This window comes from Pseudomonas sp. DCB_BI (assembly GCF_026240995.1).
Classification (GTDB): domain Bacteria; phylum Pseudomonadota; class Gammaproteobacteria; order Pseudomonadales; family Pseudomonadaceae; genus Aquipseudomonas.
In genome coordinates this window covers 55,163-167,761 of sequence record NZ_JAPFCG010000014.1, presented here as the reverse complement: position 1 = coordinate 167,761, position 112,599 = coordinate 55,163, and the positions used below count along the sequence as shown (strand labels likewise).

The window sequence follows — 112,599 nt, the reverse complement described above, 5'->3', positions numbered from 1 at the left end:
GGCGGTCAGGCGTTGGTGCTGGATGCCTGATTTACCTGTGCCGGCCTCTTCGCGGGCAAGCCCGCTGCCAGACTGATACCCATTCCTATGGGCGCTGGCGTACCGTCGATGAGTCCGGTTCAGGTAACACAATTCACCGAGATCAATGATAATCGCGCTACCTCAGAGCCCCCAGGAGCCCGCATGGACCAGATCCACCTGATGAAGGTGTTCGTCGCTGTTGGCGAACTGGAAAGCTTCGCCGCCGCCGCCCGCCGTCTGGACATCTCCCCGGCCGCTGTCACCCGCGCCGTCAGTGCCCTGGAGGATCAACTCGGGGTCAAGCTGCTGCTGCGCACCACGCGTAGCGTGCGCCTGACCGAGGCGGGGGGCCGTTACCTGGAAGACACCCGGCACATCCTTGCCAGCATCCACGAGGCCAACGAAGCCGCCGCTGGCATCAACGGCACACCCAAGGGCGACCTGGCGGTCACCGCGCCGATTCTGTTCGGCAAGAAGTTCGTCATGCCGTGCATCGTCCGTTATCTGCAGCAGTATCCGGAAGTTGATGTTTCCGCCTACTTCCTCGACCGGGTAGTGAACATGGTCGAGGAGGGTATGGACGTGGCCGTGCGCATCGGCCCGTTACCCGACTCCGGACTGAAGGCGCTGCGGGTGGGCAGGGTGCGGCGCATGCTGTGTGCCGCGCCCGAGTACCTGGCGCGCCATGGCGTGCCAAAGCACCCGTCGGACCTGGCCGGGCATGCGGTGATCGGCACCACCAACCTGTCGCCGCGTGCGGGCTGGCGCTTCGGGGTGACCGACGAGCCAACCCTGGTGCGCATGAAGCCGCGGCTGACGGTCACCAGCAATGACGGGGCGATCGCTGCCGCCAGCGGCGGGCTGGGGATTGCGCGGTTGCTGTCGTATCAGGTGGCAGATGAACTGGCCAGCGGCCAGTTGCAGGTGATTCTGGCCGAGTATGAGGAGGCCCCTTGGCCGATTCATGTGCTGCACCGCGAAAGCAAGTACGGCTCGGCGAAAGTCAGGTCGTTTATCGACATGTTGGCGCAGGCGCTTCGGGCCCAACAGCTGGACTGAGACCGTACGATGACAGCGGCGCCGCCGGGGTAGAATTCAGGGCTGCCAAGCAGCCTCAGTAACAGGCAACTCGGTTACAGAGCCCGATATTGCATCTTGAACCCCAGGCTCATCGTTTCCCCCCGCTGCAACATCCTGAGCCCCGGCCGCCCTGGCAAGTGATGCGCATTGATGGGGTGGCTAACCGGTTCAAAGCAGAAAAAACCTTGCCCTTGCGGACAGAACAGCAAGAAGTGCTCAGCCCCGCTGGCGCTGCACGCCAATCGATAGCCCGCCCCCGGCTGGTCGATCACACACTCCCCCGGCCAGCCACTGAAAGCGTGATCGACCACCGTCTGTGGCAGGCTGCCCAATGGTTCAAACCTCCACTGCTCCGGCACCTCGGCCTGGTACGACGGCAACCGCCCCTCTTCGGCCAGCCACACCTTGCGCGCTGCCGCATACAGCCTGGTATCGGGATACCGCGGAAAGTAAGGGTGCAGCCCCAACCCGTACCAGTTGGCCGCCTCATCCAGATGCGTCACATGCAGGTCCAGGTTCAGGCAACCCTCATGCAGGTGCACATCCAGCGTGGCCCGGTATGCAAACGGCATAGCACTGTCCAGCGCCAGCCGTGCTCGCTGTTCACTGTGATGCTCCACCTGCCAGGCCTGCTGCCAGGCACTGCCATGGATCGGGTAAGGGTCGTGCCCGGTATTGGGCGCCAGTGCCTGCCAGCCCTCGGGCCGGGCGAAGCCACCCTCGCCAATGCGATTGGACCAAGGCGCCAGCGGGTAGCAGGCCAGCCGCCGCGGTGTGCCGCTGGCCAAGGCGTCCGCATCGGAATGGCGCAGCAGCGCCTGCCCTGTGGCTTTTACCTGCCAGTTGACCAGGCTGGCGCCGAGCTCCGGGGCCAGGCTCAGGCGGGTCAGGCGGTCCTGCAGGTGCAGTTCGGTCATCGCCATGCAAGGCTCCTTCGAGAATGCCATTCAACTGGCCCGCCGGTAAGTCAGCAGCACAATGCCGCACACCACCACGGCGCCGCCGAGTAATTGCAGGGTGCCCAGTTGTTGATCGAGCAAAGCCCAGCCCAGCAGCAAGGTGGCGATGGGTTCGACGTTCATCACCGGCGCGTTCTGCGCCATGTTCAGGCGTGGTACGCAGACAAACAGCAAGGTGAACGCCAGGCCATACAGCACCACCAGGCTGGCCAGGGCTGCCCAGCCACTGCTGGTGCCAGGCAGCGACAAACCGGATGGCATCACCCCGCTTGCACCTGCAACCAGCATGCTGGAAAACACGATAAGCAGGGTCAGCAGGCTACGCACCGGGCCGCGCACGGCAGCCAGTTTGTGGTCGGTGATCCACAACGCGCAGGCAAAGGCACAGGCAGCGCCGAACGCCAGGCTGACGCCCATCGCCCAGTGTGGGTTCGCCGCGCCGCTGTCGGCCAGGTGTGCCGGTATATCCAGCGCCAGCACCAGGCCGCAGAGGATCAGGCCCATGAACAGCACGGTGCGGCCTGTGGGGCGTGCACCGCCCAGCGCCCAGGTGAGCAGTGCCAACAGCATCGGGAAGGTGTTGCCCACCAGCAGTGCCAGAGCCACCGGAATACGCGCCACCGCCGAGTACAGGCAGAGGCTCTGGGTGGCAATCAGCACGCCGAGCAGCAGCTGCCAGCGGCGCGCACCAGAGGGCAGGGCCAGGGCCTGACGTTGCCACAACAGCAGCCCGGCCAGTACCAGGAAGGTGATGCCCGAGCGACAGAGAATGGCCAGCAACACGCCGGTGCCGTCATCGAAGGCAATGCGCGCAGCGACATGGTTGCCGGCGAACGAACAGGCCAGCAGGGCCAGCAGGGCGATGGCCAGCTTGCGTGGGAACAGGGGTACGGCAGAGGAGGGGACAGCCATGTGCAGGATCCATTTGCAAGAGCCCAGGGGCCGCCAAGCGGCCCCCGGTCATAATTACAGCACCACGCTAGGCAGCCACAGCGAGATCGCTGGAATGTAAGTCACTGCCATCAGCACCAGGAACAGCGCCAGGTAAAACGGCAGCAGCGCCTTCACCGTCGACTCGATGCTCACCTTGCCAATGGCCGAGCCCACGAACAGCACCGCGCCCACCGGTGGCGTTATCAGGCCGATCCCCAGGTTTACCAGCATGATCATGCCAAAGTGCACCGGGTCGACGCCGATACCGGTAATCACCGGCAGCAGGATCGGGGTAAGAATCAGGATCAGCGGCGCCATGTCCATCACCGTGCCCAGCAGCAACAGCATGAAGTTGATGCACATCAGGATCACGTAGCGGTTGTCCGACAGGGTCAGGAACGCCGTGGTGATCTTCGACGGGATCTGCATCAGCGTCATCACGTAGCCGAAGCTAGCGGCAAAGCCGATCAGGATCATCACGATGGAGATGGTCCGTACGGTGCGGTGCATCAGCTTGGGCAGGTCGCGCCACTTGTAGTCGCGGTAGATGAACATGGTCACGAAGAACGACCACACCACCGCCACCGCTGCCGACTCGGTCGCGGTGAACACCCCCGACAGGATACCGCCGAGGATGATCACCATGGCCATCAGGCCCCACAGCGCCTCACCCGCAATCTTCAGCGCCTGGCGCAGTGGGATGACTTCGCCCTTGGGGTAGTTGCGCTTCTTGGCGAACAACAGGCACAGGCCCATCATCACCGCGCTCAGCAGCAGGCCGGGCATCACCCCCGCCATGAACAGCGAGGCGATCGACACCGTGCCGCCCGCCGCCAGCGAGTACAGCACCGAGTTGTGGCTGGGCGGGGTCAGCAGCGCCTGCACCGAGCCACTGACGGTCACGGCGGTGGAAAATTCACGCGGGTAGCCTTTGCGCTCCATCTCCGGGATCAGCACCGAGCCCACCGAGGCGGTATCGGCCACCGACGAGCCGGAAATCGCGCCAAAGAAGGTCGAGGCCATGATGTTGACCAGCGACAGCCCGCCACGCACGAAGCCCACCAGCACCCCGGCAAAGGCCACCAGCCGCCGCGACATGCCGCCTTCGGCCATGATCGCGCCGGCCAGCACGAAGAACGGAATCGCCAGCAGCGAGAACTTGTTAACCCCACTGGCCACCTGGATCATCATCGCCTGCAGCGGGATGTCGATCCACCAGGCGCCGATCAGTGCCGACAGGCCCAGGGCGTAGGCTACCGGCATGCCGATCAGAATGAGTACGATGAAACTGCCCAACAGAATGAACGCTTCCATTTACGCAGCTCCTTCGTTTTCTTCGACCAGGTCAAAGCGCACGACCTTGCGGTTGCTCTGATCGCCCAGCAGGAGTTTTTCCAGCACGAACACCAGCGTCAGCACGCCGCCGACCGGGATCGGCGCGTAGGTCATGCCGACCCGCACGCCGGGCAGCGAGGCCAGCGACTGGTTCCAGGTGGTGATGCACAGCCGGGTGCCGTAATAGGTCATGAACACACACACCACGATCATCAGCAGTTGTACCAGCAGGGCGACCAGCTGGCGCTGCAGCGGCGGCAACCGGTCGGTAATCATCCCCACCGCCATATGCGCCCCGGCGCGATAGCTGGCGGCGGCACCAACGAAAGTGAATACCACCATCAGCAGGATCGAGACCGGCTCTGGCCAGCTGGAGCCGGTACCCAGCACGTAGCGGGCGAAGATGCCCCACGGGATGATCAGCGTCATGGCCAGGATCGACAGGCCCGCGATCCAGATGCAACTGCGGTACAGCGTGTCGTTCACGCTCAGGAAAAGCGATTTCATAGGCATCACCAAAGCGGCAGGGCGGCGGCGGCCGCACTGCCGAGGTCGTCTTGGAAGGGGCTGGTATTACTGGACGGCGTCGATACGCTTCATCAGGTCGGCGTACGGCGCGCCGTACTTCTCGCGCACCGATGCGGTGGCTTCGAAGAACGGTTTCTTATCGACAGTGATGAACTCGACACCGGCAGCCTTGAGCTTCTCTTCGCTGGCGGCGGACTTGGCGTCCCACAGCGCACGCTCTTCCATCTGTGCTTCGCGCGCGACCTTTTTCACCAGCACCTGCTGCTCGGGAGTGAGCTTGTTCCAGGTGGTCTTGGACATCACCACCGGCTCCGGCAGGATCAGGTGGCCGGTCAGGGTGTAGTACTTGGCGCTCTGGAAATGGTTGTGCTCAAGCAAGGTCGGCGGATTGTTCTCGGCGCCGTCGATCACCCCGGTTTGCAGGGCACTGAAGATTTCCCCGGTGTCCATGGCGATGCCGTTGCCGCCCATGGCATTCATCATGTCGATGAACAGCGGGTTGCCTTGTACGCGAATCTTCATGCCCTTGAGGTCTTCCAGGCTGCGCACCGGCTTTTTGGTGTAGATGCTGCGCGAGCCGCCGTCCATCCAGGCCAAGGCCACCAGGTTGAAGTCTGAGTTGGTGATCTTGTCGAGGATCTCCTGGCCGATCTCGCCATCGATGATCTTGCGCATGTGATCATGGTCGCGGAACACGAACGGCATGTTGAACACGTTCACATCCGGCACTACCGGGCCGACGATCCCCAAGCTGACGCGGGTCATCTGCACGGCGCCGATCTGAGCCTGTTCGATCACTTCCTTCTCTGATCCCAGCACGCCGCCGGCGAACATCTTGAAGGTAATATCGCCATTGCTGGCCTGTTCCAGCTTTTTACCCATGTTCTGCTCGGCGACCACGGTCGGGTAGCCGGCCGGGTGGATTTCGGCGAACTTGATGTCCAGCGCCGAGGCGGGCATGGCCACGCTGAAGGCGAACGGGAGTACTGCAAGAAGCAGCTTGCGTTTGAACGTCATGATGAAACTCCGTGGTTTTTATTATCCGGTTTCGGGCGTGCAAGTGTGGCTGTGGCGGTGGGGCTCAGCCCCGGTAGGCAGGTTCCTCCAGGCCCTTGGTGCCAGGGTTGAGGGCAAATACCCCGCCAGCCAGTGGCTGGTCGCCGAGGTCGATGCCCGCGGGGCGGATCGAGGTGACGTACAGGGTGTCGAGGTTGGCGCCACCAAAGGCGCACATGGCCGGCTTTTTCACCGGCACGCTGAGCGAGCGGTCGAGGCGCCCGTCAGGGGTGAAGCGGTGAACTTGCCCGGCGTCGTTGCCGCAGACCCAGTAGCAGCCCTCCTGGTCGACCGCGGCGCCGTCGGGGCGCCCTGGGTAGCCGCGCATGTCGACGAACAGCCGTTTGTTGTGCGGCGTGCCGCTGTCGGTGTCGTAGTCGAAGGCCCACACCTTCTGCACGTTGGGGTGCGAGTCGGACAGGTACATGCGTTTGCCGTCGGGGCTGAACGCCAGGCCATTAGGCACGATCATGCCGTCCTGCTGCAGGTGCAGGTGGCCTTCGCCGTCATGCCGGTACAGCGCACCCACATGGGCGCCTTGCTGCATGTCTAGCAGCATCGTGCCGGCCCAGAAACGGCCCTGGCGATCGCAGCGGCCATCGTTGAAGCGCATCCCGCCCTGGGCATGCTGCACGCTGGCAAGCAGGCGGCTATCCAGGCGGCCATCGGCGTTGGCCTGAATCTGGTAGATGCCGCTTTCCATGCCTGCCACCCAGCCTTGGCCGCTAAGGGCAATGCAGGCGAGCATCTCGTCGCCTTGCCATACTTGGTGCGCGCCATCGGCGGCCTGCCAGCGGTGCAACTCGCGGGCGGGAATGTCGACCCAGTACAGGGCCTGTTCGCCGGGGTGCCACACGGGGCTTTCGCCGGTGCCGTTGCGGGCGTCGACGATCAGTTCACAGTTCATGGCCGTGCCTCCTGGCGTGCGTGGGGTCAGTTGAACGGGCCGGCCACGGTAAAGGCGCCGCCTTGATAGACCATGCTCGGGTCGTCGGCAGCTGGCGCCGGTTGGGCTTCCACGGCTGCGCGGAAGGCTTCCGAGCTGTCCTTGGGCACATAGCCCAAATGCGCGGCATGGCGGTTGTCCCACCACACGGTGCGGTTGTCGGAGGCGCCGTAGACGATGGTATGGCCAACGTCGGGCGTCGATAGCCCACGTTCGATCAGTTGCACCAAGTCGTCATAGCTCAGCCAGGTGCAGAGCATGCGCGGGTTCTGTGGCTGCGGGAACGACGAGCCGATGCGGATGCTGACGGTTTCGATGCCGTAGCGGTCGAAGTAGAAGCTGGCGACATCTTCGCCGTAGCACTTGGACAGCCCGTAGTAGCTGTCGGGGCGGCGCGGGGAATGCGCGTCGATGCGCTCGTCCTGGCGGTAGAAGCCGATGGTGTGGTTGGAACTGGCGAAGATGATGCGCTTCACCCCATGCTTGCGCGCCGCCTCGTAGATGTGAAACACGCCGCAAATGTTGGGGCCGAGGATGTCTTCGAAAGAGTGCTCGGTGGAAACGCCGCCGAAGTGGATGATGGCGTCCACGCCTTCGACCAGGGCATGCACCGCTGCCTTGTCGGCCAGGTCGCAGGTGATGACCTCCTCATGCGGGCCAGCAGCAGGCGCCATGGGGCTGATGTCGGAAAGGCGCAGGACCTCGGCGTAGCCTTTCAGGCGTTCGCGAAGGACCTTGCCCAGGCCGCCTGCGGCTCCAGTGAGCAGCAGGCGATTGAGGGGGGTAGTGGTCATGGCCGGCTCTTGTTATTAATTGTTGTAGGTTGTCGTATGACTTCGGTAATTATTGGCGGTGGTTCTGTGTGTTGTCAATGAGGCTTGGGCGGCTTTTGCCGGCCTTTACGCGGATAAGAAAATGCGAAAGGCCTGCGCGGTCGCCCGTAGGAGCGGGTTTACCCGCGAATGGGCCGGCCCTGCTGGCCGATCTCCACCCGCCGTTCGCCGTTGTCGCCGCCACTGTATTCGCGGGTAAACCCGCTCCTACACCTGATCGAGGGTGGACACAGGTCGGTGGTTGGGCGCAGGCCGTCGTGTAGGAGCGGGTTCACCCGCGAAAGGGCCGGCCCTGCTGGCCGATCTCCACCCGCCGTTCGCCGTTGCCGCCGCTACCGTATTCGCGGGTAAACCCGCTCCTACACCTGATCAATGGTGGATACAGGTCGGTGGTTGGGCGCAGGCCGTCGTGTAGGAGCGGGTTCACCCGCGAAAGGGCCGGCCCTGCTGGCCAATCTCCACCCGCCGTTCGCCGTTGCCGCCGCTACCGTATTCGCGGGTAAACCCGCTCCTACACCAGATCGAGGGTGGACACAGGTCGGTGGTTGGGTGCAGGCCGTCGTAGGAGCGGGTTCACCCGCGAAAGGGCCGGCCCTGCTGGCCAATCTCCACCCGCCGTTCACCGTCGCCGCCACCACCGTATTCGCGGGTAAACCTGCAGGTCTTGATCAGAGCAACGACAACGGATAGTTGAAGATCAACCGGTTCTCATCAAACTCGTTAGTGCTGTAATCCCGGCGAATCGACGAGTTACGCCATTTCACACTCAAATCCTTGAATGCCCCGCTCTGGATCACATACGCAAGCTCCGTTTCACGCACCCACTCCTTGCCATCGGTCACCCCCCCGCTGTGCACATCGCGCCCGCTGATGTAGCGGTTCATCAAGGTCAGCCCTGGCACCCCGACGGTGACGAAGTTGAAGTCATGGCGCACCTGCCACGAACGCTCGTTGGCATTGTCGAAGCTGGAGTTGTAACTGTCGTTGGCCAAGGTCCCGCCACTGGTGCCGTTCACCCGCATCCAGGTATCACCATCGACTTTCTGCAGCCCCACCCAGAAGGTGCTGCCACCGTACTTGGCCGAGAACATCCCCGAGTAGGTCTTGTTGTCCAGCTGCCCGGCGCGTTCGGAGCCGTCCTCGTCGCCATGGAAGTAGCCCAGGTTCGCACCCAGGGTCCAGTCACCCACCGGCTGGCTGTGGCTCAGTTGCAGGTACTGCTGCTGGTACACGTCCTTCAGCACCGCATTCCAAAGCCCCACCAGCGTGCGGTCCTGGTTGAACTTGTACTCGCCGCCGACGAAGTTGAAACGGTCCGACACGCCGCCGCCGTAGCTCATGTCTTCCATGCTCGCGTCGTTACGCGGGCTGTTGCCGCGGAACTGGCCGCCGTACAGGGTCAGCCCTGCGATTTCGTTGGAGGTAACCTGGCCGCCACGGAACGTCTGTGGCAACGAACGCCCGTCGTCCGAACGCAGAATCGGCAGTACCGGCATCCATTCACCGATCTTCAGTTCGGTCTTGGAGATTCGGGCCTTGCCTGCCACTGCCAGGCGCCCGTAATCGTCAGCAGGCTTGCCATCGTCATGGCGTGGCAGCAACGCCGTGCCATAGGTACCGCCACCGCCGTCGAGCTTGACCGACCACAGCCCCAGCACATCCACGCCGAAGCCGATTGGCCCTTCTGTGAACCCCGAGCGGGCATCGAGAATGAAGCTTTGCGTCCACTCCTCGGCCTTGCTCTGTGGGTTGCTGGGGTTGGTGAAGTTGCGGTTGATGTAGAAGTTGCGCAGCCCGAGGGTGGCCTTGCTGTCCTCGACAAATCCCGCTGCCAGGCTGGTGCCCGGCAGGCCGGCGATAACCCCGGCGCCAAGCAGGGCGAAGGGCAGGGTGTGGCAGATTTTCATTATTGTTGTGCTCCCTAAGGGTGTGGCAGCCCGTCCACCGGGCACGCGCAAGCGGCCTGCGGCAGGGGCGGGTAGATAACGGGCCGGTCAGGGCCAGGGGTGAATACGCGGTAACCGGGCGCTACGTATTGGCAGGAGTACGCGAGCTGGCCGGGGGAAGAGGGGTATGCAACAGGCGTAGGTGTAGCGGGATGGATGTCGACATGAGTTCGTCCACTGATTGTTGTTTTTGTTATGTGTTGTCGTACAACTGTGGGCGATTATTAGCAAGGGGGAGGAGGGCTGTCAACGGCTGATGGCTGGGCAATTTAGGGGTAAGATGGCAAAAATCTGGCTGCGGAAGCTCTACCGAGAGCCCTCTAGAGACATACTACGACTAAGGTAGTCCTAGGCACTATCCCAGCAGCGAGCGCGACCACCTGTAGGGGCGGCTTTAGCCGCGAACACCGGCAAAGCCGGTGCCATCCATCGCGTAACCTGCTTCGCGGGCAAACCCGCTCCCACAGACGTACGCCTGTAAAACGAAGACATGGTTTACAAATCCAATCGCCTGTGGACCTTGTCGTTACCCTGCGCTATCTTCAGATCTGGCCTCGTCCTCGACCACGTAGACTGGCATGTCCAGTCCCGGCACCTCGTCGTGCCGTACCCCTCTTGTCGGCGTGGGCGGGGCCTATTCATTTGCGGAGCGACTGACTGGATGAGATCGAGCGCTTCCTAGCCCTCGCAGTTCATGCAAGCAAGCAGAACCTGCGCCGCAGCGCGCCTCTCTCCTTCAGCCAGTCCATCAAGATTCCCAAACCCGGCTCAGGTAGGCGTTGATGAACCAATCTGGCATGTCGTCCTGATGAAACTCCAGCGTTGCGCCATCAGTAATCTCTGCAAGAAAGACAGACTCATCTCCGGAGTTATCGAAAATATAAGCCCGATTTGCTGCGGAAATGGCCTCTGGAAGCAGTGAGAGTGTTCGAGCATAGCGCTGGGTAATTTTGTCTCTCGGGACGTCATGGCCGCCATCATCGACCCGGTTTGCTACCCGAAGAATATTGATCTGCGGTGAGTCGGTGGCTACGAAATACAGGTAAGTCCGGTAGCCCATCTGCTGAGCCGCTTCCATAAATCGAACCTTCTCCGAAGAGGACATCACTGTCTCGAACGTGAAGCTGATTCTGCGTTCGAGCAATTGATGGCGGATGAGGTCTGCAATGACTGCAGCGTGGTAGGAATTTACATCCACGCCTCGGAATTCGATTTTTTGGCCTACGAGTGTTAGCCGGCCTGCGCTCTCCTGCAGGCCTGCCCTTATGATCAATGGATGCTGGGTGAGATACGTCCGTAATGCCTGCTGAGCTCAAGGCCATAATCACTCAGGTCGATGAACCCTGTCGTTTTGGCAGACTTTTCAAGTTCATCAGCATTGACGTAAAGGTTGACCAGCCGATCTGGAATCTGGTCCTTGATGGTGCTTTTGCCAGAACCATTAGGGCCGGCAAAAACGCGAAGCTTAGGTGCGCCCACTGAGCTTGCGCACGGTGAAGCGCTGTCCGGTCTTCACCTTCAGGCTCGGTTTGGTTTCTGCAAGCACTTCAACATGGCCATCAGCGTGGGTTGCGATGATGTGGTTGTTGTCGACGGCGACAACCGTATGCCCCGCTGCAACAGCCCGGAAATATGCAAGGCGTGTAGCAGCTGCAGCCATCTCTGGGATCTGGTTCTCCAGATTCTCGATAGCCTCGTCGCTAAGCTGGTTTACGCGCAAGATTGCCATAGCTTTTCCTGATTCGATCACACGCGTAGATTGATTGCTAATCAGTGTAATAGCCCTGGCAGATAACCAGAAGGCCGCGAGTGTGGTTTTTGCGGGCAGTGTTGAATCAAAATCCTACAAAAGCAGCAGAGCTTGTCCAAAAAGGGCCGCAAAACGGCCCCAATTGGCTCACTGACTGGCAGTAGACTGATCCCGCTCCCACTGGTTCTGCAATAGCCGGAACCGCGCATTAGCAGAGCACGCATAGGCTGTTTAGGCTAACGGAATCTGTCCAGGCATCCGAGTTCGGTGTGGGAGCGGGTTCACCCGCGAAAGGGTCAGAACAGGTAAAAATCGCCCGCTAAACCCCATGCATCCGCAGCGCCCGCTGCGCACACTCGCGCCAACTCAATTTGCGCTTCTCCACCGGCCCCGGCAGCTCAACTTCCCCAGCCAGCACCACCGGCATATCCCGCATCTTCACCCAAGGCTCACTCTGCCAATACAACAACGTAGCGCTGCGTCCACCAGGCCAGCACATCTGCCCCAGCCTCGGCGCATCGCCTGCCCCATCAGCCTGAGCATCACGCAGCACCGCCACCACCTCATGCGTCAGCCACCAGCGCAAATGGCGGTTCTCTGGCACATGGTGATGCGCCAACAAGGTATAGGCCCCGGACTCACTGACCATGGTGGTCTCCTGGTATTTGCCATAGCGCACTAGCGGCACCGTGCGGTACTGGTCCGGGTCGAGCTTGCGCATGCAGTGTTCGTCGAAGAAGTGACCGCTCAGCCTGCCGAGTTCGTGGGCGCAGAACCAGGCTTGGGATTCGAGCCAGAGCGTGTGGAGAGGGCGGTGGTGGCGGGTGAAGAGTGTAGGTGTCTTGAGACTGTCCATGTTTGGCCATCCTGAACTGGAGAGCCGTTGCTAACGGGAACGGGATTCCGCTGCGTGAGCGTTCTTAAGCGCATGATTGGAAGCTAATGAAAAAAAGCCCAGCAGTCAATCGAGTGATTGGATCTGGCGCGAATGATGGCTTTGTGATATTGCCTGGCTTCGCTGTTCGAGGTGAATTTTCTATCAATAATGGAAATAACAATTTCTATAGGTGAGTTAAGGACGATTGGATGGTGAATTTGCGCGATGATATCTGGGTCAAGGACGTAAGCTCCTATTTGAATGAGGTCTTTGGGCTCGGTTCTAAACATCGGAACTCGGTTCGTTGTTATCGTGGTCAGGCTGATCTTAGTTGGGATCTGAAACCATCAGTCCTGCGTGGGCTTCAGGGCGACGCCGAATATGCCATGTTTAGTGAGCTCATGCTGGAGGCACCTTCAGAGTTTAATGGTGATAAAGCGATGTTTGATAAGTTGGTACGTGCTCAGCACTATGGGCTGCCAACTCGTCTGCTGGATGTTTCTCTAAATCCGCTTGTAAGCTTGTATTTCGCATGCTGCGAAGAGGAGCATCGAGATAAAAATGGCGTGGTCCTAATATTCGATTTTCGAAATGTTCGCGTGAAATTTTCAGATAGCGATTCCATCAGTTTAGTTTGTAATTTGGCCAGGCTCTCCGAGGTTGAGAAAAATTCTATTATAGAATTTGATGAGCGCTCAGATGATGTAGAGGGTTTTAGAGCGCTTGCTGCCATGAAGCGCCTCACTCAGTTTGTTAGAATCGAAAAGCCGTACTTTCTAGACTCGGCTAAGCCTGAGGATTTGTTCAAGTATTTTTTTGTATACCCTGCTAAAAATAATAGGCGAGTGATAGCCCAGTCAGGCGCTTTTATAGCTGCTGGCTTGTTGAAGTACAAGGGGCTGGAGAAGTCAGTTGGGTTTAATATTAGGAAAATAATTGTGCCGGCTGACAAGAAGTGGTCGATTGTTAAGCAGTTGGATGCGTTAAATATAAACTCTCGCACCATGTTTCCTGAGGTTGAGTTTGCGTCAAAGTATATCAAAGATAAATGGATTAAGCGGCGTGCCTGGTGAAGTGAGCTCTGGTGTTTTTCGAGTTTTCGGAAGTGCCAATAAAAAGGCTGCCAATCGGCAGCCTTCTCGGTGCTCAGCCCGGACGATCAGTCCCAGCTCAACGCCCCACCCGTCTGATACTCGATCACCCGCGTCTCAAAGAAGTTCTTCTCCTTCTTCAAGTCCATGATCTCGCTCATCCATGGGAACGGGTTGGTAGTCCCAGGATATTCTTCTTTCAGACCAATCTGGGTCAGACGACGGTTGGCGATGAACTTGAGGTAGTCCTCCATCATCGCTGCGTTCATGCCCAGTACGCCGCGTGGCATGGTGTCACGGGCGTATTCGATCTCCAGCTGGGTCCCTTGCAGGATCATCTGGGTCGCTTCTTCCTTCATCGCCGCATCCCACAGGTGCGGGTTCTCGATCTTGATCTGGTTGATCACGTCGATGCCGAAGTTCAGGTGCATCGACTCGTCACGCAGGATGTACTGGAACTGCTCGGCAACGCCAGTCATCTTGTTGCGGCGGCCCATGGACAGGATCTGGGTGAAGCCGCAGTAGAAGAAGATGCCTTCCAGAACGCAGTAGTAGGCGATCAGGTTGCGCAGCAGCTCTTTGTCGGTTTCGACGGTGCCGGTGTTGAATTCCGGGTCGGAGATGGCGCGGGTGTACTTCAGGCCCCACGCGGCTTTTTTAGCGACCGACGGGATCTCGTGGTACATGTTGAAGATCTCGCCTTCATCCATGCCCAGCGACTCGATGCAGTACTGGTAGGCGTGGGTGTGGATCGCCTCTTCGAAGGCCTGGCGCAGGATGTACTGGCGGCACTCCGGGTTGGTGATCAGGCGGTACACGGCCAGGGCCAGGTTGTTGGCAACCAGCGAGTCGGCAGTGGAGAAGAAACCGAGGTTGCGCATGACAATGCGGCGCTCGTCTTCGGTCAGGCCGTCCTGGCTCTTCCACAGGGCGATGTCGGCGGTCATGTTGACCTCTTGCGGCATCCAGTGGTTGGCGCAGCCGTCCAGGTACTTCTGCCAGGCCCAGTCGTACTTGAACGGTACCAGCTGGTTGAGGTCGGCGCGGCAGTTGATCATGCGCTTTTCATCGACTGCAACGCGGGCCGAGGAGCCTTCCAGCTCGGCCAGGCCTTCGGCAACGTCGAGGGCGTCGAGGGCAGCCTTGGCACGTTTGACGGCATCGGAGTCAGAAGCGGTGGCCGCACGGGCCTCCAGGGCGGCGGCACCACCGGCGCTGTCGAGCTTGTCGAGGGTGGCGGCGGCAGCGGCCTGCGCAGGGGTGTTGCCTTTGGCGGCTACTTCGCCGTCTTCTTTGTCGAATTCGTCCCAGCTCAGCATGGTTTGGCTCCTGCTTGAGGGTCGCCCTGGGGCAACCGGTTGGATTTTAAGAATGTGATGCCTGACGCAAGGCCGTAACGGCGAATGGACAGCTCGAGAGGCTGACTCTCGTTTACATCTGAATGTGTTCTGGCTTGTACCTGGCCAGGCCTCTGGGAGGGGCCAGGACAATTAAATAGGTGCTCTTTTCAGAGGGCGCAAAGTATACCGGAATTCACCTTCGATCGGGGCGCGAGTGTTGCCGGCGAGGGTAACTTTTTCGACCGGTTTGGCGTGCGTCCGTTCACGAAACAGGTGGCTTCTTCTACGGGGGGAGAGTGTAGCGTCAACCTATATGTTGTGCCAGTTTAAATTTTTAGGCACATCATATGGTGTTTTGTTGAGGGGGTGTGCTAGCCGAATCGGCCCCATCGCGGGCTGGCCGGCGATGAGGCCAGCTCACATTAGCTACGGTGCGTGTGCAGCGTTTCGACAATGTGTGTCTTGGGGTGCTTGCGTGCCTGTTCCACCGAGGTGAAACGGCCGGTTTCAGCATTGCGACCAATCTTGCGAGTTGCCAGTTTTTTCCGCGCCATGGGCTTACATCCTGTTTTGAGAGGTCCTGTTCTTTTACCGAGCCGCGCGAGCGCTGGGCAAAGGGCAAGGTTTCTCCGGGGCGCGGATACAAAAATGCCGCGCGGGGCACCCGTAGGTACCCCGCACGGCATTCAGGCCTTACTGGCAGGCTTCGCAGTCAGGCTCGTCGATCGCGCAGGCCTTCGGCACTGGCGCTGGGCCGGCTGCCTGGACCGGGGCGCTGTCGCCACCGCTGGAAACGGCGTTGAGCTTGCCGGTGTTGATGGTCGACTTCTCGGTGCTGGTCGCGGCCAGGGCACGGAGGTAGTAGGTGGTTTTCAGGCCACGGTACCAGGCCATGCGGTAGGTCACGTCCAGCTTCTTGCCCGAGGCGCCGGCAATGTACAGGTTCAGCGACTGCGCCTGGTCGATCCACTTCTGGCGACGCGAGGCAGCATCGACGATCCACTTGGTCTCGACTTCGAACGCAGTGGCGTACAGGTCTTTCAGCTCTTGCGGGATACGCTCGATCTGCTGCACCGAACCGTCGTAGTACTTCAGGTCGTTGATCATGACCGAGTCCCACAGGCCGCGCGCCTTCAGGTCGCGAACCAGGTAGGGGTTGATCACGGTGAACTCGCCCGACAGGTTCGATTTCACGTACAGGTTCTGGTAGGTCGGCTCGATCGACTGCGATACGCCAGTGATGTTGGCGATGGTCGCGGTTGGCGCGATGGCCATGATGTTCGAGTTACGAATACCTTTTTGCACGCGGGCACGCACTGGCGCCCAGTCCAGGGTCTCGTTCAGATCGACGTCGATGTACTTCTGGCCACGGGCCTCGATCAGGATCTGTTGCGAGTCCAGCGGCAGGATACCCTTGGACCACAGCGAGCCCTGGAAGGTCTCGTAGGCACCACGTTCGTCGGCCAGGTCGCACGAGGCCTGGATGGCGAAGTAGCTGACCGCTTCCATCGACTTGTCAGCGAACTCGACGGCTGCATCGGAACCGTAAGGAATGTGCTGCAGGTACAGCGCGTCCTGGAAGCCCATGATGCCCAGGCCGACCGGGCGGTGCTTGAAGTTCGAGTTACGCGCTTGCGGCACCGAGTAGTAGTTGATGTCGATCACGTTGTCGAGCATGCGCACGGCGGTGTTCACGGTACGCTGCAGCTTGGCGGTGTCCAGCTTGCCGTCGACGATGTGGTTCGGCAGGTTGATCGAGCCCAGGTTGCAGACCGCGATCTCGTCCTTGTTGGTGTTCAGGGTGATCTCGGTGCACAGGTTCGAGCTGTGGACCACGCCCACGTGCTGCTGCGGCGAACGCAGGTTGCACGGGTCCTTGAAGGTCAGCCACGGATGGCCGGTCTCGAACAGCATCGACAGCATCTTGCGCCACAGGTCTTTGGCCTGGATGGTCTTGAACACCTTGATCTTGTTGTACTCGGTCAGGGCTTCGTAGTACTCGTAGCGCTCTTCGAAGGCCTTGCCGGTCAGGTCGTGCAGGTCTGGCACTTCCGAAGGCGAGAACAGGGTCCACTTGCCGTCATCGAAGACACGCTTCATGAACAGGTCAGGGATCCAGTTGGCGGTGTTCATGTCGTGGGTACGACGGCGGTCATCACCGGTGTTCTTGCGCAGCTCGATGAATTCTTCGATGTCCAGGTGCCAGGTTTCCAGGTAAGCACATACAGCGCCTTTGCGCTTGCCACCCTGGTTCACGGCAACGGCGGTGTCGTTGACCACTTTCAGGAACGGGACGACGCCCTGGGATTTACCGTTGGTGCCCTTGATGTACGAGCCCAGTGCACGGACCGGGGTCCAGTCGTTGCCCAGGCCGCCAGCGAATTTCGACAGCATGGCGTTGTCGTGGATCGCGTGGTAGATGCCCGACAGGTCGTCTGGCACGGTGGTCAGGTAGCAGCTGGACAGCTGCGGGCGCAGGGTACCGGCGTTGAACAGGGTCGGGGTCGAGGCCATGTAGTCGAACGACGACAACAGGTTGTAGAACTCGATCGCACGGGCTTCCTTGTCTTTCTCTTCCAGCGCCAGGCCCATGGCCACACGCATGAAGAACACCTGCGGCAGCTCGAAGCGCACGCCATCCTTGTGGATGAAGTAGCGGTCGTAAAGGGTCTGCAGGCCCAGGTAGGTGAACTGCTGGTCACGCTCGTGGTTGATCGCCTTGCCCAGTTTTTCCAGGTCGAAGTCGGCCAGGGCCGGGTTCAGCAGCTCGAACTCGATACCTTTGGCGACGTAGGCCGGCAGGGCCTTGGCATACAGGTCGGCCATCTCGTGGTGGGTGGCGCTGTCGGCGACGTTCAGGAAGCCCAGGCCTTCGGCGCGCAGGGTGTCCATGAGCAGGCGGGCGGTAACGAACGAGTAGTTCGGCTCGCGCTCTACCAGGGTACGGGCGGTCATCACTAGGGCGGTGTTGACGTCCTTGATGGCAACGCCGTCGTACAGGTTTTTCAGGGTTTCGCGCTGGATCAGGTCGCCATCGACTTCGGCCAGGCCTTCGCAGGCTTCGCTGATGATGGTGTTCAGGCGGGCCATGTCGAGCGGCGCCAGGCTGCCGTCGGCCAGGGTGATGCGGATGCTTGGGTGCGGCTCGACCACGGCGTCGGTGTTGGCGCGGGTGGCGCGTTCCTTGGCGCGCTGGTCGCGGTAGATCACGTAGTCACGAGCAACTTTCTGCTCGCCGGCACGCATCAGGGCCAGTTCGACCTGGTCCTGGATTTCTTCGATGTGGATGGTGCCACCCGATGGCATGCGACGCTTGAACGTGGCGGTAACCTGCTCGGTCAGGCGCGCGACGGTGTCGTGGATACGCGACGAAGCGGCGGCGGTGCCGCCTTCAACTGCGAGGAACGCCTTGGTGATGGCAACGGTGATCTTGTCGTCGGTGTAAGGGACGACAGTGCCGTTACGCTTGATCACGCGCAGTTGGCCGGGGGCGGTGGCAGCCAGATCCTGGTTGGAATCGGCGGCCTGCGGCACCTGGGCCTGCGGGTTCTCGCGAGTTGTGTCGGTTTGCATGGGTGGGTGTCTCCACAGTTTCTATATTGTTCAGGCGCCTTATGGGCGCCCACCGTTCCGTCCACTTGCTCGATAACCTCGCGGGGATGCGCAATGCATGCGCATCCGCCCGCGCGGGCGTACCGACTTCGGGACAGACTCAGGAATAAGGGGCAATGGCTTGCCGCTCCCTGGCCGAAGTCAAAGGTTCTGGGCCGAGCCCAAAAACTGTTGCTGATGGGTGCCAGGCTTGGCCTGCAACACCCATGCCCGAACAACGCCCTGAAAGGGCTTGCCTCGGTCGCCTCCGCAGGAGCGGTTTGGCTGCTGAAATCACCTGAAGTTCCACCCGGAAAATCGCTTGATCTTGCGGGTTGACTTTTGTGTGTGATTTTGCACGAACCCCTATATCTAGTGGTTCGCTGCGATCGGGATACAAGATAATGCGGTATTGGGGGCTTTGCAAGGCGAGCGCCTGTGGATAAGTTGTGTGTACTTTGTGAGTGAATGGTGGGTATTCGCTGTAGGCCTTGTGCCAAGTGGTTTGCAGTATTTTTCTGCGTGGTGACGCCCTTGGGCAGTTTTTTTCGGGCGGGATACCTGTCACAAAAAACGGTTCAGTTCAGGGGGCGGTAGGGCATGTCTGAAGATCTGGGGTGCCTGGGAGATCGAGCGCCGCCCGCGCGGCGCATCGCGAGCTGCGCTCGCTCCTACGTTTGTTTCGGGCCAGTTACGCCTGTGACAGGCGCGCGCGACCGCCTTGTGTGTACGACACGATATCGCGCCCTGCGCCAAAGGCGTTCGCGCGCAAATGGCACAGGAATAATTGGCCCGAAACAAATGTAGGAGCGAGCGCAGCTCGCGATGCGCCGCGCGGGCGGCGCTCGGTCTCGCAGGCGCCACCCATCTACAGCCATACTCTCAGCTGCCCTTACACGATCCCAAGAACAACAAGGCCAAAGCCATGGACCACCCCACACCCCGCATCCTCATCGTCGAAGACGACCAGCGCCTCGCCGAGCTCACCGCCGAATACCTGCAGGCCAATGGTTTCGAGGTCGCGGTGGAGGCCGATGGCGCCCGTGCCGCGAGGCGCATCGTCGATAGCCAGCCCGACCTGGTCATCCTCGACCTGATGCTCCCCGGCGAGGACGGCCTGAGCATCTGCCGCCGGGTGCGTACCCAATACCCCGGGCCGATCCTCATGCTCACCGCCCGCAGTGACGAACTCGACCAGGTCCAGGGCCTGGACCTGGGCGCCGACGACTACGTATGCAAGCCAGTACGCCCACGCTTGCTGTTGGCGCGGATCCAGGCCCTGCTGCGCCGCAGTGAAGCGGTGGACAGCAAGCGTCAGGACCTGGCCTTCGGTGCGCTGCGCATCGACAACCGCCTGCGCGAGGCGCGCCTGGGCGAACAGCTGATCGAGCTGACAGGCGCGGAGTTCGACCTCCTCTGGCTACTGGCCAGCAACGCCGGCCGGGTGCTGACCCGCGAGCAGATCTTCACCGCGCTGCGCGGCGTCGGCTACGACGGCCAGGACCGTTCCATCGACATCCGCATTTCGAAAATCCGCCCCAAGATTGGCGATGACCCTGTCCAGCCGCGGCTGATCAAGACCCTGCGTAGCAAGGGCTACCTGTTCGTCGGCGAGGCGCCATGAACAACTCGATCTTCCTACGTATATACGGCGGCATGCTGGCCGTGCTGGTGCTGGTGGCGCTGCTCGGCGTACTCAGCCTGCACCTGGTCAATGAAGTGCGCGCCGCACAGCATCGCGAGGGGCTGGCCCAAGGCACATTCAGTCTGATGGCCGACAACCTGGCCATGCAGGACGAAACCGAACGCAAGCGTTCATTGCTGATCTGGGAACGCTTGCTCGGCGTGCCCCTGGCACTGCAGCCAATGACCGCGCGAAGCCTGGACGGGGGCCAGCGGGCGCGCCTGTACCGCGGGCTGGTGGTGGTCGAGATGACCGGCCCGCATGCCGCAGTCGTGCTGCGCAAGGTCGGTCAGGAAGACCTGCTGCTGGTGGCGCAGATCAAACAGATCAGCGAGCAGCTGGCGCGGGCCACCCTTTACCTGTTGGCCGACGAACTGGTGCGCTACCCGGTGACTGAGCAGCAGCAGCGTCTGGCACATCTAAAAAAGGAAAAGGGCTTCGGCTTTGGCGTGGCCTTGCAGCGCATCGAGCGGGCCAGCCTGGACGATGACCAGCGGCGCCGGGTCGAGGAAGGCGACACGGTGATGGCGCTGGGCAAGGATGGCGACTCGATCCGGGTGTTCGCCGGGTTGGCAGGCTCGCCCTGGGTGCTGGAAATCGGCCCGCTGTACCAGCTCAACCCGTACCCGCCGCAGTTGCTGATCCTGATCGCGTTCCTTGGCCTGTGCCTGATTGGCCTGGTGGTCTACCTGCTGGTGCGCCAGCTGGAGCGCCGCGTGTCGGGCCTGGAAGTTGCTGCTACGCGCATCGCGCAAGGTAGCCTGGACACCCGTGTGCCAGCGGGCGATGCCGACTCGGTAGGGCGCCTGGCCGCGGCCTTCAACGGCATGGCCGAGCATCTGCAGCGTTCGTTGACCATGCAGCGCGAACTGGTGCGGGCGGTTTCCCATGAACTGCGCACGCCGGTGGCGCGCCTGCGTTTTGGCCTGGAGATGATCGAAACCGCCAGCACCGAGCAGGCGCGGGCCAAGCACCTTGCCGGCATGGACGGCGATATCCAGGACCTCGACAAGCTGGTCGACGAAATGCTCACCTACGCGCGCCTGGAGCAGGGCGCTCCGGCCTTGCAGTTCCAGCGCATCGACCTGGATGCCTTGTTCGACCGGGTCATCGAAGAACTGGCGCCACTGCGTGCCGACGTGCGCGTGGTGCGTGGCGAGTGCCAAGGCGCGGATGCCGATGGCGCCTGGGTCGAGGCCGAGCCGCGTTACCTGCACCGGGCGCTGCAGAACCTGGTCGGCAATGCCATGCGCCATGCCGAAGGCGAAGTGCGCCTGAGCTATCAGCTAGGCCAGCAACGTTGCCGCATCGATGTGGAGGATGACGGGCCGGGGATCCCCGAGGGCTTCTGGGACCGTATCTTCACGCCCTTCACCCGCCTTGACGACAGCCGCACCCGCGCTTCGGGCGGGCATGGCCTGGGCCTGTCGATCGTACGGCGGATCATCTACTGGCACGCTGGCCGGGCCACGGTAGGCCGCAGCGAGGCGTTGGGCGGTGCCTGCTTCAGCCTGAACTGGCCACGGCAGCAGGCACCGCTGTAAAGGTCAGACGCTGACCAGGCTAAGCAGGTGGCCGTCCTGCAGGCAGAACTGGCCTTGCACTTCTGCGCCTTGCCGCCACTGCGGTGACAGGTCGGTGAGCAGGCGCAGGCGTGCCAGGCCTTGCGGGGACCAGTCGAGCACTTCTGCGTGTTCGAAGTAGAAGCGTTGGCGAGTCAGTGGGTACAGGGTCTTGAACAAGCTTTCCTTCAGCGAGAACGTCAGGGTCACCGTAAGCCCAAGCTGGCGGCGGTCCAGGCGTTCAAGCTCTGCCGGGATAAGGATTTCACCCATCAGCCGCTCGGCGCGTTCGTCATCCAGCAAGGCTTCCTGATCCAGGCCCAGGCCTTGGCAGCTGTTTTCGTCGGCGACCACCGCGGCGGCCCAGCCCTTGCCGTGTGTGATCGAGCCATGAATACCGGCGGGCCATATGGGCGAGCGGTCTTCGTGGGTGCCGGGCACGTAGTCGCGGCCGTCAAGGCGCTGCAGGGCGGCACGGGCGCACACGCGGCCGGCCAGGTATTCGGCTTGGCGCTTGGCCACCGAGCGCAGCAGGCTGGCGCTGGGCAGCACGCCAGCGCGCTGGAAGTCGTCGGCGGACAAGTGGGCAGGGTCGAAGGCACAACTGACCAGTACCGCGCCGGGCAATGGGCGGGGCAGCGGCCAGTGGTGCTGGAGCGGGGCGCAGCAGGCGGGAAGTGTGTTCATGGCGGCTATTGTGCCAGCTGTGCAAGCGCTAAGGGAGGAGACGTGGCAACGACTCCTTGTAGCCACAACGATTGCGCAAGCTTTTACTTGAACACCTTCTTGAAAAACGTCTGCATATCCGCCCAGGAGCTCTCGTCCGCCGCCTTGTTATAGCCAATGTCCGGCCCGCCATGGTCGCCATGGCTCAAGCGGTCTGCATCCGGGTTGGTAAACCCGTGCTTGGCCCCTTCGATACTGACGAACTGGTAGTTGACCTTGGCCGCATCCATTTCCGCCTTGAACGCGTCCACCTGCTGCTGGGTGACCATGCTGTCCGCAGCGCCATGTTCAACCAGGATGTCCGCGCGCACTACGCCAGGCTTGGCCGGGGTCTGGGTGGCCAACGCGCCATGGAAGCTCACCACACCGTCCAGTTTCTCTCCCCGGCGTGCGGCATCGAGCACCACTTTGCCGCCAAAGCAGTAGCCCACAGCGCCCAGTTGATGCTTGTTGACGTTCGGCTGCTTTTTCAGCAGCTCCAGGCCAGCGTCGAAGCGCGCTGCTGCCGCGGCCGGGTCTTTCAACGCTTCGGTCATGAACGCCTGGGCATCCTGCGGATGCTCGGTGTGCTTGCCATCGCCGTACATGTCGATGGCCAGCGCTTTATAGCCCAGGGCCGCAAGATCTCGTGCACGACGCTTGGCATAGTCGTTCAGGCCCCACCATTCATGCACCACGACGATGCCTGGGCGTTTGCCGTCCAGCGCATCGTCGTAGGCGTAGTAGCCGACCAGGCGGTTGCCGTCGGCGTCCTGGTAGGGGATCTCGCGGGTCACTACTGCCGCCTGGGCGAGGGCGGCGCTGCACATCAGGGTCAGGGCCAGCAGGGCACGCATCTTTACTACTCCTTGTCTTGCAGACAGTTCGTTCAGCCGGGGTTCAGCCAGGGTTCAGTCGCGGTTCAGGGTGCCCTCCTTACTCTAGCTTCCAGACCGAAACAGCGCACTCAACTGGAGTAACCCGCCATGAAAACCTTCAACACCCTGCTTGCCGCCATGGCCGTCTGTGCCGCTGGCATCACCACCGCCCAGGCCGCCGACGATAACTTTGCCAGCTTGACCTATGGCCAGACCAGCGACAAGGTTCGCAAATCCGGCCTGCTGCAGCGCAACACCGATCACCTCAATACTGACGGCATCATCGGCAAGGATGACACCTGGGGTGTGCGTGTGGGCAAGATCAACGACCAGGGTCGCTACTACATGACCTATGACAACGTCTCGGGCGACCACAGTGGCCTGAAACTGCGCCAGGAAAACCTGCTGGGCAGCTACGACCTGTTCCTGCCCGTGGGGGATACCACCAAGCTGTTTGGGGGTGGCAGCCTGGGCATGACCAAGCTCACCCAGGACTCGCCAGGCGCCAGTCGCGATACCGACTACGGTTATGCCTACGGCCTGCAGGCCGGGGTGATCCAGGACATCACCGACAAAGCCTCGGTCGAGCTGGGCTACCGTTACCTGCGCACCAACGCCGCCACTGAAGTGGGCGCGCATGGCGGGCCGAAGGATGGCACCCTGCGCCTGACCAGCAGTGCCCAGACTTACCTGGCAGCAAGCTACAAGTTCTGACGCGCGAGCCGGGTTATCCTGTACCGGCCCTTTCGGCGGCGTGCCCGCGAAAGGGCCGGTACAGGCAATACACACAAGGAGCTGCACATGAAACTGCTGGTGGTCGAGGACGAAGCCCTGCTTCGCCATCACCTCTACACCCGCCTGGGCGAAAGCGGCCATGTGGTCGAAGCGGTTGCCGATGCCGAGGAGGCGCTGTACCAGGCCGGCCAGTACCATTTTGACCTGGCCATCATCGATCTGGGCCTGCCCGGCATCAGTGGCCTCGAGCTGATTACGCGCCTGCGCAGCCAGGACAAGACTTTCCCTATCCTTATTCTGACCGCCCGCGGCAATTGGCAGGACAAGGTCGAAGGCCTGGCTGCCGGGGCCGACGACTACCTGGTCAAGCCGTTCCAGTTCGAAGAGCTTGAAGCCCGGCTCAATGCCCTGCTGCGCCGGTCCAGCGGCTTCACCCAGTCGACCATCGCCGCCGGCCCACTGGTGCTCGACCTCAATCGCAAACAGGCCACCCTCGACCAACAGCCGCTGGCGCTGACCGCCTACGAATACCGCATCCTCGAATACCTCATGCGCCATCATCAGCAGGTCGTGGCCAAGGACCGCCTGATGGAGCAGCTGTACCCGGGCGACGAGGAACGCGACCCCAATGTCATCGAGGTACTGGTCGGCCGCCTGCGCCGCAAGCTTGAGGGCGAGCAGGGTTTCAAACCCATCGATACCGTTCGCGGCCTTGGCTACCTGTTCACCGAGCGCTGCAGATGATCCGCTCGCTGCGGGTGCGCCTGATGCTGGCTGCCGCAGTGCTGGCGTTGCTGTTCATGCTGGCGTTGCTGCCAGCCTTGCAGAAGGCCTTCAGCCTGGCGTTGCAGGAGGCCATCGAGCAGCGTCTGGCTTCGGACGTGACTACGCTGATATCCGCCGCGCGCATCGAGCATGGCCAGTTGCAGATGCCGGCGTTGTTGCCGGACGAGCGTTACAACCTGCCGTACACCGGGCTGCTCGGGTATATCTTCGACCGCGACGGCAACCTGGTCTGGCAGTCACGCGCCACGGCTGACCGGCATATCAACTATCGCCCGCGCTATGACGGGCGCGGCAACGAATTTGCCCGCATTCACCAGTCCGATGGTGAAGAGTTCTTCGTCTACGATGTCGAGATCCGTCTGCTGGGTGGCCAGAGCGCCGCCTACAGCATTGTCGCCCTGCAGCCGGTGAGCGAGTACACAGCCACCCTCAATGGCCTGCGCGAAAAGCTGTATCTGGGTTTTGGCGCTGCCTTGCTGGCGCTGATGGTGCTGCTCTGGGCCGGACTGACCTGGGGCCTGCGCTCGTTGCGCCGGCTCAGCCACGAACTGGACGAGGTGGAAGCGGGCGCCCGTGATGGCCTGAGCGGCGAGCACCCGCGCGAGTTGCTGCGCCTGACCCGCTCGCTCAACCGCCTGTTGCGCAGTGAGCGCGAGCAACGTACACGCTACCGCGATTCGCTGGACGACCTGGCGCACAGCCTGAAAACCCCACTGGCGGTGCTGCAAGGCGTGGGCGAAAGCCTGCAGCAGCGCAGTGGCGAACGCGAGCAGGCGCGGGTGCTGCAAAGCCAGATCGAGCGCATGAGCCAGCAGATCGACTACCAGCTACAGCGCGCCAGCCTGCGCAAGAGCGGCCTGGTGCGTCACAGTGTGTTGGTGCGGCCGTTGCTCGACAGCCTGTGCAACACCTTGGCCAAGGTCTACCGCGACAAGCGGGTCAGCGTTGTCCTTGAACTGCCAGACACGGCACAAGTGCCGATGGAGCAGGGCGCCTTGCTGGAAATGCTCGGCAACCTGCTGGAGAACGCCTACCGGCTGAGCCTGGGGCAAGTGCGGGTGAGCCTGGAGCAAGCGCCAGGGCTGCTGGTCCTGTGTATCGAGGATGATGGGCCGGGGGTGCCGGCCGACCAGCGTGAGCGCATCCTGGAGCGCGGCGAGCGGCTGGACAGCCAGCATCCTGGGCAGGGCATCGGGTTGGCGGTGGTCAAGGACATCGTCGACAGCTATGACGCCGAGCTCAGCCTGGGGGATTCTCCATTAGGGGGGGCTGCGTTCAGGATCACCTTCAATCTGGACTGATCCCTGTTGCTACGTACCCCCTGAATGGGCGGATTCCCGCCAACCCCCCTGTACAAATCCCGCCAACGGGCGGAAATCCGCCAGCCTTCCTCAGCCAAATCGCCCTGTCGTTGGGCATTTATCCCAGGCAAATGCGGCCTTTGCACCCTTGGTGGGCACTTTGGCACCACCCTTGCTATTGATCCTTGCAGAGGCCTGCCCAGGCAGCTCGAACACAACGACAAATCCCTCCAGGTGCAGGAGGGTTAGCGATTCAGGTGCCCCATCACCCTGGGAAGGGTGAAAACCGGCACACTTGAGGAAATTAGCCATGACGACACGTCAGCCGCTGTACAAATCCCTGTATGTTCAGGTGTTGGTCGCCATCACCATCGGCATCCTGCTCGGCCACTATTATCCGGAAACGGGCGTCGCCCTCAAACCTTTGGGTGACGGCTTCGTCAAACTGATCAAGATGGTTATCGCCCCGATCATCTTCTGTACCGTGGTCAGCGGCATTGCAGGCATGCAGAGCATGAAATCGGTCGGCAAGACCGGCGGCTACGCGCTGCTGTATTTTGAGATCGTCTCCACCATCGCCCTGATCATCGGCCTTGTCGTCGTCAACGTGGTCAAGCCTGGCGCTGGCATGCACATCGACGTCAGCACCCTGAACGCCAGCAGCGTGGCTGCCTACGCCGCCGCCGGCGCGCAGCAGACCACTGTCGGCTTCCTGCTGAACGTGATCCCCAACACCGTGGTCGGCGCCTTCGCCAATGGCGACATCCTGCAGGTGCTGATGTTCTCGGTACTGTTCGGCTTCGCCCTGCACCGCCTGGGCAGCTACGGCAAGCCAGTACTGGACATGATCGACCGCTTCGCCCATGTCATGTTCAACATCATCAACATGATCATGAAGCTGGCCCCGATCGGTGCCTTCGGTGCCATGGCCTTCACCATTGGCCAGTACGGCGTTGGTTCGCTGGTGCAGCTGGGCTACCTGATGGCCTGCTTCTATATCACCTGCCTGCTGTTCGTGCTGGTGGTGCTGGGCGGTATCTGCCGTGCCCACGGCTTCAGCGTACTCAAGCTGATCCGCTACATCCGTGAAGAACTGCTGATCGTGCTGGGCACTTCGTCCTCGGAGTCGGCCCTGCCGCGTATGCTGGCCAAGATGGAGCGCCTGGGTGCGAAGAAGTCGGTGGTTGGCCTGGTCATCCCGACCGGTTACTCGTTCAACCTTGACGGCACCTCGATCTACCTGACCATGGCTGCGGTATTCATCGCCCAGGCCACCGACACCACCATGGACATCACCCACCAGATCACGCTGCTGCTGGTGCTGCTGGTGGCTTCCAAAGGTGCTGCGGGCGTCACCGGCTCGGGCTTCATCGTCCTGGCCGCCACCCTGTCGGCCGTTGGCCACCTGCCGGTCGCTGGCCTGGCGCTGATCCTTGGTATCGACCGCTTCATGTCCGAAGCCCGCGCCCTGACCAACCTGGTCGGCAACGCCGTTGCCACCGTGGTCGTGGCCAAGTGGGTCAAGGAAATGGACAACGACAAGTTGGCTTCGGAGCTGGCCTCTGGCGGTGCACCGCTGATCGATACCCGTCCGACCGACGACCTGGGCGTGGCTGAAGGCCCGGCTCGTTGATAGCCGGTTGAAATGAGAAAGGCGACCCAAGGGTCGCCTTTTTCGTATCTGCGCGGTCCTTTGTGGGAGCGGCCTTGCGTCGCGAAAGGGCTGCGCAGCAGCCCCGGCGACCTTGCAGGATGGCTGAAATCTTGGGGCCGCTGCGCAGCCCTTTCGCGACGCAAGGCCGCTCCCACACAGGGCGATGCGGTGGCCTTCAGCCCAGCACCACCTCCAACACCCGGATCTGCTCCGGGTGCGGGTAATGCCACCGCACCTGCACATCCCAGAACCTCACCCCATACACCCGCTCGGCCGGGGGTGTCTGGTAGGCCGGCCGTGGGTCCTGCGCCAGGCATTGCTCGATCAGCTCCACCAGCGGCTCGCCCAGCCGCAGCGCATGATCGCGGGCCTGGGGCAGGGCGCTGTCGGCCCACTGTACGGCAATTGCCGCAGGCGCGGCGCTGGCCATCTGGTTGCTGGCACCGGGGATACTGTCGGCGTAGGGTACATAGGGCTTGATATCCAGCACCGGTGTGCCGTCAAGCAGGTCGATCCCGGACAGCAACAGGCGCCCAGGCTCCACGCCCTCCAGGCGCACCACCGACTGGCCGATGCCATTGGGCCGGTGGGTCGCGCGGGTGGCGAACACACCCATGCTCTTGTTGCCGCCCAGCCGCGGTGGCCGCACCTTCAGGCGCGGCTTGTCCTCCAGGGCCTGGTGGAACAGGAACAGCAGCCATACGTGGCTGACCTGCTCCAGGCCTTCGACCGCGTCACCCTGGTCGAACGGCGGCAGCAGCTCGAGTACGCCGCGGGCAGCGGGCGCCAGCTGCGGTTGGCGCGGGATGGCGAACTTTTCCTTGAAGCACGAGCGGACGATGCCGACCGGGGCAACCGTATGCTGCATGGCCACTCAGCCGCGCACGCGCAGGGTCAGGCCCTTGAGGAAGTTACGCAGCAACTGGTCGCCGCATGGTCGGTAGTTTTCGTGGCCAGCCTTGCGGAACAACGCGCTGAGCTCGGGCTTGCTGACCGGGAAATTGACTGCCTTGAGTATCGCGTGCAGGTCGTCTTCCTTGAGTTCAAAGGCCACTCGCAGCTTCTTGAGGATCTGGTTATTGGTGACCGGCAGCTCGATCGGCTGGGGCGGGCGGCTGTCGTCCTTGCCACGGCGGTAGATCACCAGGCCGTCGAGGAAGTGCGCCATCACCCGTTCCGGGCAGCGCACAAAACCTTCCTCTTCTTCTTTCTTCAGGTAGGTGGCCAGCACCAGGGGATGCACTTCGAGGCCGGAGAGCCCGATGATCTCGGCCATCTTGGCGTCGTTCACCTTGAGCATGTAGCGCAGGCTGCGCAGGACATCATTGTGGTTCATTGCTGCAGAATCCTGTTCAGGTGCCGCGCGTTCCAGCGCGGCGTATTGCTTAGAAACGTTCGGTAGTGGCCACGTAGCGCCATTGGCCCAGGGGCAACTTGCCCATCGATACGCCACCCAGGCGAATGCGGCGCATGCCTACCAGCTCCAGGCGCAGGTAAGCACACAGTTCGGCAATTTGCCCGGGCTGCGGGTTTTTCAGGGCCATGCGCAGGTGGGTCTCGTTCTGCCAGCTGGCCTTGGCCTTGGGCAGTTCGCGGTCATTGCGTGTCGCGCCGCGCGCCAGGCGTTCCAGTGCCTGGGGCGTGGTCTCGCCGCGCACTTCAACGATGAATTCCTGCTCTAGACGGCGCAGGTCGGCTTCGATCTTGCGGGTTACCCGCCAGTCCTGGGTGAACACCTGCAGGCCGCTGGCGCCGCGCTCCAGCGGGGCCACGCAAGCCTGCCGGGCAAAATGCCCGTGCAGGGCACGCACGCCTTCGCGATGGGCCTCGCTCAGGCTGCCCATGTTCATGCTGGCGCGGGCAGTTTCACTGTCGACGCCGGCCGGCTGGTTCAGCAGCAGGGTCACCGGCTCCAGTGTTTCAGCCCGGGCGCCCGGCAGCAGCTCGACGTGCTGCGCTTCGACCTTGAACTGCGGCTGCTCGACCACCACGCCATCGACCGTTACCCAGCCTCCTTCAATGTACTGCTCGGCCTCGCGGCGGGAGCAGCCAAGTTGCTCGATAAGGCGTTTGGACAGGCGGACGGGTTCGGACATGGGGCAATTCGCAAAGGCAGGGAAAGACCACCATTGTACCTGCCCCTACGCGCTTGATGATGGGAATCTGTGTCAGATGCGCCATTTTGGGCACATGACGCGGCACTTTCGGACGAAGCCTCAGGGCGCTGTACGCATCAGCCTCATGTGCAGCAGGGGGTAGGGCTGGCCCAGGCCGTCGGTTGCCGAACGGCCGATCACTTCGAAGCCTTCATGCAGGTAGAAACCCAGCGCTTGCGGGTTCTGCTCGTTGACATCCAGGCGCTCGGCATTCAGTTCGGTGATGGCATAGCGCAGCAGGCGCTTGCCAACCCCTTGGCCGCGGTAGCCCGGTGCGACGAACAGCATGTCCACGCGCCCGTTGGCGACCCCGGCGAAACCACAGATACGCTGGCGGTCCTTGCAGCAGACCAGCATCACCGCGTCGAGGTAGCGGCGCAGCACGTGTTCGCGCAGCAGCACGATATACCCCTCTGGCAGAAAGTCATGGGTGGCGCGTACCGAGTCTTCCCACACTTGAACCAGTTCGCTGTAATCACTCAAGCGCGGGGTTTGCAGCGTCAGCAGCGCAGGCATGCCGTTGTTCCTCCATGGCGGTAGGGAAAACATAGCAGGCCAACCACCGGTCGGCTTGATCGCACAGCACTTGAAGGCCAGGCTGGCGAGGACTATTACTTTGGTGTGGGAAAAAATCCCACGCAAGGAAAACAACAAACTAACAACAGAATTCCTGACTGATTTGGCGTTCTCGTGGCGAAGCCCTGGAGACGAACTATGCAAATCCACCTGCTGTTCAAGAAGGCCCTACTCGCGGTAGCCGTAACTGGCGTGCTGTCGACGTCGATTGTGTTGATCCCTGACTCGATTTCCCAGGGTTCCAGTGCCTACGCCAAAGATGGCGGCGGCGGTGGTGGCCATGGTGGTGGTGGCGGAAGCGGTGGTGGCGGTGGTCACGGCGGTGGTGGCGGAAGCGGTGGTGGCGGTGGCCACGGCGGTGGTGGCGGAAGCGGTGGTGGCGGTGGTCACGGCGGTGGTGGCGGAAGCGGTGGTGGCGGTGGCCACGGCGGTGGTGGCGGAAGCGGTGGCGGCGGTGGCCACGGTGGTGGCGGAAGCGGAAGCGGCGGTGGCCACGGCAATGGCGGCGAAGGTGGTGGTCATGCCGGCAACAGTGGCAGTGGCCATGATGGCCGAGCCCACGACGGCAATTCGAACGCTGGGCGCAGTAGCAATCATGCTGAAGCGGGTGACGATCATGGCAACCATGTCGGCGGTGAGCCCGGAGATGATCATGGTAATCATGTCGGCGGTGAGCCTGGCGATGACCACGGCAATCATGTTGGCGGTGAACCAGGTGATGATAACGGCAACCATGTGGGTGGCGAACCGGGTGATGACAACAGCAGAAGCTGATTGGAGCTGACTCGCAGCGGCCCATGCAAAAAACAGCGGACGGGTTTTGCATGGTCAGCTTCCGGCCTGTCTGGCCATTACCATGTCCTTGCGATGAGCGCCGACAGTTTGTTCTTGTACCTGTCGGGAAGTACCTGCAGTTTATGTGGGATAATTTCCCGCGTTGTATGCTGGATTCCTCTGTCAAGGAACGCGCTCAATGCAATCGCCTACCTTGCCCCCGTCGATGTTAAGCGCACTGCGGCGTGTCATGCGCCCGCTGGTGCGCCTGATGCTGCGCAAAGGGGTTACCTACACAATGTTCGGCGACCTGCTCAAGCAAGTGTTCGTCGACGTGGCCCATCACGAGTTTCGCCTGAACGACACTCCGCCAACCGATAGCCGCATCAGCTTGCTTACAGGCGTACATCGCAAGGATGTCCGGCGGCTGCGCAGTGATGCGGGCAAGGCGCCCGAGGCCCTGCCGGCAAACATTACCCTGGGCGCACAGTTGGTCAGCGTCTGGACCACGAGCCCACCGTTTTGCTCGGCGCCTGGCCAGGCGCTGCCGCTGCCCCGGCTGGCCAGCGTGGGTGGCGATTGCTCGTTCGATGCCCTGGTGGCCAAGGTCAGCACCGATATCCGGGGCAGGGTGGTGCTGGATGAGTGGTTGCGCCTGGGTGTAGTGCGGCTGGACGAGCAGGATTGTGTGCACCTGGAAGCTCAGGCATTCGTGCCACAGAAGGGCTTTGCCGAGAAGGCGGCGTACTTCGGCCACAACCTGCACGATCATGCCTGCGCTGCGGTGCACAACCTGAGTTGCGAGGGCCAGCCGTTCTTTGAGCGCAGCGTGCACTATGATGCCCTGAGCGCGGCCAGCGTCGAGCATCTGCGTGACGTGGTGGCCAAGGACGGCATGCAGACGCTGCTAGCCTTCAGCCGGCTTGCTGCGGAGCTGGAAAGCGTCGACACGCCCAGTGACGAGCAGCGTCAGCGCATTACTGTCGGGCTTTATTTCTACACTGAAGCTACCGACCCCGATTCGTCGAAGACACCCGGCCCATGACCCTTCTTGCGCGCTTCCTCAGTGCCGTCACGTGCGCCCTGGTTTTCGGGGTGAACCTGCTGGCGCCTGCCGAGGTGGCCGCAGCGCCGGTGTGTGTCAGCCGGGATGAAGTGGGGATGGCCGGTGCCGCAGGCCTGCAGTTTCCAGGCGGTACTGGCGGGACCGGTGTACGCAGCGAAAACGGCGGTGTCGGAGGAACGGGTGCGCCACTTCCGCAACGCCCCGGCGGCACCGGCGGCACGGGGGCGGTTGCCGAAGGTGTGGACGGTCTCTACTTAGATCACAGCCAAGGCGGGGTGGGCGGTACCGGTGCGCCAATCCTGGGCCCGGGCGGCACGGGTATCGTTGGCACCATCACCGGGTTCGCCTCAATCTGCGTAAACGGCATGGAAGTGCACTACGGCAAGGACGTACCGGTGAGTGAGAACGGTGCCCCTGCCCACACGGGCCATCTGGCGATCGGCCAGGTGGTGGCGGTCGAGGCATTCGCCACCCAGCGCGGCCTGCAAGCAGGGCGTATTTCGATTCTCCACGTGTTTGAAGGGCCGTTGACCGCGCTGCCCAATGCCTCGGCACCGCTACGGGTCATGGGCCAACCTGTGCGGCTTGCTGCTGGCGCGCGGGTAGCTGAAGGGTTGCGCCCAGGTGAGCCGGTCAGGGTCAGTGGCCTGCGGGATGCCCGCGGCGAAGTGGTGGCGACCCGTATCGAACGCGCACCTGGCCTCAAAGAGGCCAGTGCCATTGGTGCAGTGGATAGCCCAGGCAGCTTGCAGGGGCTGAAACTGGGAACCCGGATAGCCCCGGCTCGGGAGCTGCTGGTGCGCGGCCAGTGGACGGGGCGCCAGCTGGAGGTGGCGCAAGCTCGCCCAGACCCGAGCCTGCCGTTTGCTGGGCGTGCCCGGCAAGTTGTGGTCGAAGGACTGGTGCAGCGCACACAGGCGCGGCAATGGGTGGTCGCCGGCATTAATGTGACGCTGGGGCACCAGACCGTGATTGTCGGCAGGCAACCTGCTGCCTTTGCGCTTGATCAACGCGTCCGGGTGAGTGGGGTGCTCAATGGCAGCCATGAACTGCAGGCAACCCGCCTGGAGTTCCAGGGTGACCGTGCCGAGAATCCGGACAGAGGGCACTCAGGGCATGGCAGCGGGCAGGGCAGTAATGGTGGTGGCTCCAGTGGCAGCGGCCATGGCGCGAGCGATGCCACCCACGTTCGTAGTGAAAGCAATGATGACCACAGTGGGCGGGGCAGCTCTGACCGTGTTGACACGTCTGGCAAGTCCGAACAGGTCGATACCGTGGAATCACGCGAGAACACCGCCAGTGGCCGCTCCGATCGGGTGGAGAAGGCCGAAGTCGAAAAGGTTGAAAAAGTCGAGAAGGTAGAGAAGGTCGGGAAACCGGACAAAGTCGAGAAGGTTGAGAAAGTCGAGAAAATTGAGAAACCTGAAAAGGTCGAGAAGGTCGAGAAGGTCGAAAAGGTCGAAAAAGTAGAAAAAGTAGAAAAAGTAGAAAAGCCGGAAAAGGTAGAGCCCCTCGAAAAAGTAGAGCATCCAGAGCGATCGGGGCGGTAGCCAACTAGGCTGGGGTAAGGTCGATCACACTTGCCAAACAGGTACTGAGATGCCGATGAGACCTGCGCTTACTCTTATCGCCTGCGCGCTGTCATGTACCGGTGCTTCAGCCGTGGCCGATAGTTTCAGCATCGCCACGGGATTGGACTATTCCAGCGGTGACTATGGCACCGGTACCACGTCGGAGATCTGGTACCTCCCGGTGGTTGGCAAATATGAGGCTGGGCCCATGACCTACAAAGTCACCGTGCCCTGGTTACACATCACCAACCCTGAAGTAGGCCCCAGTGGTGACCCTTTGCCCGGCGGTTGCCATGATGTAGAAAGCGGGCTGGGCGATACGGTTGCCAGTGCCGGGTATGCGTTGCTCGACGGCAGTGACGGCGGGCTGATGCTGGACCTGATCGGCAAGGTCAAATTCCCCACCGCTGATGAAGACCAGTGCTTGGGCACCGGCGAGTACGATTACACCGCTCAGGTCGACATCACCAAAGGCTTTGGCCTTGTCACCGGCTTCGCCACACTAGGCTGGAAAAAGTTTGGCGACCCGCCTGACAGCAAGTTCGACGACCCGATCTTCGCCAGCCTCGGTTTCGCCTTGCCGGTGGCTGTCGGCACATCGGCAGGCGCCTCCTATGATTGGCGGCAGAAAGTGGTCTCGACCGGCTCGCAGATCCGGGAGCTGACCCTGTTCCTCACCCATAAGCTTAACCAGCAGTGGAAAGTCCAACTCTATGCGGTCAAGGGCTTCTCGGATGCCAGCCCGGATGCCGAGGGCGGGCTGATGCTGTTTCACACGTTCTGACGAAAAAGCCCCTGCCCCGATGCTTCCCTGTGGGGACGCCGGGGCAGGGGCTTTTCAGGCTTCAACCGTTTTTAGACAGGCTCGGCCCACATGTCGTATTCGTCGGCATCCACCACACGGCAACGTACTTTGTCGCCTGGCTTGAAGCCGTGGTCGCCGTCGATGAACACGCTGCCGTCGATTTCCGGCGCATCGAAGAAGCTGCGGCCCACCGAACCTTGTTCTTCCACTTCGTCGATCAGCACCTCGATTTCCTTGCCGATGCGCAGTTGCAGGCGGGCAGTGCTGATGGCCTGCTGGTGGGCCATGAAGCGGTCCCAGCGCTCTTGCTTGACGTCGTCCGGTACTTCGGCCAGGCCCAGGTCGTTGGCCGGGGCGCCTTCCACCGGCGAGTACTGGAAGCAGCCCACGCGGTCGAGCTGGGCTTCGGTCAGCCAGTCCAGCAGGTACTGGAAGTCTTCCTCGGTCTCGCCCGGGAAGCCGACGATGAAGGTAGAGCGGATCACCAGCTCAGGGCACTGCTCGCGCCAGTTCTTGATGCGCGCCAGGGTGCGGTCTTCGAAGGCCGGGCGCTTCATCGACTTGAGCACTTTCGGGCTGGCGTGCTGGAACGGTATGTCCAGGTACGGCAGGATCTTGCCGGCAGCCATCAGCGGGATCACGTCATCGACGTTCGGGTAGGGGTATACATAGTGCAGGCGGACCCAGGCCCCCAGGCTGCTCAGTGCTTCGCACAGTTCGAGCATGCGGGTCTTGACCGGGCGGCCGTTCCAGAAGTCGGTCTTGTACTTGACGTCGACGCCGTAGGCACTGGTGTCCTGGGAGATCACCAGAATTTCCTTCACCCCGGCCTTGACCAGGCGCTCGGCCTCGCTCAGCACTTCACCCACCGGGCGGCTGACCAGCTTGCCGCGCATCGACGGAATGATGCAGAAGCTGCAGCTGTGGTTGCAGCCTTCGGAAATTTTCAGGTAGGCGTAGTGGCGCGGGGTCAGCTTGACGCCCTGTGGCGGCACCAGGTCGATCAGTGGGTTGTGGTCCTGGCGCGGCGGCACGACCTCGTGCACTGCGTTGACCACCTGCTCGTACTGCTGCGGACCGGTGACCGACAGCACGCTTGGGTGCACGTCACGAATGTTGCCTTCTTCGACGCCCATGCAGCCGGTGACGATGACCTTGCCGTTTTCCTTGATCGCTTCGCCGATCACTTCGAGCGATTCGGCCTTGGCGCTGTCGATGAAGCCGCAGGTGTTGACCACCACCACGTCGGCGTCCTCGTAGGTGGGCACGACTTCATAGCCTTCCATGCGCAGCTGGGTCAGGATGCGCTCGGAATCGACCAGGGCTTTTGGGCAACCCAGGCTTACGAAACCTACCTTGGGGGTGGCGGGCGTGGTGGACATGACTAACCTCGGTATTGAATGCAGGTCGCCCGGCCGGAGTCGGGGGCGATCTTGATGGGCGCTATTGGCGCCTCTGATCAAAAAGTGCGCAATTCTAGCGAGCGCACGGTCGCTTGACCAGCAGAAATACGACGAACGCTGCGCTATGCTTCGCGCCGTTGCGCCAAGGTCCAGTCGAGGGCCTGGTGGCGAAGTGAATACTAAAGGCCGTTAAGGCCGTCTGCGGGAGTGGTCGATGGTTCAGGCAAGCAGTCACGCTGAGGGCGGGCACGAGGGGAAGCAGGGCGCGGCGCGGTCCGTGGGCCTGCTCGTGGCAGCGGTCGGGGTGGTTTATGGCGATATCGGCACCAGCCCTCTGTATACCCTCAAGGAAGTCTTCACCGGCGGTTACGGGGTGCCGGTCAACCATGATGGCGTGCTGGGGATCCTGTCGCTGATCCTTTGGTCGCTGTTGTGGGTGGTGTCGTTCAAGTATGTGATGTTCATCCTGCGCGCCGACAACCAAGGCGAGGGCGGTACCATGGCACTGACCGCGCTGGCGCGGCGGGCCACGGCGGCCTACCCGCGGTTGCGTACGCTGATGGTGATCTGTGGCCTGATCGGTGCTTCGCTGTTCTATGGCGACAGCATGATCACCCCGGCGGTGTCGGTGCTGTCGGCGGTGGAGGGCATGGGCCTGGCGTTCGACGGCATCGACCACTGGGTAGTGCCAATTTCGCTGGTGGTGCTGGTGGCACTGTTCCTGGTGCAGAAGCACGGCACCGAGAAGATCGGCAAGCTGTTTGGCCCGATCATGGTCACCTGGTTCGTGGTGCTGGGCGCGTTGGGGGTGCATGGCATCTCGCAGACCCCTGAAGTGCTCAAGGCCGTCAACCCCGGCTGGGCGGTCAACTTCTTTGTGGTGCACCCGGGCATGGGCGTGGCCATCCTCGGCGCGGTGGTGCTGGCGCTGACCGGTGCCGAGGCGCTGTACGCTGACATGGGGCACTTTGGCCGCAAGCCGATCGCCAGGGCCTGGTTCATCCTGGTGCTGCCGGCGCTGGTGCTCAACTATTTTGGCCAGGGCGCTTTGCTGCTGCAAAACCCGGAGGCGGCGCGCAACCCGTTCTACCTGCTGGCCCCGGGCTGGGCGCTGCTGCCATTGGTGGGGCTGGCCACCTTGGCCACGGTAATTGCTTCGCAGGCGGTAATTTCCGGTGCCTTCTCCCTGACCCGCCAGGCCATCCAGCTGGGCTACATCCCACGCATGCATATCCAGCACACCTCCAGTGACGAACAGGGGCAGATCTACATCGGTGCAGTGAACTGGACGCTGATGGTCGGTGTGGTGCTGCTGGTGATTGGCTTCGAATCGTCTGGCGCCCTGGCGGCAGCCTACGGGGTGGCGGTAACGGGCACCATGCTGATGACCACTGTTCTGGTGTCGGCGGTGATGTTGCTGCTGTGGAAGTGGCCACCGGTGCTGGCGGTGCCCATCCTGATAGGTTTCCTGTTCGTCGATGGGCTGTTCTTCGCCGCCAACGTGCCGAAAATCTTCCAGGGCGGTGCCTTCCCGGTGTTGGCCGGGGGTGTGCTGTTCCTGTTGATGAGCACCTGGAAGCGCGGCAAGCAGATCCTGGTAGAGCGCATCGATGAAGGCGCCCTGCCGCTACCGCTGTTCATCAGCAGTATCCGCATCCAGCCGCCGCACCGGGTCGAAGGCACGGCGGTGTTCCTTACCGCGCGCTCCGATGCCGTGCCGCATGCGTTGTTGCACAACATGCTGCACAACCAGGTGCTGCATACCCAGGTGGTGTTGCTGACAGTGGTCAGCGAGGATCGGCCTCGCGTACCGGAGCACGAACGCTTTGAGGTGGAGGCGTATGGTGACGGGTTCTTCCGCGTGCTGCTGCACTTTGGCTTCATGGATGAGCCAGATGTGCCGGCGGCGTTGAAGCTGTGTCACCTGGATGACCTCGACTTCACGCCGATGCGCACCACTTACTTCCTCAGCCGCGAGACGGTGATCGCTTCACGGCTGGAGGGGATGTCGCGCTGGCGTGGCAACCTGTTCGCGTTCCTGCTGAAGAATGCCAACGGTAACCTGCGCTTTTTCAACCTGCCGCTGAACCGGGTGATCGAGCTGGGGACCCAGGTCGAGATCTGATTGCCAAGGGGCCGCAAAGCGGCCCCTGTCAATCATTGTCAGTTCTGTTCGGCGACGCTGGATTTACCCTGGCGTGTCTCGATCTCACCAATCAAGCGCTTGGCCAGCGCCGGGTAGTTTTCATCAAAGTGGTGCCCCCCAGGCAGCTTCAGGCGTTCACCCACCGCAGTCTTTTCGGTGCAACCGCTTTCATCGGTCTCTTCCACGCCATATATGCACACCACCTTGGAGGCCGGCAACTTGGCCATTTCCGGCCCGGTTGGTGCTTCCTGGCCTTCTTTGCCCAGCCAGCCCTCGACTTCGATCTCGAAGCTGCCGCTGCGGGCAAACGCCAGCAACATCACCGCGTCGACACGTTGCTGGTCCTCTACCGGCAGGCGGTTGTAGATCGCCGGCAGCACATCAGCGCCGAACGAATAGCCGGTCAGTACAAAACGCTTGGTGCCCCATTTTTGCCGGTAATGCTGCATCAGCTCGGACAGGTCGGCCGCGCTTTGTTCTGGCGTCTTGTGCTGCCAGTAATAGCGCAGCGTATCGATACCTACCACCGGGTAGCCCAGCTTGGCCATTTCGCCGGCAACATCACGGTCCAGGTCGCGCCAGCCGCCGTCACCGGAGAGGAACAGGGTGACCGTGTCAGTGGTTTGCCCGGCCGGCACTTCGACTACCGGGATGGCCAAGGCGTTGCCGTCGTGACCGACCAGGGCCTGGGTCAATTGCGACTTGAGCACTTGCGGCAGGTGGATGTCGTAGTCGCTGATGCTGGTTTCGGCATTGGCCTGGTCGCGCACGAAAGCGGCGCTGGCGTCATCCGGGTTGTCGTTCCAGGCGACGTTCCAGTGGCCATGGGCCGCGGATTTTGGCAGCGGCGCCTGGCAGCCAGGTTGCTCGACAGTGAAGTCCACGGATATGGCCCGGGCCTTGTCATCATTCTGACTGGCCAGCCAGCGCCATGCCTGGGCGGCACCGGGGCCGATACCGGCGACCAGCGTAGGTTTCTCCGGCAGCTGGCTCAGCGCATGGTCCATGGCCTGCTGCTGCTTGCTGCAGTCGTTCGGCGGCAGGATCACCTGCACCAGTTGGGCCTCACCGGCCTGGGCCAGGTCCATCAGTTGCTTGTCGGTCAGGGCCTGCTCCTGGGGCACGCCGATGGCCACTCGGGCCTTCGGGTGTACACCAGGTGTAACGCGGGTGATGCTGGTGTCATCGATCCTGAGTTGCTCCAAGCGCGCCTCGGGGGCCGGGCGTGTCCACAGCCAGAACGCCAGCGCGCCCCCCAGCGCAGCCATCAGCAGGGGAACCAGCAAGTACAGCCAAAAGCGTCGGGTCATCAACGTTTCACCAATCCAGTCAAGCCGCCTGCGATCAGGGCGGCGGTGTCGGCCAGTGCCACCAGCGGGTCAAGCCCGGCCGGCACGGCCATGTAGCGGGGTTCCCAGTCCGGTTGGAATTTGTCCTTGAAGCGTCTTAGCCCCTGGAAGTTGTAAAGCTGTTCGCCACGGCGGAACACCATCGACCCCAAGCGCTGGGTCAAGGGTGCGCCACGTCGCGGCTGCAGGCCGGAAAGCGGTACCATGCCCAGGCTGAAGCGCGCGTACTCATGGCTTTTGTAGTGCAGGATCAGGCCAATCATCATGAACTCCATGGTCAGCTTCGGTGCCTCGGGGTGCGCTCGCATCAGGTCAAGGCTGGCCAGTTCGTTGCCATGGGTTTCCAGCAGGTTGGCGAAGGCCACCGGGTGGCCCTGGAAGCGAATCAGGGCGATGCGAAAGTGTTGCAGGTAGTCCGCGCTGAAGCGCCCCAGGGAAAAGCCTTTCTCGCGCACGTTCTTGCCGCCTAGCCAGGCATCGGAAATTTCCTTCAGCTCTGCCAGCGGTGCATGCCCCGGTTCGTGGATTTCCAGGCTCAGGCCATCGCGGCCACCGCGGTTCCAGGTGTAGCGCAGGTCCTTCATTTCCTTGCCCTTGGCTTCCAGGTCGAAGCGGCGCAAGTCGACCCGGGCTTCTTCACCCAGCTTGAGCGCGGTCAGACCGATGTCCATGTAGAACGGCAGGTTTTCGGCGCGCACCTGGTAGAACACCGGTCGGGCGTGGTGCAGGTCGCACAGGTCGCGGAACTGCCAGATCATTTCGGCGCGCTCCTGGGCCGGCCCGATCGGGTCGTATAGCGCCACCAGGCTGCGGCCGCGCCGGGCGTACATGAGGAACGCGTTGTCACGTGGGTGGAACAGCAGCGCTTTGTCGCCGGTCAGCGCCAGGCCACCGTCGGGCTGCTCGGAAGCCAGCAGGATACGGTTGGCGCGTTGCAGCTCTTCTTCATCAGGCAGGTGGATAACGGGTGGCGCGGTGCGCAGCAGCCAGGTCAGCGCCACGGCCGCCAGCAGCAAGGCACTGCCCATGGCGGCGCGCAGGCCCCGTGGCGCGTCGGCATCGAGGGTGAACTGCCACCACAGTTGATGGCTGTAAGGGACATCCTGGTAGGCGAACAGCAGCAACCACACCGATGCGCCGACTGCGCAGGCGCTGGCCACCAGAAAGACCGGCGAGAATGGAAGCTCCAACAGGCGGCTGGGGCGGTAGAACGAGCGACGGAACAGGGCGAGCAGGGCAGCCGTGAAGGTCAGCAGGCAGGCCTCTTCCCAGTCGAAGCCCTTGAGCAGTGACAGCAGGGCGCCGACTAGCAACAGCACGGTGGTCAACAGCCAGGCGGCAGACAGGCGCCGGCGCAGGCCCTGGGCCAACAGCAAGCACAGCACACCGATCAGGCTGGCGCCGAAGTGCGAGGCATCGATCAGCCGGTGTGGCACAAGGAAGCCCATGTGCTCCAGGCGGGTGTCGATTTCGGGGGTGGCGCCAGAGAACAGCAGCACCACGCCGGACAGAAACACCAGAATCGACAGGATGGGGGCGGCCAGCCCCGAGGCGGCCTTGATGGCCTGTTGCGCGAACAGCAGGCGCCGGGCTTCGTTGGCCAGCAGCAGCACACAGGCCAGCAGCAGCGGCAGTACCACGTAGATCAACCGGTACAGCAGCAGGGCAGCGGCCAGCGGTGCCGCGCCGAGTTGGTCGGCAAAAGCTGCCAGCAGAATCGCTTCGAACACCCCGACGCCGCCCGGTACGTGGCTGAGCACACCCGCAGCCAAGGCCAGCAAGTAAACCAGCACGAACGCGCCGAAAGGTGGTGCTTCGGGCAGCAGCAGGTACAGCACGGTGGCGGCTGCCGCCACATCCAGCGCAGTGATCAGCAATTGCAGGGCAGCCAGGCGCGCCCCCGGCAGGCGCAGCGTGCGCCGGCCAAGTTGTACCAGCAGGTTGTTGGCCAGCGGCTGTTCGGCCAGGCGCCGGCGATACAAGCCAGTCACCAACAGGGCAGACGCTACCAGCACGGTGCCGGCGACAGCGGCCAACAGGCCGGCTGGCAGACCCAGCGCGGTCGAGGCAGCCGGCAGGTCGCTCAAGGTTGCCAAGGCAGCCAGGGGCGGCAGCGCGCAGCCCAGCGACAGGCTGGCAAACACGGTCATGCGCGCGACTTCCGCCGCACCAAGGCCTTGGCGCGCATACAGACGGTAACGTACTGAGCCGCCGGATAGCATCGACAGGCCAATGGCATTGCCGATGGCAAAAGCGCTGAAACCACCCAGCACCAGGCTGCGTGCAGGCAATTTGACCCCGGCATAGCGGCTGGCCGACCACTCGTAACCTAGCAGGATAACGAAGCCCAACACGGTCGCCACGAAGGCGCCGAGCAACGACTGTGCGGGCACGCTAAGCATGGCATCGTGCAGGGCATAGATGTCGAGTTCGCTCAGCAGGTGGCGGCAGGCAATCAACCCCATGGTGAACAGCACCAGGGTCACCACCAGGCCGATGGGCTGGCGGTAGCGGCTCAGGCGTTCAAGCCAGGGCAGGCGCTGCACAGCACCCGGCAGTGCCGAGGCGAGTGGCACCGGAGGTTCGGGATTGTGGGAAGTCATGAGTGGCCCCGGGCATGCAGCGCGAGGTGAAGGAAAGGTGCGGCCAAGTGAAAGTCCCTTTGGAAAACGTATCCAATGTTACTCCGGGCTCAGGCGCTTTCGGGGGCCTGGCAGGGTTAAAGATAGTTCATCCTGGGTGTGACGCCTCAAGCCTGCGGGTTGGCTGGACGGCGGGCAAAATCGGGGGGCGAAAAGCAGGAAGGGTAGAAACAACAAACCCCGCGCTGCTGTTACACAGGCGGGGTTTGTTCTGACGAATATGGTTGCGGGAGCCGGATTTGAACCGACGACCTTCGGGTTATGAGCCCGACGAGCTACCAGGCTGCTCCATCCCGCGTCAGAGGTGCGCATTCTACAGCTTGGTGATTGTGTGTCAAGCGCCAAGTGTTTATTTACCCATGTTTTTTTGCTGCAGTTTTCCGCAGGCAAAGAAAAAGGCCACTGTGTTAACAGTGGCCTTATCTTGAATCTGGTTGCGGGAGCCGGATTTGAACCGACGACCTTCGGGTTATGAGCCCGACGAGCTACCAGGCTGCTCCATCCCGCGTCAGTGGGGCGAATTCTACAGTTTGTAGCTTGGGTGTCAAGCGCTAATGTTTGATTTTCAACGCTTTTTTACCAGCAGGTAGTTTCTGCAGACAAAGAAAAAGGCCACTGCGTTAACAGTGGCCTTTTCTCGAATCTGGTTGCGGGAGCCGGATTTGAACCGACGACCTTCGGGTTATGAGCCCGACGAGCTACCAGGCTGCTCCATCCCGCGCCTGTGAGATCGAATTCTACGGATTTGCTCCACGATGTCAAGCAAATACTTTGGAAAATCCTTTTTTGTTCAATCCCTTAGCGCTCTATAACCGGGTCCAACTCAGGCAGGGCGGGGCTTTCAGGCCGATTATCGCCAGGCGGGGCCGCTGAGCTGTTTCAAAACAGGACGCATGCGATACTATCTGTATGAATTTACAGTGCTGACGGTCATCCATGTCCTTGCGCAAGATCATCCACGTCGACTGCGATTGCTTTTATGCCGCGATCGAGATGCGTGACGACCCGCGCCTGGCCGGGCGGCCCATGGCGGTGGGTGGCTCGCCCGAGAATCGTGGGGTGATCGCCACCTGTAACTATGAAGCGCGTGCCTACGGTGTGCGCTCGGCGATGTCGTCGCGGCATGCACTGAAACTGTGCCCCGACCTGTTGATCGTCAAGCCGCGTTTCGAAGCCTACCGTGAGGCCTCGCGGGAAATCCACACCATCTTTCGCGACTACACCGAGCTGATCGAGCCTTTGTCGCTGGATGAGGCCTATCTGGATGTGAGCGAAAGCCAGTGGTATGCCGGCAGTGCCACACGCATTGCCGAGGATATTCGCCGGCGTGTGGCGCGCACCCTCCATATCACCGTGTCGGCGGGGGTGGCGCCGAACAAGTTCTTGGCCAAGATCGCCAGCGACTGGCGCAAGCCCAACGGGTTGTTCGTGATTACGCCGGGTGAAGTGGAAGCGTTCGTCGCCGCCTTGCCAGTGGCCAGGTTGCACGGCGTGGGCAAGGTGACGGCGGAAAAACTGACCCGCCTGGGCATTGAAACCTGCCTGGAGTTGCGTGAGTGGTCGCGGCTGGCGCTGGTGCGCGAGTTTGGCAGTTTTGGTGAGCGCTTGTGGGGGCTGGCGCGGGGTATCGATGAGCGTGCGGTACACAACGACAGCCGGCGTCAGTCGGTCAGCGTGGAAAACACCTACGACACCGACCTGCCGGACCTGGCCAGTTGCCTGGCGCGGCTGCCCGAGTTGCTGGACAGCCTAAACGAGCGTATTGCCCGCATGGACAACAGTTACCGGCCAGACAAACCGTTCGTCAAGGTCAAGTTCCATGATTTCAGCCAGACCACCATGGAGCAGGCGGGAGCGGGGCGGGATCTGGAGAGTTATCGGCAGTTGCTGGCCCAGGCGTTCGCTCGCGGCAGCAAGCCGGTGCGCTTGCTGGGGGTGGGGGTGAGGTTGCGCGACTTGCGCGGGGCGCATGAACAGCTGGAGCTGTTCCCGCCTATATAAAGAAGGCGACTTGCGCGGTCCCCGCTGCATCGACCGCGCAAGCCCGCAAAACTATGCGAAAAGCCGGGTTATTGCACCCCTGGATCAGCCACCAGCCGCCCTGTAGCCTTGGTCAACGACTGCAAGAACTCCTGCTGCAGTTCCGGATCGTTGCGGGTCAGTTCGATCAGGCTCTGTTCCATTTCGCTGGCTTCTTCTTCAAGCCCCAGCTCTGACAGGCGCTTGACCCGGTGTACCCACTGGCCTACATCGTCATCTTCAAGGTCATCGAAGATCAGTTCATGGGCTTCGAGCAGCTTGTTGCGCAGGTTGGCGCTGACCAGCAGGCTGGCGTCGCCCCGTACTGCGTTGTCCTCGTCGAGCACCTGCAGGTGCAAGGTACCGATGTGGTTGAGGTTCTGTTCGGAGAACGGGCTGTCGAGCAGGTTCAGGCGCAGCACGCCATTGCGGTCGGTAGTCAGTTCGTGGGTCATCTTGCCGGCCTTGACCGCGACCAGGCGTTCGCTCCAGGGCACGCTGGTGGACTCCTCGCGCTTGCCTTTCTGCACCTCGCTGATACCGGCCAGGTTCTGCTGGGCACGGCCGTTGGACGCCACGTTCATGAACGGGTTGAGCCCGTCCACGCCGTAGCTCAACCAATCGTGGGTGATGCTTTGCGGCAGGTTGCCCAAGGCGAATACGTTGACCACGTTGGCGCCGACACCCGCCACCACAGCCACTGCGCCCAGCGGGATCTCGTAGACCTCCCGCCAGGGCTGGTAAGGCGTGTAGCGGTCGTAGCTGCGGGTGACTTCGAACTCGGTGACTTCGAAGCGCTTTTGCTCGTGCACGCGCACACGCCGTTGCGGAAGCTCCATCACCTTCGGCTCGCCGACATCGATCTGCAGGGTGTGCTCGAGCAGTTTGCGCTCGACGCGCTCCTCATGGTCGCTGCGCTGGGACATCTGGTTGGCGCAGCCGCTGACGAGCAGGGCGCCGCACAGTGCGGCCCCCCCAAGGGTAAAGGTACTTCGCTTGTACATGATCACTCGTGCATTGGTTATCAGCGGCGAACGCGGGCCTGCAGGAAGGTCAGCACTTCATCGAGCGGCAACGCCTGGGCGTCCTGCTCGGTGCGGTGCTTGTACTCCAGGTTGCCTTCGGCCAGGCCGCGATCGCTGACGACGATGCGGTGCGGGATACCGATCAGCTCCATGTCGGCAAACTTGATGCCTGGGCTGGTCTTCTTGTCGCGGTCGTCCAGCAGCACTTCGAAGCCGGCAGCAGTCAATTCGGCGTACAGCTTGTCGGTTGCCTCGCGGACCACCTCGGTTTCATAGCGCAGCGGTACCAGAGCGATCTGGAACGGGGCCAGGGCGTCGTTCCAGATGATGCCCTTGTCGTCATAGCTCTGCTCGATGGCAGCGGCGACCACGCGGGAAACACCGATGCCGTAGCAGCCCATCGACAGAACCACCGGCTTGCCGTTCTCGCCCAGCACCTGGCACTTCAGTGCCTCGCTGTACTTGGTACCCAGCTGGAAGATGTGGCCCACTTCAATGCCGCGCTTGATCACCAGGGTGCCCTGGCCGTCCGGGCTTGGGTCGCCTTCGACCACGTTACGCAGGTCGGCAACCTGTGGTACCGGCAGGTCGCGCTCCCAGTTGACGCCGAAGTAGTGCTTGTCGTCGATGTTGGCGCCAATGCCGAAGTCGCTCATCAGGGCAACCGAGCGGTCGATGATGATTTCCAGTGGCAGGTTGAGCGGGCCGAGCGAGCCGGCACCGGCGCCAATGGCGTCGCGCAGTTCGGCTTCGGTAGCCATGACCAACGGTTCGGCAACCTGTTCCAGCTTGGTGGCCTTGATTTCGTTCAGTTCGTGGTCGCCACGGACGATCAGGGCAATCAGCTTGCCTTCTTCGGCGCCGCGCACGATCAGAGTCTTGACGGTCTTTTCGATCGGCAGGCCGTGGTGCTCCACCAACTGGGCGATGGTCTTGGCATTCGGGGTGTCGACCAGGCGCAGCTCCTCGGTAGGGGCTGGGCGCACGGTTTCACGCGGGATGGCTTCGGCCTTCTCGATGTTGGCGGCGTAGTCGGAGCTGTCGCTGAAGATCACGTCGTCTTCGCCGGACTCGGCCAGTACGTGGAACTCGTGCGAGTAGCTGCCACCGATCGAGCCGGTATCGGCCTGCACTGGGCGGAAGTCCAGGCCCAGGCGGGTGAACACGTTGCTGTACGCCTGGTGCATGCGGTCGTAGGTTTCCTGCAGGGAAGCCTGATCGGCATGGAACGAGTAGGCGTCCTTCATGATGAACTCGCGGCCGCGCATCAGGCCGAAGCGCGGGCGGATTTCGTCACGGAACTTGGTCTGGATCTGGTACATGTTGAGCGGCAGCTGTTTATAGCTGGACAGCTCGTTACGGGCCAGGTCGGTGATCACTTCTTCGTGGGTAGGGCCAACGCAGAAGTCGCGCTGATGGCGGTCCTTCAGGCGCAGCAGCTCGGGGCCGTATTGCTCCCAACGACCGGACTCCTGCCACAGTTCGGCAGGCTGGATGCTCGGCATCAGCACTTCCAGGGCGCCGGCGGCGTTCATTTCCTCACGCACCACGGCCTCGACCTTGCGCATTACCCGCAAGCCCATCGGCAGCCAGGTGTACAGGCCGGAGGCCAGTTTGCGGATCATGCCAGCACGCAGCATGAGCTGATGGCTGATGACCACTGCGTCGGCAGGGGTTTCTTTCTGGGTGGCGAGCAAATATTGACTGGTGCGCATGGTTAGCCGTGTCGATTGCCTAAGACGTTGAAATAGCCCCGCATTGTACGGGGGGGAAACGAAGGCGTACAGGATGCCCCAGGCGGTGACACTTGTCAGCCAAGAAAAAGCCCGGCGTGATCGCCGGGCTTTTTCAGGTGCGGGGCACTGCAAGCCAGGCTTACAGGATGCTCAGCGGGTACTCCACGATCAGGCGCAGTTCGTCGATCGATGGGGAATCGTAGTAAACGCCATCGGAAGAACGGTAGGTGGCCTGACGCACGCGGAAGCTCAGGTCTTTCGCCGGGCCTTCCTGCAGCACGTACTTGATGTCGACGTCGCGTTCCCATTCTTTGCCGTTGCTGGTGCCAGCGACGTTGGCGTCGGTACCACGTACATAACGGGTCATGAAGGTCAGGCCTGGAATGCCGTATTCGGCAAAGTTCAGGTCGTAGCGAGCCTGCCAGGATTTCTCGTCTTCGGCGTTGAAGTCGGAACGAGCCACGGAGTTGGCCAGGAAGATGGTGCCGCCACCGTCGATACCATAACCATAATCGCCGTCGCCGGTGACTTTCTGGTAGGCCAGGGTGAAGGTGTGAGCGCCGATGTTGTAGGCGCCCGACAGGCTGAACGCGCGGTTGTCCAGCTTGTCGCCATCGAAGGCGCGGTACTCGGCAGAGCCTTCGCTCTTGGTGTCGTAGATGTTGAAGTCGAACACCAGGCCTTGGTTGTCGGAGATTGGCATCGCCCAGTTGACGTTGGCGTAGTATTTGCGCCAGTAGTCTTCAACCTTCGAGTAGTACAGGCTGGTGCTGAGGTTGTCGGTGAAGGCGTAGGTGCCACCGACCACGTTGGCTTCTTTCAGGCCGAAGCTGTCGCGGTTGGTTTGTTCTTGGGCAGTCAGGCTGGTGAAATGGCCAGCGTGCAGGGTCAGCCCTTCGATCTCGTTGCTGGTGATCAAGGTGCCCTGGGCGATTTCTGGCAGCAGGCGGCTGTCATCGGTGGCGAAGACCGGCAGCGCGGTGAACTGGTCACCCACTTTCAGCACGGTGTCGGAGATGCGGAATTTGACCGCGCCGCCGCCCTTGGAGTAGTCATCCTGCGAACGGCCGTCGGAACCGGTCGGGAACAGGCCGGTATTGGCGCGACCCTTGCCGCTGTCCAGTTTCAGGCCGAGCATGCCGATGGCGTCGACACCTACACCCACGGTGCCTTGGGTGAAGCCGGACTCGAAGGTGCCGACGAAGCCCAGGCCGGTTTCTTCACGGCGGCTCTGACCGCCTTCGTTGTTGCGGAAGTCACGGCTGAAATACAGCATGCGGGTCTTGACGCTCAGCTTGCTGTCTTCGATGAAACCTTTGGACTCGTCCTGTGCCGAGGCCATTGCCAACTGCGAGGTCCCTGCCGAAACGGCCAGGGCGATCATGCTCCACTTCATCACGCGCATCGTGATTTGCTCCTTTGGTTTTTAGGAAGAGTACCGCTGCGTCCATGTGTTTTAGTTATATGGGGCAGCTCTTTCTTGTTATGTCGGCGAAAATGTATAGCACGCTGACTGTTGTTGGCGATATGGCTATAAGTACTCTTTGCGGAACTTTTTCACCATGTCGCTTTTAGGTATTTCCATGTCGCAAATCACGCCTCGGTTCAAGGGTTGTACAACCCCAACGCTGTACCTTTCACCGTAACGAACTTGTAACTACCGATCCGGGGCAGAAAATTCCCTGGTAACCAATGCCGCTGTTGTCATTTGTCGCGTGCATCTGACGTTGCAGATGTCGTGCCGACTTGGCGTGAAGGGAATGCAACAAGCGTGCTCAAAATTCGCAACAGTTCATGAAATTTTCACAAAACCTGCTACCGGGGGTCGGAAAGTGCCGTAAACACGGGGTGAGGGCTGGTTGAGGGCGTGTTGGTGTCGAGAATCATTAAAATTTAAAAAGCTGCCATGCAAGTCAAGGTGTTACCGCAATTTCTTCATCCGTAGTGTTTTGTGTGGTCGCAAGTGTGGAGAGCGTGGACAGTCGGCCTCATTTTGGTGCGAAAAGTAGCGCTGTGTTACCGGGAACGTGCAAGGTATCCTTGCAGCCCTGTTTTCCGCCTGAAGCGGGATGGTTTTGCCTGAAGGAGATAACCCGTGTTCATCCTCGATTCGCGATTGCAGCAGGATTCTCTGGTGCTGGGGGAGTTTGCGCTGTGCCAATTGCTGCTGAGCAAGGATGCCAATTACCCCTGGTTCATCCTCGTGCCCAAGCGCGCCGGCATCAGTGAACTGTTCGAGCTGGAGGCGGCCGAGCAGCAGCAGTTGTGGCAGGAAACCACCCTGCTGGCAGAAGCGCTGAAGGTCAGCTACGGCGCCGACAAGATGAATGTGGCCACCCTGGGCAATGTGGTCAGCCAGTTGCACATGCATGTGATCGTGCGTCGGCGTGACGATGCTGCCTGGCCGGCACCGGTTTGGGGCAAATGCCCGGCTGTGGCGTACACCGATGCCCAGTTGCAAGCCATTCGCCAGCGCCTGCGCGGGCTGCAGCTTGCCGGCTATCAGGAGGCCTGAGATGTCGCTGGAAATGCGTATGGTCGAACTGGAAACCCGCCAGGCGTTCCAGGATGACACGATCCAGGCGTTGAATGACGTGGTGGTCGAGCAAGGGCGGGTGATCGAGCGCCTGCAAATGCAGATGGCCGAGCTGATCAAACGTTACGAAGAGATGGTTGGCCAGTACGGCAGCGAAGGGGAAGAAGCGCCGCCGCCGCATTACTGATGCGAGGCACCGTCCACAGGTATTGCGCCGCGCTCAAAGCCTGCGCAATACCTGTGAGGGCTGGTTGGTCGCCGCTGGCGTCGTCAGCGGCGGGTAACTGCCACCACGTCTTCTGCCTGCAGGCCTTTGTCGCGGTGCATCACCGAGAACTCCACGCGCTGGCCTTCGACCAGGATGCGGTGGCCCTCGCCGCGAATGGCGCGGAAGTGCACGAAGATGTCATCGCCCGAATCGCGGGAAATGAAGCCGAAGCCTTTCGACGTGTTGAACCACTTCACCGTACCGGTATCCCGGTTGCCGACATCTTGTGCTGCGTGCTGGGCGCTGCGTGCCTTGCGCGGGCTGCGGGCAAAACCCACCGCCAGGTGCAGGGCTACGGCCAGCGTGGCGCAGACCAGCGCCGCCAGGTTGCCCATTTCCGGGCGCGCCAGCAGGGTCAGGGTCTGCAGTACCACGGCCACCACCAACAGGGCGCATGCCAGGTGTTGCAGTTGCTGGCGCGCGCCGCGGTAATACAGAGGCACGACCGGTGCCAGGACCAGGTTGAGCAGGCCTAGCAAGGCCAGGTAGACCGCGTCGGGTTGCTGCAGGAAGGGTGTTGCATCGGTTTTCAGACTGGGTATGAGCGATAGCAGCAAGGCTGCCACGCCCGTCACCAGATGGACGATCTTGAACATGGGGTTGGCTCACAGTTGATTAGGCCGATCACAGGAAGAGCTGGCAGCACGGTGCGCATGAGGTGTAGAGCGCGAACACGTGGCAAGCCAGCCTATGCACCCGGCAATGACAGTCCGCACGGGTGGCACGCTGCCTATTTAACAGTAAAGCCGCAGGCTACTCAAACCGCGGGCCGCCCGGCGGCCGATGTGTTGCGCCATGTCACATGCGGCATGCGCCAAGTGTTGCTACAGTGGTCGGCGCCCGCTTGAGTCTCAAGCCTTATGGAAAGGGGAACTTCATGGCAATCGATATCGGTATCAGTGAAGAAGATCGCAAGTCCATCGTCGATGGGCTGTCCCGCCTGTTGTCGGATACCTACGTGCTGTATCTGAAAACCCATAACTTTCACTGGAACGTCACCGGCCCGTCCTTCCGCACCTTGCACCTGATGTTTGAAGAGCAGTACACCGAACTGGCACTGGCGGTCGACTCGATCGCCGAGCGGATCCGTGCGCTCGGCTTTCCGGCACCGGGGTCGTACGCATTCTATGCGCGGCACTCGTCGATCAAGGAGGAGGAAGGAGTGCCGGCTGCGGAAGAGATGATCCGCCAGCTGGTGCAGGGGCAGGAAGCCGTGGTGCGTACCGCTCGCAGCATTTTCCCGGTGGTGGACAAGGTCAGTGACGAGCCGACTGCCGACCTGCTGACCCAGCGCATGCAGGTGCACGAGAAAACCGCCTGGATGCTGCGGGTGCTGCTCGACGGCAAGTAATTGTTCGGGTGAATGTAACCCTGTGGGGGCGGGTTTGCCCGCGAAGCAGGCGCTGCGATGGATGGCACGGGCTTTGCCCGTGTTCGCGGGGCAAGCCCGCTCCCACAGGGATGCCCGGATTCTAGAAAGTGAGCAAGCCAGTTGCTCCAGCCTGGTCAACCTGCCCAAAGGTGTGACAATCCGGCAGGTTTTGCTTTTTGTGCAGGAACATTTTGCCGCTGCTTTAAGCGCGCCCGTCAGCGCTTCATAGGCCACCTGGTACCTGTGACGAGGAAGTGTGGCGCATGATGCAAGCGAGCAAGCGTGTGGCTGGCCAGGGCAGTTGGCCGGGAAAACAGTGCATTGATCCGTTCAAGGCGGATTTAGACATGTTGCAGACCCAGCCAGTGTCGCGCTCGGTGCGGCTCAACGGCTTTTCCACCTGCCTGCGCCTGGAGGCCGTCTACTGGGGCATTCTCGAGCGCATCGCCGCCGCCAACCGCTGCTCGGTCAGTGCGGTGTTGTCCTACGTAGACCGCGAGGTCCACCTGCGCCAGGGTGGAGTGCGCAATTTCAGCGGGTTGATCCGGGTAATCTGCGTGGCATGGCTGCAAGACCCGCCAAGTGTGCGTTGATCGCCGGGCGGGCTGCGCAGTGCCTGTTAACCATATATAATCCCGCTTTTTGCTGCCCCGGCAGCCAGCGTTGTGGTTGACGAGAGACACCCATGCCCCTTTATGACTATCAATGTGCATCCTGCGAGCACCGCATGGAAGTGCTGCAGAAGATCAGCGCCGCGCCGCTGACCGATTGCCCGGCCTGTCAGGCGCCAGCGCTGAAGAAGCTGCTGTCGGTGCCAGGCTTTCGCCTGAGCGGAAATGGTTGGTACGAAACCGACTTCAAGACCGGGGCGAAAAAGAATCTGGCAGGCGGCGACAAGGCCGACTGAGTTGAATGCTGTGACCGGGTCTTGCAGTATTAGCCCTCTGGGCGGCCAAGGCCTCCACCGAATACACGAATCACGAGAAGCGAAACCACCATCATGATGCGCAGCCATTATTGCGGCCAACTGAACGAGAGCCTGGACGGCCAGGAAGTCACCCTTTGCGGCTGGGTCCATCGTCGCCGCGACCACGGCGGGGTGATCTTCCTCGACATCCGTGACCGCGAAGGCATGGCCCAGGTCGTGTTCGACCCGGATCGCGCCGAAACCTTCGCCGCCGCCGACCGCGTGCGCAGCGAATACGTCGTACAGATCACCGGCAAGGTCCGCAAGCGCCCTGAAGGTGCAGTGAATGCCAACATGGCCTCCGGTGCCATCGAGATCCTCGGCTACCAGCTGACCGTGCTCAACGAGGCGGAAACCCCGCCGTTCCCGCTGAACGAGTACTCCGACGTCGGTGAGGAAACCCGCCTGCGTTACCGCTTCATCGATCTGCGTCGCCCGGAAATGGCTGAAAAGCTGCGCCTGCGTTCGCGCATCACCAGCAGCATCCGTCGCTTCATGGATGACAACGGCTTCCTCGACGTCGAAACGCCGATCCTCACCCGTGCCACTCCGGAAGGCGCGCGCGACTACCTGGTCCCAAGCCGTACCCATGCCGGTAGCTTCTTCGCCCTGCCGCAGTCGCCCCAGCTGTTCAAGCAGCTGCTGATGGTCGCCGGCTTCGACCGCTACTACCAGATCGCCAAGTGCTTCCGTGACGAAGACCTGCGTGCCGACCGCCAGCCAGAATTCACCCAGATCGACATCGAGACCAGCTTCCTCGATGAAAGCGAGATCATGGGCCTGACCGAAAGCATGATCCGCAAGCTGTTCAAGGAAGTGCTCGACCTGGAATTCGGCGAATTCCCGCACATGACCTTCGAAGAAGCCATGCGCCGCTACGGTTCCGACAAGCCAGACCTGCGTAACCCGCTGGAACTGGTCGACGTTGCCGACCAGCTGAAGGATGTCGACTTCAAGGTGTTCGCCGGCCCGGCCAACGATCCGAAGTGCCGTGTGACCGCCCTGCGTCTGCCAGGCGGTGCCAGCATGCCGCGCAGCAAGATCGACGAGTACACCAAGTTCGTGGGCATCTACGGTGCCAAGGGCCTGGCCTACATCAAGGTCAACGAGCGCGCTAAGGGTGTCGAAGGCCTGCAGTCGCCTATCGTCAAGAACATCCCTGAGGCCAACCTCAACAACATCCTCGACCGCGTGGGTGCCGTTGACGGTGACATCGTGTTCTTCGGTGCCGACAAGTTCAAGGTGGTCAGCGAAGCCCTGGGCGCGCTGCGTATCCGCCTGGGTCACGACTTCGAGCTGCTGACCTGCGAATGGGCGCCGATGTGGGTCGTCGACTTCCCGATGTTCGAAGAGAACGAAGACGGCAGCTTCACCGCGCTGCATCACCCGTTCACCGCGCCGAAGTGCACCCCGGAAGAGCTCGAGGCCAACCCGGCCACCGCGCTGTCGCGTGCCTACGACATGGTGCTGAACGGTACCGAACTGGGTGGCGGTTCGATCCGTATCCACCGTAAAGAGATGCAACAGGCAGTATTCCGCCTGCTGGGCATCGAGGCAGCGGAACAGGAAGAGAAGTTCGGCTTCCTGCTCGACGCCCTGAAGTTCGGTGCACCGCCTCACGGTGGCCTGGCCTTCGGCCTGGATCGCCTGGTCATGCTGATGACCGGCGCCCAGTCGATCCGTGAAGTGATCGCCTTCCCGAAAACCCAGAGCGCTGCGTGCGTCATGACCCAGGCCCCTGGCCTGGTCGACGCCAAGGCCCTGCGCGAGCTGCACATCCGACTGCGCGAACAGACCAAAGTCGAGTAAGCAGTCCCCGGGCGCATCCACATGATGCGCCCTTTGCGTTCCGGCGCAGGCATTTTCCCGCCCCGCCCCGTCATGGGGCGGGGCTGTTTGTGAGTCAAAGGATTCGGAGTCGTTATGGCTGGTCATTCCAAGTGGGCGAACATCAAGCACCGCAAAGAGCGCCAGGATGCCAAGAGAGGCAAGGTCTTCACCAAGTGGATCCGCGAACTGACGGTCGCTGCAAAGCAGGGCGGGCCTGACCCGGCTTCCAACCCGCGCCTGCGCCTGGCGCTGGACAAGGCCCTGGGCGCCAACATGAGCCGCGACATTATCGATCGCGCCGTGGCCCGTGGTGCCGGCACCAACGAAAGCGACAACGTCGAAGAACTCAGCTACGAGGGTTACGGCCCGGGTGGCGTGGCGATCATGGTCGAAGCCATGACCGACAACCGCAACCGTACCGCCGCCGCTGTGCGCCATGCCTTCACCAAGTGTGGCGGCAACCTCGGCACCGACGGCTCAGTGGCCTACCTGTTCGAGCGCAAGGGGCAGATCAGCTTTGCCCCAGGCGTGGACGAAGACGCGTTGATGGAAGCGGCGATGGAAGCCGATGCCGATGACGTGGTAGCCAACGACGACGGTTCGTTCGAGGTGTTCACATCGTTCAACAGCTTCTACGCGGTGCGTAATGCCCTGGAAGAAGCCGGCTTCAAGGCGGCTGACGCGGAAATCGTCATGCAGCCGACCACCAGCGCCGAACTCGATCAGGATGGTGCCGAGAAGGTGCTCAAGCTGATCGACATGCTCGAAGACCTGGATGACGTGCAGAACGTCTACTCCAACGCCCAGATTTCCGATGAGATCATGGAAAACCTCGGTTAAGGTGATTTGGCATTTTGTGCCAACTCTGAGCGTTTGATAGCGCCTGTGCCGGCCCTTTCGCGGGTAAACCCGCTCCTACAGGTATTACGCCCATTTCAAATGTGGTGCAGTACCTGTAGGAGCGGGTTTACCCGCGAAAGGGCCGGCGCAGTTTGTAGAGATGCATCATTTTTTCGACGGGCTTTATGACTCTGATTCTAGGTATCGACCCCGGCTCGCGCATCACCGGCTATGGCGTGGTACGCCAGACCGCCCGTGGTTGCGAGTACGTGGCGTCGGGCTGTATCCGCACCGGCAGCGGTGAGTTGCACGAACGGCTGCAGATCGTTTTTCGCGGTGTCAGTGAAATCATCGCCCTCCACGGCCCAGTGACCATGGGCATCGAGCGCGTGTTCATGGCCCGCAATGCCGACTCGGCGCTCAAGCTCGGCCAGGCCCGTGGCGCGGCTATCGTCGCGGCTGCCGAGGCTGGCCTGGAAATCGCCGAATACAGCGCCACTCAGGTGAAGCAGGCCGTGGCCGGCACCGGGGGAGCCAACAAGGAGCAGGTGATGATGATGGTCATGCACTTGCTGAAACTGACGCAAAAGCCGCAGATCGACGCCTCTGACGCCCTGGCGATTGCACTGTGCCACGCCCACACCCGTTCCAGCCTGGTCCCCCATGGCCTCGCCACGGCTCGGCGACGCGGCGGGCGCTTGCGTCTTTGAGCGCTTCATGCGCAGATACAAAATTTGTCTGGGTGAAGCATTCACCCGCTGAATTTGCTGATAGGGTTGAGCGGTCTTTGACCGGCTCCCCGAGAGGAAGGATCGGAACGTGATTGGACGTTTGCGCGGCACCCTGGCGGAAAAACAGCCGCCGCACCTGATTATCGACGTCAACGGCGTGGGTTACGAACTGGAAGTTCCCATGACCACGCTGTACCGTCTGCCCAAAGTGGGCGAAACCGTCACTGTGCACACCCACCTGGTCGTGCGCGAAGACGCCCACCTGCTCTACGGTTTTGCCGAAAAGCGCGAGCGCGAGCTGTTCCGTGAGCTTATCCGCCTGAACGGCGTGGGGCCGAAGCTGGCCCTGGCGCTGATGTCCGGCCTGGAAGTGGACGAGTTGGTGCGCTGCGTGCAGGCCCAGGACACTTCTGCCCTGGTGCGCGTGCCTGGTGTCGGCAAAAAGACCGCCGAACGCCTGCTGGTCGAGCTCAAGGACCGCTTCAAGGCCTGGGAAACTTCCCCGGCCATGTTCACCCTGGTCTCCGACGGGCCATTGCCGGTCGCCAGCGAGTCCAGCGCTGAAGCCGATGCGGTCAGTGCCCTGGTTTCGCTGGGTTACAAGCCACAGGAAGCCAGCAAGGCTATCGCCGCGATCAAGGACAAGGCCGGCCTCAGCAGTGAAGAACTGATCCGCCGCAGCCTGAAAGGGATGATTACCAAGTGATCGAAGCCGACCGCCTGATCGCCGCCAGTGGCCGCGACCGTGAAGAAGTCCAGGACCGGGCGATTCGTCCGCTCAGCCTGGACGATTACATCGGCCAGCCGGTGGTGCGCGAGCAGATGGCACTGTTCATCCAGGCCGCCCGTGGCCGCAGTGAGTCGCTCGATCACACGCTTATCTTCGGCCCGCCAGGTTTGGGCAAGACCACCCTGGCCAACATCATCGCCCATGAAATGGGTGTGTCGGTTAAAAGCACCTCGGGGCCTATTCTGGAGCGCCCGGGCGACCTGGCGGCCATGCTGACCAACCTCGAACCGCACGACGTGCTGTTCATCGACGAGATCCACCGCCTTTCACCGGTCGTCGAAGAGGTCTTGTACCCGGCCATGGAAGACTTCCAGCTCGACATCATGATCGGCGAAGGTCCGGCGGCCCGTTCGATCAAGCTCGACCTGCCACCGTTCACCCTGGTCGGCGCCACTACCCGGGCGGGTATGCTCACCAACCCGCTGCGTGACCGCTTCGGTATCGTTCAGCGCCTGGAGTTCTACAGCGACAAGGACCTGGCTACCATCGTCAGCCGGTCGGCCAATATCCTTGGCCTGGCCATCGAAGACCAGGGGGCCTACGAAATCGCCCGCCGGGCGCGCGGCACGCCGCGGATCGCCAACCGCCTGCTGCGCCGCGTGCGTGACTATGCCGAGGTGCGCGGCAAGGGCCAGATCACCAAGGCCGTGGCCGACATGGCGCTGAACCTGCTGGACGTCGACGAGCGCGGTTTCGACCATTCCGACCGCCGCCTGCTGCTGACCATGATCGAGAAGTTCGATGGTGGCCCGGTGGGTGTGGACAACCTGGCCGCAGCCATCAGCGAAGAGCGCCATACCATCGAAGACGTGCTCGAGCCGTACCTGATTCAGCAGGGCTACATCATGCGTACCCCGCGCGGTCGCGTGGTCACCCGTCATGCTTACCTGCACTTCGGCCTGAATATTCCAGGGCGCCTGGGGGAGGGTGGTGATTTTTCCGAGCCGGGCGATGAATGACAGATCAAAACCGACTTTTCGTGGTCCTACCGCTGGCATGCCCTTGGTGCGCTGGCAATAAGACATTAATGAAGCAAAAACAGTTGCCGCAGCGGATTGGCAAGCTGAGGAGTAAGCACTAGAGTATGCGCGCGCAAAATGGCCTGGAACCGTTCGCACACCGTTGTCGCGTCTATTACGAAGATACCGATGCCGGTGGCGTGGTGTATTACGTCAATTACCTGAAATTCATGGAGCGCGCGCGCACCGAACGCCTGCGGCACCTGGGCTTTTCCCAGTCGCTTCTGGCCGAAGACAACCTGCTGTTCGTGGTCCATTCCAGCGAAGCGCGCTATCACGCGCCGGCGCGGCTGGACGACGAACTGCGAGTCACCGCGCAAGTACTTGAACTCAATCGCGCCAGCCTGCGTTTCGTACAGCAGGTCTGGCGGGAAAAGGATGAAACGCTGCTCTGCGAAGGGCAGTTCCTGGTGGCCGCAGTGCGCGCCGATACTTTCAAACCCCGAGCCATACCTCCCCAGCTGCGCGACGCCTTTGCGGCGGACGGCTCGGGTAATCAATCGAATGCAGGAGAATAAGCGTGGAAGCTAACGTCGTCGACCATACCTCCATGTGGAGTCTGGTCAGCAATGCCAGCGTGGTGGTACAGCTGGTAATGCTGACCCTGGTGGCCGCATCGGTCACTTCATGGATCATGATCTTCCAGCGCAGCACCATGCTGCGCGCCGGTCGTCGTGCGCTGGATGCCTTCGAGGAGCGCTTCTGGTCGGGCATCGATCTGTCCAAGCTGTACCGTCAGGCAGGCAGCAACCCAGACCCGGATTCGGGCGTCGAGCAGGTGTTCCGTGCCGGCTTCAAGGAATTCTCGCGCCTGCGCCAGCAGCCGGGCGTTGACCCTGACGCGGTCATGGAAGGCGTTGGCCGTGCCATGCGCGTTGCCATTTCGCGCGAGGAAGAAAAACTCGAGCAGAGCCTGCCGTTCCTGGCCACCGTCGGTTCCACCAGCCCGTACATCGGCCTGTTCGGTACCGTATGGGGCATCATGAACTCCTTCCGCGGCCTGGCCAGCGCCCAGCAGGCCACCCTGGCCACGGTTGCCCCGGGTATCGCCGAAGCACTGATCGCCACCGCCATCGGCCTGTTCGCAGCGATCCCGGCAGTTATTGCCTACAACCGTTTCGCCGCGCGCAGCGAAGTGCTGATCGGCCGTTACTACACCTTCGCCGATGAGTTCCAGGCGATCCTGCACCGCAAAGTGCACACCAGCGAAGAGTAATCAGGTAAAAGCCCATGGCCCGAGTTCGCCACAAACGCAAGCCCGTCGCCGAGATGAACGTGGTGCCCTACATCGACGTGATGTTGGTGCTGCTGGTCATCTTCATGGTGACGGCGCCCATGCTCAACCAGGGCGTGAAGGTCGACCTGCCCAAGGTTTCCAGCGAAGCCTTGCCGCAGGACAACAACGTCCAGATCCTCACCATTTCCATCAAGGCCGACAAGACCTATTACTGGAACCTCGGCAGCGAAGTCGACACCGACAAGCAGATGGACAAGGCCATGACCTTGCCCGACATGACCAGTGCCGTGACCAAGATCATTGCCGCCGGCCGTGACCAAGGCAAGCAGACCCAGGTGTTCATTCGTGGCGACAAGGCTGTCGACTATGGCGCGGTCATGGGGGCCATGGGCGGGTTGCAAAAGGCCGGTGTCGGTAACGTTGGCCTGATTACCGAGGCGCCCTGATGCAACAGCGAGAGCCATCCGCCTCGGAAAGCTACTTCTGGCCCAGTGTCTGGGCCATCGGCCTGCATGTGCTGGTGTTCGCCCTGCTGTTCGTCAGTTTTGCCATGACGCCTGAGCTGCCGCCATCCAAGCCGATCGTTCAGGCTACCCTGTATCAGCTCAAGTCCAAGAGCCAGGCGACCACCCAGACCAATCAGAAGATTGCCGGGGAAGCGAAGAAAACCGCCTCGCGCCAGACCGAAGTCGAGCAGCTTGAACAGAAGAAGGTCGAGCAAGAGGCCGTGAAGGCCGCGGAACAAAAGAAAGCCGACGCCGCTCAAAAGGCCGAAGAGGCTCGCGAGGCCGCTGAAGCCAAAAAAGCCGAGGCCGCTGAAGCCGCCAAGGCTGCCGAGGCGAAGAAAGCCGCCGAAGCCAAGAAGGCCGACGAGGCGAAGAAAGCCGCCGAGAAGCAGCAGGCCGACATCGCCAAGAAGAAGGCCGAGGACGAAGCGAAGAAAAAAGCCGAAGAAGAGGCCAAGAAAGAGGCCGCTGAAGAGGCGAAGAAGCAAGCCGCCGAGGACGCCAAGAAAAAGGCAGCCGAAGAGGCCAAGAAAAAAGCAGCCGAGGACGCCAAGAAGAAAGCGGCGGCCGAGGATGCGAAGAAGAAGGCAGCTGAAGAGGCCAAGAAAAAGGCCGCTGCAGACGCCCAGAAGAAAAAGGCACAGGAAGCGGCCCGCAAGGCGGCAGAAGACAAGAAAGCCCAGGCCCTGGCCGAGCTGTTGTCCGATACCACCGAGCGGCAGCAGGCGCTGGCCGACGAGCAGGGTGACCAGGTGGCCGGCGACTTCGACGACCTGATCCGCATGCGCGCGGCCGAGGGCTGGGCACGTCCGCCTTCCGCGCGCAAGGGCATGACGGTGGTCCTGCAGATCAACATGTTGCCGGACGGTACCATCACCAGTGTCAGCGTGGCCCGGTCCAGTGGTGACGGCCCGTATGACAGTTCGGCGGTGGCTGCGGTGAAGAACATTGGTCGTTTGACCGAGATGCAGGGTATGAAGCCGAGCGATTTCAACCAATATCGTTCGTTCAAGATGACATTTACACCTGAGGATCTAGCGTTGTGATTAAACGTCTGAGAGGACTGCTGGTCATGCTCTGCTGCGTGGCAGGCATGGCGGTGGCAGAAGAAAAGAACATCCTGGTTACCAGCGGCAGCGACCGGGCCACGCCCATCGCGGTAGTGCCGTTCGGTATGCAGGGCGGTAGCGTGTTGCCCGAAGACATCGCCGACATCATCGGCAACGACCTGCGCAACTCTGGCTACTATTCGCCGATTCCACGGCAGAACATGATCAGCCAGCCGTCGCAGGCCAGCGAAGTGATCTTCCGTGACTGGAAAGCCCTGGGCGCCCAGTACGTGATGGTTGGCAGCATCGTGCCGTCGGGCGGTCGCCTGCAGGTGCAGTACGCGCTGTTCAACGTCGCCACCGAGCAGCAAGTGCTGACCGGTAGCGTTGCTGGCAGCACCGACCAGCTGCGCGACATGGCGCACTACATTGCCGACCAGTCGTTCGAGAAGCTCACCGGCATCAAGGGTGCGTTCTCCACCCGCATGCTGTACGTGACGGCCGAGCGTTTCTCTACCAACAACACCCGCTACACCTTGCAGCGTTCCGACTACGACGGTGCGCGTGCCGTGACCCTGCTGCAATCGCGCGAGCCAATCCTGTCGCCGCGCTTTGCGCCGGATGGCAAGCGCATCGCCTACGTTTCGTTCGAGCAGAAGCGCCCACGTATCTTCGTGCAGAACATCGACACCGGTCGTCGCGAGCAGGTGACCAACTTCGAAGGCCTGAACGGCGCACCTGCCTGGTCGCCGGACGGTTCGCGCCTGGCATTCGTGCTGTCCAAGGATGGCAACCCGGACATCTACGTGATGAACGTGGCTTCGCGCCAGATCAGCCGGGTAACGGCAGGCCCGGGTATCAATACCGAACCGTTCTGGGGTAAAGACGGCAACACCCTTTATTTCACTTCCGACCGTGGCGGCAAGCCGCAGATCTACAAACAGTCGGTCAGTGGCGGTGGCGCCGAGCGTGTAACCTTCGTGGGTAACTACAACGCCAACCCGAAACTTTCGGCTGACGAAAAGACCCTGGTGATGATTCATCGCCAACAGGGCTTTACCAACTTTAAAGTGGCCGCACAGGACTTGCAGCGCGGAAGTGTAAAGATTCTGTCTGAAACAAGTCTTGATGAGTCTCCCACTGTTGCGCCTAACGGCACCATGCTAATCTACGCCACCCGCCAGCAGGGCCGGGGAGTCTTGATGCTCGTGTCGCTTAATGGCCGCGTGAGGCTCCCACTTCCTACCGCTCAAGGCGAAGTCAGAGAACCGTCCTGGTCCCCTTACCTGAACTGATTGCGGCGTAATACGTTTTGCTTAACACACTGGGGTTTCATTAGGAGTTTCACGATGGAAATGCTGAAGTTTGGTAAATTTGCTGCGCTGGCTCTGGCCATGGCTGTAGCTGTAGGTTGCTCCTCGAAGGGCGGTGACAACGCAGGCGAAGGCGCTGCTGTAGATCCTAACGCTGGCTACGGTGCCAACACTGGCGCAGTTGACGGCTCCCTGAGCGAAGAAGCCGCCCTGCGCGCAATCACCACCTTCTACTTCGAATACGACAGCTCGGACCTGAAGCCAGAAGCCATGCGCGCTCTGGACGTTCACGCCAAGGACCTGAAAGCCAACGGCAACCGCGTTGTCCTGGAAGGCAACACCGACGAGCGCGGCACCCGCGAGTACAACATGGCTCTGGGTGAGCGTCGTGCGAAAGCCGTTCAGCGCTACCTGGTTCTGCAGGGCGTTTCCCCTGCTCAGCTGGAACTGGTTTCCTACGGCGAAGAGCGTCCAGTTGCTACCGGCAACGACGAGCAGTCCTGGGCTCAGAACCGTCGCGTAGAACTGCGTAAGTAAGTTCTTATGCGTATGTGCCGCCGTGTAGTAACCGTCCTCGCACTCAGCCTGCCGCTCGCGGCCTGGGCTGAGGTCCCTGTAGTAGATGACAACGCAGGCAGTTATCCGCCTGCGGGTTATGGCACGAGCGGCGCCTATGCCGGGTCGGGGGCTTCGGCCCCTGCCTCTGCACAGGGCCAGCTGTTCATGCAGCTGCAACAGATGCAGGATCAGCTTTCCCGCCAGCAAGGCATCATCGAAGAGCTGCAGAACGATGTGTCGCGCATGAAGCAGGAAAACCTGGAGCGATACCAGGACCTGGACCGTCGCATCAACAGTGGCGCTGCGCCTGCCGCAACCCCTGACAATTCCTCCGGTGGTGGTGCTTCCAATGCCGCCCCCGATGCCGCAGCTGGTGCTGCTGCGCAACAACCGGCCGCCAGTAGCGAGCCCGGTGATCCGGCGAAAGAAAAGCTCTACTACGATGCCGCTTTCGACCTGATCAAGCAAAAAGACTTCGACAAGGCCAGCCAGGCGTTCAACGCCTTCCTGCGCAAGTACCCGAACAGCCAGTACGCCGGCAACGCCCAGTATTGGTTGGGCGAGGTGAACCTGGCCAAGGGCGACCTGCCAGGTGCCAGCCAGGCCTTCGCCCAGGTCAGCCAGAAGTATCCGAAGCACAGCAAGGTGCCGGATTCGCTGTACAAACTGGCTGATGTCGAACGCCGCATGGGCCACACCGACAAGGTCAAGGGCATCCTGCAGCAGGTCATCACCCAGTACCCCGGCACCTCTGCCGCGCAACTGGCTCAACGCGACCTGCAAAAGCTGTAAGCGTTACCGTTCAAAAGAAACCCGCGCCAGTCGCGGGTTTTTTCGTTAGAATCACTGCCCTTTTTTCGTAAACACGCTGCTGCGGATAACGCCATGTCGAGTCCGCGACAGTGCCTGACGGAGGCGGACAGCCTGTTTAGCTGTCACGCCCGTGGCGAGCATGCAAGACACATTACGCATTACCGAAGTCTTTTACTCGTTGCAGGGTGAAACGCGAACGGCTGGGTTGCCCACGGTGTTCGTGCGCCTTACCGGTTGCCCCCTGCGCTGCCAGTACTGCGACAGTGCCTATGCCTTCAGTGGCGGCACCCTACGCACCCTCGATTCGATCCTTGAGCAGGTGGCCGGCTTCAAGCCGCGCTACGTTTGTGTCACCGGTGGTGAGCCACTGGCCCAGCCAAACGCGTTGCCGTTGCTGCAGCGGTTGTGCGACGCCGGCTACGAGGTGTCGCTGGAGACCAGCGGCGCACTGGATATCGCCGGCACCGACACTCGTGTCAGCCGCGTGGTGGACCTGAAGACGCCGGGTTCAGAAGAGTCGCACCGTAACCTCTACTCGAACATCGAACAGCTGACCCACAACGACCAGGTCAAGTTCGTCATCTGTTCCCGTGAGGACTATGACTGGGCGGTTTCCAAGCTGATCCAGTACAACCTGGCCGAGCGCGCCGGTGAGGTGCTGTTTTCGCCGAGCCACCACCAGGTGAGCGCCAGCGACCTGGCGGACTGGATTGTTGCCGACAACCTGCCCGTACGTTTCCAGCTGCAGTTGCACAAGCTGCTGTGGAACGACGAGCCCGGACGTTGATTGAGGAGCAAGTACACATGACTGATAAGCGCGCAGTAATCCTGTTGTCCGGCGGCCTGGACTCGGCCACCGTGGTTGCCATGGCCAAGGCCGAGGGCTACGACTGCTACACCATGAGTTTCGATTACGGCCAGCGCCACCGCGCCGAGCTGAACGCTGCCGCCCGCGTGGCACGGGACCTGGGTGTGGTCGAGCACAAGGTGATCGGCTTGAACCTCGATGGCATCGGCGGCTCGGCGTTGACCGACAGCAGCATCGACGTACCGGAAACTCCGGGTGAAGGTATCCCGGTCACCTATGTGCCGGCGCGCAACACCGTGTTTCTGTCGCTGGCCCTGGGCTGGGCAGAGGTGCTGGAAGCACGGGATATCTTCATTGGTGTCAATGCCGTGGACTACTCCGGCTACCCGGATTGCCGCCCCGAGTTTGTCGAAGCCTTCGAGCGCATGGCCAACCTGGCGACCAAGGCCGGTGTAGAAGGGCAGGGTTTCCGTATCCAGGCGCCGCTGCAGAACATGAGCAAGGCGCAGATCGTGCAGGCTGGCATGGCCCGTGGTGTTGACTACAGCCTGACTGTCTCCTGCTACCAGGCGGACGACGACGGCCGTGCCTGTGGCAAGTGCGACAGTTGCCGGCTGCGCGCTGACGGCTTCAAGGCCGCCGGTGTGCAAGATCCGACCCGCTATTTTTGAACAAAGTTTGATGGGGTATTGATTTCCCGTTAGAAATCAGTATTATACGCGCCATCCAACGGGTCGTTAGCTCAGTTGGTAGAGCAGTTGGCTTTTAACCAATTGGTCGTAGGTTCGAATCCTACACGACCCACCATACGCAGTACGTCAAAGCCCGCAACCAGAAATGGTCGCGGGCTTTTTCGTTTTTGGAATGATGGGCCGCTTTGCGGCCCTGTCGCGACACAAGGCCTCAATGACCTGCGCACAAAAGACCTTGTGGTAGCGGCTTACTCAGCCCATTCGGGATCGCCGGTAAACACCACCGTCAGCCAGCGGTCCGGCCCTTCACCGCCCACCGCCTCACCAATCTCGTTACGCCACGCATCCCATTCATCGATGGTCTTGGCCGCCATGGCCTTGGGCACGATGAAATACAACTCGATCTCCCGCGAGCGCCCGACCTTGGCGACATAGGCGCGGTAGGACTGCAGCCCATGGCGGGCGACGAAAGCCTTGGCCACTTCATCTACATGCAGCTTGAGGTCGCCAGGGGTGACCAGGAAGATTTCCGACAGTGCCTGGCGCACCACCGACATCGGCAGCGGCACGATCACCAGGCACACCAATGCCAGTACTGCCGGGTCGATATACGGTGAAACCCACTCCAGCGAAGTGCCCTGTACCGCGTAACCAAAGCAGAAGGCGATCAGCAGCGCGGCAGTGATGCTGGCCGACATCACCCAGCCTTTCACGTCCATGCGCACGAAGTCGGACTTCAACGTGCGGTTGGCGCGGGCCTCGATCACCGCGATTGTCACGCAGGCAATAACGGTCAATACCGCGTAGACCATGGCGATGCCGAACTCCAGATGTCGGCCACCTTGCAGCAGGCTGCTGACGGCGTTGATCAGCGCGTAGATGGCGACGCCGCTGAGCAGGATGCCGTTGAGCGCCAACACCATCGGCTCAAGGTGCCAGAAGCCCATGGTGAAGCGCTCGCGCAGCTTGCGCGACATCTGCACGCTGGTGGTATGCGAGGTAATCAGCTTGACCACAACCAGCGACAGCCCGCTCATACTGGCGTCTACCAGTGAGTAGACACCGTCGAAGACGATGGAGAATGAGCCGGAGGCCAAGCCGAAGGCAATGCCGATGATGGCGATGAACAGGGTGACGGCGATCGAGGTGCGTAAAAGCCCTTGTTCGCTGGTGATGTCGAAGAAGGTGGATCGGGTTGCGGTTTGCATGAGTAGTGCTCAGTAAAAACGATGATGCTGTTGTGTCTGTAGCGGCTTCTTCGCGGGCAAGCCCGCTCCCACAGGTGCAGGGTGGCTTCAAGGCCGGTGCAGATCCTGTGGGAGCGGGCTTGCCCGCGAAGAGGCCCTTGCAGGTCAGGCGCGGAATTGCGCCATCAGTGCCTGCTGCTGGTTGGCCAGTCGGTTCAGGGCTTGGCTGATGCGCGCCGATTCATCAGCTTGCCCGGCCAGCGATTCGGTCACGTCGCGAATGCCGGCCACGTTGCGATTCACTTCCTCGGCCACCGCGCTCTGCTCTTCGGCTGCCGAGGCAATCTGCAGGTTCATGTCGCTGATCACGGCCACTGCCTCGCCAATACGCTGCAGCGCCGGTAGCGCCTGCTCCATCCGTGCAGCGCTGTCCTGTGCCTGGCGTTGGCCTTCATGCATGGCGCCGACCACATCCTGAGTACCTTGTTGCAGGCCTTCGATGACCTGACGGATTTCTTCCACCGACACCTGTGTGCGCTGGGCGAGCCCGCGCACCTCATCGGCGACCACGGCAAAACCCCGGCCGGCTTCGCCGGCGCGGGCCGCTTCGATGGCGGCATTGAGTGCCAGCAAGTTGGTCTGCTCGGCAATGGTACGAATCACCTCCAGCACCGAGCCTATCTGCCCGCTGCGGCCTTCCAGTGCGCGCGCCTCATCCATGGCGGTGTTCATGCCCGCAGCCAAGCGCTCAATACCCTGGCGGGTGCTGTCGATCAGTTGCAGGCCCTCCTGGCTGGCCTGGTCGGCGGCTCGCGCAGCCTGGGCCGCCTGCGCCGCGTTGTGGGCGACATCCAGGGCGGTGGCGCTCATTTCATTGGCTGCCGTGGCCACCTGCTCGATTTCGCGGTGTTGCTGCTGCATGCCGTTGCTGGTCTGGCTGGCGATGGCGGCTGACTGGTCTGCAGTGCCCCGGGCTTCTTGCAGCGTGCCTTTGACCTGTGCAATGACTGGCTGCAGCTTGTCGAGGAAGCGGTTGAACCAGCCGGTAAGCTGGCCCAGCTCGTCCTGGCGGGCATAGTCCAGGCGGCGGGTCAGGTCGCCTTCGCCGCTGGCGATGTCTTCCAGGCGCGCAGCCACGGCCAGGATTGGCCGGGTAACGCCGCGTGCGGTCAGCCATACCAGCAGCAAGCCGATCACGGCGGCGCCCAGGCCGACCAGCAGGCTGGTGAGGTTGGCGCTGTGGTTGTGCGCGTCCAGGCGCTGGTTGAGCGCCATGGCGGGTGCTTGCAGCACGCTTTCCGGGAGCTCCAGCAATACCTGCCACGGGGCAGCGTCCGGGATGGGGGTGAACGGGTGGGCCACACGCAGCAGGCCGTCAGCTACCGCCTTTTCCATCGGTTTACCGAGCGTGCTGGCATCACGGCTGTTGCCGGCGAGTAGGCCAGTCACGCTGGCGATGCTCACCTGACCTTGGCCGTCGTACAGTTCACGGCGGCCATCAACGCTCAACTGTTGCAGGTTGTCCAGGCCGATATCCAGGCCGACCACGCCGACTACCTTGCCGTGCTCCAGCAGCGGCAGGGCGATGCTGGTCATGAGTACCTGGCGGCCATTGACGTCATCCAGGTACGGTTCGAGCATGCAGGTTCTGCCCGTGTCCTGCGGGCAGGTCAGCCAGCGGTTCTTCGGCGCGCCGTTGCTGCCGATGCTGGCATCGCCGAGCATCGACTCCGGCATGGCCTCAAGCGCCAGGTTGCCAGGGCTCGGCTGCGACCAGTACAGCGAAAAACGCCCACTCTCGTTGCTACCTGCAGCGTCCTGGCCGCGGAATTGGTTGTCTTGCTGGTCGAGGGCGTCGGGCTGAAACACCAGGTACAGGCCGATCACGTCCGGGTTACCGGCCAGGCTGGCCCGCGCCTGGCGGGTCAGCTCGGCGCGCAGGTCGCTGCCGCCCCGGGCCTGCAGTGCCTGGACCAGGCGGGCAAAGCCATTGCCGTACTGGTAGGCGTCCATGAAATAGCGCTGGACGCGCAGCGCCTGGCTTTCGGCATGGGCCTGGAGGCGCTGGCGCGCGCTGCTGTCGAGCATGGCGGTGTTGGCCTGGTTGACCAAGGCAGCGCTGCGCTGCGCCTGGGTCAGCGAGGTGGTCACCAGCAGGGCGACGATGGCCAGCAGGCAAAGGCCGGCGAGGAGGGTGATCTTCCACTGGATGGAGAGGCGGCGCAGCGGCATGAGGGCGTTCCTTTTCGAACAAATGCAACGCCCGCGATCAGGCGCGGGCGTTGTGGGCAGCGTGGGTCATTCGGCGACGTAGTTAGGTGGTGCCGCGCGGAAGGCTTTGGTCAGCCAGCCCAGGTAGACCAGCCCAAGCGCAGCCCAGATACCGCCAAACATCAGCGAATGCGCGTTCAGGTCCAGCCACAACGAGACGATGATGCAGAAGCCGATGGTGGGCAGCACCAAGTACTTCAGCTGATTGGCCAGGCCTTTACGGTTGCCTTCGCGCAGGTAGCAGTGGTTGATCACCGACAGGTTGACGAAGCTGAACGCGACCAGCGCGCCGAAGTTGATGATCGAGGTGGCAGTCACCAGGTCGAAGAAGATCGCCGACAGCGAAATGACGCCGACCACGGCAATGTTCAGCACGGGCGTTTTGTACCGCGAATGCAGGCGGGCGAAGACGCTGGCCGGGATCACGTTGTCGCGGCCCATCACGTACAGCAGGCGCGACACGCTGGTCTGCGAGGCCAGGCCCGAGGCGATGGTGTTGATGACGGTGCAGGCAATGAAGATCGACTGGAACAGCTTGCCGCCGACGTACAGGGCGATTTCCGGCAGGGCGGCTTCCTGGTCATGGAAGCGTGCCATGGTAGGGAAGTAGGCCTGGATGAAGTACGACACGGTGATGAACACCACGCCGCCGATCAGCGCGGTGAGGAAGATCGCCCGCGGGATGGTCTTGGCCGGGTCGCGGGTTTCTTCGGACAGGCAGGTGACCGCGTCGAAGCCCAGGAACGAGAAACACAGGATGGTCGCACCGGCGGCGAGGGCGCTGAACTGGGTCTGGCTGTCGCCGAATGGCATCAGGCTCCAGGCCGTGCCCAGCCCTTCACCGTGGTCCAGGCCGCGCACGCACAGGTAGATGAACACGGCGATGATTGCCACCTGCACACCGACGAACAGCAGGTTGAAGTGAGCCACCAGGTTCACGCTGCGCATGTTGATCAGGCTGATCAGGGTGACGAAGCCGGCTACCCACATCCACTCCGGCACCTCCGGGAACATGGCCGAAAGGTACAGCTTGGCCAGTAGTGCGTTGACCATCGGCAGCAGCAGGTAGTCCAGCAGTGAGGACCAGCCCACCAAAAAGCCCACGTGCGGGTTGATCGCGCGCTGGGTGTAGGTGTAGGCCGAACCCGACTGCGGGAAGCGTTTTACCAGGGTGCCATAGCTCACTGCGGTGAACAGAATGCCGGCCAATGCCAGGATGTAGGCGCTGGGTACATGGCCGGCGGTAATCCCGCTGACGATGCCGAAGGTGTCGAACACAGTCATCGGCGTCAGGTAGGCCAGGCCGATGATGATCACGTGCCAGAGGCGCAGGGTTTTGCGGAGTTGGCCATTGCCGGAAGCGCTGTGGTCATGCTGCATGCTGGCATGGCTCCTGCTGCTGGGCGTAAACGGCGGGCACGGTGTATTGCGCATGCGGCAAGGGCGAGCGGGTGGGCTCCATGTTGTTCACCTTTTATGTTGGAGCGGCGGGAGGCGCGGTCGAGCGCGCAAAGTGGTGAAAATAAAAAACGATGGGTAGGTAGGTGTCAAGTTAAACATGACAAGATGTTGCTAAATTGAAATATTTATCGATTTAACCCGCCATTTGTTCGGTTTTTGCGCGGTTTTTTGCGGTTATGGTCAATTTTGATGTTCGTAAAAATTAACGAATTCTCAGCTGCGTTCCTTCGCGTGTCGGACGCTTCCGAAATATGGGATTTCTCGCTCCGGACCCGCGCGCGGGCTAACCGGGGGGTGATAACCTTCTCGTTCTGCGTGGCCCTCCAGGCCGCTTTCGAAGCCCCTACGGACAGCAATCGGTTCCATTCATGAAGAAATCAGTTGGCATCCTCTCCGGCCTGGCTATCGCCATTGCCGTCGCAATCACCGCTGGCGCCTGGTACACCGGCAAGCAACTACCTGCCGAGCTGGACAACGCCCTTGCGCGCAGCAACGCCGAACTGAAAAAGGCCCTGGTGACCACCGGTGGTAGCATGAGCATCGAGCGGGTGTCGCTGCAGCAGCATTTCTTCAGCAGTACCGCCCAGTACCGGCTCAAGGCTCGCGACATCAATGTGGGTGAAGGCGAGGTGGTCAACTTCGACGTGGGCGTGACCGACCAGATCGAGCACGGCCCGTTCCCCTGGTCGCGGGTCAAGGCGCTGAAGCTGATGCCGGTACTGGCGGTCAGCAACAGCACGCTGGAGAAGGACGATGCCACCGAGCCGTGGTTTGCTGCCGCAGCTGGGCAGGTGCCAGTCAGCGCGCAGACCAGCCTGGGTTATGACGGGCATGTGGTCAGCCAGGTGCGGTTGGCGCCAGTCAAGCTCGACGAGGCGGATGGCAACAGCCTCGACTTTTCCGGCATGCAGCTGGAAGTCAGTGGTGACAAGGAAGGCAAGGCCTCGAAATTCCACGGCACGGCCGACCGTTTCGTGATGAAGCTGGTGCGCGACGACCAGCCGCCGGCCAGCTTCGAATTGCAGGGCCTGAAGGTAGGTGGCAACCTCGCGGCCACCGCGCACGACGCCATCTACGTCGGCAACGTCGACCTGACGCTGGCCGAAACCAAGGTCACCCTGGGCCCGAAACAGCAGGTGCTGCTGGTCAAGGGGCTGGAGCAGAATGCCTTGCAAACCCTAGACGGCCCGGACACCGTGGGTGGTCGCGTGGAGTACAAGGTCGGCGACATAAGCTGGGATGGCCGCGCGGTGGGCAAGGCGCAGATGGCCATCAGCGTCGCCTCGGTCAATGCTCCGGCGCTGCAGGCGTTGTCAAAGTGGTACCAGGCGCACCTGCCGGAATTCGAGGCTGCCTCTGCCGCTGGCCTGCCAGCACCGCAAATCCAGATGGACGATGCCGAAAAGGCCCGCTTCCAGGGTGACTTGCAGAAGTTGCTGGCCGCCAAGCCCAAGCTGGCGGTGGAAAACCTGTCGTTCAAGACCGCCAATGGCGAGAGCCGCTTCAACCTGTCGATGGACCTCGCCGCGCCGGCCAACTTCGATCTGCCGCCGGATCAGCTGAGCAAACAGATCATCACTGAGGTGAAAAGCAAGCTGTCGCTGTCCAAGCCGATGATCGGTGACCTGGCGACCTTGCAGGCGCTGCTGAATGGCCAGACCGACGCCCAGGCGATTGCCATGCAATCGGGGCAGGCTGGGGAGATGGTCGGCATGATGGCACTGCAGAGCGGCATGGCCACCGTGCAGGGCGATGATGTGGTCAGCAGCCTGCACTATGCCGATGGCATGGTCGACTTCAATGGCCAGAAGATGACCGTGGAAGAATTTGCCACGTTGCTGGCTGCACACTTGGCGGCCCTTTCGCCGCAGGGTTGATCAGCTGAGCCTGTACCGGCCTTTTCGCGGGCGCGCCCGCTCCCACAGGTTACTCATTGCCCCTGAGGGCAGCACAGTAGCTGTGGGGGCAACTGTCTTGCTCAATTTCTAGCATCTAGCTCGATCCACCTTGTGGGAGCGGGCTTGTCCCGCGAACACCGGCGGAGCCGGTGCCATGCACCGTGTTGGATTCTTCGCGGGACAAGCCCGCTCCCACAGTCCAGTCCAACCCCGCAGGCTAGAGGCTGATGCAGTACCTGGGGAAACAACTGGTTTGATCAAGACCTGAAAGCTGGCGCGATCATGGTTGGAGCGACTGTCTTGCTCAATGTCTAGAATCTGACGCGGTCCACCTTGTGGGGCATGCCCGCGAAGAGGCCAGTACAGGCAACACAAAAACCACTTTAGAATTCGCTGGATTGTCTGTAGCCTTCGGCCTCCGATAATAATCCGCGCCCGCAGAGGGCCGTGGCGGTCAGCATGCCGTCCGGCACCCTTAGCCGATCTGCCAGGGCCGGGTGATACACTTGATTTGACGCGCACGCGCGCCTGCAGGTCCAGCGATCATGACCCAGATTTCCGAACGCCTGTTGGTTCAGGCCCACCTCGACGCCAAACAGCCCAACCCGCTGACTGCTGAGCAGGAGGCCGAATACCGTGCGGCCATCGCTGCCGAGCTGAAGGCGCAGAATGCTGTTCTGGTCGCCCACTATTATTGCGACCCGGTCATTCAGGCGCTGGCCGAAGAAACCGGCGGCTGCGTATCCGACTCGCTGGAAATGGCCCGGTTCGGCAAGAACCACCCCGCCGAAACGGTCATCGTGGCCGGCGTACGCTTCATGGGCGAAACGGCAAAAATCCTCACCCCGGAAAAGCGCGTGCTGATGCCGACCCTCGAGGCCACCTGCTCCCTCGACCTGGGTTGCCCGGTGGAAGAGTTTTCGGCGTTCTGCGACCAGCACCCGGAGCGTACAGTGGTGGTCTACGCCAACACCTCGGCTGCGGTAAAGGCGCGCGCTGACTGGGTGGTGACGTCGAGCTGTGCACTGGAAATCGTCGAAAGCCTGATGGACAACGGCGAAACCATCATCTGGGGCCCTGACCAGCACCTGGGCCGGTACATCCAGAAGCAAACCGGCGCCGACATGTTGCTGTGGGACGGTGCCTGCATCGTTCACGAAGAGTTCAAGTCACGTCAGTTGGCCGACATGAAGGCGTTGTACCCAGACGCTGCGATCCTGGTGCATCCGGAGTCTCCAGAAGCCGTGATCGAGCTCGCCGACGCAGTGGGTTCCACCAGCCAGCTGATCAAAGCGGCGCAGACCCTGCCGAACAAGACATTCATCGTCGCCACCGATCGCGGCATTTTCTACAAAATGCAGCAGCTGTGCCCGGACAAGGCGTTTGTCGAAGCCCCAACCGCAGGCAACGGCGCGGCATGCCGCAGTTGTGCGCACTGCCCGTGGATGGCAATGAACACCCTGGAACGGGTGCTGGATTGCCTGCGTAACGGCACCAACGAGATTTTTGTCGACCCCGCGCTGGTGCCCAAGGCCATCAAGCCGCTGAACCGCATGCTGGACTTTACCCAGGCGGCGCGGCTGAAGCTTTCCGGTAACGCTTGAGGTTGCCGGGGCCGCTTTGCGGCCCCATCGCGACACAAGGCCGCTCCCACAGGGATCGCGCCAGCTTTTAGAAATTGAGCAAGACAGTTGCTCCCACATGGCCCTGCAGACGCCTGTGGGAGCGGCCTTGTGTCGCGATTGGGGCGCAAAGCGCCCCCAAAATCCTCAACGCCCCATCATCTCCTGAACCATACGCCGCTGCTCCATGATCTCGCGCTGGCGCTGGTCAATCTGTGAGGCCAGCGGGAAATTCCCTCCCGCCCGGCGCTTGGCGTAATCCAACTGCTGGATCGCCTGGTCAAAGTCCCCCACCAAGGTGAAGTACTCGGCACGCGCCCGGTGCAAGCCGATGGTATTGCCCGACAAGCCACGCACCTCGGCCATGTCGTACCACACATCCGGGTCATCCGGCCGACTCTTCACAAGCTCGTTCAACACCTTCTCCGCTTCGGCAGGCTTGTTCTGCTTCACCAGCAGATCCGCACGCACCTGTTTCAGTGGGTAATTGCCCGGGTACAGCCCCTGCATCCGCTCGGCGCGCTGCTGCGCATCGGCCAGGCGGTTGTTGGTGATGTCCAGGTCGATCTGCGCCAGGTTGTAGGTGATGTCGTTAGGCGCCTTGGCCAGCAGCGGCTTGAGCATTTCCCGTGCTTCGTTCAGCTGGCCGCCCTTGATCTGCGCCAGGGCCAGGCCGTAGCGTGCAGCGTCAAGTTTGGGGTCTTCGTCGAGTTGTGCGCGAAAGCGCTTGGCGGCCAGCCCCGGGGTACCTTCGTAGGTGAGTGCAACCCGGGCACGGATCAGCTGGTAGCGTGCGCTGTCCTCGATGCCACCTTTGGGTGCCTGGTCGGCGCGGTTGCGGGTGTCGGCGATACGCGATTCGGTCACAGGGTGAGTCAGGAGGAATTCTGGCGGCTTGGCGTCATAGCGATACTGGCGTGCCAGGCGCTCGAACATGGTCGGCATGTTGCGCGGGTCGTAGCCAGCCTTTTCCAGGTTCTGGATCCCGATGCGGTCGGCCTCCTGTTCATTCTGCCGAGAGAAGCGCCGCTGTTCCTGGATGGCCGCCGCCTGCGTACCGGCAATCATGCCGATGCCGGCGTCGCCGGCGCCCCCTGCGGCCAGTACGATGCCGGCCAGCAGCGCCGCCATCATCGGCAGCTGCATGCGTTGCTGGGCCTCGACCCCGCGGGCAAAATGGCGTTGCGACAAGTGCGCCAGTTCGTGTGCCAGCACCGAGGCGTATTCGCCTTCGGTCTGCGCATTGAGGAACAGCCCGCCGTTGACCCCGACGATGCCCCCCGGGGCGGCAAAGGCGTTGAGCTCGCGGCTGTCGATGAGGATGAACTCCAGGCGCCGGTCCTGCAGCTGGCTGGTTTCGGCCAGTTTGTACACGCTGGTTTCGACGTAGTCCTTGAGCTGCGGGTCGTTCAGCTGGTTGACCTGACCACGCAGCAGGCTCAGCCAGGCACGGCCAAGCTGGTGTTCCTGTTGGGGCGAGACGATCGCGGAACTGGCATCACCCAGTGATGGCAGGTCGTCAGCATGGCCGGGTAGGGCCAACAGGCAGGCCAGCGTCAGCAGGGTAGGGCGCAGTAGATTCATGCATGAAACTCGCGTCGGATCAAAGATACCTACTGTAGCGGGCTCACACGTTGGCGACCAGTGGCGCTATCCTAGTCAGCCATGCCAGCAAGCAGTCTGGCAATGCCTCTGGAGACCCTGCAATGAGTGACACCCTGACCTGCGACGCCGAACTGGACGCCAGCGGGCTGAATTGCCCTTTGCCGCTGCTCAAGGCCAAGATGGAACTCAATCGGCTGGCCAGCGGCGCGGTGCTCAAGGTTATCGCCACAGATGCCGGGTCGCAGCGTGACTTCCGCACTTTCGCGCAGTTGGCCGGTCATACCCTGCTGCAGGAAACGGCCGAGGCCGGTACCTACACCTACTGGCTGCGCAAGGCCTGAGTCTTCCCCAAGGATCGTCAATGTTCAAAGTGCTTCGCGACTGGATGCAGCGCTACTTCTCCGATGAAGAAGCGGTGGTGCTGGCGGTCCTGTTGTTCCTGGCCTTCACTGCCGTGCTCACCCTGGGCGGCATGCTCGCGCCAGTGCTGGCGGGCATGGTGCTGGCGTTCCTGATGCAGGGCCTGGTCAATGCCCTGGAGCGCTTGCGGGTACCGACGCGGCTGGCGGTAATGTTGGTGTTTGCCCTGTTCATGGGGGCGCTGGCGCTGTTCATGCTGGTGCTGGTGCCGCTGTTGTGGCATCAGCTGATCACCCTGTTCAACGAGCTGCCGGGCATGCTCGGTAAATGGCAGTCGCTGTTGTTGCTGTTGCCTGAACGCTACCCACACCTGGTGTCGGACGAGCAGGTATTGCACGCCATCGAATCGGTGCGCGGTGAAATCGGCAAGTTCGGCCAGTGGGCACTGACATTCTCGCTGTCCAGCCTGCCGCTGTTGGTCAATGCCATGATCTATCTGGTGCTGGTGCCGATCCTGGTGTTCTTCTTCCTCAAGGATCGCGAACTGATCGGCCGCTGGGTTAGCGGCTACCTGCCGCGCCAGCGCACCCTGCTGAACCGGGTGGGCAACGAGATGAACCGGCAGATTGCCAACTACATCCGTGGCAAGGGCATCGAGATCCTGATCTGCGGCATCGCCACCTATATCGCCTTCATCAGCCTGGGGCTCAATTACGCCGCGCTGCTGGCGTTGCTGGTCGGGCTGTCGGTGGTGGTGCCTTACGTGGGCGCAGTGGTCGTGACCGTGCCGGTGACCCTGATTGCGCTGTTCCAGTGGGGCTGGGGCGACCAGTTCATCTACCTGATGACGGTGTACGCGATCATCCAGGCGCTGGATGGCAACGTGCTGGTGCCGCTGCTGTTCTCCGAAGCGGTGAGCCTGCACCCGGTGGCGATCATTTGCGCGGTACTGCTGTTTGGCGGGTTGTGGGGGTTCTGGGGGATCTTCTTCGCCATCCCGCTGGCAACGCTGATCAAGGCCGTGCTGGATGCGTGGCCCAAGCAGGAGCCTAGCGTTTCACCGATGCTTTGAATGTAATTGGGGCCGCTCTGCGGCCCTTCGCGGGCACGCCCGCTCCCACTGGGCCCTGCACAATTCCTGTGGGAGCGGGCGTGCCCGCGAAGGGCTGCAAGGCAGCCCCATTCAATTTCAAGCCTTGTTCAAGGCTTGGGCGGCCGCCAATACGGCATCTACATGCCCGGGCACTTTCACGCCACGCCATTCCTGGCGCAGCACCCCGTCCTTGTCGATCAGGAAAGTGCTGCGGTCAACGCCCATGTATTCCTTGCCGTACAGCTTCTTCAGCTTGATCACGTCGAACAGCTGGCACAGGGCCTCGTCCTTGTCGCTGATCAGCTCGAACGGGAAGCCTTGCTTGGCCTTGAAGTTCTCGTGCGACTTGATGCCATCGCGTGACACGCCGAACACCACGGTGTTGGCGGCGGCGAAGGCATCATGCTGGTCACGGAAACCTTGGCCTTCGGTGGTGCACCCGGGGGTGCTGTCCTTCGGGTAGAAGTACACCACCACTTGGCGGCCCTTGAGTTCCGCCAGGCTGACGGTTTGCCCGCTGGTGGCCTGGGCCTGGAAGTCGGCAACAGGTTGGTCGAGTGCTACTGCCATGGTCGGTTTCCTTACATTGGGTTCTGTGGACGCCAAGGCTCGATCAGTGCATCGAGGTTCAGGGCATCGGCAAAGTCCAGGAACTGGTCGCGTAGCCAGCTGATCTGCGTGCCGGCCGGCAGAATCACGGTGAACTGGGCGTTGAGCATGCTGCTACCGGTCTGCGGCGCCAGGTAGGTGTCGCAGGTCATGGCTTCCAGCTCGACGCGGTGGTCGAGGAAGAACTGGCACAGCTCGTTGATGATGTCCGGGCGGTAGGCGGCGCTGACGTAGGCCACGTAGGGCAGGGCCTGCGGACGCACCTCCTGGTCGGCGCTGCGCACCACGTCGAGGGTCAGGCCGTGCTTCTTGCCCAAACCTGGCAGGGTGGATTCGAGACGTGCCAGGGCGTCCCAGCTGCCGCCTACTTGCAACACCAGGGCGCTGGTCTCGCCGTGGCGGCTCAGGCGCGAGGTAACCACCGCGCAGCGGTTTTCGAAGGCAGCGCGGCTGAGGACGTTGGCCAGCTCCATGGGGTTGGGCCCCAGGGCACTGATGACAAGGAATTGTTCGCGGACAGTGGGGGTGGACATGCAGCATTCCTAAAGCGATGAGCGGTCGGCACAGGACGGGCGAAAGCCTCCTGTCGGCAGGGCCCGGGGCTCGCATGCGAGGTTGTGGACGCTGGCGGGGAGCAAGGTCGACGGCCCGGCGGGCCGCGCTGCACCGATCAAAGCATCAAGGGTAGCGAAATAAGGCGCCGAGGGGAATGCTCCGCCCGCCTGCTTCGCTTGTGCAAGGTCGATGCCCCCAGTACCATTACTGCTCTCTTTTTCCGGCAGGAGCAGTTACATGATTGCGGGCAGTATGGTGGCATTGGTCACACCCATGGATGCACAAGGGCGTGTTGACTGGGGCAGCCTCGACAAACTTGTAGACTTCCACCTGGAAAACGGCACCCATGCGATCGTCGCTGTCGGCACCACCGGTGAGTCGGCCACGCTGGATGTCGAAGAACACATCCTGGTCATCAAGCACGTGGTCGAGCGCGTCAAACGCAGCGCCAACCCGATTCCGGTCATCGCCGGCACCGGTGCCAACTCCACCACCGAAGCGGTGCACCTGACGCAAAACGCCAAGAACGCTGGCGCCGATGCCTGCCTGCTGGTTGTGCCGTACTACAACAAGCCGACCCAGGAAGGCCTGTACCAGCACTTCAAGCACATTGCCGAAGCCGTCGACATTCCGCAGATCCTCTATAACGTGCCCGGCCGCACGTCCTGCGACATGCAGGCCGAGACCGTGATTCGCCTGTCGAAGGTGCACAACATCATCGGCATCAAGGAAGCCACCGGCGACCTGGCCCGTGCCAAGGCCATTCTGGATGGCGTCGACAGTGACTTCATCGTCCTGTCCGGCGACGACCCGACTGCAGTCGAGCTGATCCTGATGGGCGGCAAGGGCAACATCTCCGTCACGGCCAACGTCGCCCCGCGCGAAATGGCCGACCTGTGCGAGGCCGCCCTTGAGGGCAATGCCGAGAAGGCCCGCGCGATCAACGAAAAACTCATGCCGCTGCACAAAGACCTGTTCTGCGAAGCCAACCCGATCCCGGTGAAATGGGCGCTCGTCGAAATGGGCCTGATGCAAAAAGGTATTCGCCTGCCACTGACCTGGCTGAGCGAAGGCTGCCACGAAAAAGTCCGTACTGCCTTGCGCCAGTCCGGCGTACTGGTTTAAGAGGAAGTACACCGCATGAAGCGACTGGCTGGTCTTTCCGCCCTTGCCCTGATTATCTCCAGCACCAGTGGGTGTGGCTGGCTGTGGGGCGAGGATGGCTATTTCCGCGACCGCGGCAGCGATTACCTGCAGGCGCACCCGACCGCGCCCATGCAGCTGCCCCCGGACGCCAGCAACGTCAAGCGTCTTGACCCGCTGCTGCCGATCCCGCGCAATGTCGCCGACGACAACGTTGCTGGCGAGTTCGAAGTGCCTCGCCCGCAACCGTTGACCGGTGGCGCCGCCCAGGTGACCGACTACAGCCTGCAGCGCAGCGGCAGCAGCCGTTGGGTGCTGGCCCAGCATTCGCCTGCCGAAGTGTGGCCGGTGGCCCGCCAGTTCTTTGAGGACAACGGCTTCCGTATTGCTGAAGAGCGCCCGCAGACCGGTGAATTCAACACCACCTGGCAGCGTTTCGACGAGCTGTCGGCATCGCTCGGCCAGCGCCTGGCCAGCACTGCCAGCAGCGGTGACAGCGAAGTGCGCGTGCGTGTGCGCATGGAACCCGGCGTGCAGCGCAACACCTCCGAAGTGTATGTGGTCAGCGTCGAGCGCCCGGCCGGCAGCACTGCCGAGCCTGCGTTCCCGTCCAGCTCCAGCAATACCGGCACCGATGCCCTGCTGGTCGACGAAATGCTTGCCAGCATGAACCGCAGCGCCGAGAAGGGCGGCTCGGTGTCGCTGCTGGCCGCGCGAGATTTCGACGCCCCAAGCCGCGTCAGCCTGAGCGAAGACGGCAGCGGCAACCCGGTGCTGTACCTGGGCTCCGACCTGGACCGCGCCTGGTCTGGCGTGGGCCGTGCGCTGGAGCAGGGTGGCGAATGGCGTGTTGAAGACATCAACCGCAGCCTGGGCCTGTACTACATCAACCTGTCCGAAAAGCCTGACGACAAGCAGAACCAGCCGGGCTTCTTCAGCCGTATGTTCGGCAGCGAGCCGACCAAGGAAGAGCGTGAAGCCCGTGCCGAGCGTTATCAGGTACGCCTGAGCAAGGTGGGTGAGAGCGTGCAGGTCACGGTCGAGAAAAACATCAACACCGTGGCTCCGGCCGATGTCGCCCGCCGCGTGCTGAGCGCCATTCAGGACCACCTGGGCTAAGTGCGCTTCGCGGTACTTGGAAGCGGCAGCCAAGGGAACGGCACGCTGATCGCCAGTGGTGACACCTTCATCCTGGTCGATTGCGGCTTTTCCCTGCGTGAAACCGAGCGGCGCCTGGCGCTGCTCGGGGTTTCTGCAGCTCAGCTCAGTGCAGTGCTGGTCACCCACGAACATGCCGACCACGTGCATGGGGTCGGCTTGCTGTCACGGCGCTACAATGTACCGGTCTACCTCAGCCAAGGGACTTTGCGCGGCATGCGCAAGCCGGTGGAGGTGGCCGGTTTTCTCGCGTGTGGCGAAAGCCTGCGTATCGGCAGCCTGGAAGTAACCGCAGCGCGGGTCGAGCACGACGCCTACGAGCCTTTGCAGTACGTGGTCAGCGACGGCAAGCGGCGCTTTGGCATGCTGACCGACCTGGGCTCTTACGACGCGCTGTTGCTGGAACGTTATCAGGGCCTGGATGCACTGCTGATCGAGGCCAACCACTGCCGCGACCTGCTGGCACGTGGTCACTACCCGGCTTTTCTGAAGCAGCGGGTGGGTGGCATGCAAGGGCATTTGAACAATCACCAGGCTGCGCGCCTGGTGCACGAGTTGGGCTGGAACAACCTGCAACACCTGGTACTGGCCCACCTCAGCAGCAAGAACAACCTGCCACACTTGGCCCGCCAGTGCTTTGTCGACACCCTCGGGTGTGACCCGGACTGGCTCCAGGTGGCGAATCAGGAACACGGGCTCGACTGGCGCGAAATCGCCTAGCCCAACACCTCAAGCAAGCGGAGCCCAATCATGGAAAAACGCGACGAACTTTACCGCGGCAAGGCCAAATCGGTTTACAAGACCGATGACGCCGACCGCTTGATCCTGCTGTTCCGTAACGACACTTCGGCGTTCGACGGCAAGCGCATCGAACAGCTGGACCGCAAAGGCATGGTGAACAACAAGTTCAACGCCTTCATCATGCAAAAGCTCGAAGAAGCCGGCGTGCCGACCCAGTTCGACAAGCTGCTGGGCGACAACGAGTGCCTGGTGAAGAAGCTGGACATGATCCCGGTCGAGTGCGTGGTGCGTAACTACGCTGCCGGCAGCCTGGTCAAGCGCCTGGGCGTGGAGGAGGGCATCAAGCTGGAGCCGTCCACCTTCGAGCTGTTCCTGAAGAACGACGAGAAGGGCGACCCCTTCATCAACGAATCCCACGTTGTCGCGTTCGGCTGGGGCACCGCCGAGCAGTTGGTGGAAATGAAGAAGCTTTCGTTGAAGGTCAACGAAGTGCTGAGCAAGCTGTTCGATGACGCCGGCCTGCTGCTGGTGGACTTCAAGCTGGAATTCGGCGTATTCCACGGCCAGATCGTGCTGGGCGACGAGTTCAGCCCGGACGGCTGCCGCCTGTGGGACAAGGAAACCCGCAAGAAGATGGACAAGGACCGCTTCCGTCAGGGCCTGGGCGACGTGATCGAAGCCTACGAAGAAGTTGCCAAGCGCCTGGGCGTGCCGCTGTAAGCGGCACGTTCACGCAAGCGCCTGATACCACGCGATTTTTTTTAAAAAAAGGTTTGCGTTTTAAAAGAACGCTGGTATGATGCGCGGCATTGGAGAGATGCCGGAGTGGTCGAACGGGACGGATTCGAAATCCGTTGTACTGGCAACAGTACCTAGGGTTCAAATCCCTATCTCTCCGCCATACATAGAAAACCCCTGTAATTCAATGAGTTACGGGGGTTTTTCTTTTTCAGTTCTACTACTTATTTCTACTACTCATCCCTCCCTTTTCACCCCCACCTTTGCCATGGCCGTAGCCCTCCCTGTGCTACTCCATCCGGCAAGGTGCTTCTTTGTGCATACATCGCCTCCTGTGTACCCGTAGGGTGCTCCTTGCCGCTCTATGGCCATCAGCCACCGTGTACAATGCTGTGAATCGAAAGGCCTGCATTGGCCCTACACGCATAGAAGGGGTGCCATGGTGACAATGGATTTTTCTCAACGTATGGGATTGGCTCCCGTTCATAAGGTCGCACAAACTGAAGATATTGACGCAGAGTTACTCGTATCGCTATGGAATGTACTATGTTTACAGTTATTTTCACAGTATCGACCGAATAATCACATTGGTGTAGATGTTCTTTCGTATTCAAACTTTAACGGGTTAGCCCTAAAGGTTTACTCTGGCTTCTTTAAAAAGCCTATTGATTACATGCCAAATAGCTGGGAGTCATATCGGCGAGATTTGCGAGATTTCTTTTTTAAATCTCCTTGGCATCGTGTTTATAGCTTTATGGAGTTTGTGGTAAGTATCAACTATTGTAATTCTTCAGGTCAGCTTGTTCGTGAGTTCAACAAGGTTTTAGAGCGGGAGAACTCAGCTTATCGCTTCGTGTCGGGATGTATTACTCCTATTACATCTTTTGAGGAGGCTGAAGAGGTTGAGTCTGCCATTGGTAGGTCGGATCGCTATGCAGGTGTTAGAATTCATCTCCAAACTGCATTGGGTATGCTCACTGATAGGGAAAACCCTGATTATCGAAACTCCATCAAAGAGAGTATTAGTGCTGTAGAGTCGCTTGCTAAAAAGCTGATTGGGGATGACAAGGCGACATTGGGTCAGGCGCTCAAGACACTTGAGACTAAACATGGCCTGCACTCAAGCCTGAAGTCAGCATTTATGACGCTATACGGCTATACCAGCGATGCTGGAGGTATTCGACACGGTTTGCTCGATGGTGACAAACCTTGCACCAAAGCAGATGCTCGATTTATGCTTATCTGCTGCTCAGCCTTCATAAATTTTGCAATTGATAGTATGGAAGACTGACGATCTATTCATTTGGCATGCGGGGGCTCCAATGTCTGCTGAAATTAAGTACACCGCAATATGTCGTAATAATCAATTGTTGATTTTCGATGGTCTGTCTGCGGCGGAGAAGCAGACGGGTAGGTGGCTGTATGAAGATGTCAGTGACTTTGCCAATTCAATTGGGAGGTATAATTACTGTACTCGCTACTTAGTCAAAAGCAAAGTAATGTTGGTCGCATTACTGAAAGAAATAGAGAACGAATGCCGAGCCGGTGTGCTATTTCCCGCCTTGCACTTCGAATGTCATGGTGATCCTGAGAAAGGTTTGTGGCTGGCCTCTTCAAATGAGCATATCTCGTGGCACGATTTGGCTCAGCTTGTCGCCCCCATTAATAGCGCTGCCCGTAATAACGTATCTCTAATTCTCGCTACTTGTCATGGGTTTGTCATTCGAGAAGCTGTAAATCTCAAAGCTCCTTGTCCATTTCATTTCATGATCGCTCCTAGCCAAGAAGTCAGTGCCGGCGTCGTATATGATTCGTTTGTTCCATTTTACAAAGAGATGATTTCTACTGGTGAGCTTAACGCGGCGATACTTCACCTCAATGAAAGGTTTGAGCGATTTATTGCCGGTGAATGGTTCTATACAGCTATCGCTCGTTTTTACATTAACAGCTACAGCTACAAAGACAAACAAGAAATTATTAATCTGATCATTGATGATGAGGTGGCGAAGGCTGGTTATCGCAACCATGAACTTGTACGGGCGGCGCGAGCTAAGGCAAAGAAAGTTGTTTCCAGTCCAAGACAATTCTACATGGAATTAGAAAAAGCATTCCTTCATGGTCGCTCGATGGTGTCATATGAGGATATCAAAAAGTTTATTGATCATCACAAAAAATCTAAAGGGAATTAATCAGTTGTCTGCTACTTCAAGTTAAAACCAACCCACCTAAAACTGCGACCCGCTTTTGCTCCAATCCCCCGAATTCGCTGGTCCGATCATCCGGCATGATAGCTAATGGGTTCGACTACCATCCGTTGTGCCAATGGAAGGGTGCTCAAACCTATGTGGAATCCGTGCTCTGTTGTAATTCTGTCAATCATAAAATGAAGTCCCGCCATAGCTCCAAATAGGACCATAGCGAGGCGTTTGATGCTATATCAATCTCACCCCAAAGGGTAACGGCTAGCGTTGCTGTATCAAGCTAGTTTTAAATAGCTGCTTTCATGTCTTTTTGTACCCGTTGTACAGTGCTGAGAGCGCAGTCTACAAGTGCTGCTGTCTTGCGCAGGCTCATACCGCTTTCCAATGCGGTACGGATACGTTGATGCAAGGCTTCGTCTGTCTTGCGGCCTTTGTACACACCGTTAGCCTTCGCTGTAGTGATGCCTTCAGCCTGACGGCGACGACGGTCTTCATAGTCTTTACGGGCTACCACTGCCAGCATGTCCAACAGCATGCCATTGACCGCCTTAATCATGCCTTTGGTGAAGTCATCAGTAGCACCAGATGCAGTGAGTGCTGTGTGGCTGGTAGGTAGGTCCAAGCTAACGATAGTGATGCCCTTTTCTTGGATACGGGCTTTCAGGTCATCCCAATCATCAGCTTGCAGACGGGAGAGGCGGTCTACCTGCTCAATTAGAAGCACATCACCTTCATGGCTGTCGTCAATCAAACGATTGAGTTGGTCACGCTCCAGCTTTGCACCAGACACGTTCTCAACATAGAACGCGGCAACCTTGTGACCTTGTGCAATGGCGAACTCTGACAATGCAGCACGAGCACGGTTTGCATCTTGATCGGTTGTGGAGGCTCGAAGGTAGCCGCGAATGAACATAGTAAATCTCACCTGTATCGTTTTGGTTGTACCGATTATTGTCGTACCGCATAGGGTAGTCAAGCGCTATTTATCGGTACATTAATCAGTACACCACAGGGTCAGTTTCATGTACTGCCTGATGTATGCCCATATCGGTACGATTTTTTGAGACTATGCAGAGCAGTGGTGATGGTGGTTACCATTGGGCATTCCCGAGTAGAGGAGCTATCGCTATGAGTAACCCGCGTTCACTGACCATCACAGTAGAAGCCAAGTCTGACGAGCATTTACGCAAGCTGCTTGAACTGGCCATCTTCGACCTTTCCAAGATGCATGAAACGATTAGAGATGCTGAGGAAGGGGAATCGATCCCATTGACCATGGAGGGGGACATGGGCCACTACCGGTTGGATTACCACCTAGGTAATCATGCCTTCATTGCGGCTCATAAAAATCTCATGGAGCAAGGCTACCGCTTTGTTGAGACAACAGACTGGAAAACTGAAGACTACAGTCTCTACCAGCACGATGAGCATCCACCTCTGCGGGTCTACCTGAATTCAGCTCAGATCACCGATCACAATCCTGATGATCATCAAGAGGGAAATATACCGTTCTGAGGATTCTTGACGGCAATATTGCCCAACACAGTCGTTTTCGACCATTCACATAGAGGACTGTCAAATGGATTTGAAAGATTTCATCGCCACCAGCCTTACACAGATTGCTGAAGGGATTCTGACAGCCAGTGAGGCATTGGCTAACACTGATGCTCAAGTTAACCCCGTTGATCTTGTTACTCACTCAAACTCAGCACAAGGATACGGGCGACTACTCCTACCGGGTGAGGGCACACGTGGCAGGCTTGTTGAGCGTGTGGAGTTCGACGTTGCTGTCACTGCGGAAAGCTCTGAGGCTGGTAAAGGAGGGCTAAAGGTAGGGATTGCGTCATTTGGTCTGAATGCAGGCGTTGAAGCTACAGACAGGTCTGGTAGTGCTTCGCGTATTCAATTCGGAATACCAATGGTTTTCCCTTCTAAGCGGAATGATAAATAACAGCAAACGTCGCTTGATATACGCCTTAATCGCTCCTCCCTTACATCAGGGAGGGGTGATGCCTTATATAAGCTTCATAGCTTGCGTATGAGCCGCTTTACAGTTAATACCTAGATTTCTCCATCAGTCAGATAAGAAATCCTCTGATATCGCTCTATAGAGCCTCTCATGCCTAAAGGCGTGGGGTTTTCCTGCTATCCCTGATTAAATCCCCGCATTCCTGCATAAATAGAAAGGAATTGTAGAGAGATTGACGGATGTGTTTAGACGAATACCCATTCAACCCTTACAGAATCAGGGTTACAGAGCATTTGATGGGTTATCTTAAACAGGTTGTCATGGAATGCATTCCTGTTTATCACCCTGTACATTTCCTGTACTGACTCCTGTACATCATTCTGTCTGTTGTAGAGGGTAGATAGTATTTGAGGACTATTGATCTACGCTCTCGCTTCGATAAGAATGCAATGTCCTCAAGATGCCGATACATCTATATAGTGGTACTGGCATGTGAGACGGAGTCGAACAGTGAGCGTAGCGAATGCATTAAGGAAGAGGACAATAAGTCCGATAAGCTCTTGATCTGTCTTCTGTACTCAGTACAGGAAAGCAATATTCATAGCGAAGCTATGAGTTATGATCTCTTTGTTTTGATGGGTTTTGTACCCATCTCCTCTTCCATTTTTCCTAGATCATTCTTTGCAGGGTATACACCCTGAAGAAAACTTACCCTGTGGACAATCTCCACAGAAGAACAGCACGTTCGCTTCACTCTCTTAAAATATCTGGGGCGGATTGTGCATGGCTAAATACCGTATGGGAGGCTTAAGCCTCCTTCAATGATCCGCTACGCTGCCGCTTCGTAAATTACATCTGGGGCGAATTGTGCATGATTGATTGCCTCTCGCTTCCATGTGCTCACAGTATTGCGGCTCCGTCCCACCGCCTCAGCCACGTCTTTGATCCTCATGCCGCTGTCGAGCATCGCAAGAGCCTCAATCTTCACGGAATCTATCTCCTTCAATTCCTTCCAGAACAGATCAAAATCAACCGTCAGATCAAAAGTGGCGAGTACGTCAGGATTACGCTCCAGATACAGGGCGATACCACCAAGGGCAATGCGGGCTGCCAACACCACTCTGTCTGCTTGTGTTTTACTCATAACACCGCTTTCGTGATTGCGCAGGAATCCTACTGCTACGTCTCTTGAAATCAAAGGTTGGTGAAGCACCTGTCTAACGTCCGAGGCGGCTACGCTGTAGCGACCATTGATGATTCCCGGCCCGATATGGATTGCACCATGAATATACCCATCCACAAAAGGCAACTTGACCTTTTCAAATTTTGCAATATCGAGAAGGGCATAGAATGGATTTTTTACAACTCGCTGCTTCGCTCCCGCGTTCGATTTTTTTTCCGCGCTAGCTGAGACTATAAACCGGTCATCATTCGGGATCGTTTCGTTGGTCGGCACAGGGCTGCCATCGTTGTAGTCAACTACATGATGACGTGAGTTCAAGCCTTTCGGCTTTTGAGGGGCTGCCTGCATACAGTCATACAGGCCTTGATAAATAGAAGGCTTTGCGTCGTAGCCAAGAATCTCGCCAGTGACGGTATCGACTACAAGTCCATCAACGTGGATGAGGTGGTGGTGCATTCTTAATTCTCCTTTTTAAAAGTTCAGTTCATAGGCATGACCTCAGTGGTTGCCGGAAGGGTGTATGTGTCATAAGCGACTGTGTTGGGCAAATCGTAGACACGACAAAGCCCCCTGCGACACATCCCGTCTAATCAGGGAATTCGCGTGGAGGTATGTGTCAGATTTGGCGGCCTTTATACAGGAATGCTGGGTGAAAGTCAAGGTAAAGTTGTTGACATAGAGTAAGGGCAGTGGTAGGGGAAAAATAAGCGCCATATAGCACCGGTTGCATCTATGCCTACCTTAACCCACCAGTGCCAGCTAAAACGCTCAGAATCGCCTTTTAGAGCCTTCTAGGGCATAGTTCACTTTAGCGTAGCCATCCGTGTTCCTTAGCAAATCTTTTAAACCCTTCTATCTGGTGGCTTAGGTATACAGGCCATGGTGTTGATGAACATCACAAGCCAGCGTTGTCGTCTTCATCGTAGTTCCCTTTACGTGTTCTCTTTGAGATGTGTTTGATTGCATCTCGATAGGCGTTGCTAATCCTCAATAGGTGGTTGATGGGAACATGGCCGTGCCCATGATTACGTTTATCTAGTCGTTTCCACTTGCTAAAAATCGTAGAGCATACCAGCATCACTTTAAATTCAGGGTGGCGGTACTGGTGTTTGATATTTGTGATAGCCTCGTCACTGATGCCTTTATAGGCATCAATGATGAGGTTCTTTTCCATATTCATCACTAAACAATTGAGCATGGCGATTACAAGTCGGTAGTAAATATGGCTGGTTTTTCTTCAGGGAATCCATGAGGAATGGTCAATTCACCATAACAATCCTGAGCCTCTTGTGCTGCATCTGAAAGGCGTTTGGCTTTCGCTTGTTCGAGTACCCTACGTTCCTTTTCTTCCTGTGCTTCCACAAGCTGACGGGCAAGCTTCGCTTTGTATTCATCCAATTGAGATTGCAAGTGTTGAACGTAATCGGCTTTTACTTTTGCCTTAATTGCTTCCTTGTCGGTCACCTGCAATGTTTCAGGTTTAACCATTGGTACGCTGTTAGTCAGTTCGGCGTGATAAATAGGCCACCGACGGTCGAGTGTATAACCCTCTGCTACATGTTGAGCCACAAGCTTTAGCCATTCATGTTCCAGTGGGTGATTAACCATGACAGTGCATTCACTGGTATTCTCATAAGCGTGAATTCCAATGCGAAGACGACGATTGAATTCAGCATCATTCCAAGCAGGGGGTGTGCCATGGATGGTGGTGCTGGATAACTTGTTTGTTTGTTTCTTAGTCATTAATTGGTTTCCTTCTCTTTGCTCAGTAGTGTTCGGGTCTGCGTCAGAATGTTATTAACGTATGTTGCGTCGTCCATTGCTCTTGCTGGATGCTGGGCTGATTCCTGCTTGTCGAAAATTCCTTGATCACATGAGGCGTGTTCAGAACTACAGGGGTTATGCATTGGGTCGTTCTTGTAGAACCTGTCTTTATTTCGCTGCTCCTTGAGCCTTAGTGCTGATGCTTTCAGTCGCTGCTCAAAGCGCCCCGGTTTGAAATTCATATCAATATTCCTTGTTCTGTTCGTATTTAATGTTTAGTCGACTTAGGCGTTTACGACATCTATCAGAGCAGGTTTTAGTGCCAGTACGTTTGTTGATCAACCGGGCGCTGCAAATGGCGCACTGATGTTTATTCATGTGGTGTAATTGTTCCTTATGTGTCACAAATGATTGTGTAGATGATAAAAAACCCATACCGATTACCAACAATTAAATGAGGTAAAGGTACGGGTTTTCTAAAGTGAGGGGTGCCTCCTGATTGAGGGACAGGAAACACCGCAATATGATTGGAAGGAGAGAAAGCCAATCACATTGTTGAAGAATAAAAAGAGGTCATGAGAATGCACGACCTAAGCAACAATTCTAGCGTGTATCAAAATGAACTATGCAACACCTTGCAATCAATATTATGATTAATTGAAATCCCAATCTCTATTGGGTGTTATACATCCCGTTAGGGAGCATCAAGGAGGTTACTGAAGTTGTCTGTGCGAGATAACTATCTTCATCTGTCTTGATATGCCAATTATATCATTTATATATGAAAATGTATATACCTGTGACTAGCAATTTGTGTTTTATAAGTTAAATTCGTATGTGATTTTTTGTATTGCTTCTAACTTTTGTTCAAATGAACATCCGCCGCTGTAAGTGCTGAGTGTGAACGATGTATTTTCATGCCCCAACAGGTACGGTAACACTTCCAGACCGACTCCAGCTTGATGGAGTTCGGTGGTGACTGTTTTTCGTATGCTATGGAATACATGAAGGTCTGAGAAGTTGGCTTTCTTCTTCAATCTCCCGAACTGTTTACTCAGACCGTCGAGACGGTTGCCATACTTGTTCCTTCCACCTTTAAAGAGATAACCATCGTTAGCAGACGCCTGTGAAGAGAGTTCTTTATAAAGGGAAGTCAAAGAAGAGTGAATAGGCACCTCCCTCACACCAGCACTTGTTTTTGCTTGGTTGATTCGGAAACCTATTGGCTCCCCGTCGCTGTCGATGATCGTGTCGTCTGATTTAAGGCGACCTATTTCTTCAAGACGAGCACCGGTATATGCTCCAATCACAATCAGATTTGCCAAGTCATCCTTACCATCCTCACGCGCAAGCTTGTACAGAGTTTCTACTTCGACACGGGTGAAGGCAACGTAAGATTCGCCAGCCGCCTTACCAGCCCTTGGTAACGTATGGCCATCGAATGGACACTGCTGGGTGGCGAACTGCTCTCTAAATTGGGCGTTATATTTTACTGCCCACCGCCAGAAATCGCGACCAGACCAAAGGTAGTTGGCCAGTGTCTGTCGAGCTCCTGATTGCGATGTGAGAAATTGATGGATCGTATCGAATGTGAGCAGGGCACCTTTCGTATTCAAATACTGAGAAATTCGTTGCAGTCGTGCTCGATGACTATTCCGAGTCTTTTCTGAGGCTATTTGAGATACAAGACTAATAGCCCATTCATCAATCATGGATGGCGTTATTGGTGATCTTGGTTTATAGGCTTTAGGATTGGCAATGATGGATTTGGCTTCGGTAATCTCGCTGGATGACAACTCATACCGCACCCTAGATAACTCAGAAATGTAATGCTGGGTGATTTCGTCCGCAGCCTGAACTCCATCAGTCACGGTTGTAGGCTCAGAGCTAAATTGAGCTTCCATACGATCTGCCAGACCAGTTATTCCAGTCTCAGATTCCATGGTTCTGACCTGTGCTATCAATTCAGCCTGATCAGCGGCAAGTTGTGCGATACGTTCTGTAACCGTTTCGATGGTCGGGCTGCTTGATCCCTTGGGTGCGTTTCGTATCCCCTCGATGAGGGCGGCGTCAGCACGCTGTCGATGCTCGGCAGCCTTAGCATGGACCTTGTCTTGCCAGCCTTCACGGCTAACCTTGCGCGTCGATCTTGCAGCCTCAATGTCGGCCTTCCACTGAGCAAGGATCGGGAGACGATTCACCATTGCCTCAGACCGCATTCCCGTTTTCAGTGACTGAATCAGTACGCGACGATTACCAAGTGCTTTACGGACGTCCTTAGGTACGTCGAGACGCACATACCATGTTGACTCGCCTGCTTTCTGAAAAATATGGTCCGCCATGGGGAGCACCGAGGTTGGAGTAATAGAGTGGATTCTACTACTATTTTCTACTACTCTGCGCTAGAAAGTCCCGTATTCATTGGGTTTTCTGGGCTGTGGAACCCTGATCGGAGATTCCCTATCTCTCCGCCATACAAGATCAAGCCCCTGGAAGCGAAAGCTTCCGGGGGCTTTTTCGTTATGGAAGGTAAAGATTTACAGTCAGCATGCTAATTGCCCGAGCGCTTAAATCAAGAGCCCGGAAGCTTCTCGAGCGGCCTGACTGTGAGCTCTACACCTAACGCAACCATCAGTTTTTGAATAGTGGTGAAACGGGTCTTTTCTCCGCCCTTCAGCGTTTTATAAAGAGACTCTCGATTGACCCCTGCGTCTTGCGCAAACTGATTCACGCCCTTGGCTTTTGCCACTTCACCCAATGCATGCATCAGGGTTTGAGCGTCATTAGCCTTCATTGCCTCTGCCAGAAATGCCGCGATGGTTTCCGGGCTGTCGAGAAACCGGGAGGCCTCGAAGCGTTTTGTTTTGCTCAAATCCAGATCAAGGATAGGCATGTCTTGCGGCGAAATTTTTTTGCTCATCATTTTTTACCTCGTAAAGCATCAAAAATTTCCTTTGCTCGTTTGATGGCTCTGCGTTGATCTGTTTTATCGCTACCGTAGAGCATCAGGTAGCGGATTGCGCCCGTTCGAACGAAGTAGATTCGATATCCGGGGCCTACAAATACGCGCATCTCACTGATACCCTCGCCAACGGATTCGATATCACCGAAGCAATCGTTTTCTGCTCGGGCAATCCTCAAGGAAACAGCACCTCTGCCAATTGGATCTTTTAGGCCATCTAGCCAATCGTCAAATTCAGACGTTGTGTCTATCTGATTCGGCATGCATTGAATGTAGCCTACTGGCTACTCCTTGTCGATGAGTGAGCAGCCGAGTGGGCCTGCGGCTCTATAAACGGAGTGGGTTGCCCATTACGCAACGGGTGTATACGCCTGCAGCGATGTTCGCCTCCCATCGTCGGCGCTTGGTTTGGCCGTGACGTGATGAGGCTAGGGCGCGAGCGGAGCGCTGGCAACGGATAGCGCGGGTTTGCTGAGCGTTTGGGAAATGGACTACATGGCGGTAGAGAATGTCGCACTCCAGCTGTCAGCGTGGGGGCTCGCTTAGGTGTGTTTGCGACATGATGCAATCGGTGAAGCCCCGGGATATTTTGCGTTTCCAGGGCTTCCTCGCACTTACTTTTTCATCATCCCCAACTCAGCATCATCCAGCAGCGCCTTGGCCATCGCGCTCAGGTAATGCGAGGCCCAGATCAGTTTCTGGTCGCCGTCCATCAGGCCGGTGATGATCAGGTCGCGCACGTAATCCATCAGTTCGGAGGCCTGTTCGCGGGCGTCCTGGCAGGGGATGCCGGGTTCGATGCGGAACAGCGGGTGAGTGTTGTTTTCGCCTTGGTAGAAGCAGGTCTTGCCGACTGTGGTGGGTTCTGTTGTGTTGTCGGTGGGCATTGTTTTGTTTCCCTGGATTCTGGGTTGCCTGGGGTGGCCTCTTCGCGGGCTCGCCCGCTCCCACAATTTCTGTGCAGTGCGTGACGGCTGTGATGACCCTGTGGGAGCGGGCGTGCCCGCGAAGAGGCCTGACCTGCTAATGCAAGGTGTAAGGCTCTGTGGGTAAATGCGGCCGCATCTGCAACTGCATCAACGCCGACTCGACCAGCCCCTGTACCGCCTCCATTTCATGGATCACGGCCTGCATCACGATCGAGCTGTGGGCGGTAGGTTTGAGTTGCACGGATTGGCGGGCCACGGACAGGGCGCAGAGTACGTACTCTGAGGACTGGACCAGGGTGTCTTGCAGGATCTGGGTGGAATGGGGGGAGTAGGGTGGATCGGGGACTGTTTTGCGCATGTAAGCTCCTTGGGTAGTGGAGCCGCCTGGCAACGCTGTCAAACGAATGGAGGCAGCTATACATGGGTTGACAGACCGGTATACCCAAGGACCCGGCGCACACGAATGTGCCCCATGCACAGCTGCCATCAAGCGCTGCAACGGAAACTTGAGTAATCGGCCTGTCAAAGCCGGTCGCTGATTTCACAACGACGAGCCGAGACTAGAGCGCGACCGAATCCGTCGCAACCGTTTGAGCGGGTTGGCAGTATGTTTGGGAAACGCCCTACAAGGAAGGGGATAATTCTGAGTACAAGTTGTAGGACGGATTTTTACCAATACATCAGACAGGCCTCCCGCAACATTTTGTCTTGAACTGCTAATGGCACCTTGGGCTACAATGCGGCTCTCTAATACGCCACTCACGCCCAGGCCACACGCCGTAATGATTACGCGCGCTGGGCGATGACCTCTTCCTGACATGGATTCGTTGGATGGTTCGCGCCGTGCTGGTCTACCCCTACGCCCTTCGCTGGACGGCTGAATTGTCGTCTGCGACCAGTGCTGCGCCCTCTCTGACAAGCCCGCACAACTTCGAATGCTGCCGCCAATTCCTGGCTGCGGCAGGCGGCTGTGCGCCCCACCGAAAATGGAGTGCTCCACTTGCGTAAGAAATTCGTCGCGTCCCTTCTGGCGGTCGCCATCGCCTCTACCACGGCCTGTGCACAGCTCGGGATCAGCAAAGAGCAAGCGGGCACCGTGATTGGTGGCCTGGCCGGTGTGGCCATCGGCTCGACCATGGGCAGTGGCAACGGCAAGATCGCCGCCGCGCTGATCGCCGGTGGCATTGGTGCCTACGTGGGCAACCGCATCGGCCACATGCTGGACGAGAAGGACCAGCAGGCCCTGGCGTTGCGCACCCAGGAAGTGCTGAGCCAGCAGCAAACCACTGCCAGTGCCCAGCCAGTCACCTGGAAGTCCGACCACTCCGGCGCCACCGCGCAGATCGTACCGGGTAAGGAATACACCAAGACCAAGCAGGTCGAGGTCAAGCGCGCGCCAAAGATCCAGGCGGTGCCGTCGATGAAGCTGATCAACGAGCCGTATGTGACCATCAGCGACAACCTCAACGTGCGCGCTGCGCCTAACCAGACTGGCGAGAAGGTCGGCAGCCTGAAGAACCACACCGAATTCACCGCCGTGGGCTCCACCGGTGACTGGATCCTGGTCGGCCGCAAGGGTGTGACCGTGGGTTATGTGCACAAGAACTACGTCGAGCCCAAGGCCCAGGCCGTGGCCAAGCGCGTCACCCCGGCGGTGAACCTGGACGAGCTGGACGTTGCCGCCAGCAAGGAAACCCAAGGCTTCGACCTGGACTCGATCCAGTCGCTGCCGACCCAGACGGTCGCCGCAGAAGCCGCCTGCCGCCCGGTTACCGTCAGCCTGAAATCGCAAAGCGGGCAGACCGAGCAAGAGCAGAACACCTTCTGCAAACAAGCCAACGGCACCTGGGAACTGATCTGAGGAATACCATGAAAAAGCACGCGCTCGCGCTGGCTGTGATCGGCGCTTGTGGTCTGGTACCGCAGGCGGTCGCCCACGAGCTAGCCTTCTCGAAGAAAGACAACATCAAGGTCGAAGTGCCTGGGGACGCAACCACTTGGTGCAAACCCGAGGTCGAAATGACCATCACCCGCCCGGCCTGGGACAACCAGGAACTGCTGTCGGGCCTGCTGACCAAACTGCCATTCGTGTTCGCCAAGGACTGCTCGAGTGCCAAGGTGAGCTGGAAAGCGGTCGATGCCAAGGGCACCTTGTACGCCAGCGGCTCGGGCAATGCCAGCAACCTGGGCCTGGTGACCTTGGCCGCCGCGCCTGCCGCCGCTGCCCCTGCGCCGGCTGCCCCTGCGCCGGCTGCAGCAGCTGCGCCAGTGCCGGCACCTGCGCAGCCAGAAGCCCCGGTTGCTGCTCCGGCTTCAGCACCTGCAGCCGAGCCGGCTCCGGCGGTAGTTGAAGCCGCACCCGCGAAGGCGGAAGCTGCCCCGGCTCCCGCGCCTGCCCCAGCCGTAGCTGCAGAACCAGCCCCAGCGCCGGCCGCCGACGCCCCAGCCGCCCCGGTCGCACCGCCCATCCCGGCCCCTGCGGCCGCAGTAGCCGCAGCGCCCACCTCCGATTTCGGCCGCTCCGTAGTCCTGGCAAACCGCAACCTGATGCAGGTAACGGATGCCGCGGGCTGCAAATGGGTACTCAGCACATCGATCATCAGCGACGGCGACACCCTGTCGTTCGGCACCACGCCGGCCATGCCGTGCCCAGCGTCCGGCTTTGGCGAAGGCAACTTCGAAAAAATCAGCTGGAAGGCTGTGGGCACCTACCGTGGCGATAACTGGAACCGTGTCTACGCGCACCCAAGCGGCTTGATCTTCAACAAGAACCTTGAGCCTGCGGTCAAGAACAAGGCGGTGTCCTACCTCACCCCGGAAGCTGACCAAGCGGCTTTCCTGGTAGGCGAAATCCCCAGCCGGCAGATGAAGGTGTACCTGACCTTCAGCCGTGGCAGCTACGGCGTGCTGCGCCCGTTCAGCGGCGACCCTTATTACGTGGCGGTCACACAGGACGAGTCGTTTGCCCTCGATGCAGCCAAGTACAAGGAAGCCGCGCTGGAAGTCTTCGACCTGATCAAGACCACCTCGCCAACCACCACCGATGTGGCCAACTTGTTCATCGTCAAGGACATCTCGGCGATATCGACCAACATCTGGGGTAACGACGCGCAGAAAATCGTCCGCAACCGCATCGGCATCAACCGTCAGGGCCTGTTCTTCGATGTGCGCGACGGCGCCAACTGGGCGGTGCAGCGTGAGCAGCAACGTGTGCGTGAAGAACGCCAGCGTCAGCAGGAACTGGCCCGCGTGCATACCCGGGTGCTGGAGCGTTACCAACAGCTGCAGGACGGCATGAGCGACTTCAAAGGGCGCGAAACCGAAGCCCTGGCGCAAATGGCCGGCATCAAGGTGCGCTTCGCTTCGCCGTTGGCTCAGCAGAACCCGTCGAGCTCGGCCAGCGTGGCGCCGATGATGGTGCACGTGACCGGGAAGCAGGGTGACTTCTACACCATCGACTTCCCGAGCAAGGGTCGCCTGGTGGCGGACGAAGAATACAGCGAGGGCTGGTACGTGACCCAGGTGGCCAACGCCACGCCGTACTTCCCGCTGGACGACGGCCGCGCCGTGCCCACCTACCGTGCCTACAGCGCCGGTGAACCCGAGGCGTGCAAGCAGGATCACTGTGCCGACCGCGTGTCGTTCGGTGCCGTGCTGGCCAAGGAATTCCCCAACGCCGGTATCGATTTCAGCTGGACCCCCGAGGTCTCCCAAAAGTACGTGAACGACTGGAACAACGCTTCCGCGATGGTCCAGTGAGGCAAACACCATGATCAAACAGATGAACAAGAAGCAGCTGCTGATTGGCGGTGTGGCCGCGGCGGTGCTGGTGCTCGGCGGTGGTTACGCAATGGTCGCCAGCTCGGGCAAGAAGGCTGCACTGGCCTACTATGACGAATTCAAGGAGCGCTACTTCCTCGAGGACGTGCTGTCCGAGGGCGATGTTTCCTATTCGGCATTCTCCGGCAACCTGACGGTGGACGACCCGGAAATCCGTGTGGCGGCGGCGCAGACCAATGGCGCCCAGCAGTTCATGCGCGGCCTGTCGGGCATGATGGAGTCGGTACAGGGTAGTTCGGCTACCGAGGGTCTGGCGGGTTGGGCCAAGTACCAGCTCAACGCCAGCCACAATGCGGCCGGGGTCTACCTGAAGGCCGACGCACTGAAGCTGGCTCACGACGGCGACAGCAAGGATGGCAGCATCCACATTCAGCTGCTGGGCATGCAAATGGCCAACCCGTTCGTTGCCAGCAAAGGCGCCGAGGTGGTGCTGGTTGCGGATGTCAGCGACGAAATCCAGCCGCGTGCCGAACTGACGGCCAATGGCCGCGCGACCCAGTCGGACTTTGACTGGGGTGCCAACATGGCGGTGCGCCAGCCGCTGACCGGCGCGTTCCTGGTCAGCAGCACCGGTGATTTCGGCACCACGGTCGACCTGGACTTCACCATCAAGCGCTCCAGCGATGGCGAAGGTTCGATGGCCTTTGTGGTAACCCACCGCAACGACGGCTCCAAGGTGGGCGAGATCGTCCGCAAGGCCGACTTCCAGTCGCTGCCAGAGCTGGATGATGTAGAAGCCCAGCTCAAGAGTGCCTTGAGCGCGATGCTGATTGGGGCATACAGCCCGTACTCCGGCCAGGCGGTGTTGGCTGAAGCGGTAAGCGGCTTTGCCCGTAAGGCCAAGGTCGAGAACTACTCGGTGAGCTACAGCGGCTTCAAACCGCTGAAAGAGGCTTTTGCCGACTACCAGCAGCAAGTCCCGAAAGCCAAGTTCGCCGCGTTCTGTGAAGAAGTTGGCTTGTCGTCATGGAGCAGCGATTTCGGCACCAAGGGCAAGAACCACAGCGACTCGGAATGTGCCATCGGCCAGAAGCTGGTCGAGGATGGCACGTTCGAAGAACAGTACACCTTCAAAGAAGGCAAGAGCCTGTTTGCGGCCTTGTTCGTGAGCAAGGCGTATCAGCTGGAAACCAATTGATGGCGTGATGGCTGTTTGAACAAGCCCCTGGTAACGGTGAGTTGCCAGGGGCTTTTTCAATCGCTGTTAGGTGGCGCTCTTCGCCGGTAAGAATCCGGCGGTGTTCTTCGATACGCCAGTCTTTAACACGTGTCTCGTGCTTGGGAAATTTCCTGCAACAGCAACGTGTTGTTGCACGCCTGCAACAAACTTGTGCTCCTCGCGACTTGGATCCAATGCTCAGGTTCTGTATGATCCCGCCGCCATCAGACGATGGCCGAAGATGATTCATTTAAAGGACTGAGTAATGAAAAAGCTGTTCAAGGCCACCGTAGCCGTTGCTGTCGTATCGGGTGTTGCCCTGCTGTCGGGTTGCACTGGCCAGGTCTACAACCAACCAAAAAACTGCACCTACGACTATCTGTTCCACCCTTCGGTTTCCATCTCCAAGATCATCGGTGGCTGCGGCCCGATCGATAAACTGCCTCAGCAGCAGTAATCTTGGCGGTACCCTGATCGCGACGCTTGCGGCGTGATCCAAGGCCCCCGGTCATGCATATGGCCGGGGGTTTTTGTTTTTGACGTGACAAACTGCCGCTGGGGCAACCGGTCGCCTTGACGCTCCGCCCTGCAATTTGTTTGTGCTGGCATTTCAGATACAATCGGAAAAACGATTCAGCCTCGTCGGTCAATTCGACGAAAGGCCGAGTCGTTTTCTGGTTCTCTGGCTGCTGAACAATGATCAATAACAAGACTGCGCTGAAGAACACGCTTTACCTGGGCCAGCCACAGGCCCTCCCTCTGTTCTTATGACTGGAATTGATCAATGTTCAAGAAAGCTGGCAAGACCTTGCTGGGTCTGGCTGTCGCTGCAAGCTTCATGCAAGCGCACGCCGCAGAAACCAAGAAAGTAGACGTGCTGCTGGTCGGCGGCGGCATCATGAGCTCGACCCTGGCCGTGTGGCTGCACGAGCTGGAGCCAAGCTGGTCGATGGAAATGGTCGAGCGCCTGGACGGCGTCGCCGAAGAAAGCTCCAACGGCTGGAACAACGCCGGTACCGGCCACTCGGCGCTGGCCGAGCTGAACTACACCCCGGAAGACAAAGACGGCAACGTCAACATCTCCAAGGCCATCGAAATCAACGAAGCCTTCCAGATTTCCCGCCAGTTCTGGTCGTGGCAGGTACGCCAGGGCGTGCTGAAGAACCCGCACTCGTTCATCAACACCACCCCGCACATGAGCTTCGTGTGGGGCGATGACAACATCAAGTTCCTCAAGAAGCGTTACGACGCGCTGCAGGCCAGCCCGCTGTTCCGTCCGATGCAGTACTCCGAGGACCACGCGCAGATCGCCAAGTGGGTCCCGTTGATGATGGAAGGCCGCGACCCGAACCAGAAGCTGGCCGTGACCTGGACGCCAATCGGTACCGACGTAAACTTTGGCGAGATCACCCGCCAGTTCGTTGGTCACCTGCAGACCCAGAAAGGCTTCGACCTGAAGCTGTCCAGCGAAGTGCAGGATATCAGCCGCAACAAGGACGGCTCCTGGCACGTCGAGTACAAGAACCTGAAGGACGGTACCGAGTCGGCCACCGACGCCAAGTTCCTGTTCATCGGTGCCGGCGGCGGCGCGCTGAAGCTGCTGCAGAAGTCGGGCATCCCGGAAGCCAAGGAATATGCAGGCTTCCCGGTGGGTGGCTCGTTCCTGGTGACCGAGAACCCGACCGTGGCCATGCAGCACATGGCCAAGGCCTACGGCATTGCCTCGACCGGTGCGCCACCCATGTCGGTACCGCACCTGGACACCCGCGTGCTGGACGGCAAGCGCGTCATCCTGTTTGGCCCGTTCGCTACCTTCTCGACCAAGTTCCTGAAGAACGGTTCTTACCTGGACCTGCTGAGCAGCACCACCACCCACAACGTGTGGCCGATGACCAAGGTGGGTATCGACCAGTATCCGCTGGTCGAGTACCTCGCTGGCCAGCTGATGCTGTCTGACGATGACCGCTTCGAAGCCCTGCGCACCTACTTCCCGAATGCCAAGAAGGAAGACTGGCGCCTGTGGCAGGCCGGCCAGCGTGTGCAGATCATCAAGCGTGATGCCGACAAGGGCGGCGTGCTGAAGCTGGGTACCGAAGTGGTGGCTTCCGAAGACCGCACCATCGCGGGTCTGCTGGGTGCCTCGCCAGGTGCTTCGACCGCTGCGCCGATCATGCTGAACGTGCTGGAAACCGTGTTCAAGGAGAAGGTCGCTACCCCGGAGTGGCAGGCCAAGATCAAGGAAATCGTACCGAGCTACGGCACCAAGCTGAACGACTCGGCAGCGGCCACCCAGAAAGAGTGGAACTACACCGCTGAAGTGCTGCAGCTGGAGAAGCCGCCAGTGATCGACGCCAGCGTTGACTTCGGTGGCGCCGCAAGCGAGCCGGTTGAAAGCAAGCCTGAGAACGACATGGCGCTGTAATCGGCCATTGTTGTGAAAGAAGCCACGGGGGTGACCTCGTGGCTTTTTTTTGCCTGTTCTGGCCGCTTCGGGGCGAACCCGCGCTCACAGGTTTACCCCAGCGCCGAGGCAACATCATCTCTGGCGCAGGATGCACTCCAGCAGACCAGGAAACCGCTGGTCCAGCATTTCGCTGCGCAGTGAATTCATATGGGTCGTCCCCACATTGTGGGTATGCACCAACCCCGCATCCCGCAGCACGCGGAAGTGGTGGGACATGCTCGACTTCGGCCGCCCCCCGTCCAGCTCGCCACAACTGGCTTCGGCGACACGGGCCAGATGGCGGACGATTTCCAGGCGCACGGGGTCGCTGAGCGCATAGAGCAGGCGTTCAAGGATCAGGTCTTCAGCGTTGGGATGTTTATAGGCTCGCATGGCCGACATGATAACGGGGGTTTCATTAATTGCCATAGTTCGATTATGATCGAACAACAGAATTCAAATGAACCCGGAGTTTTCCCATGTCCGCACTGTTCGAACCCTATACCCTCAAAGATGTCACCCTGCGTAACCGCATTGCCATTCCGCCAATGTGCCAGTACATGGCCGAAGACGGCATGATCAATGACTGGCACCATGTGCACCTGGCCGGCCTGGCCCGTGGCGGTGCCGGCCTGCTGGTGGTCGAGGCTACTGCCGTGGCACCAGAAGGGCGCATCACCCCCGGTTGCGCCGGTATCTGGAGCGATGCCCACGCCCAGGCGTTCGTACCGGTGGTGCAGGCCATCAAGGCCGCAGGTTCCGTGCCGGGTATCCAGATCGCCCACGCCGGGCGCAAGGCCAGCGCCAACCGCCCATGGGAAGGTGATGACCACATTGCCGCCGACGATGCGCGCGGCTGGGAGACCATCGCCCCGTCCGCCATCGCCTTCGGCGCGAACCTGCCGAAAGTGCCACGCGAAATGACGCTTGGCGACATCGCCCGGGTGAAGCAGGACTTCGTCGATGCCGCCCGCCGTGCGCGTGATGCCGGCTTCGAGTGGATCGAACTGCACTTTGCCCACGGCTACCTGGGCCAGAGCTTCTTCTCCGAGCACTCCAACAAGCGCACCGATGCCTACGGTGGCAGCTTCGACAACCGCAGCCGCTTCCTGTTGGAAACCTTGGCAGCAGTACGTGAAGTGTGGCCAGGGAACCTGCCGCTGACCGCACGGTTTGGCGTATTGGAATACGATGGCCGCGATGAGCAAACCCTGGAAGAGTCGATCGAACTGGCGCGCCGCTTCAAGGCCGGTGGCCTTGACCTGCTGAGCGTGAGTGTCGGCTTTACCATTCCCGAGACCAACATCCCGTGGGGCCCGGCGTTCATGGGGCCGATTGCCGAGCGTGTGCGCCGTGAGGCGAAGCTGCCGGTGACCTCGGCGTGGGGCTTTGGCACGCCGCAACTGGCGGAAGGGGCACTGCAAGCCAACCAGCTGGATCTGGTGTCCGTGGGGCGTGCACACCTGGCCGACCCGCACTGGGCGTACTTCGCCGCCAAGGAACTGGGGGTGGAGAAAGCCTCCTGGACGTTGCCGGCGCCTTATGCGCACTGGCTCGAGCGTTACCGCTGAGGCTTGGAGGGGCTGCCTTGCAGCCCATTCGCGGGCAAGCCCGCGCCCACAGACACCACAGGTTTCAGATACTGCACCCTCTCTGTGGGAGCGGGCTTGCCCGCGAAGGGGCCGGTAAAGGCTAAAACCGGTCCAGTCGGTATGCGCCCATTTCAGGCCCACCAGCCTGCCCAGCCAACCGCCCCACCGATTCCGCCGTCACCGCTGCCTGGGTCAACCCCAGGTGTTGATGCCCAAACGCCAACAGCACCCGCCCATCGCAGACCCTGTCGATCACCGGCAGCGAGTCCGGCAACGAAGGCCTGAAACCCATCCACGGTGTTGCTCCTTCGACGCTCAAGTCATGCCGGAACAACCCCTTGCTCAACCGGTGCAACTGCCACGCCCGCTGCATGCTCGGCGGTGCCTGCAGCCCGGCAAACTCCACTGTGCCAGCCAGGCGCAAACCTTCGGCCATGGGCGTCATGATGAATTTGCGCTCAAGCGAGGTGACTGCAAACGGCAGGCGCTGGTGCTCACCCGGCAACATCAGGTGGTAGCCGCGTTCTGTGTCCAGCGGCACCCGCTTGCCGGTCAGCGCGGCGGTCAGTTTCGCAGAGTGGGCACCACAGCTGACAAGCACCTGGCGGGCATTGAGCGTGCCTTGGTCGCTGGCAAGGCTCACGCCGGCACTGTGCAAATGCCCGCCATCGACCTGCGCCTGGACAAAGCGCACCCCATTGGCCTTGGCCGCTTCGAACAATTCGCACACCACCCGATAAGGGTCGATGAAGTGCCCCGTGCGCGGGAAGAACAGCCCGCCCAACAATGACGGGCTGAGTTGCGGCGCCGCTTCGCGCACGGTTTCGGCCGACCAGAAGTCCACCGGCACCGCCTGCTGTTGCATGCGTGTGCGCAACGCCTCCAGCGCCTGGCGTGACTCAGGCTTCTCGAACACCAGCAACGAACCATCCTCTTGAAACAATTCGCTGCGCCCGATCGAGCCCAACAGCCGTTGCCAGGCGCCCAGGCTGCCTTCGTTCAGCGTACGGATGCCAGCCACGCTGCGCTGGAACGGCGCCGGGCGCAGGTTGAGCAGCAGCCGGGTGAACCACGGCATGGCCTTGGGCAGGTATTTCCAGTCCAGGCGCAGCGGCCCCATGGGGTCGAGCAGCATGCGAGGCAGGCGCTTGAGGATCGACAGGTCGGCAATCGGGAACACTTGCTCGGTTGCCAGATGCCCGGCATTCCCGAAGGACGCACCAAGGCCGGGCGCCTGGCGGTCGACCAGGGTTACCCGACGGCCCTGGCGGGCCAGTTGCAAGGCGCAGGCGACGCCGACGATGCCTGCGCCGACCACGGCAATATCGGTTTCAGCGGTTTCGAGCATGCTCAGCCTTCCCGTTTACCGTCTAGCAGGCGCCGCAGCTGCAGCGGGTTGCCGTGTTTCAACGCCTGCGGCAGCAGCGCATCGGGGAAGTCCTGATAGCAAACCGGGCGCAGGAAACGCAGGATCGCCGCCGTGCCCACCGAGGTGGTGCGGGCATCCGAGGTGGCCGGGAACGGGCCGCCATGCACCATCGCATCGCAGACCTCGACACCGGTCGGCCAGCCATTGACCAGAATGCGTCCGGCCTTGCGCTCCAGGGTGGGTAGCAGGGCGCGGGCACTGTCGATGTCGGTTTCGTCCAGATGCAGGGTAGCGGTCAGTTGGCCTTCCAGGTGCTCGGCTACCTGTCGGATTTGTTCATCGCTGCTGCAAGCCACCACCAGCGAGGCTGCGCCAAACACCTCGCCTTGCAAGGCCGGGTCGCTGAGGAAGGCTTCGGCTTGGGTGATGAACAGTTGCGCCTGGCACTGGTTGGGGCCATTGCTGTCCTGGCCGCGTGCGACGGCCTGGGCGTTGGCGTTTTCGGCCAGCGTTGCGACACCGGCCTGATACGCACTGAAAATGCCTGGGGTGAGCATGGTTTGCGCGGTGGCCTGGCGCAGGTGGCTGCTGGCTGCACTGAGGAAACGCTGCAACGCCGGGCCTTGACGGGCGATGACCAGGCCGGGGTTGGTGCAGAACTGCCCGGCGCCCTGGGTCAGCGAGGCGACGAAGCCTTGTGCCAGCGCTTCGGCGCGGGCCTGCAGGGCTGCGTCGAACAGGAACACTGGGTTGATCGAGCTCATTTCGGCGTACACCGGGATCGGTTCCGGGCGTGCCTGGGCCGCCTGGCACAGCGCGATACCACCGCTGCGCGAGCCGGTAAACCCAACAGCCTTGATGCGCGGGTCGCTGACCAGCGCGATACCTGCTTCACGGCCAGAGCCGTACAGCAGCGAGAACACGCCGGCTGGCAAGCCGCACTGTTGCACCGCTCGCGCCACCGCCTGGCCGACCAGTTCACTGGTGCCGGGGTGGGCGCTGTGCGCCTTGACGACCACCGGGCAGCCGGCCGCCAGTGCCGAAGCCGTGTCACCGCCGGCCACCGAGAAGGCCAAGGGGAAATTGCTGGCGCCGAACACGGCGACCGGGCCCAGTGCGACCTGGCGCTGGCGCAGGTCGGCACGCGGCAACGGCTGGCGCTCGGGCAGGGCAGTGTCGACACGCACGTCCAGCCATTCGCCGGCCCGCACTACACGAGCGAAGGTGCGCAGCTGAGTGCAGGTGCGGCCACGCTCGCCCTGGATACGGGCCGCGGGCAGGCCGGTTTCGGCCACGGCGCGGTCGATCAGGGCATCGCCCAGGGCCTCGATCTGTGTGGCGATGGCTTCAAGGAACTCTGCTCGTTGATCGAGCGATGTTTCGCGGTAGGTGTCGAATGCCGCCCAGGCCAGGGCGCAGGCCTGGGCCACCTGGTCGCCGGTGCCGCCGAGGTAGGCCGGCTCCAACGTCTGACCGGTGGTTGGGTCGATGGCACGGATGGCGTCGCGGCTGCCGGTTACCGGCCTCTGGCCGATCAGCAGGTTGCCTGTGAGGGGCATGTAGCCTCCTTGGAAATCTAATGCAGATGCATGGGGGGATTACGACCCCTGTAGGAGCGGGTTCACCCGCGAACACCGGCGAAGCCGGTGCCATGCACCGGGTCGCCTGATTCGCGGGCACGCCCGCTCCCACAGGGAGAGCAGTGGCTGCTCAGGCGATGTTTTGCTCGGCCGACCAGCTGGCATACCAGCTGCGGAACAGCGCGTACTGCTGTTCGGCATAGTTGCGCTGAGCGTCGGTCAGTACGTCGGTCTCGTTGAAGTGCAGGCTGTACTCGGTGTCGCCGTTGAGCACCATCAAGTGCTTGTAATACAACACCAGGTCGCAGCCCTCGTCGAACGACGACAGTACCGCCAGCGCCGCTTCCAGCTCGCGCGCCAGGCGCCGGGCCCGGGCGTCGCCTTTGGCGGCCTGTTTGCTCAGGCTCACCAGTTGCAGCACTTCGCGCGGCAGCGCATTGCCGATGCCGGTGATGGCGCCGGTGGCGTTGCAGTTGACGAAGCCATGCACCACCTGGGTGTCGACACCGACCATCAGGGTGACATCGTCATCCTTGGAGGTGATGTGCTCGGCGGCATAGCGCAGGTCGGCGCCGCCGCCGAACTCCTTGAAACCGATCAGGTTGGGGAACGCGCTACGCAGTTCGAAGAACAGGTCGGCGCGGGTGGCAAAGCCGTAGTAGGGGCTGTTGTAGATCACCGCCGGCAGCTTCGGCGCGGCAGCCAGGATGGCCGAGAAGTGATGCTTCTGGGCGATCAGCGAGGCGCCGCGGCTGAGCACGCGAGGGATGACCATCAGGCCGGCGGCACCGACCTTGGCGGCGTGGGCGGCATGCGAAACCGCCTCACGGGTGTTTACCGCGCCCGTGCCGACGATGGTCGGAATGCCGGCGGCCACCAGGCGCGCCACGCCTTCCTGGCGCTCGGCCTCGGTCAGCAGTGGCCAGTCGCCCATCGAGCCGCAGTACACCACCGCGCTCATGCCGGCTTCGATCAGTTCGCGGCCCTTGCGCACCAAGGCGTCGAAGTCCGGCTTGCGCTCGGCGGTGCATGGGGTCATCAGGGCGGGCATGGTGCCGGTGAAAATGTTGTTGGTCATTGTTGTTACTCCTGGCGAAATTGGGTTTGGTCAAAAGGCCGGGGGCTCAGATGCCCCAGGCGAACGGGTCCTGTTCGTCGATCAGCAGGGTGCTGTCGGCGGTCATGTGGGCGCGGCCGGTGATGAACGGTCGAATACGCTCGCCGTCACGCTCGTAACGGCCGTGAAACTGGCTGCCGGTGATGCTGGCCTGCACCCAGGTCTGGCCTTCGGCGAGCGTGCCGTCGGCAGCCAGGCAGGCCAGCTTGGCGCTGGTGCCGGTGCCGCACGGTGAGCGGTCGTAGGCCTTGCCCGGGCACATCACGAAGTTGCGGCTGTCGGCGTTGGCGTCGTCGGCGAACAGCTCGACGTGGTCGATGGGCGCGCCGTTCTCGCCGGTGATGCCTTGGGCTTCGAGCGCCTTGAGCATGGCCCAGGTGTACTCGGTCAACAGCTCGCGGTTATCCAGCTCGATGCGCTGGCCGTGTTCGGCAACGAGGAAGAACCAGTTGCCGCCCCAGGCGATGTCGCCGTGCACTACGCCATGGCCGGGCACGTCCACCGCAACCTGTTGGCGGTAGCGGTAGGAGGGCACGTTGCCGATGGTGATGGCGCCGTCGTCGTGCAGGGTGGCGCTGACCTGGCCGACCGGGGTGTCGATCTTGTGCACACCCGGTGCGATCAGGCCCAGGTACTGCAACGAGGCGACCAGGCCGATGGTGCCGTGACCGCACATGTTCAGGTAGCCGGCGTTGTTGAAGAAGATCACGCCGCAGGTAGCGTCGGCCGATACCGGCGGGCAGTACAGCGCGCCAACCAGCACATCGTTGCCGCGTGGCTCCAGCAGGCAGGCACGGCGCCATGGGTCGTGCAGCTCGCGCAGTTCGTCGCGCTGTTCGGCCATGCTGCGGCCGTGCAGTTGCGGAAAGCCCTTCATCACCAGGCGGGTTGGTTCGCCGCCAGTGTGGGAGTCGATGACGTGAATCTGTTTCATGGGCTTGTCCCTTGCGTAAAAGATCAGGAAGCGACGGCAGCAGGGCGGCCGGTATAGGTTTCAGCGCAGGCTTCGCTTTCGTCCTCGCCTTCCAGGCGCACCAGGTGGGCAGGCACGCCAGTGGCCGCGCCCCAGTAGTAGATACCCAGCGCGCAGGCAGCCACGGCCACGGTGTCGAGTGGGTGGCCGATTACCCCCAGGCCGCCGAAACTGCCCAGCCACGACAGCAGGATGGTCAGCGCATAGAACCCGATCAGCCACGCCGACGAGCGAACTTGCTGGGCCAGCGAAAGGTGCTGGGTGGGTACGAAACGGCTGCACAGCAGGTACAGCACGAACATCACGATCTGCAGGGCCAGCAGCCACGACACGGTGTTCCAGCCCGACCAGTACACGATCAGCGCAGCGATGATGAACGACAGCGGGCCGAGCACGGCCATGCCCTTGACCCGGAACGGGCGCGGCATGTGTGGTGCATTGCGGCGCAGGGCGGCGACGCTGACCGGCGCTACCGCGTAGCTCAGTACCAGCGCTGCGGACACCACGTTGATCAGCGCTTCCCACGATGGGAACGGCAGGGTCCAGAACACCGACAGGCCAAATGTCAGCCACAGGGCCGGGCGCGGGATGCCGGACTCTGCATCGATGCGGGTGAAGTACTTGAAGAAGGTGCCGGTCTGCGCCCAGCCATAGATCACGCGCGGGGTGGCGTTCATGTAGATGTTGCCGCAGCCGCTTGGCGAGATCACTGCGTCGGCCACCACCAGGTAGGCGAGCCAGCCCACACCCAGCGCCAGGGCGATGTCACGGTAGGGCAGGGCCAGTTCCTTGGTCACGCTGGCCCAGCCGTTGGCCAGCATTTCGGTCGGCACGCTGCCGAGGAAGGCCAGTTGCAGCAAGGCGTAGATCGCAGTGGACAGCAACACCGAAAGAATCAGCGCAATCGGGATGGTGCGCTGCGGGTTCTTGACCTCGCTGGCCACCGAAATGATCGGCGTCAGGCCCAGGTAGGCGAAGATGATGCCGCCAGCGGATACGGCCATTTCCACGCCGGACAGGCCGAACGGGGCAAAGCCCTGGACCTCGAAGTTTTCTGGCTTGAAGAAAGTGAACAGCACGCCGATCACCAGCAGCGGCACGATGAACTTGAACACGCTGACCAGGTTGTTGGCTTTGGCGAAGGTTTTCACGCTGCGGTAGTTGAGGAAGAAGAACAGGCCCAGCAGGGCGAACTGCACCAGCCAGCCGAGCACGGTCGGGTCGCTGGAGCCGGCCTTGGTCAGCCCGGGGAACCAGGCGGCGGCGTATTGGCGCGAAGCGACCACTTCGATGGCGATCAGGCTGGAGAACGCGATCAGGGTGATGAAGCCCATCAGATAGCCGAGCAGCGGGCCGTGCGAGTACACCGGGTAGCGCACCACGCCACCGGCGCGGGGCAAGGCGGCGCCCAGTTCGCAGTAGACGATGCCCAGCAGCAGGACGGCAAAGCCGCCAAGGAACCAGGAGAGGATGCCAGCCGGGCCGGCGATGGCCGAGACATGGCTGGCGGCGAACAGCCAGCCCGAGCCGAAGATAGCGCCTAGGCCGATGAAGGTGAGGTCCAGCAGTGATAACTGTTTCTTGAATTTGCCTGACATGGGTTCGCCTTTTTGTTGGTTATTGGATAGGCAGGTCTGATGTCACGAGATGCGGCTTTTTGGGCCGCGCTCTTGTAGGACTTGGGCGGCTTGCGTGGGGCATAGAGTGAACCGGTCGGGGCGACGGTTCTTGATGGTTTTCTGCAAGGTGGATGACGAAATCGGCACAGTTGCAAAAAATGCTGGCGGTCAGGGTGGGCTGGTGGATAGGCTGTAGGCCACACCGCACAAGGCCTGTAGGAGTGTGTTGAGAGCGCCGGCCTCTTCGCGGGCATGCCCGCTCCCACAGGTACGGCGCAGAATTCGAAATGTGTGGAGGACCTGTGGGAGCGGGCGAGCCCGCGAAAGGGCCGGCCCAGCCAGCAGAGAACCGACAGATGACCGACACCCCCCTGGCAACCCTCTACCAGTCCTTCGACCAGCACCGCCCCGCCAGCCTCGAGGCCCTGCTCGCCGGTGTATCGCTGCTGCTGCCGATTCTCGACGCCATCCCCAACGCCGCAATCTTCATCAAGGACCCGGCCGCCCGCTACGTGCTGGCCAACACCACCTTGGTCCAGCGCTGCGGCCTCAAGCGCCTGCAACCGCTGCTGGGCAAGACCAGTGCCGAAGTGTTCCCGGCACAGCTGGGCCCCGGCTACACCGAGCAGGACCGCCGGGTGCTCAAGGAAGGGATGGTGCTGGAGGACCAACTGGAACTGCACCTGTACGGCAGCCGTGAACCCGGCTGGTGCCTGACCCACAAGCGCCCGCTGTACAACCAGGCGGGCGAGATCATCGGCCTGGTCGGTATTTCGGTCGACCTGCAGTCAGCTGCCGACAGCCACCCCGCCTATCAACGCCTGGCCGCGGTGGACGAGCACATCCGCCAGCATTTCCATCAGCCGATCAGCATGGGCGAGCTAACCCGCATCGCCGGTATTTCCGTGGCCCAGCTGGAGCGCTATTGCAAGCGGGTGTTCCACCTCACGCCCCGGCAGATGATCCACAAGGCACGCCTGGAGCACGCTCATCGCCTGCTGCATTCGGACCTGCCGATCACTAAAGTGGCGATGTGCTGCGGCTATACCGACCACAGCGCCTTCAGCCGCCAGTTCAAGCAGCTGACCGGCTTTACCCCGCGCCAGTACCGGCAGGCGACTGGCGGTCAGGTGGCCTGAAACAGCGCACGGGCTTCGGCAAAGCATTGCTCTGCAATTGCCGAACGCGGCTCGCTGCGGCGCAGCAGCAGACCGACCGGGCTGTGGATGGCGGCGTCGGCCACCGGCAAGATGCGCAGGTGCTCGCTGAGGTCTTCCAGGCCGCAGTCCAGCGGCATGATCGCGCAGCACAGGCCGGTATTGATGGCCTGGATCAGCTGGAAGGTCGAGTCGCTTTCCAGTACCGAATCGGGCTCAAGGCCACGGCTACGGAAGCTCAGGTCCAGCGACTGGCGGTAGTGCATGCCTTTGCTCAGCAGGCCTAGCGGAATAGTGCCCAGCTCGTCCCAGCGCAGGGTGTCGCTGGCAAACTGGAAGTGCCGGGTGTCGTGCAGCAGGCCCATGGTGGTGGTGCCCAGCTCGATCACTTCGAAGAAGCTGGTGTTGACCTGGTCCAGGTAGCAGATGCCCAGGTCGAGCTGGTTGCGGCTGAGGCCGTCGATCACCTGCTCCGAGCTCAGCGAGCTGAGCTGAAAGTGCAGCTCGGGGTATTTTTCGCGCAGCGGCAGCAGCAGGTGCATGGGGTTGAAACTGGCCAGCGGCACTGTGCCCAGGCGCAGGCTGCCGACCACCTGGCCACGGCAACTGGCAGCCTCGGCCTGCAGGCCGTCGTGGGCGGCGAGCAGGGTACGGGCCCAGGCCAGGATGCGCTCGCCGGCCTCGGTAAAGCCTTCGAAGCGCTGGCCGCGCTTGACCAGTACCAGGTCCAGTTCGTCTTCCAGGTTGCGCAGGCGCATGGACAGCGTCGGCTGGGTGATATGGCACAGCGCCGCCGCCTGGCCGAAGTGGCGGGTCTGGTCGAGGGCGATGAGGAATTTGAGCTGCTTGATGTCCATGGAAGTGCCTGGCGTCTGGTTATGCAGACCTTAACCCACGTCTGCGATAGATGTCATTGATCGCCCGGTACGCCATATCGATTGGACGCCTGCTGGCCATGCCTCTAGCGTGGCGACAATGCCATTGAAGGAGCCTTGCCGTGCGCGTCCAACCCGATGCGGTCTTCGTACCGCTTAACATCGCCGTGCTGACCGTCAGCGACACCCGCACCTACGACAATGACACCTCCGGCGAACTGCTGGCCCGCCGCTCGGTAGAGGTCGGCCACCGCCTGGCGGCGCGGGCGCTGCTCAGGGACGACCTGTACAAGATCCGCGCCCAGGTGGCTACCTGGATTGCCGATGAACAGGTGCAGGTGGTGCTGATCACTGGCGGCACCGGCTTTACCGGGCGTGACAGCACGCCAGAGGCGGTCGAGTGCCTGCTGGAGAAGCGTATCGATGGCTTCGGTGAGCTGTTCAGGGCGTTGTCGATTTTGGATATCGGCACCTCGACCGTGCAGAGCCGGGCCTTGGCCGGGTTGTCCAACCGCACGTTGGTGTGCTGCCTGCCGGGGTCCACCGGAGCCTGCCGCACGGCGTGGGAAGGGATTCTGGCGGAGCAACTGGATGCCCGCCATCGGCCGTGCAACTTCGTCAAACACCTGTTGCCGATCGAGGCCTGCGCAAGCCGGGGCTGAACTGGGTCCTGTACCGGCCCGTTCGCGGGTAAACCCGCTCCCACAGGATCACCACTGCCTTTGGACTTTGTGCAGTCCCTGTGGGAGCGGGTTTACCCGCGAAAGGGCCAGCACAGGAGGGCGCATCTGCTCAGCTCAACACATATCCGACCGGCAACAACGCTGGCGGCAACTGCTGCTCCCCCAACCCCGCCAGCACATCCCGCTCCACAGTCCGCACCATGGCATCGGTCGGCAAATCATTCTCATCGCGCCCGAACGGGTCTTCCAGCTCGTTGCCAATCGCATCCAGCCCGAAGAACGTGTACCCCACGATGGTGGTGAACAGCGGCGCCAGCCAGCCCAGCGGCTCGGCCAGGGCAAACGGCAGCAGAATGCAGAAGATGTAGATGGTACGGTGCAGCAGCAGCGTATAGGGGAACGGCAAGGGTGTACCCTTGATCCGCTCACAGGTGGCCTGCACTTCGGTCAACCCTACCAGTCGCTGCTCCAGCAAACTGTAGCGCCAGTCACTGATCTGCTGTTGCTCTGCCAGCCTTGAGCAATGCTGGCCAATTTCGCGCAGGATGCCATCGCACACGTTGTGCGGGCTGATCGCCTCTGGCCGGGCGAGCCATGGCCGGGCAGCCGCCAGTTCGTCCTCACCGCGCAGCCGCGCATTCAATGCATGGGCAAAACCGCACAGGCTACGCAGCAGTTGATTACGCAGTTTTTCATCTGTAATGACCACGCTCTCACGCACGAACGAACGGGTTTCGATAATCAGCTTGCCCCACGCCTTGCGCCCCTCCCACCAACGATCATAACAGGCGTTGTTGCGAAAGCTCATGAAGATCGACAGCGACAGGCCCAGCAAGGTGAACGGCGTGGCGCTGACCGGGTAGAAGAATGCCGGAAAATGCCGCTCGACCAGCACGATCAGCGCCGCGAGCAGGGTGACCATCAGGCAGCGCAGGGCAATGCGCTTGACGATCGAGCCCTTGAGGGTGAACAGCACGCGCAGTACATCGGGGGTGGGGTGGACGATCATGGAAATCCAGAGACAGCCGCTCAGCCGCCGGTCATGTTCATGAAACGCAGGATCTGCACGTCGCCACCCACTTCGAAGTGGTGGCGGTAGGGCTTGAGGTGCAGCGAGTCGCGAATGGCCTTTTCCAGGCGTTCGGGGTTGCCAGGGTGGGCGCGCAGCACGTGCTTGAGGTCGACTGAATGTTCGTTGCCCAGGCACAGCAGCAGGCGGCCTTCGACGGTCAGGCGCACGCGGTTGCAGGTGGCACAGAAGTTGTGGCTGTGCGGTGAAATGAAGCCTACCCGGGTGTTGGTTGCTTCCGCCAGGCGCCAGTAGCGAGCCGGGCCTTGGGATGATTCGGTCGACTCGATCAGGGTGAACTGTTCGGCCAGCAACGCACGCACTTCATCGCTGGAGCAGAACGACTCGCCGCGTTCATGCTCGCTGATCACGCCCAGCGGCATTTCTTCGATGAAGGTGATGTCCAGCTCGCGATCGATGGCAAAGCGCACCAGGTCGACCAGCTCATGGTCATTGCGGCCTTTGAGCACCACGCAGTTGAGCTTGGTACGCTTGAACCCGGCCTGGCGGGCGGCATCGATGCCGGCGATGACCTGATGCAGGTCGCCGGTGCGGGTCAGTTGCTTGAAGCGCTCAGCGTCGAGGCTGTCGAGGCTGATGTTCAGGCGTGTCACACCCGCGTCGAACAAGGGTTGGGCCAGGCGGCCAAGTTGCGAGCCGTTGCTGGTCAGGCACAGCTCGCGCAGGCCGGGCAGGGCGGCGATGCGCCCACACAGGTCGACGATGCCCTGGCGTACCAGCGGCTCGCCGCCGGTCAGGCGGATCTTGCGGGTGCCGAGGGCGACGAAACGCTCGGCCACCTGGAACAGTTCTTCGAGGCTGAGAATTTGCTGGCGCGGCAGGAACTGCATGTCTTCGGCCATGCAGTACACACAACGGAAGTCGCAGCGGTCGGTGACCGACATCCGCAGGTAGTCGATTTTCCGGTTGAAGCCGTCGATCAGGGCCCGGCTGTTCTGTTCCACGTTCGCGCTCGAGTCTCGAAGGGGTTGGGGCATGACTCCAAGCTATAACCTGGGGGCTGGGGCGTCAAATTGCTTTGTCCGACTGGTTGATCGACGGCCTCTATCACTCGGCTTGGCATTTTCAGCGTCTGTGAGATCGAGCGCCGCCCGCGCGGCACTCGATCTCACTGGCGCTGAAGATGGCACGGCAAGCACCAGGAAGCCCATGATCGAAACCGCTTATCACCCCGTAAGATCTTTCGATTGGACGCCCCCACCCCACGCTTCATAGGCTGGAAAAAAGCATCGAAGCGTGAGGATTCATCGCATGAGCCAGGACGAACACATCAGGGACTACAAGGGCGCTGCCGCCGGCTGGGGTGCGCTGAAAAGCGTGACCAAGAGCTGGCTGGGCAGCGACAACGCCTTCAAGAACCTGCGGGCCATGCTCAAGACCAACCAGAACGGCGGCTTCGACTGCCCCGGCTGCGCCTGGGGCGAGTCGCCGGAAAGCGACATGGTCAAGTTCTGCGAAAACGGCG

General features: G+C 60.7%; 107 protein-coding genes, 5 tRNA genes and 1 pseudogene (2 of these 113 only partly in view). 57 read left to right on the top strand and 56 right to left on the bottom strand.

Annotation, left to right across the window (positions count from 1 at the left end; all coding sequences use genetic code 11):
* A protein-coding gene (locus OO258_RS16885) for a pyridoxamine 5'-phosphate oxidase family protein (RefSeq protein ID WP_266031749.1) crosses the window boundary here: on the top strand, positions 1-30 show its 3' portion. The gene continues 2,007 nt to the left of window position 1, outside the view; only the last 30 of its 2,037 coding nucleotides appear in the window; its start codon lies beyond the left edge, outside the window; it ends in the stop codon at positions 28-30.
* 153 nt (positions 31-183) lie between these two features.
* A complete protein-coding gene (locus OO258_RS16880; RefSeq protein WP_266031747.1) occupies positions 184-1,080 on the top strand; it encodes a LysR family transcriptional regulator in 897 nt (298 codons plus the stop codon).
* A gap of 74 nt (positions 1,081-1,154) precedes the next feature.
* Here OO258_RS16880 and OO258_RS16875 read toward each other — a convergent pair whose 3' ends face one another.
* From OO258_RS16875 to OO258_RS16825, 11 genes are all read right to left on the bottom strand, one after another.
* Positions 1,155-2,024, bottom strand: a complete 870-nt coding sequence (locus OO258_RS16875; RefSeq protein ID WP_266031745.1) for an aldose 1-epimerase — start codon at positions 2,022-2,024, stop codon at positions 1,155-1,157.
* A gap of 24 nt (positions 2,025-2,048) precedes the next feature.
* Positions 2,049-2,972 (bottom strand): EamA family transporter, encoded by a 924-nt coding sequence (locus OO258_RS16870; RefSeq protein WP_266031743.1) that lies wholly within the window; start codon positions 2,970-2,972, stop codon positions 2,049-2,051.
* 54 nt (positions 2,973-3,026) lie between these two features.
* On the bottom strand, positions 3,027-4,307 hold the full coding sequence (locus OO258_RS16865; RefSeq protein ID WP_014755560.1) for a TRAP transporter large permease: 1,281 nt from the start codon (positions 4,305-4,307) through the stop codon (positions 3,027-3,029).
* A complete protein-coding gene (locus OO258_RS16860) occupies positions 4,308-4,835 on the bottom strand; it encodes a TRAP transporter small permease (protein WP_003254832.1) in 528 nt (175 codons plus the stop codon).
* Positions 4,836-4,901: 66 nt separating this feature from the next.
* Positions 4,902-5,873, bottom strand: coding sequence for a TRAP transporter substrate-binding protein (locus OO258_RS16855; RefSeq protein ID WP_064492306.1), 972 nt, complete (start codon positions 5,871-5,873; stop codon positions 4,902-4,904).
* 64 nt (positions 5,874-5,937) lie between these two features.
* Positions 5,938-6,819, bottom strand: a complete 882-nt coding sequence (locus OO258_RS16850) for a glucurono-1,5-lactonase (protein WP_266031740.1) — start codon at positions 6,817-6,819, stop codon at positions 5,938-5,940.
* Between the two features lie 26 nt (positions 6,820-6,845).
* Complete coding sequence (locus OO258_RS16845) at positions 6,846-7,652, bottom strand: NAD-dependent epimerase/dehydratase family protein (protein WP_266031738.1); 807 nt, start codon at positions 7,650-7,652, stop codon at positions 6,846-6,848.
* Positions 7,653-8,359: 707 nt separating this feature from the next.
* Positions 8,360-9,598: an OprD family porin gene (locus tag OO258_RS16840; RefSeq protein ID WP_266031736.1), complete on the bottom strand. Its 1,239-nt coding sequence runs from the start codon at positions 9,596-9,598 to the stop codon at positions 8,360-8,362.
* A gap of 787 nt (positions 9,599-10,385) precedes the next feature.
* Positions 10,386-10,835, bottom strand: a complete 450-nt coding sequence (locus tag OO258_RS27495) for a zeta toxin family protein (RefSeq protein WP_323054385.1) — start codon at positions 10,833-10,835, stop codon at positions 10,386-10,388.
* Positions 10,836-11,102: 267 nt separating this feature from the next.
* The gene (locus OO258_RS16830) at positions 11,103-11,366 is read right to left on the bottom strand and encodes a hypothetical protein (protein WP_266031734.1); all 264 of its coding nucleotides are present in this window, start codon (positions 11,364-11,366) and stop codon (positions 11,103-11,105) included.
* 340 nt (positions 11,367-11,706) lie between these two features.
* Positions 11,707-12,243: a Bro-N domain-containing protein gene (locus tag OO258_RS16825; protein WP_266031732.1), complete on the bottom strand. Its 537-nt coding sequence runs from the start codon at positions 12,241-12,243 to the stop codon at positions 11,707-11,709.
* 230 nt (positions 12,244-12,473) lie between these two features.
* Between OO258_RS16825 and OO258_RS16820 the strand changes: the two genes are divergently transcribed.
* The gene (locus OO258_RS16820) at positions 12,474-13,337 is read left to right on the top strand and encodes an FRG domain-containing protein (RefSeq protein WP_266031730.1); all 864 of its coding nucleotides are present in this window, start codon (positions 12,474-12,476) and stop codon (positions 13,335-13,337) included.
* 86 nt (positions 13,338-13,423) lie between these two features.
* Here OO258_RS16820 and OO258_RS16815 read toward each other — a convergent pair whose 3' ends face one another.
* From OO258_RS16815 to OO258_RS16805, 3 genes are all read right to left on the bottom strand, one after another.
* Positions 13,424-14,674, bottom strand: a complete 1,251-nt coding sequence (locus OO258_RS16815; RefSeq protein WP_016488688.1) for a ribonucleotide-diphosphate reductase subunit beta — start codon at positions 14,672-14,674, stop codon at positions 13,424-13,426.
* A 443-nt stretch (positions 14,675-15,117) separates the two neighbouring features.
* A complete protein-coding gene (locus OO258_RS16810; protein ID WP_266031728.1) occupies positions 15,118-15,249 on the bottom strand; it encodes a hypothetical protein in 132 nt (43 codons plus the stop codon).
* A gap of 139 nt (positions 15,250-15,388) precedes the next feature.
* Positions 15,389-18,268 carry a ribonucleoside-diphosphate reductase subunit alpha gene (locus OO258_RS16805; RefSeq protein ID WP_110747450.1) on the bottom strand — a complete coding sequence of 960 codons (2,880 nt, stop codon included), beginning with the start codon at positions 18,266-18,268 and terminating at the stop codon, positions 15,389-15,391.
* A 943-nt stretch (positions 18,269-19,211) separates the two neighbouring features.
* On the opposite strand from OO258_RS16805, the gene OO258_RS16800 reads away from it, so the two are divergent.
* Positions 19,212-19,910 (top strand): response regulator transcription factor, encoded by a 699-nt coding sequence (locus OO258_RS16800; RefSeq protein WP_110747447.1) that lies wholly within the window; start codon positions 19,212-19,214, stop codon positions 19,908-19,910.
* Entirely contained in the window at positions 19,907-21,514 is a 1,608-nt protein-coding gene (locus OO258_RS16795) for an ATP-binding protein (protein WP_266031726.1), read from the top strand. Before OO258_RS16800 ends, OO258_RS16795 begins: the two co-directional genes overlap by 4 nt.
* Positions 21,515-21,517: 3 nt before the next feature.
* On the opposite strand, the gene OO258_RS16790 is transcribed toward OO258_RS16795, so the two are convergent.
* Both OO258_RS16790 and OO258_RS16785 read right to left on the bottom strand, forming a co-directional pair.
* Positions 21,518-22,219: a 4'-phosphopantetheinyl transferase family protein gene (locus OO258_RS16790; protein ID WP_266031725.1), complete on the bottom strand. Its 702-nt coding sequence runs from the start codon at positions 22,217-22,219 to the stop codon at positions 21,518-21,520.
* Between the two features lie 83 nt (positions 22,220-22,302).
* A complete protein-coding gene (locus OO258_RS16785; protein WP_266031723.1) occupies positions 22,303-23,094 on the bottom strand; it encodes a dienelactone hydrolase family protein in 792 nt (263 codons plus the stop codon).
* Positions 23,095-23,223: 129 nt separating this feature from the next.
* On the opposite strand from OO258_RS16785, the gene OO258_RS16780 reads away from it, so the two are divergent.
* The 4 genes from OO258_RS16780 to OO258_RS16765 all read left to right on the top strand — a co-directional run bounded on the left by OO258_RS16780 (position 23,224) and on the right by OO258_RS16765 (position 27,570).
* Entirely contained in the window at positions 23,224-23,829 is a 606-nt protein-coding gene (locus tag OO258_RS16780) for an outer membrane protein (RefSeq protein ID WP_110747434.1), read from the top strand.
* An 87-nt stretch (positions 23,830-23,916) separates the two neighbouring features.
* Entirely contained in the window at positions 23,917-24,594 is a 678-nt protein-coding gene (locus tag OO258_RS16775) for a response regulator (RefSeq protein ID WP_266031720.1), read from the top strand.
* Positions 24,591-25,937 (top strand): ATP-binding protein, encoded by a 1,347-nt coding sequence (locus OO258_RS16770; protein WP_266031718.1) that lies wholly within the window; start codon positions 24,591-24,593, stop codon positions 25,935-25,937. The genes OO258_RS16775 and OO258_RS16770 overlap by 4 nt, the downstream gene beginning before the upstream one ends.
* Before the next feature lie 310 nt (positions 25,938-26,247).
* Entirely contained in the window at positions 26,248-27,570 is a 1,323-nt protein-coding gene (locus tag OO258_RS16765; RefSeq protein WP_016712021.1) for a dicarboxylate/amino acid:cation symporter, read from the top strand.
* A gap of 196 nt (positions 27,571-27,766) precedes the next feature.
* Here the strand turns inward: OO258_RS16765 and tsaA are convergent, their stop codons facing one another.
* The 4 genes from tsaA to OO258_RS16745 all read right to left on the bottom strand — a co-directional run bounded on the left by tsaA (position 27,767) and on the right by OO258_RS16745 (position 30,263).
* The gene (gene tsaA / locus OO258_RS16760) at positions 27,767-28,459 is read right to left on the bottom strand and encodes a tRNA (N6-threonylcarbamoyladenosine(37)-N6)-methyltransferase TrmO (RefSeq protein WP_266031714.1); all 693 of its coding nucleotides are present in this window, start codon (positions 28,457-28,459) and stop codon (positions 27,767-27,769) included.
* Positions 28,460-28,465: 6 nt separating this feature from the next.
* Positions 28,466-28,927, bottom strand: coding sequence for a DUF1456 family protein (locus OO258_RS16755; RefSeq protein WP_266031712.1), 462 nt, complete (start codon positions 28,925-28,927; stop codon positions 28,466-28,468).
* A 49-nt stretch (positions 28,928-28,976) separates the two neighbouring features.
* Positions 28,977-29,687, bottom strand: a complete 711-nt coding sequence (locus OO258_RS16750; protein ID WP_110747420.1) for an rRNA pseudouridine synthase — start codon at positions 29,685-29,687, stop codon at positions 28,977-28,979.
* Between the two features lie 120 nt (positions 29,688-29,807).
* Entirely contained in the window at positions 29,808-30,263 is a 456-nt protein-coding gene (locus OO258_RS16745) for a GNAT family N-acetyltransferase (protein WP_266031710.1), read from the bottom strand.
* 198 nt (positions 30,264-30,461) lie between these two features.
* On the opposite strand from OO258_RS16745, the gene OO258_RS16740 reads away from it, so the two are divergent.
* The 4 genes from OO258_RS16740 (at position 30,462) to OO258_RS16725 (ending at position 34,518) form a co-directional block, all read left to right on the top strand.
* Complete coding sequence (locus tag OO258_RS16740; protein ID WP_416309212.1) at positions 30,462-31,097, top strand: hypothetical protein; 636 nt, start codon at positions 30,462-30,464, stop codon at positions 31,095-31,097.
* A gap of 199 nt (positions 31,098-31,296) precedes the next feature.
* Positions 31,297-32,142: a DUF6502 family protein gene (locus OO258_RS16735; protein WP_266031708.1), complete on the top strand. Its 846-nt coding sequence runs from the start codon at positions 31,297-31,299 to the stop codon at positions 32,140-32,142.
* Positions 32,139-33,713, top strand: a complete 1,575-nt coding sequence (locus OO258_RS16730) for a DUF5666 domain-containing protein (RefSeq protein ID WP_266031706.1) — start codon at positions 32,139-32,141, stop codon at positions 33,711-33,713. The genes OO258_RS16735 and OO258_RS16730 overlap by 4 nt, the downstream gene beginning before the upstream one ends.
* Positions 33,714-33,768: 55 nt before the next feature.
* The gene (locus OO258_RS16725; protein WP_266031704.1) at positions 33,769-34,518 is read left to right on the top strand and encodes a hypothetical protein; all 750 of its coding nucleotides are present in this window, start codon (positions 33,769-33,771) and stop codon (positions 34,516-34,518) included.
* A gap of 71 nt (positions 34,519-34,589) precedes the next feature.
* Here the strand turns inward: OO258_RS16725 and rimO are convergent, their stop codons facing one another.
* Positions 34,590-35,921 (bottom strand): 30S ribosomal protein S12 methylthiotransferase RimO, encoded by a 1,332-nt coding sequence (gene rimO / locus OO258_RS16720; protein ID WP_110743828.1) that lies wholly within the window; start codon positions 35,919-35,921, stop codon positions 34,590-34,592.
* A gap of 235 nt (positions 35,922-36,156) precedes the next feature.
* Here rimO and OO258_RS16715 point away from each other — a divergent pair, with 235 nt between their 5' ends.
* Positions 36,157-38,067 (top strand): potassium transporter Kup, encoded by a 1,911-nt coding sequence (locus OO258_RS16715; protein ID WP_266031703.1) that lies wholly within the window; start codon positions 36,157-36,159, stop codon positions 38,065-38,067.
* A gap of 38 nt (positions 38,068-38,105) precedes the next feature.
* Here OO258_RS16715 and OO258_RS16710 read toward each other — a convergent pair whose 3' ends face one another.
* The 5 genes from OO258_RS16710 to OO258_RS16690 all read right to left on the bottom strand — a co-directional run bounded on the left by OO258_RS16710 (position 38,106) and on the right by OO258_RS16690 (position 42,800).
* On the bottom strand, positions 38,106-39,398 hold the full coding sequence (locus OO258_RS16710; RefSeq protein WP_266031702.1) for a virulence factor family protein: 1,293 nt from the start codon (positions 39,396-39,398) through the stop codon (positions 38,106-38,108).
* A complete protein-coding gene (mprF, locus tag OO258_RS16705) occupies positions 39,398-42,040 on the bottom strand; it encodes a bifunctional lysylphosphatidylglycerol flippase/synthetase MprF (RefSeq protein ID WP_266031701.1) in 2,643 nt (880 codons plus the stop codon). Before mprF ends, OO258_RS16710 begins: the two co-directional genes overlap by 1 nt.
* 260 nt (positions 42,041-42,300) lie before the next feature.
* Positions 42,301-42,377, bottom strand: a tRNA-Met gene (locus tag OO258_RS16700).
* A gap of 133 nt (positions 42,378-42,510) precedes the next feature.
* Positions 42,511-42,587, bottom strand: a tRNA-Met gene (locus tag OO258_RS16695).
* A 136-nt stretch (positions 42,588-42,723) separates the two neighbouring features.
* A tRNA-Met gene (locus OO258_RS16690) sits at positions 42,724-42,800 on the bottom strand.
* Between the two features lie 221 nt (positions 42,801-43,021).
* On the opposite strand from OO258_RS16690, the gene dinB reads away from it, so the two are divergent.
* Complete coding sequence (gene dinB, locus OO258_RS16685; protein WP_177410719.1) at positions 43,022-44,080, top strand: DNA polymerase IV; 1,059 nt, start codon at positions 43,022-43,024, stop codon at positions 44,078-44,080.
* 68 nt (positions 44,081-44,148) lie between these two features.
* Here dinB and OO258_RS16680 read toward each other — a convergent pair whose 3' ends face one another.
* From OO258_RS16680 to OO258_RS16670, 3 genes are all read right to left on the bottom strand, one after another.
* Complete coding sequence (locus OO258_RS16680) at positions 44,149-45,102, bottom strand: hypothetical protein (protein WP_266031699.1); 954 nt, start codon at positions 45,100-45,102, stop codon at positions 44,149-44,151.
* A 20-nt stretch (positions 45,103-45,122) separates the two neighbouring features.
* Complete coding sequence (locus tag OO258_RS16675) at positions 45,123-46,838, bottom strand: proline--tRNA ligase (RefSeq protein WP_266031697.1); 1,716 nt, start codon at positions 46,836-46,838, stop codon at positions 45,123-45,125.
* Between the two features lie 160 nt (positions 46,839-46,998).
* Positions 46,999-48,264 (bottom strand): OprD family porin, encoded by a 1,266-nt coding sequence (locus OO258_RS16670; protein ID WP_110743821.1) that lies wholly within the window; start codon positions 48,262-48,264, stop codon positions 46,999-47,001.
* A 690-nt stretch (positions 48,265-48,954) separates the two neighbouring features.
* On the opposite strand from OO258_RS16670, the gene OO258_RS16665 reads away from it, so the two are divergent.
* Positions 48,955-49,374, top strand: a complete 420-nt coding sequence (locus OO258_RS16665) for an HIT family protein (protein ID WP_110743820.1) — start codon at positions 48,955-48,957, stop codon at positions 49,372-49,374.
* A gap of 1 nt (position 49,375) precedes the next feature.
* Positions 49,376-49,582 carry a SlyX family protein gene (locus OO258_RS16660; RefSeq protein WP_110743819.1) on the top strand — a complete coding sequence of 69 codons (207 nt, stop codon included), beginning with the start codon at positions 49,376-49,378 and terminating at the stop codon, positions 49,580-49,582.
* 83 nt (positions 49,583-49,665) lie between these two features.
* Here the strand turns inward: OO258_RS16660 and OO258_RS27490 are convergent, their stop codons facing one another.
* Positions 49,666-50,259, bottom strand: a complete 594-nt coding sequence (locus OO258_RS27490; protein ID WP_323054384.1) for a cold-shock protein — start codon at positions 50,257-50,259, stop codon at positions 49,666-49,668.
* Between the two features lie 281 nt (positions 50,260-50,540).
* On the opposite strand from OO258_RS27490, the gene OO258_RS16650 reads away from it, so the two are divergent.
* From OO258_RS16650 to OO258_RS16565, 18 genes are all read left to right on the top strand, one after another.
* Positions 50,541-51,014, top strand: coding sequence for a Dps family protein (locus OO258_RS16650; RefSeq protein ID WP_110743817.1), 474 nt, complete (start codon positions 50,541-50,543; stop codon positions 51,012-51,014).
* A 284-nt stretch (positions 51,015-51,298) separates the two neighbouring features.
* Positions 51,299-51,628 (top strand): ribbon-helix-helix domain-containing protein, encoded by a 330-nt coding sequence (locus OO258_RS16645; protein WP_266031692.1) that lies wholly within the window; start codon positions 51,299-51,301, stop codon positions 51,626-51,628.
* A 92-nt stretch (positions 51,629-51,720) separates the two neighbouring features.
* Positions 51,721-51,942, top strand: a complete 222-nt coding sequence (locus OO258_RS16640; RefSeq protein WP_003254776.1) for an FmdB family zinc ribbon protein — start codon at positions 51,721-51,723, stop codon at positions 51,940-51,942.
* A 93-nt stretch (positions 51,943-52,035) separates the two neighbouring features.
* Positions 52,036-53,811 carry an aspartate--tRNA ligase gene (aspS, locus tag OO258_RS16635; RefSeq protein WP_110743815.1) on the top strand — a complete coding sequence of 592 codons (1,776 nt, stop codon included), beginning with the start codon at positions 52,036-52,038 and terminating at the stop codon, positions 53,809-53,811.
* Between the two features lie 114 nt (positions 53,812-53,925).
* Positions 53,926-54,672, top strand: coding sequence for a YebC/PmpR family DNA-binding transcriptional regulator (locus tag OO258_RS16630; RefSeq protein WP_110743814.1), 747 nt, complete (start codon positions 53,926-53,928; stop codon positions 54,670-54,672).
* A 185-nt stretch (positions 54,673-54,857) separates the two neighbouring features.
* Positions 54,858-55,382 carry a crossover junction endodeoxyribonuclease RuvC gene (gene ruvC / locus OO258_RS16625; protein ID WP_110743813.1) on the top strand — a complete coding sequence of 175 codons (525 nt, stop codon included), beginning with the start codon at positions 54,858-54,860 and terminating at the stop codon, positions 55,380-55,382.
* Between the two features lie 109 nt (positions 55,383-55,491).
* The gene (gene ruvA, locus OO258_RS16620) at positions 55,492-56,109 is read left to right on the top strand and encodes a Holliday junction branch migration protein RuvA (protein WP_110743812.1); all 618 of its coding nucleotides are present in this window, start codon (positions 55,492-55,494) and stop codon (positions 56,107-56,109) included.
* Entirely contained in the window at positions 56,106-57,152 is a 1,047-nt protein-coding gene (gene ruvB, locus OO258_RS16615; RefSeq protein ID WP_266031688.1) for a Holliday junction branch migration DNA helicase RuvB, read from the top strand. Before ruvA ends, ruvB begins: the two co-directional genes overlap by 4 nt.
* Positions 57,153-57,277: 125 nt before the next feature.
* Positions 57,278-57,730 carry a tol-pal system-associated acyl-CoA thioesterase gene (ybgC, locus tag OO258_RS16610; RefSeq protein ID WP_110743810.1) on the top strand — a complete coding sequence of 151 codons (453 nt, stop codon included), beginning with the start codon at positions 57,278-57,280 and terminating at the stop codon, positions 57,728-57,730.
* Positions 57,731-57,732: 2 nt separating this feature from the next.
* On the top strand, positions 57,733-58,428 hold the full coding sequence (tolQ, locus tag OO258_RS16605) for a protein TolQ (protein WP_010952367.1): 696 nt from the start codon (positions 57,733-57,735) through the stop codon (positions 58,426-58,428).
* A gap of 14 nt (positions 58,429-58,442) precedes the next feature.
* Positions 58,443-58,895 (top strand): protein TolR, encoded by a 453-nt coding sequence (gene tolR / locus OO258_RS16600; RefSeq protein ID WP_008090221.1) that lies wholly within the window; start codon positions 58,443-58,445, stop codon positions 58,893-58,895.
* Positions 58,895-60,001 (top strand): cell envelope integrity protein TolA, encoded by a 1,107-nt coding sequence (gene tolA / locus OO258_RS16595; protein WP_004575740.1) that lies wholly within the window; start codon positions 58,895-58,897, stop codon positions 59,999-60,001. The genes tolR and tolA overlap by 1 nt, the downstream gene beginning before the upstream one ends.
* A 26-nt stretch (positions 60,002-60,027) precedes the next feature.
* Entirely contained in the window at positions 60,028-61,299 is a 1,272-nt protein-coding gene (gene tolB / locus OO258_RS16590) for a Tol-Pal system beta propeller repeat protein TolB (RefSeq protein ID WP_218278946.1), read from the top strand.
* A 54-nt stretch (positions 61,300-61,353) separates the two neighbouring features.
* Positions 61,354-61,854: a peptidoglycan-associated lipoprotein Pal gene (gene pal / locus OO258_RS16585; protein ID WP_003254755.1), complete on the top strand. Its 501-nt coding sequence runs from the start codon at positions 61,354-61,356 to the stop codon at positions 61,852-61,854.
* Between the two features lie 6 nt (positions 61,855-61,860).
* Positions 61,861-62,667, top strand: coding sequence for a tol-pal system protein YbgF (gene ybgF, locus OO258_RS16580; protein WP_110743807.1), 807 nt, complete (start codon positions 61,861-61,863; stop codon positions 62,665-62,667).
* Between the two features lie 160 nt (positions 62,668-62,827).
* Complete coding sequence (gene queE, locus OO258_RS16575) at positions 62,828-63,475, top strand: 7-carboxy-7-deazaguanine synthase QueE (RefSeq protein ID WP_266031685.1); 648 nt, start codon at positions 62,828-62,830, stop codon at positions 63,473-63,475.
* 17 nt (positions 63,476-63,492) lie between these two features.
* The gene (queC, locus tag OO258_RS16570) at positions 63,493-64,167 is read left to right on the top strand and encodes a 7-cyano-7-deazaguanine synthase QueC (protein ID WP_256590517.1); all 675 of its coding nucleotides are present in this window, start codon (positions 63,493-63,495) and stop codon (positions 64,165-64,167) included.
* Positions 64,168-64,227: 60 nt separating this feature from the next.
* Positions 64,228-64,303 (top strand) — tRNA-Lys (locus tag OO258_RS16565).
* A gap of 133 nt (positions 64,304-64,436) precedes the next feature.
* On the opposite strand, the gene OO258_RS16560 is transcribed toward OO258_RS16565, so the two are convergent.
* From OO258_RS16560 to OO258_RS16550, 4 genes and pseudogenes are all read right to left on the bottom strand, one after another.
* A complete protein-coding gene (locus OO258_RS16560; protein WP_266031683.1) occupies positions 64,437-65,396 on the bottom strand; it encodes a cation diffusion facilitator family transporter in 960 nt (319 codons plus the stop codon).
* A gap of 144 nt (positions 65,397-65,540) precedes the next feature.
* Positions 65,541-66,296, bottom strand: a complete 756-nt coding sequence (locus OO258_RS27705) for a methyl-accepting chemotaxis protein (protein WP_416309213.1) — start codon at positions 66,294-66,296, stop codon at positions 65,541-65,543.
* A 102-nt stretch (positions 66,297-66,398) separates the two neighbouring features.
* Positions 66,399-67,388 (bottom strand): annotated as a pseudogene (locus OO258_RS27700) (HAMP domain-containing protein); the annotation flags it as partial.
* A 285-nt stretch (positions 67,389-67,673) separates the two neighbouring features.
* The gene (locus OO258_RS16550; RefSeq protein WP_266031679.1) at positions 67,674-69,026 is read right to left on the bottom strand and encodes an APC family permease; all 1,353 of its coding nucleotides are present in this window, start codon (positions 69,024-69,026) and stop codon (positions 67,674-67,676) included.
* 449 nt (positions 69,027-69,475) lie between these two features.
* Between OO258_RS16550 and OO258_RS16545 the strand changes: the two genes are divergently transcribed.
* Positions 69,476-70,984 (top strand): YdgA family protein, encoded by a 1,509-nt coding sequence (locus tag OO258_RS16545; RefSeq protein ID WP_266031677.1) that lies wholly within the window; start codon positions 69,476-69,478, stop codon positions 70,982-70,984.
* Positions 70,985-71,550: 566 nt separating this feature from the next.
* Entirely contained in the window at positions 71,551-72,609 is a 1,059-nt protein-coding gene (nadA, locus tag OO258_RS16540; protein ID WP_266031675.1) for a quinolinate synthase NadA, read from the top strand.
* Positions 72,610-72,774: 165 nt separating this feature from the next.
* Here the strand turns inward: nadA and OO258_RS16535 are convergent, their stop codons facing one another.
* On the bottom strand, positions 72,775-74,211 hold the full coding sequence (locus OO258_RS16535; protein WP_110743799.1) for a M48 family metalloprotease: 1,437 nt from the start codon (positions 74,209-74,211) through the stop codon (positions 72,775-72,777).
* Positions 74,212-74,333: 122 nt separating this feature from the next.
* On the opposite strand from OO258_RS16535, the gene OO258_RS16530 reads away from it, so the two are divergent.
* Both OO258_RS16530 and OO258_RS16525 read left to right on the top strand, forming a co-directional pair.
* On the top strand, positions 74,334-74,573 hold the full coding sequence (locus tag OO258_RS16530) for a sulfurtransferase TusA family protein (RefSeq protein ID WP_012273752.1): 240 nt from the start codon (positions 74,334-74,336) through the stop codon (positions 74,571-74,573).
* Between the two features lie 20 nt (positions 74,574-74,593).
* Positions 74,594-75,664 carry an AI-2E family transporter gene (locus tag OO258_RS16525; RefSeq protein WP_266031671.1) on the top strand — a complete coding sequence of 357 codons (1,071 nt, stop codon included), beginning with the start codon at positions 74,594-74,596 and terminating at the stop codon, positions 75,662-75,664.
* Between the two features lie 117 nt (positions 75,665-75,781).
* Here the strand turns inward: OO258_RS16525 and OO258_RS16520 are convergent, their stop codons facing one another.
* Positions 75,782-76,255 carry a peroxiredoxin gene (locus OO258_RS16520; protein ID WP_013973794.1) on the bottom strand — a complete coding sequence of 158 codons (474 nt, stop codon included), beginning with the start codon at positions 76,253-76,255 and terminating at the stop codon, positions 75,782-75,784.
* Between the two features lie 11 nt (positions 76,256-76,266).
* On the bottom strand, positions 76,267-76,827 hold the full coding sequence (locus tag OO258_RS16515) for a glycine cleavage system protein R (RefSeq protein WP_003254741.1): 561 nt from the start codon (positions 76,825-76,827) through the stop codon (positions 76,267-76,269).
* Between the two features lie 259 nt (positions 76,828-77,086).
* Between OO258_RS16515 and dapA the strand changes: the two genes are divergently transcribed.
* The 7 genes from dapA to OO258_RS16480 all read left to right on the top strand — a co-directional run bounded on the left by dapA (position 77,087) and on the right by OO258_RS16480 (position 82,818).
* On the top strand, positions 77,087-77,974 hold the full coding sequence (gene dapA / locus OO258_RS16510) for a 4-hydroxy-tetrahydrodipicolinate synthase (protein WP_266031669.1): 888 nt from the start codon (positions 77,087-77,089) through the stop codon (positions 77,972-77,974).
* A 15-nt stretch (positions 77,975-77,989) separates the two neighbouring features.
* Entirely contained in the window at positions 77,990-79,111 is a 1,122-nt protein-coding gene (bamC, locus tag OO258_RS16505) for an outer membrane protein assembly factor BamC (RefSeq protein WP_110743795.1), read from the top strand.
* The gene (locus tag OO258_RS16500) at positions 79,112-79,870 is read left to right on the top strand and encodes an MBL fold metallo-hydrolase (RefSeq protein WP_110743794.1); all 759 of its coding nucleotides are present in this window, start codon (positions 79,112-79,114) and stop codon (positions 79,868-79,870) included.
* Positions 79,871-79,900: 30 nt separating this feature from the next.
* A complete protein-coding gene (gene purC, locus OO258_RS16495) occupies positions 79,901-80,611 on the top strand; it encodes a phosphoribosylaminoimidazolesuccinocarboxamide synthase (RefSeq protein ID WP_011535129.1) in 711 nt (236 codons plus the stop codon).
* A gap of 91 nt (positions 80,612-80,702) precedes the next feature.
* Positions 80,703-80,792 (top strand) — tRNA-Ser (locus OO258_RS16490).
* A 276-nt stretch (positions 80,793-81,068) separates the two neighbouring features.
* Positions 81,069-81,920, top strand: coding sequence for an AbiJ-NTD4 domain-containing protein (locus OO258_RS16485; RefSeq protein WP_266031662.1), 852 nt, complete (start codon positions 81,069-81,071; stop codon positions 81,918-81,920).
* A 31-nt stretch (positions 81,921-81,951) separates the two neighbouring features.
* Positions 81,952-82,818: a hypothetical protein gene (locus OO258_RS16480; RefSeq protein WP_266031661.1), complete on the top strand. Its 867-nt coding sequence runs from the start codon at positions 81,952-81,954 to the stop codon at positions 82,816-82,818.
* 298 nt (positions 82,819-83,116) lie between these two features.
* On the opposite strand, the gene OO258_RS16475 is transcribed toward OO258_RS16480, so the two are convergent.
* Positions 83,117-83,743 (bottom strand): recombinase family protein, encoded by a 627-nt coding sequence (locus OO258_RS16475; RefSeq protein WP_266031660.1) that lies wholly within the window; start codon positions 83,741-83,743, stop codon positions 83,117-83,119.
* A 215-nt stretch (positions 83,744-83,958) separates the two neighbouring features.
* On the opposite strand from OO258_RS16475, the gene OO258_RS16470 reads away from it, so the two are divergent.
* Entirely contained in the window at positions 83,959-84,345 is a 387-nt protein-coding gene (locus OO258_RS16470) for a hypothetical protein (RefSeq protein ID WP_266031658.1), read from the top strand.
* 64 nt (positions 84,346-84,409) lie between these two features.
* Positions 84,410-84,781: a trypco2 family protein gene (locus tag OO258_RS16465; protein WP_266031657.1), complete on the top strand. Its 372-nt coding sequence runs from the start codon at positions 84,410-84,412 to the stop codon at positions 84,779-84,781.
* 847 nt (positions 84,782-85,628) lie between these two features.
* On the opposite strand, the gene OO258_RS16460 is transcribed toward OO258_RS16465, so the two are convergent.
* From OO258_RS16460 to OO258_RS16420, 9 genes are all read right to left on the bottom strand, one after another.
* Positions 85,629-86,438 (bottom strand): helix-turn-helix domain-containing protein, encoded by an 810-nt coding sequence (locus OO258_RS16460; protein ID WP_266031656.1) that lies wholly within the window; start codon positions 86,436-86,438, stop codon positions 85,629-85,631.
* Positions 86,439-86,877: 439 nt separating this feature from the next.
* Complete coding sequence (locus OO258_RS16455) at positions 86,878-87,156, bottom strand: hypothetical protein (RefSeq protein ID WP_266031653.1); 279 nt, start codon at positions 87,154-87,156, stop codon at positions 86,878-86,880.
* Between the two features lie 29 nt (positions 87,157-87,185).
* Positions 87,186-87,725: a hypothetical protein gene (locus OO258_RS16450; protein WP_266031651.1), complete on the bottom strand. Its 540-nt coding sequence runs from the start codon at positions 87,723-87,725 to the stop codon at positions 87,186-87,188.
* Entirely contained in the window at positions 87,725-87,988 is a 264-nt protein-coding gene (locus tag OO258_RS16445) for a hypothetical protein (RefSeq protein ID WP_266031650.1), read from the bottom strand. Before OO258_RS16445 ends, OO258_RS16450 begins: the two co-directional genes overlap by 1 nt.
* Before the next feature lie 576 nt (positions 87,989-88,564).
* Positions 88,565-90,088, bottom strand: coding sequence for a tyrosine-type recombinase/integrase (locus OO258_RS16440; protein ID WP_266031648.1), 1,524 nt, complete (start codon positions 90,086-90,088; stop codon positions 88,565-88,567).
* 230 nt (positions 90,089-90,318) lie between these two features.
* The gene (locus tag OO258_RS16435; RefSeq protein WP_012051484.1) at positions 90,319-90,669 is read right to left on the bottom strand and encodes an addiction module antidote protein; all 351 of its coding nucleotides are present in this window, start codon (positions 90,667-90,669) and stop codon (positions 90,319-90,321) included.
* Positions 90,666-90,971 (bottom strand): type II toxin-antitoxin system RelE/ParE family toxin, encoded by a 306-nt coding sequence (locus tag OO258_RS16430; protein ID WP_041168334.1) that lies wholly within the window; start codon positions 90,969-90,971, stop codon positions 90,666-90,668. The genes OO258_RS16435 and OO258_RS16430 overlap by 4 nt, the downstream gene beginning before the upstream one ends.
* A 351-nt stretch (positions 90,972-91,322) precedes the next feature.
* Positions 91,323-91,595 (bottom strand): DUF3077 domain-containing protein, encoded by a 273-nt coding sequence (locus tag OO258_RS16425; protein WP_266031646.1) that lies wholly within the window; start codon positions 91,593-91,595, stop codon positions 91,323-91,325.
* Positions 91,596-91,731: 136 nt separating this feature from the next.
* Positions 91,732-91,995 (bottom strand): hypothetical protein, encoded by a 264-nt coding sequence (locus OO258_RS16420; RefSeq protein ID WP_108190684.1) that lies wholly within the window; start codon positions 91,993-91,995, stop codon positions 91,732-91,734.
* A gap of 642 nt (positions 91,996-92,637) precedes the next feature.
* Between OO258_RS16420 and OO258_RS16415 the strand changes: the two genes are divergently transcribed.
* From OO258_RS16415 to mqo, 5 genes are all read left to right on the top strand, one after another.
* Positions 92,638-93,498, top strand: a complete 861-nt coding sequence (locus OO258_RS16415) for an SH3 domain-containing protein (RefSeq protein WP_110743787.1) — start codon at positions 92,638-92,640, stop codon at positions 93,496-93,498.
* A gap of 8 nt (positions 93,499-93,506) precedes the next feature.
* Complete coding sequence (locus OO258_RS16410) at positions 93,507-95,396, top strand: hypothetical protein (RefSeq protein WP_266031643.1); 1,890 nt, start codon at positions 93,507-93,509, stop codon at positions 95,394-95,396.
* A 10-nt stretch (positions 95,397-95,406) separates the two neighbouring features.
* Positions 95,407-96,615 (top strand): hypothetical protein, encoded by a 1,209-nt coding sequence (locus OO258_RS16405; protein ID WP_266031641.1) that lies wholly within the window; start codon positions 95,407-95,409, stop codon positions 96,613-96,615.
* 286 nt (positions 96,616-96,901) lie between these two features.
* On the top strand, positions 96,902-97,093 hold the full coding sequence (locus tag OO258_RS16400; RefSeq protein WP_003254720.1) for a YhfL family protein: 192 nt from the start codon (positions 96,902-96,904) through the stop codon (positions 97,091-97,093).
* A 327-nt stretch (positions 97,094-97,420) separates the two neighbouring features.
* Positions 97,421-99,058, top strand: a complete 1,638-nt coding sequence (mqo, locus tag OO258_RS16395) for a malate dehydrogenase (quinone) (RefSeq protein WP_110743782.1) — start codon at positions 97,421-97,423, stop codon at positions 99,056-99,058.
* 114 nt (positions 99,059-99,172) lie between these two features.
* Here mqo and OO258_RS16390 read toward each other — a convergent pair whose 3' ends face one another.
* The gene (locus tag OO258_RS16390; RefSeq protein ID WP_110743781.1) at positions 99,173-99,508 is read right to left on the bottom strand and encodes an ArsR/SmtB family transcription factor; all 336 of its coding nucleotides are present in this window, start codon (positions 99,506-99,508) and stop codon (positions 99,173-99,175) included.
* 50 nt (positions 99,509-99,558) lie between these two features.
* Here OO258_RS16390 and xenA point away from each other — a divergent pair, with 50 nt between their 5' ends.
* On the top strand, positions 99,559-100,650 hold the full coding sequence (xenA, locus tag OO258_RS16385) for a xenobiotic reductase XenA (protein ID WP_266031638.1): 1,092 nt from the start codon (positions 99,559-99,561) through the stop codon (positions 100,648-100,650).
* Positions 100,651-100,771: 121 nt separating this feature from the next.
* Here xenA and OO258_RS16380 read toward each other — a convergent pair whose 3' ends face one another.
* The 5 genes from OO258_RS16380 to OO258_RS16360 all read right to left on the bottom strand — a co-directional run bounded on the left by OO258_RS16380 (position 100,772) and on the right by OO258_RS16360 (position 107,308).
* Entirely contained in the window at positions 100,772-102,019 is a 1,248-nt protein-coding gene (locus OO258_RS16380) for an NAD(P)/FAD-dependent oxidoreductase (RefSeq protein WP_266031636.1), read from the bottom strand.
* A gap of 2 nt (positions 102,020-102,021) precedes the next feature.
* Positions 102,022-103,599, bottom strand: coding sequence for an aldehyde dehydrogenase (NADP(+)) (locus OO258_RS16375; protein WP_266031634.1), 1,578 nt, complete (start codon positions 103,597-103,599; stop codon positions 102,022-102,024).
* A 151-nt stretch (positions 103,600-103,750) separates the two neighbouring features.
* A complete protein-coding gene (locus OO258_RS16370) occupies positions 103,751-104,698 on the bottom strand; it encodes a dihydrodipicolinate synthase family protein (RefSeq protein WP_003254709.1) in 948 nt (315 codons plus the stop codon).
* Positions 104,699-104,744: 46 nt separating this feature from the next.
* Positions 104,745-105,671 (bottom strand): 4-hydroxyproline epimerase, encoded by a 927-nt coding sequence (locus OO258_RS16365; protein ID WP_266031633.1) that lies wholly within the window; start codon positions 105,669-105,671, stop codon positions 104,745-104,747.
* Between the two features lie 23 nt (positions 105,672-105,694).
* A complete protein-coding gene (locus OO258_RS16360; protein WP_014860701.1) occupies positions 105,695-107,308 on the bottom strand; it encodes an APC family permease in 1,614 nt (537 codons plus the stop codon).
* A gap of 377 nt (positions 107,309-107,685) precedes the next feature.
* Between OO258_RS16360 and OO258_RS16355 the strand changes: the two genes are divergently transcribed.
* Entirely contained in the window at positions 107,686-108,468 is a 783-nt protein-coding gene (locus OO258_RS16355) for an AraC family transcriptional regulator (RefSeq protein ID WP_266031630.1), read from the top strand.
* Here the strand turns inward: OO258_RS16355 and OO258_RS16350 are convergent.
* Positions 108,456-109,343 carry a LysR family transcriptional regulator gene (locus tag OO258_RS16350; RefSeq protein WP_266031628.1) on the bottom strand — a complete coding sequence of 296 codons (888 nt, stop codon included), beginning with the start codon at positions 109,341-109,343 and terminating at the stop codon, positions 108,456-108,458. The genes OO258_RS16355 and OO258_RS16350 overlap by 13 nt on opposite strands.
* Positions 109,344-109,483: 140 nt before the next feature.
* Between OO258_RS16350 and moaB the strand changes: the two genes are divergently transcribed.
* On the top strand, positions 109,484-110,023 hold the full coding sequence (gene moaB / locus OO258_RS16345) for a molybdenum cofactor biosynthesis protein B (RefSeq protein ID WP_266031627.1): 540 nt from the start codon (positions 109,484-109,486) through the stop codon (positions 110,021-110,023).
* 130 nt (positions 110,024-110,153) lie between these two features.
* Here moaB and OO258_RS16340 read toward each other — a convergent pair whose 3' ends face one another.
* Positions 110,154-111,053, bottom strand: coding sequence for a bestrophin family protein (locus tag OO258_RS16340; RefSeq protein ID WP_266031625.1), 900 nt, complete (start codon positions 111,051-111,053; stop codon positions 110,154-110,156).
* Between the two features lie 20 nt (positions 111,054-111,073).
* On the bottom strand, positions 111,074-112,078 hold the full coding sequence (moaA, locus tag OO258_RS16335; RefSeq protein ID WP_266031623.1) for a GTP 3',8-cyclase MoaA: 1,005 nt from the start codon (positions 112,076-112,078) through the stop codon (positions 111,074-111,076).
* A 307-nt stretch (positions 112,079-112,385) separates the two neighbouring features.
* Between moaA and OO258_RS16330 the strand changes: the two genes are divergently transcribed.
* A protein-coding gene (locus tag OO258_RS16330; RefSeq protein ID WP_266031622.1) for an FdhF/YdeP family oxidoreductase crosses the window boundary here: on the top strand, positions 112,386-112,599 show its 5' portion. The gene runs 2,117 nt beyond the window's last position; only the first 214 of its 2,331 coding nucleotides appear in the window; its start codon is at positions 112,386-112,388; the stop codon falls past the right edge of the window.

Bases quoted from the DNA above. Each gene is read 5' to 3' on its own strand.
- OO258_RS16880 (WP_266031747.1), top strand. From the start codon at position 184: ATGGACCAGATCCACCTGATGAAGGTGTTCGTCGCTGTTGGCGAACTG.
- OO258_RS16445 (WP_266031650.1), bottom strand. From the start codon at position 87,988: ATGAATTTCAAACCGGGGCGCTTTGAGCAGCGACTGAAAGCATCAGCA.
- OO258_RS16740 (WP_416309212.1), top strand. From the start codon at position 30,462: ATGCAAATCCACCTGCTGTTCAAGAAGGCCCTACTCGCGGTAGCCGTA.
- OO258_RS16650 (WP_110743817.1), top strand. From the start codon at position 50,541: ATGGCAATCGATATCGGTATCAGTGAAGAAGATCGCAAGTCCATCGTC.
- OO258_RS16470 (WP_266031658.1), top strand. From the start codon at position 83,959: ATGAGTAACCCGCGTTCACTGACCATCACAGTAGAAGCCAAGTCTGAC.
- tolB (WP_218278946.1), top strand. From the start codon at position 60,028: ATGCTCTGCTGCGTGGCAGGCATGGCGGTGGCAGAAGAAAAGAACATC.
- OO258_RS16520 (WP_013973794.1), bottom strand. From the start codon at position 76,255: ATGGCAGTAGCACTCGACCAACCTGTTGCCGACTTCCAGGCCCAGGCC.
- OO258_RS16535 (WP_110743799.1), bottom strand. From the start codon at position 74,211: ATGAATCTACTGCGCCCTACCCTGCTGACGCTGGCCTGCCTGTTGGCC.
- ruvC (WP_110743813.1), top strand. From the start codon at position 54,858: ATGACTCTGATTCTAGGTATCGACCCCGGCTCGCGCATCACCGGCTAT.
- OO258_RS16680 (WP_266031699.1), bottom strand. From the start codon at position 45,102: ATGTACAAGCGAAGTACCTTTACCCTTGGGGGGGCCGCACTGTGCGGC.
- OO258_RS16815 (WP_016488688.1), bottom strand. From the start codon at position 14,674: ATGCTGAGCTGGGACGAATTCGACAAAGAAGACGGCGAAGTAGCCGCC.
- OO258_RS16805 (WP_110747450.1), bottom strand. From the start codon at position 18,268: ATGCAAACCGACACAACTCGCGAGAACCCGCAGGCCCAGGTGCCGCAG.
- OO258_RS16795 (WP_266031726.1), top strand. From the start codon at position 19,907: ATGAACAACTCGATCTTCCTACGTATATACGGCGGCATGCTGGCCGTG.
- queC (WP_256590517.1), top strand. From the start codon at position 63,493: ATGACTGATAAGCGCGCAGTAATCCTGTTGTCCGGCGGCCTGGACTCG.
- ybgC (WP_110743810.1), top strand. From the start codon at position 57,278: ATGCGCGCGCAAAATGGCCTGGAACCGTTCGCACACCGTTGTCGCGTC.
- tolR (WP_008090221.1), top strand. From the start codon at position 58,443: ATGGCCCGAGTTCGCCACAAACGCAAGCCCGTCGCCGAGATGAACGTG.
- OO258_RS16400 (WP_003254720.1), top strand. From the start codon at position 96,902: ATGAAAAAGCTGTTCAAGGCCACCGTAGCCGTTGCTGTCGTATCGGGT.
- OO258_RS16425 (WP_266031646.1), bottom strand. From the start codon at position 91,595: ATGCCCACCGACAACACAACAGAACCCACCACAGTCGGCAAGACCTGC.
- OO258_RS16360 (WP_014860701.1), bottom strand. From the start codon at position 107,308: ATGTCAGGCAAATTCAAGAAACAGTTATCACTGCTGGACCTCACCTTC.
- OO258_RS16725 (WP_266031704.1), top strand. From the start codon at position 33,769: ATGAGACCTGCGCTTACTCTTATCGCCTGCGCGCTGTCATGTACCGGT.
- OO258_RS16350 (WP_266031628.1), bottom strand. From the start codon at position 109,343: ATGGACATCAAGCAGCTCAAATTCCTCATCGCCCTCGACCAGACCCGC.
- OO258_RS16810 (WP_266031728.1), bottom strand. From the start codon at position 15,249: ATGGCGCGGAAAAAACTGGCAACTCGCAAGATTGGTCGCAATGCTGAA.
- OO258_RS16460 (WP_266031656.1), bottom strand. From the start codon at position 86,438: ATGCACCACCACCTCATCCACGTTGATGGACTTGTAGTCGATACCGTC.
- OO258_RS16530 (WP_012273752.1), top strand. From the start codon at position 74,334: ATGAGTGACACCCTGACCTGCGACGCCGAACTGGACGCCAGCGGGCTG.
- OO258_RS16765 (WP_016712021.1), top strand. From the start codon at position 26,248: ATGACGACACGTCAGCCGCTGTACAAATCCCTGTATGTTCAGGTGTTG.
- pal (WP_003254755.1), top strand. From the start codon at position 61,354: ATGGAAATGCTGAAGTTTGGTAAATTTGCTGCGCTGGCTCTGGCCATG.
- OO258_RS16675 (WP_266031697.1), bottom strand. From the start codon at position 46,838: ATGCGCACCAGTCAATATTTGCTCGCCACCCAGAAAGAAACCCCTGCC.
- OO258_RS16660 (WP_110743819.1), top strand. From the start codon at position 49,376: ATGTCGCTGGAAATGCGTATGGTCGAACTGGAAACCCGCCAGGCGTTC.
- purC (WP_011535129.1), top strand. From the start codon at position 79,901: ATGGAAAAACGCGACGAACTTTACCGCGGCAAGGCCAAATCGGTTTAC.
- OO258_RS16340 (WP_266031625.1), bottom strand. From the start codon at position 111,053: ATGATCGTCCACCCCACCCCCGATGTACTGCGCGTGCTGTTCACCCTC.
- OO258_RS16390 (WP_110743781.1), bottom strand. From the start codon at position 99,508: ATGGCAATTAATGAAACCCCCGTTATCATGTCGGCCATGCGAGCCTAT.
- rimO (WP_110743828.1), bottom strand. From the start codon at position 35,921: ATGTCCACCACGCCCGCCACCCCCAAGGTAGGTTTCGTAAGCCTGGGT.
- OO258_RS16405 (WP_266031641.1), top strand. From the start codon at position 95,407: ATGATCAAACAGATGAACAAGAAGCAGCTGCTGATTGGCGGTGTGGCC.
- OO258_RS16480 (WP_266031661.1), top strand. From the start codon at position 81,952: ATGTCTGCTGAAATTAAGTACACCGCAATATGTCGTAATAATCAATTG.
- OO258_RS16845 (WP_266031738.1), bottom strand. From the start codon at position 7,652: ATGACCACTACCCCCCTCAATCGCCTGCTGCTCACTGGAGCCGCAGGC.
- OO258_RS16780 (WP_110747434.1), top strand. From the start codon at position 23,224: ATGAAAACCTTCAACACCCTGCTTGCCGCCATGGCCGTCTGTGCCGCT.
- OO258_RS16825 (WP_266031732.1), bottom strand. From the start codon at position 12,243: ATGGACAGTCTCAAGACACCTACACTCTTCACCCGCCACCACCGCCCT.
- OO258_RS16715 (WP_266031703.1), top strand. From the start codon at position 36,157: ATGGTTCAGGCAAGCAGTCACGCTGAGGGCGGGCACGAGGGGAAGCAG.
- OO258_RS16865 (WP_014755560.1), bottom strand. From the start codon at position 4,307: ATGGAAGCGTTCATTCTGTTGGGCAGTTTCATCGTACTCATTCTGATC.
- OO258_RS16545 (WP_266031677.1), top strand. From the start codon at position 69,476: ATGAAGAAATCAGTTGGCATCCTCTCCGGCCTGGCTATCGCCATTGCC.
- ybgF (WP_110743807.1), top strand. From the start codon at position 61,861: ATGCGTATGTGCCGCCGTGTAGTAACCGTCCTCGCACTCAGCCTGCCG.
- OO258_RS16775 (WP_266031720.1), top strand. From the start codon at position 23,917: ATGAAACTGCTGGTGGTCGAGGACGAAGCCCTGCTTCGCCATCACCTC.
- OO258_RS16630 (WP_110743814.1), top strand. From the start codon at position 53,926: ATGGCTGGTCATTCCAAGTGGGCGAACATCAAGCACCGCAAAGAGCGC.
- OO258_RS16785 (WP_266031723.1), bottom strand. From the start codon at position 23,094: ATGCGTGCCCTGCTGGCCCTGACCCTGATGTGCAGCGCCGCCCTCGCC.
- OO258_RS16730 (WP_266031706.1), top strand. From the start codon at position 32,139: ATGACCCTTCTTGCGCGCTTCCTCAGTGCCGTCACGTGCGCCCTGGTT.
- OO258_RS16745 (WP_266031710.1), bottom strand. From the start codon at position 30,263: ATGCCTGCGCTGCTGACGCTGCAAACCCCGCGCTTGAGTGATTACAGC.
- OO258_RS16475 (WP_266031660.1), bottom strand. From the start codon at position 83,743: ATGTTCATTCGCGGCTACCTTCGAGCCTCCACAACCGATCAAGATGCA.
- OO258_RS16710 (WP_266031702.1), bottom strand. From the start codon at position 39,398: ATGACCCGACGCTTTTGGCTGTACTTGCTGGTTCCCCTGCTGATGGCT.
- dapA (WP_266031669.1), top strand. From the start codon at position 77,087: ATGATTGCGGGCAGTATGGTGGCATTGGTCACACCCATGGATGCACAA.
- OO258_RS16755 (WP_266031712.1), bottom strand. From the start codon at position 28,927: ATGAACCACAATGATGTCCTGCGCAGCCTGCGCTACATGCTCAAGGTG.
- OO258_RS16770 (WP_266031718.1), top strand. From the start codon at position 24,591: ATGATCCGCTCGCTGCGGGTGCGCCTGATGCTGGCTGCCGCAGTGCTG.
- OO258_RS16430 (WP_041168334.1), bottom strand. From the start codon at position 90,971: ATGCCGAATCAGATAGACACAACGTCTGAATTTGACGATTGGCTAGAT.
- OO258_RS16735 (WP_266031708.1), top strand. From the start codon at position 31,297: ATGCAATCGCCTACCTTGCCCCCGTCGATGTTAAGCGCACTGCGGCGT.
- tsaA (WP_266031714.1), bottom strand. From the start codon at position 28,459: ATGCAGCATACGGTTGCCCCGGTCGGCATCGTCCGCTCGTGCTTCAAG.
- OO258_RS16850 (WP_266031740.1), bottom strand. From the start codon at position 6,819: ATGAACTGTGAACTGATCGTCGACGCCCGCAACGGCACCGGCGAAAGC.
- OO258_RS16860 (WP_003254832.1), bottom strand. From the start codon at position 4,835: ATGAAATCGCTTTTCCTGAGCGTGAACGACACGCTGTACCGCAGTTGC.
- OO258_RS16670 (WP_110743821.1), bottom strand. From the start codon at position 48,264: ATGCGCGTGATGAAGTGGAGCATGATCGCCCTGGCCGTTTCGGCAGGG.
- OO258_RS16640 (WP_003254776.1), top strand. From the start codon at position 51,721: ATGCCCCTTTATGACTATCAATGTGCATCCTGCGAGCACCGCATGGAA.
- OO258_RS16800 (WP_110747447.1), top strand. From the start codon at position 19,212: ATGGACCACCCCACACCCCGCATCCTCATCGTCGAAGACGACCAGCGC.
- OO258_RS16840 (WP_266031736.1), bottom strand. From the start codon at position 9,598: ATGAAAATCTGCCACACCCTGCCCTTCGCCCTGCTTGGCGCCGGGGTT.
- OO258_RS16450 (WP_266031651.1), bottom strand. From the start codon at position 87,725: ATGACTAAGAAACAAACAAACAAGTTATCCAGCACCACCATCCATGGC.
- OO258_RS16750 (WP_110747420.1), bottom strand. From the start codon at position 29,687: ATGTCCGAACCCGTCCGCCTGTCCAAACGCCTTATCGAGCAACTTGGC.
- nadA (WP_266031675.1), top strand. From the start codon at position 71,551: ATGACCCAGATTTCCGAACGCCTGTTGGTTCAGGCCCACCTCGACGCC.
- OO258_RS16465 (WP_266031657.1), top strand. From the start codon at position 84,410: ATGGATTTGAAAGATTTCATCGCCACCAGCCTTACACAGATTGCTGAA.
- OO258_RS27705 (WP_416309213.1), bottom strand. From the start codon at position 66,296: ATGCAGCAGCAACACCGCGAAATCGAGCAGGTGGCCACGGCAGCCAAT.
- OO258_RS16820 (WP_266031730.1), top strand. From the start codon at position 12,474: ATGGTGAATTTGCGCGATGATATCTGGGTCAAGGACGTAAGCTCCTAT.
- OO258_RS16870 (WP_266031743.1), bottom strand. From the start codon at position 2,972: ATGGCTGTCCCCTCCTCTGCCGTACCCCTGTTCCCACGCAAGCTGGCC.
- mprF (WP_266031701.1), bottom strand. From the start codon at position 42,040: ATGACTTCCCACAATCCCGAACCTCCGGTGCCACTCGCCTCGGCACTG.
- OO258_RS16370 (WP_003254709.1), bottom strand. From the start codon at position 104,698: ATGACCAACAACATTTTCACCGGCACCATGCCCGCCCTGATGACCCCA.
- xenA (WP_266031638.1), top strand. From the start codon at position 99,559: ATGTCCGCACTGTTCGAACCCTATACCCTCAAAGATGTCACCCTGCGT.
- OO258_RS16550 (WP_266031679.1), bottom strand. From the start codon at position 69,026: ATGCAGCATGACCACAGCGCTTCCGGCAATGGCCAACTCCGCAAAACC.
- OO258_RS16855 (WP_064492306.1), bottom strand. From the start codon at position 5,873: ATGACGTTCAAACGCAAGCTGCTTCTTGCAGTACTCCCGTTCGCCTTC.
- OO258_RS16645 (WP_266031692.1), top strand. From the start codon at position 51,299: ATGATGCAAGCGAGCAAGCGTGTGGCTGGCCAGGGCAGTTGGCCGGGA.
- OO258_RS16375 (WP_266031634.1), bottom strand. From the start codon at position 103,599: ATGCCCCTCACAGGCAACCTGCTGATCGGCCAGAGGCCGGTAACCGGC.
- OO258_RS16515 (WP_003254741.1), bottom strand. From the start codon at position 76,827: ATGTCCACCCCCACTGTCCGCGAACAATTCCTTGTCATCAGTGCCCTG.
- OO258_RS16435 (WP_012051484.1), bottom strand. From the start codon at position 90,669: ATGATGAGCAAAAAAATTTCGCCGCAAGACATGCCTATCCTTGATCTG.
- OO258_RS16380 (WP_266031636.1), bottom strand. From the start codon at position 102,019: ATGCTCGAAACCGCTGAAACCGATATTGCCGTGGTCGGCGCAGGCATC.
- aspS (WP_110743815.1), top strand. From the start codon at position 52,036: ATGATGCGCAGCCATTATTGCGGCCAACTGAACGAGAGCCTGGACGGC.
- OO258_RS16525 (WP_266031671.1), top strand. From the start codon at position 74,594: ATGTTCAAAGTGCTTCGCGACTGGATGCAGCGCTACTTCTCCGATGAA.
- OO258_RS16455 (WP_266031653.1), bottom strand. From the start codon at position 87,156: ATGGAAAAGAACCTCATCATTGATGCCTATAAAGGCATCAGTGACGAG.
- bamC (WP_110743795.1), top strand. From the start codon at position 77,990: ATGAAGCGACTGGCTGGTCTTTCCGCCCTTGCCCTGATTATCTCCAGC.
- OO258_RS16560 (WP_266031683.1), bottom strand. From the start codon at position 65,396: ATGCAAACCGCAACCCGATCCACCTTCTTCGACATCACCAGCGAACAA.
- OO258_RS27490 (WP_323054384.1), bottom strand. From the start codon at position 50,259: ATGTTCAAGATCGTCCATCTGGTGACGGGCGTGGCAGCCTTGCTGCTA.
- OO258_RS16440 (WP_266031648.1), bottom strand. From the start codon at position 90,088: ATGGCGGACCATATTTTTCAGAAAGCAGGCGAGTCAACATGGTATGTG.
- OO258_RS16365 (WP_266031633.1), bottom strand. From the start codon at position 105,671: ATGAAACAGATTCACGTCATCGACTCCCACACTGGCGGCGAACCAACC.
- OO258_RS16410 (WP_266031643.1), top strand. From the start codon at position 93,507: ATGAAAAAGCACGCGCTCGCGCTGGCTGTGATCGGCGCTTGTGGTCTG.
- tolA (WP_004575740.1), top strand. From the start codon at position 58,895: ATGCAACAGCGAGAGCCATCCGCCTCGGAAAGCTACTTCTGGCCCAGT.
- queE (WP_266031685.1), top strand. From the start codon at position 62,828: ATGCAAGACACATTACGCATTACCGAAGTCTTTTACTCGTTGCAGGGT.
- OO258_RS16420 (WP_108190684.1), bottom strand. From the start codon at position 91,995: ATGCGCAAAACAGTCCCCGATCCACCCTACTCCCCCCATTCCACCCAG.
- OO258_RS16875 (WP_266031745.1), bottom strand. From the start codon at position 2,024: ATGGCGATGACCGAACTGCACCTGCAGGACCGCCTGACCCGCCTGAGC.
- mqo (WP_110743782.1), top strand. From the start codon at position 97,421: ATGTTCAAGAAAGCTGGCAAGACCTTGCTGGGTCTGGCTGTCGCTGCA.
- OO258_RS16790 (WP_266031725.1), bottom strand. From the start codon at position 22,219: ATGAACACACTTCCCGCCTGCTGCGCCCCGCTCCAGCACCACTGGCCG.
- OO258_RS16830 (WP_266031734.1), bottom strand. From the start codon at position 11,366: ATGGCAATCTTGCGCGTAAACCAGCTTAGCGACGAGGCTATCGAGAAT.
- OO258_RS16485 (WP_266031662.1), top strand. From the start codon at position 81,069: ATGGTGACAATGGATTTTTCTCAACGTATGGGATTGGCTCCCGTTCAT.
- OO258_RS16355 (WP_266031630.1), top strand. From the start codon at position 107,686: ATGACCGACACCCCCCTGGCAACCCTCTACCAGTCCTTCGACCAGCAC.